A 109,435-nucleotide genomic window follows, 5' to 3' on the forward strand; every position below is an offset into this window, starting at 1 on the left:
CTCCCGATCGGCAGCGAGGCCGACAAGAAGGCGTGCCAGCGCGGAGTCATCGCCCTCTCGTACGAGATGAACCGCAGCATCCGCAGGAAGGCAGTTCACGCATGATCGAAACTCGCAAGGTCTACAAGCGAGATGACGTTCAGATCGAGGTCGTCTACGACACCGGAACCCTCTCGAAGATCTACCTCGGGGTTCACACCGCGCAGGAGTCCTTCGAGGTGAATCTCGACCGCCGAGACCTCCCTCACCTGAACCACATGGTGAAGGAAGCCTTCAACCAGACCAACACCACCCGATAAGGAATACCCTTGTTCAAGACCGAGACCGCAGAAACCATCTTCAAGCGAACCTACTCGCGTAAGAAGTCCAACGGCGAGATGGAATCCTGGCCGGAAACCGTTCGCCGTGTCGTGGACGGGAACCTCGCCCTGGTGCCCGATCGCTACATCGAGAAGGGCGAGCGAGAAGCCCTCGTGGAGCTGATCGAGAGCTTCCGATTCCTCCCCGCCGGCCGCCATCTCAAGAGCAGCGGGGTCAATGACTTCGCGCTGAACAATTGCTGGGCGAGTGGCTGGGACAGCAGCGACCCCGCCGAGCACTTCCGCTTCACGCTCCTCCGCCTGGCCGAGGGCGGCGGCGTCGGCGCCAACTACAGCAGCCGGTACTTCAGCTGGTTCCCCGTGATCGAGAACCGGGTTCACGTCCACATCGTCTGCGACCCGGCGCACCCTGACTACCTGGATCTGGTCGAGGCCGGGATGATCAGCACCGAGTACGACTACGAGTGGGCCGGCGCCTACAGCGTGGAGGACTCGCGGGAGGGCTGGGCTGCCGCCCTGGGCGATCTGATCGACACGGCCCACTGCCCGGACACCAAGCACGAGAACCGCGTCTACGACGTGTCCCGCGTCCGAGGAAAGGGCGTCCCGCTCCGGTCCTTCGGCGGTACGGCCTCGGGGCCTGAACCGTTCGCACGGATGATGGTCGAGGTCGGCAAGATCCTCACTGACGCCGCTGGCTGGCCCCTCAACGGCATGGACGCCATGGCCATCGACCACCAGATAGCAATGGCCATCGTTGCAGGGGGAGTTCGACGCTCGGCGCGCATGAGCATCATGGCGTGGAACGATCAGCTCGTCTGGGAGTTCCTGAAGGCCAAGGGCGATCAGCTCGCCATGTGGACCACCAACATCAGCGTGGAGGTGGACGACGCCTTCCTGACGGCCGTCGAGGACGGCCAGGAGCACGCGGTCAAGGTCATGGAGACCCTTGCCGAGGGAGCCCTGAAGAACGGGGAGCCCGGCTTCTGGAACAGCTCCCTGACCGCAGTCGGTGAAGTCGATGGGGTCTACACGACCAATCCTTGCGGAGAGGCCACGATCACCCCCTGGGAGCCCTGCAACCTCGGGTCGGTCAACCTGGGCCAGTTCATCAAGGGAGGCCGGGCGGACGTCCAGGGCCTCTACGATGCCCACCGCTACGCGACCCGCTACCTGATCCGGGCCACGTTCGCGAAGGTCGCGGACGCCAAGTCGCAGGAGGCGATCAGCAAGTACAGGCGTATCGGTGTCGGCCATCTGGGCTTTGCCGACTACCTGTTCAAGCAGGGCGTCAAGTACAGCAATGCTCCCTACAATCCGCGGGTTCGCTCGGACCTGAAGTTCATGGCTCAGACCGTGGATCAGGCCGCAGCCGAGTACGCCAACACGTTGCGCATCCCCGTCCCGATCAAGAAGCGCGTCATCGCCCCGACCGGCACCACGAGCAAGCTGGCATCCGTCAGCGGCGAAGGCATCCACGCACCGTTCGCGGCGTACTTCCTGCGGCGCATCCGTTTCTCCGACATCGAACCCTCCGAGGCCGCGCAGGTCGAGGACTATCGGAAGCGGGGCTACAAGGTGGAGCCGTGCGTCTACGGCGCCAACACGTCCGTGGTCGAGATCCCGACCATTGACCCGCTCCTCGTGGAGCACCCCGAGCTGGGCGACGCCTTCGAGCACGCTGGGGAGCTGGACCTCGTACAGATGCTTGCGGTCCAGCAGCTGTACCAGGAGCTGTGGGCGGACCAGGCGGTTTCCTACACGGCCTCCGTCGATCCCGAGACGTACGACCAGACCGACGTCAGCCGGATCATGCTCGGCTTCATGCCAGTGCTGAAGGGGACGACCATCTTCCCGGAGATGAGCCGACCCCAAACCCCCTACGAGCGGATCTCAAAGGAACGATATCTCGATGAAGTCGCCATCGTCGGTGAAGCAGCATCGGATACCGGATACGACGAGGTTTGCGCTTCCGGCGCCTGCCCAATCTGAGATTCATTTCACAGCATATCAAGTTGAGATGTGACACTCTCTCTGAGAGGATTCATTCATGAGTGAAAATCCCTTCGGAAGCTCCCCCTGGGACGAGCTGAACGTCGAGAACGAGAACACCGTCGATAACCACAAGGAGTCGCCCATGACTAATCCCACCACCCACACTCAGGAAGGCGTAACGCTGAGCTTCAAGGGTGGTGAGGGTTACGACGCCTCACTCCTCGTTCTTCGCGCAGCCACCGTTTCCGACATGGACGCCATGCTCGACGAGGAGGCCGGCGCCCTCGCGTCTCTCATGAAGCGCATGGCCAAGATCCAGTCCTTCAACTCCGAGCTGAATTTCAAGGGCAAGGGGACCAAGGCCAAGCCCTCGGGCAAGAACAGCTTCTCCGGGGGCAAGGTCCAGAACTCCGGAGGTGGCGAGCATCGGGGCGTGACCGACTGCGAGCACGGTCGGACTCATGTCGCCAAGAACGGCTGGGAGGCGTACTTCTGCAACGCCGACGAGCGTAAGGGTGAGGATAAGTGCGCCCCCGCCTTCCTTGACAAGAAGTCCGGCAAGTTTGAACTGAAGAACTAGCCGTTCGCTTGCTCCCAAGGTTGTGATGTGACATTAGGGGTCGGGTAAACCGACCCGGCCCCTAGTCCCCTGAAAGGCAATCGTGAAGTTCAAGAGCAGCATGGACGTGGAGCTGGTACAGCAGCTCGCCACGGACGAGATGATCTGCATGGCAGCTCGCGTCAGCACCATCGGCAACCAGGTCCAGGACTACGACGACAAGAGGAACCGGGGCCTCATCGGCTTCCTGATGCGTGACCGGCACGGCAGCCCGTTCGAGCACGGCACCTTCACCTTCCGCATCAGCGCCCCCATCTTCGTCGTCCGCGAGTTCATGCGGCACCGAGCCGGGATGTCCTACAACGAGGAGTCAGGCCGCTACAAGGAACTGGAGCCCGTCTTCTACGTCCCCTCCGACAAGCGGCCCCTGGTCCAGTTCGGCAAGGCCGGCGCCTACGACTTCAAGCTGGGCACCTTCGGCCAGTGGTGGACCACCGACGAGGCCATGCGCACCGCCTACGCAGTCGCCTGGGAGCAGTACCAGCACATGCTCGCCGAGGGCATCGCCCGCGAAATCGCCCGCTCCGTACTGCCGGTCGGCACCTTCAGCACCTTCTACGTCACCTGCAACCCGCGGTCGCTGATGCACTTCCTCTCGCTCCGCGCCAAGAGCGACGACGCCAAGTACAAGAGCTTCCCCCAGGTCGAGATTCAGATGGTGGCCGACCAGATGGAGGCGGAGTTCAAACGCCTCATGCCCGTCACTCACGAGATGTTCGCCAAGCATGGGCGCGTCGCGCCGTAAAGGAGCTGCCAGTGTTCGATAGCTGGGACGAAATCCCCCTCTGGGTCTACGACCACAACAACATGACCGTCGAACGGCGCATTGGCCCTGACACTCCCGAGCCCGAGTTCCCCTCGATCCTGGAGGGGGCCTACTGATGCTCGGAAAGAAGACAAAGCAAATCCGGCTGCTCCGCCTGGAAGTTGAGATGGCCAACCGAACCAACGCCCACTTCCAGAAGGTCAACAACCGGCTCAACGAGTACATCGACGGCCTAGAAGCCGAGCTGGACATCGCTGTCCAGGAGTACACGGAGCTGGAAGCCACGTGCAACGCCCTCGTCGCAGAGCGTGAGGCTTCGCAGGCTGCGGAGCCTTCCTCTTAACCCCATCAAGTTGGGATGTGATTCTCGGAGGAACTGGATGAAGGTCATCAACTACGACATCAACGGCTCCGAAGTCCGGATCAACGTAGTCGAGGATGAAGCTGATCTTCCCGAGTTTCGCCGCTTTGTGGTGAACAACCGTCAAGCCCTTGGCTTCGACACTGAGACCGACGGCCTCTCCTGGTGGGAGGACGGGTTCCGTATTCGCCTTGCGCAGTTCGGCAACGCCTACGAGAGCTACGTCCTCCCCACCGAGAGGGGTGGCCTCTTCCAAGAAGACGCCATCAAAGCCGTTGGCTGGGTCGAGAAGCTGGCCATGCAGAACGGCACCTACGACATCCTTTGCATGGACCGAGTCTGGGGAGTGCCGGCCGAGTCCGTCTTCCCCCGCCTCGTGGACTCCCGTATCACCGCCCACCTCGTAGACAGCAGGGGGCGGAAGGACGGCGGTATAGGTCACTCGCTCGAAGAACTCACCCGCCACTACGTCTCCGCGACGGTGGCCGATGAGGTGAAGGCGAGCATGACCGTCATCGCCAAGGAGCTGGGAGTCAAGAAGGCCGACATATGGCCGGTGATCCCCTTGGAGCACGAGGGCTTCAACCTCTACGCCGGTATGGACCCGATCCTGTCCTACCGCTTGGTGAAGCTCCTCAAGCCCAAGATTCCGGCCACGGCCCGCAAGCTCGTCCGGTACGAACACGAACTGGCAGCCGCCTGCGCCTACATGGTGCGTCGCGGCATCAAGGCCGACGTGCCGTACATCGAGGAGCGAGCAGCCGAGCTGGCCTCCACGGAGCACCACTACAAGGACATCGCGGCGAAGCTCGGGCTGGAGAACATCAACAGCCCCAAGCAGGTCGGGGCAGCAGTCATCAGCCGGGGCGTCATCCCCACCGAGACGACCCCGACCGGACAGCCCAAGGTGGACGACCACTTGCTTAAGGCTCACATGGATGACCCGTTGTGCGAGGCCATCTACCGAGGCAAGAAGGCGGCCAAAGCCAAGAGCACATGGTTCGACAACGCGTTGACCAACCGGGACTCGGAAGACCGGCTCCATGCCTCGATCAACTCGACGGGAGCCAGGACAGCCAGGATGTCAATCTCCGGCGCGATACCGGCACAGACGTTTCCCTCCGGGGATTCGCTGGTTAGGCGGGGATTCGTCGCCGATCCAGGGATGGTCATCTGCGCTGTTGACTACAAGGCGCAGGAGCTTCGAGTTCTGGCAGCCCTGTCGGGAGACAAAGCGATGAAGAAGGCTTTCCGAGAGGAAGCCGACTTGCATCAGATCACCGCGGACGCCGCTGAGGTGGACCGTAAGACGGGGAAGATGACGAACTTCCTCACGGTCTACGGAGGCGGTCCAGCCGCACTGATGAGCCAGGCCGGCGTCACTCGGGAGGTCGCTGAGCGAGCCATCAAGGGCTTCTTCAAGGTCTTCCCTGGCGTCGAGAAGTATTCCGAGGAGCTTCAGCGTGAAGCGCGCCGCAAGGGCTACATCACCACGAACACCGGCCGACGCCTGTACGTGGACAAGCGGCGCCCTTACGCCGCCCTGAACTATTCCGTGCAAAGCGCGAGCCGGGACGTTACCGGTCGAGCAATCCTCCGGCTCGTTGAAGCGGGATATGGCCCCTTCATGCTTTTGCCGGTCCATGACGAAGTGATCTTCCAGTTCCCGGAGGAGCAGGCTCTCAGGGCTACGGAAAAGGCCGCTCAGATCATGAAGGAAGTCATGAGCGGCGTACTCATCGACACCGACGTGTCGGTTTACGGAAAGAGCTGGGGTTGCGGATACATGGCCGAAGGTCAGTTCTGCGATCTGTGCAACACGATTCACAGGGAGGCAGCATGAGCGAGATGGACGGCTTCGAGGATCTGATTGGCGAATTCGCCAAGGAGCTGGAGGGCAAGGCCCTGGAGCACGTTGCGTCCACCGCCTTCAAGGCCGCCCGCCTAAGCGGCCTAGTCATGAAGGAAGCAAGGGAGTGCGGCCTCCCGAAGGATCTGGCCGAAGGCATGGCTGCGAATGTCTGGCAGATCATCATGATTCCCTCCTCCGCTCAGATCGTGGAGGCCGGCGAGTGAGCTACGCGGACTACTACGTGGAGGGCGACGAATGCGGATACACCGCTCTCATTCATGATCCCTCCGGGGAAACCGTGGCCGAAGGCGGCTGTACTTGCTGCGCAGACAACGAGGTCACCCTTCAAATGCTGATCGATTCAGCCGACTACGACCAGAAGAATCGCGAGAATGGCCAGTGAGCGACCTCGATGTTCGCCCAGACTGGGATACATACTTCATCGGAATCGCTACGGCTGTCGCTGCACGAGGCGATTGCTGCCGGTGTCGTGTCGGAGCTGTGGTGGTCGGCCCTGACCGGCGAATCGTTTCTACGGGATACAACGGGTCGTATCCAGGCGGCCCGTCGTGCAGCGCTGGAGAATGCCCGCGGTGCCTCTCGAAAGTCCCTTCCGGCACCTCATACGAGTACTGTGTTGAAACACATGCCGAGGCGAATGCGCTGCTCTACGCTGACTGGGCCTCGTGCCAAGGCTCCACGATCTACATAACCAGGTCGGCTTGTAAGGACTGCCTGAAGCTCATCAAGTCGGCTGGGGTTCATCGGATCGTGTACCAGGATCACGGAGGGGTTGATGCCCTCCAGCTCCGCTCGGTAGGCTAAGCCGTAGTTGGGTTGTGACACTTCTGCTACGACCCACTCGACCAACAGGGAGTGATCGTGAGGGTTTCACAGCTCGTTGAACTCACCGTTGAAGGCGACGACTACGAGGGTAAGGTCGAAGACGCCGAGGTGGTTGCGAACCTTGACAAGCTGGATAGGGCATACCAGAAGGCGCGGGAAGCACTCCTTGAGGCTCTGAGTGAAGCCGGTGTCGTCCTGGCTGGCACGCCGGCGCCTGGCTACACGGCACGGCCGGCCTCAGCCAAGAAGCCGTCCACCTCCGCTGGCCCGGACGCCTCCGACGTACGCGCCTGGGCTGCAACGCTCAGCAAGCCGGCCCTGCCGGTCGCGGCGCAGGGACGCATCCCCGGTTGGGTCAACGAGGCGTTCGAGAAGAAGCTCAAGGGTGAAGCGCTCGACAAGCACACTCGGCAGCACGCCTCCGCCGACTTCCTGAAGAAGTACGACGAGGTCAACAAGAAGAAGTGATCTTCGCTGCTGGAAGGCCCCCTCTTCGGAGGGGGCCTTCGCTTTCAGAACCCATCCTTGAACCTCTGACGGTCTCCCTCTCGCGCCTCGTTCGACGAGCAGGGACACCGCCCGCTGCGGATCGCGGCTGCGGACGGTCCCGGAGCCGGGTTGTAGGCCCGGCGCGTTCGGGCTGCCTCAGGTCCGGGGCGAGGCCGGTTCAGGAGAATCACCCCTTCAGGTGAATCGGGTGGTGCCCCGTCCGGGAGGCCGCAAGACTAATCAGGCAGGCCCCCAGCCAAGGCTTCCGAGGATGAACATGCGTATCCGCCCTGCGGTCGCTGCTACCACCGCCACGCTGGAGTTCTGGCATCCGCACCTGCATCGATCCCCGCCCTGAGCAGCTGATCACACCTCCCGCACTCCAGGGAGTTCAGGGACACCGTCCAGTCGACGACAGGAGACCCTCATGCGTCTGCTCAAACGAGCTGCCGTGACCCTCATGATGACCGCCGCGCTGTCCGGCACTACTGTCCCGCTGGTGCACGCGGAGGGCGGGCCGGCGGTCTCAGCCGCCGCCGGAGCCCCGAGCCACGCTCCGGCGCAACAGTGCTGGGCCGTCAGCCTTCCGAGCGAGCCGTTCTGCCCTCCGGGGTGGCACGCCGAGGAAACCAACGGTTCTTGGACCTGCTGCAACGGCTAGGGTTCCGCCAGGTCAGCGACATCCTGCCGTGATCGTGGCAGCGAAGCGCCGCCTCCGGCCTGGTGCACGGCGCGGGCCGGAGGCGGCGCTTCCGCTATGAGCTTGTGAGATCGTCAGAGGTTCAAAGATGGGTTCTCACGGACCGGTATGTGTCGCCTGCTCCTCCAGGGCAACGGTTACCGCAGGGCCCACGACTCCCCACTAGGCGCCTCGTACCAGAGTCGGTGCTCGGTGTCAGTCACTGTCAGGCCGAAGCGCTCCCAACGGGGCATGTCGTGCTCCGTCCACCACTGCCAGGCCCATCGAAGCGTTTCCCAGACCTCCGGCTCGCCCTGCCCGTGGAACCTCGGCTCGTTCGCCTTGTCATCGTTGTAGACGACCTCGCACCACCGGCCATCCGGCATGACCAGACGACGCATCGACTGGCCTTCCTCCACACCGTACTGGAGGTCCACGCCCGGCAGATGGGCGGCCAGCCAGAACTTGAAGTGGTAGTCGTCGAAGATCGAGACGGGGATGTCGGTGTACCCCTGGGAGCCGGGCGCCACTTCTGCACTCTGCACGGCGGTCTCGTCCTCATGGCGTGCGGGCATGAACGCGCCCCCGTCCTCCAGGAAGGGACCGCTGAGGCTGCCGTCCTCGTGGGCTTCCAGGAGCACCATGGCGGCGCTGAGGGGACCGAAGACGTTAGCGATCAGACGTCCGCCCGGAGCCATAGCGGAGCGGATCGTGGGCGTGACCCGAGGCAGGCCGAAGGAGAAGATGGCCTTGTCGAACGTCCTGTTGAAGTTGTGCGTCGTCGCGTCGGCCGGAACTACACCGATGTTGAGTCCGAGCTGCTTCAGACGCTCGCTGGCCTCGGAAGTGCCGCTGAGGTCACAGGCGCTCATCTGGTTGCCGCGGCTGAGCTGTGTGGCGATTAGGGCGGCCTGGTATCCGGTGCCGAGGCCACCGTCCAGTACGTGATCGTCGCTCTGGATATCGAGGGCTTCGATCATGCGGCACGTGAGACTGGGTTGTGTGCTGGACGACGTGGGAGTGCCGTGCCAGCCCCCCGTGACTTGTTCGGCCTGGTCGAGTGCGGTGACCAGCGTCAGGTTCGAGTAGATCGGCCTGAGCCAGTCATCGCCGTCCGTTTCCGTGCGCTCCTGCCACAGGGTCGGAGCACCGCCCGCGTTCTGGAAGTACCGGGGAACGAAGAGGTGACGGGGAGTCGAGGAGACGGCCTCGATCAGGCGTTTTGTCGTGAGGTCTCCCGACTCTTGAAGTTCGGTGGCAAGGCTCGATGCCATGCTCTTCCAGTTCAACGTTTGCACCATTCCTCCAGAGTCTTGGCGAAGACGGAAGCGAGAGGCAAGTCCGTGGAATTGGCCCAGGCCCACTGGCCAGAGGGGTTCGCTTCAAGGAACACCCACTCGCCCGTGGGCCTGACGATGAAGTCGGCCGCAAAGTACGCGAGTTTGAACACGGCGGCGTACCCCCGCAAGGACTCTTGCACCGCTGCGGGGGTGGACACGGGGGTGACGGTGATGGCGTCGTAGTCGGACCGGTAGTCGATCCTGGCCTGGTCGCTGCCAGCGTCGATGCGTGCGCTGTAGCAGCTGTCCCCGATGAGCATGACGCGTACCTCGAAGTCCTTTTCGACTTCTTCTTGGTACAGGTGAGCAGTGACCGAAACACCAGCGAGGTCCGACAGGTCCGCACGGCGGGTATACATCTGATCCCACCCGCTCTCATGCGCAACGACAGGGATGCCCAGCGGTTTCGTGATGATCGGGCCATCAATGAACTGTGCGAACCGCCTCACGGCATCCGGATCACTGGTGATGAGGGTTCGCGGCGTCGTCAGGCCGACAGCGTCAGCAACGCGGAGCTGCTGTGGTTTGAACTCCGCGAAGGTCGCCCTGGACGGGTGGTTCATGAAGGGAGCGTCGATGCTTGCCAGCACCCCACCGAACCCGATCCTGGCCGCTCCGCGAGCGTAGTGCTCATCAGCCTCAGAGAGGGTGGGGAGCCGGAACATGCCAGGGCGATTCCAGTACACGGCCTTGATATCCGAGATCTCAACGCTGCGCTGCTCGGTGGCCAGCGCGCCCTGCCACTGGCCCTTGTCGAATGTTGATCGGAGCTCCAGCTCAAGCGGGAACTGAGCTGTGTCCATCCGGAAGACGGGGACGCCCGCCGAGACCAGCTCGCCGACGATGAGGTCGGTGCCAGCCTCGAACGGGCCGTCCACTACAAGCACGGTCACTCGATGTACCCGGGGTCGCTACCCTCGTCGCTCGGCGGGGGGTTCTTCACGTCACCATCCGGGTTGGTCTTCTTGCTCGTGGCCATGGCGACCAGCGGCGTGCCGTCGCCCATGGAGGCGGTCTGCGCCACGGGGTCGTAGACACGCGTCTCCACGATCGGGGCCGTCAGGTCAGAGACGCGGAATCGCGCACCCTGAAGCGCGTACGGCCGCAGTCCCACGGGAGCGGTGCCGATCGGTGCCGGCCGCCCGAGGGGAAGCGCCTCGATCAGGTTCATATGCATTCCTCTGTTCGAGTTGTGGTGCCTTGCGGCTCGACCTACCCGTCAGAGCAGGTCGAGCAGTCCCCTTGCCCGGAGTCGAACCGAGAGTCTCCCCGCGCCCTGCGATATGCCTAGGAGTTGGCGTTTGGCGCATATGAGGCGTTCTTCCTGACTGAACTACAAGGGGTCGTTATGCAGTTGTTTTGCGAGTCCCCTCGTCCGGACTCGAACCGGAGTCTTCGCCAGCGCCGGACCGTCCGTATCCGCATTAAAGGGCGGCGCGAAGCGTGCTCTTCCTGACTGAGCTACAAGGGGGTGACCTCTCCCCGCCCCGCCTGTTGTGTGCGGGAGGAGTGCACCGGGGCGGAGAGAGGGGCTGGAACCCGCTCTACCGGGGGTTGTCGATGTGGTGTGGGAGCCATCGAGGTGTCAGCCGGTAGAGCGGGCGTTCACGGGGTGGTGATGCCCATGACCCACTCGTGTGGGAAGGGGCCACCTTGTATGAGGAACGTGTCTAGTGCACGGAAGGCACTCCCGAGCCCTAGCGCGTACTCCTTCCAATCCTGGTTATCGAAGTCAGCGGTGTACTCGGCGTTGTGCAGCTCGCTCGATAGGTTCCGGGTGTTCCGGTACATGTCTTGGACGAGCTTCGATGAATCGGTGCTGTTCTTGGTCTCGGGGGCTTCGTCGTCCCGCATCAGTGCCCTCCCTGGAGGACGGCGGACATGATGAAGGTGACTGCGGACGCCCAAACGACGAACAGCAGTAGGCCACCCCAGAGGGCGCCGTCCTGTGTTGGTTTCCAGCGCCTGAAGCGTTTCAGCGTCTTGATCGTCACAGGTGGACCACCCTTGCTTCGGTGCCTGCCTCGATGCGCAGTGCCAACTCTTCGGCCTGCTCGATGCCCAGGCAGTTGAGCCACAGGAAGCAGCCCAGGGGATCAATCCCCGCATCAACGATGATGCCAGCGCCCAGAAGAGCCTTCTGGAGATGAGCCAAGGCGTCCGTAGCGTCACGGCTGGGCATTGACGGACTCCTTGGGGTACCTGCGGCGAAGGGTCGCGGCGTCCCGCGCGAGGCTGGTGAGGGCAAGCGCCACCCCGACGTTGCAAGCGCCGAGCTGCACCCGGAAGTCGCCCTGATCCACACGCAGTCCGGGGAGCCTGATGCTGACCTCTTCGAAGGCGCCGCCGAGTGCCATCGCTGCTTCCTCTGCTTCGAGCGTCGCCTCGGCTGTCTCCGGGTCGCGCGTGATGGGGGGATTCACGGGAACCTCTCAGGGGGATGTCGTTGCTGTTCGTAGTTAGATGATTGCCCTGCGGCGCTACGATCAACAGAGGTTTCGTCGTGACGGATGCGCTGGTCACGGTGACAACAGGGCTTGTCACAGGGAGGGTTGAGGGTGGCGGTCGAGGAACAGGACCTGGAAGGCAAGGATTCGCTGCTGGCGTTCTTCGGGTCCGAGGTGCGGCGGCTACGCGCCAAGAAGGGGGCATCTCAGGATGCGTTGGCCAAGGCCACCCACTGCACGAGGACCCTCGTCAACAAGATTGAGAACGCTGTGCGAGTGCCGTCAAAAGACTTCGCGAAGGAGGCTGACGAGTTTCTGGACGCGGACGACCATCTGACTCGGCTGTGGCCGCTCGTCATCCTCTATGCGTATCCGAGCTGGTTCCGGCCGTTTGTCGAACTGGAGAAACAAGCAGCCGTCATCCGTACGTTTGGGCCGTCGGTCGTCCCTGGACTTTTGCAGACCAGGGACTACGCCAAGGCAACCCTGACTGTCGGCCGAACCAACGACGTGGACACGTTGCTTGACGCCCGCATGGAACGACAGACCATCCTCGAACGGGACAACCCCCCAGAGCTGTGGGTTGTCATAGACGAAACCGTGTTGCGGCGGAAGGTGGGTGACGACAGGGTGATGCGTGAGCAGCTACAGCGTCTGCTGGACCTGTCCGAACGGCCGTCAATCGTGATTCAGGTCCTGCCCTTCAGCGTCGGCGCCCACTCCGGCATCGCTGGTGCCTTCCATACCCTCACCTTCAAGGAAGGCACCAAGGACGCTCCAACGCTGCCGGTGGTCCACGTGGACGGCTTTCTCCGGGGCCAACTTCTGGCGGATCCAGCAGATTTCAAAGCGGCTGCACGAGCCTATGATCTGCTCATGGGCGATGCCCTGTCCGTGCAAGCGTCGATCGACCTGATCGCCGACGTCATGAAGGAATCATCGTGATCCGCGCAAACAGCCTGCCCGATGCGGCATGGCGTAAGAGCACCTACAGCACCAACAACGGCGGAGACTGCGTCGAGGTCGTTGACGGACTGCCGGCCGTGCCCGTCCGGGACTCAAAGGACAAGGACGGAGCCGCCCTGGTCGTCAGTCGCTCGGCTTGGGCCGCGTTCGTCAGCGCTGTGGACCATGGGGAGATTGGCGCGTAGGTAACGCCCCTGACCCGCTAGCCCCCGGTTTACCCCGAGTCGGGGGTTAGTTCTCGCCCCTCAAGTTGGGATGTGAGAGCTGGGGAGTGGGCGCAAACGGATGGGGGGAACCAGGTCTCGGACGTACTCCCTGTGCCAGCAGGCATGTGTCGCTCGCAGCTCCTGCCAGGTCGTGAAGCGGTACCGGTAGAGGCGGGCGCGCACGAACGCCGGAGGGTGGTCGGAGAAGGGGTTGTGGCGAATCAGGCGCATCGTGTCACGATCGTTCAGCAGGAGCCGCAAGACGAAGCCGTCGAACCAGTCGAGGCCGTAGGTGGGGGAGAGGGCCACAAACCAGAGCAACCAATCAAGCCTCAAGTGATAGGGCGCGAACTGGCGTGGCCACCGCTGCGGCTCGCTCGGCTTGCCGTGGAAGCTGTACTCCTGCCACACCGCATCGGCGGGAACCTCCTGGTCGGCGCGCTCAAGTACCCGGTAGCCCTGGATGCTACGCTCCTTGTACCAATCCACCTGGTGCCAGTCCAGGCGCAGATGGTAGGGGGCGAACTGGCGCGGCCAGTGCCGGGTGTCACCCGGCTTGCCCCGGAACTCGTACTCCCGCCAGTCGGAGTCCTCGCGCGGCAGGGCGTCAAGGGTGCCCTCGACCACCACCTCGTAGCGGACCCGGCTGACGCTGCCGAACGCGCCGTACGTGTTCACCAGGTGCAGCGGGTCGAAGGAGCGGTTCATGACCTGGCGGCGGGAGATCATGTTCAGCACGGGGTGGTAGCTCAGGAAGACCAGCAGGGCCGCGACCGCGAGCACCAGCACCTCGTACCACAGCGGCGCCTCCGGCACGGACGGCGCGGATGCGGGAAACCGGAGCGCGGACAGGGCCGGCACGATGGTGATCCAGTTCAGCCAGGAGAAGTTGCCGGACAGCACCAGCCACAGCTGGGTGACGATCATCAGGGCGGCGGCGGCCGAGGCGATCGGCTGCGGGGTGAACAACAGCACCGGCACGACGAGTTGGGTGAAGTGGTTCGCGGCGACCTCGACCCGGTGCAGCGGCTTCGGCAGATGGTGGAAGAACCAGCTCAGCGGGCCCGGCATGGGCTGTGTCTCATGGTGGTAGTAGAGGCAGGTCAGCTTCCGCCAGCACGCGTCGCCCCGCATCTTGATCAGCCCGGCGCCGAACTCGATCCGGAACAGGATCCAGCGCAACAGGAACAGGACGACGACCGGCGGCGCCACCTCGTCGTTGCCGAGGAACGCGGCCAGGAAACCCGTCTCCAGCAGCAGCGACTCCCAGCCGAACGCGTACCAGGTCTGGCCGACGTTGACGATCGACAGATACAGCGCCCACGGCACCAGCCACAGCGCAATCGCGGCCCACAGCGGCAACAGGGAGTCCGCGCCGGCGAGCAGCGCCGCCGACACCGCGCCACCGCCCCAGGCGCAGCCCGCGAAGAAGCGGTCGGAGTAGTGCAGATGGAACAGGCTCGGGGCCCGCCCGAAGGGGATCCGCGCCACGAAACGGGGGATCGGCAGCATGCCGCGCTCGCCCAGCAGAGCCCGGAACTGCAGGGCCGCCGTCAGGAACGCGACCAGGTACACGGCCGCCAGAGCCCGCTGGCAGACCAGTCGGCTCAGCCAGTAGTCGGGAGCGGTGAACCAGTCCACGGCTGTGCGCGCCCTTCGTCACGGCCAAACAGCCGGTGTCCTCTTCATCATGGGCTCTCCCCGAGTTGCCAGCCAAACAGGCGTAATGCACACAATGGGGGGAAGTCACCCACAGTGATGCGGAGTGTACGGTGCGGATACCCACCGGATCCATCGCCCTCGTTTGCGCCCTCTCGGTGGCGCTCTTCGTCGCCGGCTGCGTCCGCCCGGGGGTCAAGGCGGCACGGATGGGCGTGGACGTCTATCTTCTGCCCGCGGCGGCGCAGGGGCCCGACCCCTTCACCGGCTCCACGGTCAGCGCGACCGCCACGCCGGCGGCACCCGGCACGGGCAGCGCCGATCCCACCGCCCGTGCGGCGCTGGGCGTCAGCGCCACGGGATCGCCCGTCGCCGCGTCCTCCCGGCCGGCGGTGCCCGCCGCACTGCTCGTACCACCTCCGCGGGCGATGCGCGTCCTGTCCGGCGCGACCCCCGGCCTCTACGGCGGCACCGCCCGCGTCGCCGGCTGTGATGTCGCGCGGCAGATCGGGTATCTCACGGCGGACCGGGCCAAGGCCGGCGCCTTCGCCCGCACGGCCGGTGTCTCCGGCGGCGGCCTGACCGGGTATCTGCACGGCCTCACCCCGGTGGTGCTGCGCGCCGACACCCGGGTCAGCGACCACGGCTACCGCGACGGGGACGCTGTCGCCTACCAGGCCGTGCTCCAGGCCGGCACGGCCGTCCTGGTCGACAACCGGGGCGTGCCCCGCGTGCGCTGTGCCTGCGGCAATCCGCTGGGATCACCCGCGCCCGCCCACGGCGGCTTCGGCGCCCGGGGCAGCGCCTGGGCCGGGTACCGCCCGGACCAGGTGATCGCGGTGACGCCGGCGCCGCGAGCCGTCACCAGTTTCACCATCGTCAACGTCGAGACCCGCACCTGGATCGAACGCCGGATCGGTCACGACGTACGCGACGACCACGTCGTACCGGCGCCCACCTGGGCCACCGCCGCCCCCCACGCCCCCGTCCCGACGGACACGGCCGCGGCGGGCACCGCACCGCCGTCGAGCATCCCACCCGGCCCGCAGCAGACCCGGCCGGGAGTCTCGCCGGGCACGACCGGCGCGTCACCCGGCACCGCCACCCCGACGGCACCGCACCGGCCCGCAGGGCGGAACACCACGCTCCCCGGTACGACCGACCCGTGGACCCCGCCCTCCCCCGGCCTCCCGCCGGACCCGCCCGACGCCCCGGACCCGCCGTACGGGGTCGGCCCGCTCGACGGGGTCGGCCCGCCCGGCACCGACCTCCCCGACGGCGGACTGGTCCCGTACGGCATCCCGAGCGACCAGGCCATCGGGCCCGGCGCGACGGGCCACGGCACCCGGGACACCCCCACGGCCCTGCCCGGCGGCTGAGTCCGCCGGCACCGGCCGCGGACGCCCGCGATCCCACCGGACGATCAGGTCGAAGAATCCGGTGAATCCTGGCAAGGTGGGCCCATGGCAGATCGGGGAGCGAGTGCCATGTCACTCCCGGAGGACTGGCCCGCCCACCCGGACCCGATCCTGGCGCTCAATCGCATGGGCACCTTCGACTGGGACCTGGACACGGGCCTGTTCCACATGGACGCCCAGGCATACCAGGTGTTCGACCTGCTGCCCGAGGAATACGACGGACGCCCCGAGTCCCTGATCGTCCGGGTGCCGCAGCCCGAGGCGGCCCGGCTGGACGCGGTCGTGGCCCGGGCCATCAAGGACGGCAGCGAGAACTACGGCACCTACTTCCGTATCCGCCGCCGCGACGGCACCCCGCGCTGGACCCACACCCAGGGCTACATCCGCCGGGACGACTCCGGTCGCCCGCGCCGGGTCGTGGGCATCGTCCGCGACGCCACCGAGGAACTCGCCGACAGCGGGACACGCAGCCTGCGGGCCGCCCAGGACGAGGCCTTCCGCCAGCAGACCAACATCGTCCAGGTCGTCTCCGCGGCCCTGGCCCACGCCCGTACCGTCCGGGACGTCATCGACGTCCTCAAGGACACCCACGGCATCCGCCGCCTGGGCGCGACCAGCCTGGTGATGGGCCTGGTGGAGGCGGGCCGGATCCGCGTCGTCGCCGAGGCCCCCGTCGGCAGCTTCGTGCCCGCCGGCAGCCAGGTGAACCGCATCGACGAGCCGTACCCGATGAGCGAGGTCGTCCGCACGCTCGTGCCGCGCTTCATCGAGTCACCCGAGGAGTTCGCCGACGGCTACCCGATCCTGTGGCCGTACCTCACCGATCTGCACATCACCTCGGCCGCCTATCTGCCACTGATCGCCCAGGCCCGTCCGATAGGCGCGATGGGGCTGCTCTACAGCGACCGGCGCGGCTTCTCCACCGAGGAGCGCGCCGTCCTGGTCGCGCTGGGCAGCAGCATCGCGCAGAGCCTGCAGCGGGCCATGCTCTACGAGCAGGAGAAGGACCTCGCCCAGGGCCTGCAGCAGGCCATGCTGCCCCGCACCATCCCCAGCGTCCGCGGCGCCGACATCGCCGTCCGCTACCGCGCCGCCACGGCCGGGGGCACCCTCGGCCGGGACATCGGCGGCGACTGGTACGACCTGATCCCGCTGCCCGGCGGCCGAGTCGGCGCGGTCATCGGCGACGTCCAGGGCCACGACACCCACGCCGCCGCCGTCATGGGCCAGCTGCGGATCGTGCTGCGCGCCTACGCCGCCGAGGGCCACACCCCGGCCACCGTGATCGCCCGTGCCTCCGTCTTCCTGCACGAACTCGACACCGACCGCTTCGCCACCTGCCTGTACGCCGAGGCCGACCTGTCCACCGGAGTCGTGCAGGCGGTCCGCGCCGGCCACATCGATCCGCTGATCCGGCACAGCGACGGCACGTGCTGCCGGGTCCCGGTCGAGGGCGGGCTGCCACTCGGTCTGTCCGCCGAGTTCAGCCGGCTGGAGTACCCGGTCTCCACCCTCGAACTCGACCCCGGCCACACCCTGCTGCTGTGCACCGACGGGCTGGTCGAACAGCCCGGCACCGATCTCGACGACGGCATGGAGCGCCTCACGGCACTCGTCACCGACGGCCCCGAGGACGTGCGTGAGCTTGCCGACCGGCTGATCCAGCTGGCCGAGGAGCGGGGCGGCGACGACGACGTGGCGCTGCTCCTGCTGCGCCGCCGCACCCCGGAGGCCGCGCGGACCGGCGGCCGGCTGCAGCAGCACGTGGTCCCCGGTGACCCCGAGGCCCTCACCCACGCCCGGCACATGATCCGCGCCGCGGTCCGCTCCTGGGGCGCCGACGACCGCGCCGACGAGATCGAGCTGGTCGCCGACGAGCTGATCACCAACGCGCTGATGCACACCGAGGGCTCCGCGATCGTGACCCTGCGGGCGCTGGACGACGGTGAGCGCAGACTGCGGATCGAGGTCGAGGACTCCTCCAGCGCTCTGCCCCGGCGCCGTGAGGCGGGCGAGGAGGGCGTCTCCGGGCGGGGTCTGCTCCTGGTGGACCTGCTCGCCGACGTGTGGGGCGTGGAGGCGCGCGGCGGCGGCAAAGCGGTGTGGTGCGAGTTCCGTCTCGACGGCTGACCGGGCTCATCGTGGGGGAGTTGTCAGTACCGGGTGGCACTCTGGACCTATGCCGGAACTGCCCGAGGTAGAAGCGCTGAAGGACTTCCTCACCGAGCACCTGGTCGGCCGCCGGGTGGCCCGGGTGCTGCCGGTCGCCGTCAGCGTCCTGAAGACGTACGACCCTCCGGTCACCGCCTTCGAGGGCGGCGAGGTGACGGCCGTGCGGCGGCACGGCAAGTTCCTGGACCTGGCGGCGGACAGCGGGCTGCACCTGGTGACCCACCTGGCCCGCGCCGGCTGGCTGCAGTGGAAGGACCGGCTGCCGGACGGCCCGCCCAAGCCGGGCAAGGGCCCGCTCGCGCTGCGCGTGGCGCTGGAGACCGGCGAGGGCTTCGACCTCACCGAGGCCGGCACCCAGAAGCGCCTCGCGGTGTACGTCGTCCGCGACCCGCAGCGGATCGAGGGCATCGCCCGGCTCGGCCCGGACCCGCTGGCCGCCGAATTCGACGAGGACCGCTTCGCGGCCCTGCTCAAGGACGAGAGACGTCAGCTGAAGGGCGCGCTGCGCGACCAGTCCCTGATCGCGGGCGTCGGCAACGCCTACAGCGACGAGATCCTGCACGCCGCGAAGATGTCCCCGTTCAAGCTCGCCGCCTCCCTGACCCCGGACGAGACCCACCGGCTCTACGCGGCGCTGCGCACCACGCTCACCGAGGCGGTCGACCGCTCCCGGGGTGTGGCCGCCGGACGGCTGAAGGCCGAGAAGAAGAGCGGTCTGCGTGTCCACGGCCGCACCGGAGAGCCCTGCCCGGTGTGCGGCGACACCGTCCGCGAGGTCTCCTTCAGCGACTCCTCGCTGCAGTACTGCCCGACCTGCCAGACGGGCGGCAAGCCCCTGGCGGACCGCAGACTGTCCCGGCTGCTGAAGTGAGACCGGCGGCCGGCGTGAGACCTACGACGCCTCGACGGACACCAGGTGCTGCCCCTCCTCGGTGCGCACCTCGTAGCGGTCGATCTGGGCGGGACGCATCGTGGAGGACCCGAGCGCGGTGAAGGTGGCGGTGTCGTGGCCGCGTTCGGTCCAGGTGCCGACGACCTGTTCGGAGCCGTCACGGCCCACGACCACGAGCCGGCACCGGTGCGGGCCGGTGCCGTCCTTCACCCGCAGCAGCAGCCGGCTGCCGGTGTCCCCGTCGTCGGCCGTGACCTCGGCCCACACCCCGGTCTGCGGGTCCGTCGCCGCGGTGACGTGCGCGGCCGCCTGCTCCCGATGGCCGGCGAAGGCCACGATCCCCGGACCGGCGACGGCCAGCACCACCGAGGCGGCCAGCCCGTAGAGGAGGCGACGGCGGCGCACCCGCTGGCGGCGCGCGACCTCGCCGAGCAGCCGGTCCAGCAGCCGGGGACCAGCCTGTGCCAGGGGATGCACAAAGCGCGGCGTGGCCCGGCGGTACAGCATCAACTGCCGTGTAGCCGACCCGAATTCGGTCACCTGTGCCGCGCATTGCGGGCACTCCATGAGGTGGTCCTCGAAGCGGAAGGCCTCCGCCTCGTCCAGCACGCCGAGCGCGTACGCGCCGACGTCGCGATGCCTTTCCAGGGACCTCATGCCGAATCCTCGTGCCGATGGGTGCGGGTGGGGTTACTCCGTGCACCCATCCGTACGCAGCCGACAGCTGAATCACTCAAGCCGCCCACAGAATCCCGGAGAGGAGATTCGGAGCGGCCCGGCCCGCGGATTGGTCGGATTTCGAGAAACCTCGAAAAAGATCTCAGAAGAGGTGGATCGCGAGGTGCCCGAGGGGCAGTCCGAGGCGCCAGGCCGGTGTCCACACCTTCGGCCCGTCGTCCTCTCCGGCCAGCGCACCGCCGCCCGGCACCGCGTCCAGGTCCGGCGCGAGCAGCTCGGTCTCCTCCAGCCAGCGCCAGGCGTCCGCCGCCAGGGCCAGATCGGGGGAGCGGGTGCCGGACCGCTCGGCCGCGTCGGCCAGCTCGGCGACGCGTTCGCGCACCCAGTCCCGCCACGGCTGGTCGTAGGCGGTCAGTGACAGCCAGTTCTCCAGCTGGGAGATCACCCGGATCCCGGACAGCTCCCCGTCGGTGTCGGACAGGAAGACGGTGAGCGCCAGGGCGTCCCGGCCGGCCCGGAACTCGAAGGACGTCGGCGGCATCAGATCGCCGGTGCGCAGCAGCTCGTCGGCGATGTACTCGGCGTACAACCAGGCCATGGGGACGGCCAGTTCACCGCCGTCGGTGCCGTCCGTGCTCTCGTGCCCTCTGTGCAGCATCCCTTCCTGCCCTTCCTCCGGTACGTACCCGTCGCCCTGACCCCGTCGGGGCGCAGCCCCGGCCCTCGCCCGGAACGCTGATGAGGACAGCCCATTGCCCGAACGGGGGCCACAGCAAGGCGCTTTGCGAGAGCTTTGCCCTGTGGCCGGTTTCAGTGCAGGTCGGCCGCATAACCGGGAAGGACCCGGCGCAGCGCGCGCAGCGCGTAGAACGCGCGGGACTTCACGGTACCGGGTGGAACGCCCAGGGTCTGCGCCGCTTCCGCCACACTGGCCCCGAGGAAATACACGAGTACCAGGACGTCACGGTGTTCCGGCGTGAGTGTCTTCACAGCCTCCCGGACATCGAGCATCGCGGCGGCCCGTTCGGCGTGATCGGCGGTCACCCGCGCGGTCTCGGGGATCTCGTCGCCGGTCTCCGGCGGCCGTGCCTGCCGGGCCCGCCGGGCGTCGATCGCGAGCCGCCGGGCGACCGTCAGCAGCCAGGGCCGTACGGAGTCGAAGTCGTGCGCGTGCAGCGCCTCGGGATGCTGCCAGGCCCGCACCAGGGTCTCCTGGACGAGGTCCTCGGCGCGCTGCCGGTCTCCGTCGCAGAGTCTGAGCAGCAGGGTGAAGAGGGGTCCGCCGTGCTCGCGCTGGAGCGCGGCGAGTTCGTGTTCGGCGGTCGTCGTCCGGTGGGTCGGTGTCACGGTCCCGTGGATGAGTGAGGTTCCGGCCGTCATGGCCGTATGGCAGCACAGGGCGCGGCCGGGGAACAGAGTGCGTGCACGGGTCCGCACAGGATGCTCGATCGTGTCGGTGAACGGTCGGGCAGGCGTCCGGGCGAACACTCCGGCACGGCACCGGATGGGCTAAGGACAACGGCCAAGCCGTTTATCCGATGGGCCAGGTTCGTACTCATATGCCCGTGACGGCTTTGTCAGCTAATACGACATTCCTGGGGTGAGTTGATGATCGGACGCAGACAACAGGTGGCCCTGGCCTTCACCGCCGTCCTCGTCGCCGGGGCCGCCTGCCAGAACCATGCGCGGGGGGAGTCCGGGCACGCGACCCCGTCCGGGTTCGCCGCCCGGGGCTTCACCCTCGTCGCCTCCGGTGACGTCCTGCCGCACACGTCCGTCATCGACCGGGCGGCCTACGACTCCGGCGAGGGCGGCTTCGACTTCCGGCCCATGCTCTCCGGCGTCCAACCGGTCATCGCCCGCGCCGATCTGGCGCTGTGTCACATGGAGACCGTCTACGGCGCCGACGGCGAGTACTCCGGCTACCCCGCCTTCAAGTCGCCGCCGCAGATCGCCCAGGGCCTCGTCGCGACCGGCTACGACGGCTGTTCCACCGCCTCCAACCACTCCCTGGACGACGGCGCCGACGGAATCCGCCGCACCCTGGACGCCATGGACCAGGCCGGCCTCCGGCACGCCGGCACCGCCCGCAGCGAGGCCGAGGCCCACTCGGTCACCATCCTGCAGGCCGGCCCCGCCAAGGTCGCGCACCTGGCGTACACCTTCGGCACCAACAGCACCGCGGTGCCCTCAGGCCGGCCCTGGGCCGTGAACCTGATCGACGAACGGCGGATGATCGCCGACGCCCGCGCCGCCCGGAAGGCCGGCGCCGATGTCGTCGTGGTCTCGGTGCAGTGGGGCACCGAATGGCAGGACTCGCCGGACCAGCTGCAGATCGGCCTCGCGCAACGGCTCACCGCCGCCGCCACCGACGGCCGCCCGGACATCGACCTGATCCTCGGCACCCACGCCCATGTCCCGCAGGCGTACGAGAAGGTCAACGGCACCTGGGTGGTCTACGGCATGGGCGACCAGATCGCGGGCGCGATGTACAACGCCCAGGGGGTCCGGGACGGGCGCGGCAACGAGTCCACGATCGGCCGCTTCACCTTCGCCCCGCCCACGCGGCAGGGTGCCCGCTGGCGGGTCACCAAGGCCGAGTTCATCCCGCAGCTGTACGACCTCGACGCCGGCCGGGTGGTGAACGTCAACCGGGCCATCGCCGACGGCGCCGCCGCCCTGGACGGGGTGCGCGACCGCATCAGGGACGTGGTGCTCAGCCGTGGCGCCGCCAAGGACGGCCTGGTCATGGGGGAGTGACCCGCCGGATGTCAGCGGTGGTCATTCGGTGGGCCGCTGTTCCGCCAGCACGGAACGCCGGTAGGAGTAGCCGAAGTAGATCACGCACCCGATCACGAACCACACCGCGAACCGCACCCAGGTCTCCCACTGCAGAAACGTGATCAGCCAGACCGAGAACACCACGCCGAGCGCGGGCACCACGGGCATCCCCGGCGTGATGAAGGTGCGCGGCAGTTCCGGCTGCCGGTAGCGCAGCACGATCACCGCCGTGCACACCACCACGAACGCCAGCAGGATGCCGATGTTGGTCAGCTCGGCCGCCGAGCCGATCGGCACGAACCCCGCGATGGCCGCCGAGCCCGCCCCGACGATCCAGGTCACCCGGGTCGGCACATGGCGTGTCGGGTGCGTCCTGGCGAACCACTTCGGCAGCAGTCCGTCGCGGGACATCGAGAACCACACCCGGGTCACGCCCAGCATGAACGTGAACATCACCGTGAGGATGCCGATGATGGCGCCCACCGCGATCACGTCCGCCAGCGCGTTCAGACCCACCGACTTGAACGCCGTGGAGAAACCGCTCTCTTTGTTGATGTGCTTGTAGTTCTGCATGCCCGTCAGCACCAGGCAGGCCGCCACGTACAGCACCATGGAGATCGCCAGCGAGTAGATGATCGCCTTCGGCATGTGCCGCTGGGCGTCCTTGGACTCCTCGGCCGCCGTCGACATGGCGTCGTAGCCGAACACCGCGAAGAACACGGTGGCCGCGCCGGTGAAGGCGCCGCCGACGCCGTAAGGGAAGAACGGGTGGTAGTTCGCCGTGTCGATGTGGAACACGCCGACCCCGATCACCAGCAGCACCACCAGGACCTTCAGCGCCACGACGAGCGTCTCGAAGCGGGCCGCGCTGCGCATGCCCAGGTTCAGCAGCCAGGCGATCAGCAGACACAGGATCGCCGCGAAGAGGTCGACCCGGTGCCCGTCGCCGGTGCCGGGCGCGCCCAGCATCCAGTGCGGCAGATTCGCGCCCATCTCCTCGACCAGGAAACTGAAGTAGCCCGAGATGCCGATCGCCACCACCGCCACGATCGCCGTGTACTCCAGCAGCAGGTCCCAGCCGATGAACCAGCCCGCGAACTCGCCGAGCACCGCGTAGCCGTAGGTGTACGCCGACCCCGCCTTCGGGATCAGCCCGGCGAACTCGGCGTACGACAGCGCCGCACAGGCGCTCGCCACACCGGCGATCAGGAACGACACCAGCACCGCGGGTCCGGCCGTGCCGTTGGCCACCGTGCCGGCCAGCGTGAAGATGCCGGCGCCGATGATGCCGCCCACCCCGATCGCGGTGAGCTGCCACAGGCCCAGCGACCGGTCCAGCCGGACGCCCTCGTGGACCTCCGTGTCCTCGATGTGCTCGATGGGTTTGCGGCGGAGAATGCCTTCACCCGCGCGGAGCCTTTCCATGAGCCTCACCTCTTCGCCGACGGCAAACGGCTGACGGCGGATCATGATGGCTCAGCCGGGGACCGGACGCTAGACGCCACGCACGGCCCAGGCCGGTGTCCAGGTCCGGGTGGCGGGCCGCGCCGGGCGCCGGGCGGCGAGATGGGTGCGCAGCGCGGCCAGCCCCGGGTGGGTGTTGGCGGCGGCCCAGACCAGGGAGTGCGGATACACCGGCGTCGGCTCGGTGAGCGGGACGCGCCGCAGGTCGTGTCCGGCGGGCCAGACCAGCCGGGTGTCCTCGCCGACGAAGGTGACCAGCTCGGTGGAGTCCGCGACCGCGTCGAGCAGCGGCTCGATGCCGAAATTGGGGCCGACCGAGTCGATGGTCAGCCCGAACTCGGCGGCCAGAGAGCCGTAGTAGTCGGCCCACTCGGTGCCGTCCACGAGGCCCGGCATCCAGATCCGGTGCCCGGCCAGCTGCGCCGGCGTCACCGACCGGGCCCCGGCGAGCGGGTGCCCCGGACCCGTCAGCACCTGGATCGGCTCGTCCAGAACCCGGGCGGCCCGCAGGCCCTCGGGCGGTTTCGTGGTGACCGCGCGGACGGTCGCGTCGATCGTGCCGGAGCGTACGGCCGCCACGGCCGTGGCGGCGTCGAAGAGCGTCACGATGTCCAGGTCCGTGCCGGGCTCGGCCTCGTGGAACGCGCGCAGCAGCCCGGCGGGGGCCAGCCGCGCCCCGAGCACATCGACCCGCAGTGCCCGCCGGCCCGGCCGTACCGAGGCCGCGGCCCGCTCCTCGGCCAGCAGCAGCTCCCGGGCGTGCGGCAGGAACGCCTGCCCGTCGATGGTCGGCGCCGTGCCGCGCGGGGTCCGGGTGAACAGCCGCACCCCCAGTTCCTTCTCCAGGGCCGCGATCCGCTTGGAGACGGCCTGCTGGGTGATGCCGAGAACGTCCGCGGCGTCCTGGAACTGCCCGGCGTCCACCACGGTGACGAAGGTGCGCACAGCCTTGAGGTCCACGCCGTCAGCCTACTGGCACAACCAACGGTTGTGGCGGGCTTCCCTCCGGTTGTTTGAAGCGAGCACCGCCTGCCGGATTTCATGTCCCGGGTCAACGGGAGGTTGTGGATGAAGCTGGGCCGGCAGTTCGGATGGCTGTGGGGAGCGTATGCGGTCAGCACCTTCGGGACCTGGCTCGCCTTCGACGCCTTCGCGATGATCGCGGTCCTCGTGCTGCACGCGGGCTCCGCCGAGGTGTCCCTGCTCGCCTCCGCCGGCGTGGCGGTCGGCGCGGTGGCCGCCGTACCGCTCGGGCCGTGGGTGGAGTTCCGGCGCAAGCGGCCGGTGATGATCACCGCCGACCTCGTGCGCTGTGCCGCGCTGCTCACCCTGCCCGTCGCCTACGCGCTCGGGGTGCTCGGGTTCGGGCAGCTGCTGGCGGTCTCCGTGATCGTCGGGGCGGCCGACATCACCTTCACCGCCGCCTCCGGTGCCCATCTCAAGACCCTCGTGCCGCCCGCGGACCTGCTCACCGCCACCAGCCGGTTCGAGTCCACCAGCTGGATCGCCACCGTGCTCGGCCCGCCGCTCGGCGGCGCCGCGATCGGCCTGGTCGGACCCGTGACGACCGTGATCGCGGACGCCGTCAGCTATGTGCTCTCCGCCCTGGGCATCCGCGCCATCGGAACCGGCGAGCCCCGCCCGGAGCGCACCGCCGCGCCCCGCGCCGGCGACCTCCTCGACGGCTGGCGGCACCTGCTCACCAGCCCCGCCCTGCGCCCCTTGTTCTTCAATTCGCTCGCCAACAACGCCCTGATCATGGCCGTCTTGCCGGTGCTCTCGGTACTCATGCTCGGGCACCTCGGCTTCGCGCCCTGGCAGTACGGCCTCGCCTTCGCCGTGCCCAGCCTCGGCGGACTCCTCGGCTCCCGGCTGGCCCGCCCGCTCGCCACCCGCTACGGCCGCCGCCGGGTCCTGCTCACCACCGGCGTGCTGCGTGCCCTGTGGTCCGTCGGGCTCGCCTTCGTCGGCCCCGGAGTGCCCGGACTGCTGGTGGTCATGGTGACCGAGGCGGGACTGATCACCTGCAACGGCGTGTTCAGCCCCGTACTCGCCGCCGAGCGCCTCGATCTCACGCCCTCCGACCGCGTGGCCCGTACCCTCGCCGCCTGGTCGGTCACCGGCAAGGCCACGACCGCCGCCGTGACCGCCCTGTGGGGCCTGCTGGCCGCCCTCACGAGCCCGCGCACGGCGATCGCCACGGCCGGGATCCTGCTGCTCGCGACCCCGCTGCTGCTGCGGCGCCCTACGGAACGACCGTCACCGGCCAGCGTCCCGCCTTCACCAGCCGCACCGCCACAGAGCCGATGATCCGGTGCCCGGCCTGCTCCGATGCGCCCACGACCACCGCGTCCGCCTTCAGCTCGTCGGCCGCCTTGACCAGGCCGTTGTAGGGGTCGCCGCGGAAGGTGTGGAACTCCCAGCGCACCTCGAATATCCCCTTGACCCGCTCGGCCGCCTCCCGGATGTAGGTGACCAGGTCCTCGGCGATCTCGTCGGTCGTCTCCGCCACCGGCGCCCCGAGCGCCGCCCCGGCCGCCAGCACCGGCTGCACGTACACCACCGCCAGCAGCGCATGCTGCCGCCGGGCGAGCCCGCCCGCGTACGCCGCGGCACGCAGCGAGGAGTCGGAGCCGTCCACCCCGACGACGATGACCTTCGGCCCGTCCGTACCCCGCTCGAACTGCGCATGCGAGGGGGTGTGCTGCTCGTGCTGTTCCGTCACGGCCCGAGGCTATCGGAACCGACGGTTCCTTAGGAGGTGCGGGGCCGTTCCGCACCGGGAGACAAGGCCTCCGGGGCGGCCGGGCAAAGGCTAAGGGCGCCGTCTCGACGGGCGAGCCGGGCGCCCCCTTCCTACAGTCGACATCATGACCGCCAGCGCGGAGCCCGTCGCCCGGAGGGACCCCACGGCCCCGGCCGGTCCGCCCAAGAGCGGGCGGCTCGGCTGGGTGCCCGAGGCCTTCGCGGCACTCTTCGGCGCACTCGGCCTGCTGTGCGCCCTGCTCGCGCTCATCGAACCCCTGCGCCGGGTGTTCCACCCGGTCGCCCACGCCCTCGACCAGCTGCTGGTGCCCATCAGCGCCAACCTGGCCTACGCCGTCTTCCTGTTCCTGCTGGCCGGCGCCCTCGCCGCCCGCAAGAAGGTCGCCTGGTGGCTGGTCGTCGTCTATCTCGGCCTGCTCGTCCTCACCGACGCGCTCGGCCTGCCCCTCGGCCTGTACGCCCAGTCGGTGCCGTCCTTCGTGCTGTGCGGCCTGCTGCTGCTCCTGCTCGTCGTGGCCCGCAAGGAGTTCTACGCCGCCTCCCGCCGCGGTGCCCTGTGGCGGGCCATCGGCGTCCTGCTGGCCGGGCTCGCCGTGGCCATCCTGCTCGGCTGGGGCCTGGTCATGCTGTTCCCGGGCACGCTGCCGGCGAACGAGCACCTGGTCTGGGCGGCCGACCGGGTCCTCGGCGGACTGTTCCCGCCCAGCTCCTTCAGCGGCCGCCCGCCCCGCAAGGTCACCTTCGTGCTCGGTCTGCTCGGCGCTCTCGCCCTGCTCAACGCGGCCGCCACGCTGTTCCGCTCCCAGCGCCTGGAAGCCGCCCTGCACGGCGACGAGGAGGCCCGCATCCGCGCCCTCCTCGCGGCCTACGGCGCACGGGACTCCCTCGGCTACTTCGCCACCCGCCGCGACAAGGCCGTCGTCTTCTCGCCCAGCGGCAAGGCCGCCGTCACCTACCGCGTCGAGGCCGGCGTCTGCCTCGCCAGCGGCGACCCCGTCGGCGACCCCGAGGCCTGGCCGCACGCCATCGCCGCCTGGCTGGACCACGCCCGCCGCTACGCCTGGGTGCCCGCCGTGATGGGCGCCTCCGAGGACGGCGCCCGTGCCTACGCCCGCGCCGGACTCGGCGCCCTCCAGCTCGGCGACGAGGCGATCGTGTACGTGGCCGCCTTCGACCTGGACGGTCGCGACATGCGGGTGATCCGGCAGGCCGTGCACCGCGTCCGGCGCACCGGCGCCACCTGCCGCATCCGCCGCCACGCCACCCTCACCGAGCACGAGATGGAGGAGATCGTCGACAAGGCGGACGCCTGGCGTGACACGGAGACCGAGCGCGGCTTCTCCATGGCTCTGGACCGGCTCGGCGACCCCGCCGACGCCGACTGCCTGCTAGTGGAGGCCCTCGGCGAGGACGGGAGCCTGCTCGCCCTGCTCTCCTTCGTGCCCTGGGGCCGCGACGGCGTCTCGCTGGACCTGATGCGCCGTGACCGCGCCGCGCCCAACGGAGTCATGGAGTTCATGGTCGCCGACCTGTGCGCCGCCGCCCCCAAGCTGGGTGTCCGCCGCATCTCGCTGAACTTCGCCGTCTTCCGCTCCGTCTTCGAGGAGGGCGCCCGCATCGGCGCCGGCCCCGTCCTCCGGCTCTGGCGCCGCATGCTGCTGTTCTTCTCACGCTGGTGGCAACTGGAGGCCCTGTACCGCTCCAACGCCAAATACCACCCGGAGTGGTACCCGCGGTTCATCTGCTACGGCGAGACCGCCTCCCTCGCCCGCATCGGCCTGGCCTCCGGCATCGCCGAAGGCTTCGTCTCCGTACCGTCGTTGCGCAAACTCTGGGGAAAGGGGCACCCGAAGACCGGGCAGCAGCCCGCCACCGCCCACGGGCTGCCTCCCCTGACGGCGCTCGGTCTCGACGGAGGGGACCGGGCCGGGCCCGTCGCCCCGGACGCGGGCCTGCCCGAACAGGTCCGCGTCCGGCACCACAAGCTCGACACACTCCGCGCCACCGGGACCGACCCCTACCCGGTCGGCGTCCCCGTCCCCACCCACGCCCTCGCCGACGTGCCCCCCGGTACGGACGTCACCGTGGCAGGACGGCTGCTGCTGGTCCGTGACTTCGGCGGCATCGTCTTCGCCGTGCTGCGCGACTGGTCCGGCGACCACCAGATCGCCCTCACCCGCAGCGGCGCCGGGGCCGCCCTCGACCGCTTCGCCGCCGGCACCGACATCGGCGACCACATCACCGCCACCGGCCACGCCGGCCGAAGCGACAAGGGCGAGCCCACCGTCTTCGTCACCGACTGGCAGCTCACCGGTAAATGCCTGCGCCCGCTGCCCGACAAACGCCGCGGCCTCACCGACCCCGAGGCGCGGGTCCGGCGCCGCTACCTCGACCTCGTCACCAGCCCGGCCGCGCGCACCGTGATCCGGGCCCGCTCCACCGCCGTACAGGCCCTGCGCCAGGGCCTGCTGGACCGCGGCTTCGTCGAGGTCGAGACCCCGATGCTGCAGCAGATCCACGGCGGCGCCAACGCCCGCCCCTTCACCACCCACATCAACGCCTACGACCTCGACCTGTATCTGCGCATCGCCCCCGAGCTGTATCTGAAGCGGCTGTGCGTCGGCGGCCTGGAGAAGGTCTTCGAACTGGGCCGCACCTTCCGCAACGAGGGCGTCTCCTACAAGCACAACCCCGAGTTCACGATGCTGGAGGCCTACCAGGCGTACGCCGACTACGACGTCATGCTCGACCTCACCCGCGAGCTGATCCAGGGCGCGGCGACCGCCGCCTTCGGCTCCCCGGTGGCCCGCAAGGACGGGCAGGAGTACGACATCTCCGGACCGTGGCCGGTCAAGACGGTCTACGGCGCGCTGTCCGAGGTACTGGGGGAGGAGATCGGCCCAGGCTCCGAACTGCTGCGCCTGCACCGGCTGTGCGACCGGGCGGGGGTGCCGTACACCGCCGACGACGGGCCCGGGGACATCGTCCTGGAGATGTACGAACGGCTTGTCGAGGAGCGCACCCAACTCCCCACCTTCTACAAGGACTTCCCGACCGGAGTCGCGCCCCTGACCCGGCAGCACCGCACCGACCCGCGGCTCGCCGAACGCTGGGACCTCGTCGCCTTCGGCACCGAACTCGGCACCGCCTACTCCGAGTTGACCGACCCCGTGGAACAACGGCGGCGGCTCACCGAGCAGTCGCTGCGGGCCGCCGGCGGCGACCCGGAGGCCATGGAACTGGACGAGGACTTCCTGGAAGCGCTGGAGTACGCGATGCCCCCGACCGGCGGCCTCGGTATCGGCGTCGACCGGCTCGTGATGTTCCTCACCGGCCTGACGATTCGGGAGACCCTCCCGTTCCCGCTGGTGCGCCGCCGCTGAGGTCTGTGTCAGGGGCCCCGGCACCCGTCCGGACGCGGCGCCCGGGCAGGGTCAGCAGGGCGATCACCGCGGCGGCCAGACAGAGCGCCGTACCGAGCCCGAAGCAGTCGCGGAACCCGCCCGAGAGGGCGGCCTCGTACTCCCTTCGACGCGGGAACGTGAGGGCCCCGGCCCGCTGCTCGGCCACCGAGACGATCCCGACGAACAACGACACGCCGAGACCGGCGCCGAACTGTCGCGACGAGTTCAGGCCCCGGGGCAGCGCACCGCTCCCGGACCGCGCGAACCCCGTCGGCAGCGCGAGCACACCGCAGCCGAACGCGATCATCAGCAGCGGCAGCAGCACGTCCGCGAAGTCGTAGCGCGCACCCGGCCGGCACAGCAGGACGAACCCGACCGCCGCCACCGCACAGGCCCCGGCCACCGAGGCGGCGAGCCCCACCCGGCCGGCGAGAACGGGCAGCACCAGACAGCCCAGCACCACCCCGGCGACGGCGGACAGCAGGCCCCAGCCCACCTCCATCGGGGCGAGGCCGCCGATCAACTGCAGGGCGAACGTGAGGACGAACACGACACCGGACAGGCCTGCCGCCAGCAACGCCACCACCGTGTACGCGCCGAACGCGGCCCGCTCCCGGTGCAGCCGGGCGAGCGACTCCGGCACGCCCGTGCCCCGGCCGAACCAGCCCAGCACGGACGGCACCAGCGCGCCGGCCACGGCGATGACGATGACCGTCGTCGCCGACACGCTCCGGCCCCCGAGCCAGTCGGCGAACCAGGCCAGGAAGCCCAGCGGAACCACCGCCAGCGCGGCACCCCCCACCCCGCGCCGGGCCGTCGGCTCGGGCGCGGACTCGGCCAGCGCCACCGGAACCAGCAGCATCAGCAGCACCCCGGCGACGGCCTGCACCCAGAAGATCGTCTTCTCCGACGCCGCGGCGTCCAGCAGCAGGGTGCTCGGCAGCAGTGCCGCCGGAGTGGCACAGGCGACGACCGCGAAGTGCACCTTCAGCGCCCGGTCCCGGTCCGGGCCCTCGGGATGCGTGGCGTCGATCAGGGCCAGCGCACCGGCCGTCATCGCCGCGGCCGCGATCCCCTGCACCGCCCGTGAGGCCATCAGCACCCAGGCGTCGCCGGAGAGGACCGCCGGCGCGGCGGCGGCGAGGCTCGACAGCGCGAGCCCGCCCATCAGCACCCGCCGCTGCCCGAACGCCCTCCCGAGGGCTCCCGCGAGCACCGGCAGCGCGGCGAAACACACGCTGTACGCGGACAGCAGCCAGGTTAGTCCGGCGGTGGCCAGCCCCCAGTCACGCGCGACCAACGGCAGCGCCACCGCGAAGCCGGTCGTGTCGAAGACGACCAGAAACTGGGCGACGGCCAGCAGCACCACCGCGAGCGCGCTGCGCGGTATGCCGCCGGTCCGCGTGTTCGTTCCCCCGTGCGCGACCAACTCGGCTCGACCCCCGTATCACTCATGGCACTTGCTGCGGTATGACTGCTTATCAGAACCCCTTCCGGCGCACCACCACCGCCCCCGCACTCGGCCGTCCGGGTGTATTCCCGCCACCGCACCAGTGTCGCTGCGGTGCGCCGGAGTCCCGTGGGGCGACTGATGAGTCATGCAGAAGGATCATTTCTTCACCCGGCGCCGGCTGCTCCTCGCCGGCGCCGCCGCTCTGGGCGCCGCGGGTACCGCCGGAGGCGTCCTGGCGGGTCGCTCCGAGGAGACCACGGGGACCTCCGCCGACCCGGGCCCAGCCCCCGTCCCCGGCCCCCAGGCGCGCCAGGCGCTCAAGGGTTCCGCCTTCCGGCTCCAGCCATTCGCCGGTGACGGACCGCCACGTGCCGCGCCGCACAAGCTGAAGGTCCGCAGGGAGCCCATCCTCCAGATCTCCGGGCGCGGCCGGCAGATGATGCTGACCTTCGACGACGGCCCCAACCCGGAATACACCCCGCACATCCTGGGCACCCTCGCCAAGTACGACGTGCGGGCGATGTTCTTCGTGTGCGGCGAGTGCGTGGCCGACTACAAGGAACTGGTGGCCCGGATGGCCGACGAGGGCCATGTCGTCGGCAACCACACCTGGACGCATCCGCTGCTGACGACCCTCAACCGCAAGCAGATTCGCTCCGAGATGGAGCGCACGAGCGACATCATCGAGGATGCCTACGGCGAGCGCCCGCAGTGGTTCCGCGCACCCTACGGCGCCTGGAACCGGGCCACGTTCCAACTGGGCGCCGAGATGGGCATGGAGCCGATGGCCTGGACGCTCGACACCACCGACTGGATGGAGCCCGGCACCGACACCATCATCGACCGGGTGGAGAGCGGCGCCGCCCCCGGGGTCGTGGTGCTCTCCCATGACGCGGGGGGCGATCGCTCGCAGACCGTTCACGCGATCCGTGAATGGCTGCCCCATCTCCTCGACTCCGGATATCACCTGACGGTCCCACAGCGACGCGTATGACCGCTTCCGGGTCTTTCCCGGGGCTTTCGCCCACCCGGCCGCGGTGGTTCAGTTCACCGCGACCAGGCGGGCGAAGACGACGACGTTCCCGTCGTAACCGTTCTTCTTGGAGAATCCGCCACCGCAGGTGATGACCCGCAGTTCCGGCGTTCCTTTCGAGCCGTACACGCGGTCACCCGGGAAACCGTTCTTCGGGAAGACCTCGATGCCATAGGTCTCGAACACCGCGGTCTTCCCGTCCTTGCGCAGGACCTCGATCCGGCTTCCCTGTTTCAGCGCCCCGAGTCCGTAGAACACGGCGGGGCCCCGCTGGTTGTCGACGTGCCCCACGACGACGGCGGTGCCCATTTCACCGGGGGAGACGGCGCCGGTGAACCAGCCGGCCAGGTTGGCGTTGTCCGCCGGCGGCGCGCCGACCCAGCCGTCCGCGTTCAGGCCGACGGGCATGACCGGCGCGTCCACCTGGATCGCGGGGATCCGGATCCGGTCGGCGGCGGAGAAGGCGAGCGGCGCCACGGACGTGCCGAAGGTGCCCATGCCGGTACGGGTGTCCGGGGCCGCCGCCGAAGCGGGCTGCGGCGGACCGACGTCGAACTCCCCCGAACCATTGCGCATGAGCGCCAGGCCGGTCAGCAGAAGAAGCGCCATCACACCCCACGGGGCGCGCTTCCTGCGCCGCTCCTCTTCTTCGGCGAACTCGGCAAGCTCGAAGAGCTTGGACGGGTCGGACGCAAACATCTGCCAGCCCCTCTCGACGCGGCCGTTACCACCTCCATCGCGCATGAGAAAACGCTAAGTCCCGCGCGCGCGGCGGGCGACGGGTCGAGCGGCGAACGGGTGGCCCGCGCCCGTCGCGGTGCGCCATCCGAGTTGCCGCTTCCAGGAACTTTCTGACGGTCCGTGACCTGCGGCAATATCCGATTGTGTGCTTTTCGTCCGGCGTGTTGCCTCACCAGGACGGACGATTCTCGACATGCGGGCGTGTTCCGCGCGCCCCACGGTCTTCCCAGGAGGTGTTTTCTCGCCGAGCGACCGGGGACGGGTCCCGGTCCGCCTCCCGCGGAGGATCACATGCGAAACCAATGTGCCCTGGCGGCCACGTGCACAGCGGTCGCCGCGCTCGGGCTCGCCGCCCCTGTGGCCGCCGCGGACGACATGGGCCACGGCAACGGGGGCGGAGACCCGGGCTACGGCCAATTCAGCGGCCACCTCAGCGGCGACACCAGCATCCACGGCCACTTCAGCGACAACGGCAACCGCGGCTTCGGCGACGGCGGGGACAGTGGCCGTGACCCGGGCCGCGGGGACGTCCTCAGCCGGGGCGACGACAGCGGGAACGGCGGCCGGGGCGGTGAATTCGGTGGTCGTGGCGACGAGTTGGCCAGCAGTGACGGCGACGGCCGACGCTACATCGAGGCCACCCCCAGCGCGATCGCGACCGGTGCCCCGCTCTCCGTGACCGTCGACGACTGCCGCGGCGGCACGGTCTCCTCCCGCGCCTTCCCGACCGCCCAGCTCCACCCGTTGCGCGACGACACCTCGCGCGCCGGCGCGAGGATCGACAACGACGCCCGTCCCGGCCGGTACGACATCACGGCCCACTGCGACGGCCGCAGCCTGACCCGCCCGTCCGCGTTCACCGTGCTCGGCGGCGTCGAGGGCGGTGCGGGCGGCATCAGCGCGGGTGCCACACGGGCCGACACGGCCATCGGCGCCGGACTCGTGGCCTGGGCCGTCATCGGGGGCGGCGTGTACTGGCTGCGCCGCAGGAACGAGAAGCGGTTCTGACGCCCCGTCGTTCGCCCCCGCGGTCTGCCGGCCAGTCCCCTGCGCACGGCGCACGCCGACAAGGCGATCGCCCCGGTCCCTCGCGGGAACCGAGGCGAAGCCTTTCAGCGAGAGCGACAGGCCGCCGTCCGCACGGGCGTGGCGGCGGGAGAGGGGACTATCCGGAGACGCCCGGGAACAGGTTCATGAACGGTTCCGCGGTCACCGCGATGCCCCGGCTGAAGGGGGCGTCGAAGTCCCAGATGAGGAACAGCATGAACGCGATGGTCGCGGAGAACAGCCCGGCCAGGACCAGTTCCCGTTTGGTACGCCGGATCTGCAGCGCGAACACCATGCCGATGGTGACCGCCGCCCCGGTGAGCAGGCCCCACCACACCACCGACGGCATGGTGGCCCCGGTGGAGTCGGCGCGCGCGTTGCGTGCCTGGTCCGCCGCGGTCATCTGGTCCAGCAGCGGCTGGTAGGCCTGCGCCTCGAAGTCGTTCTTCGGCTGGTAGTCGGTGACGTCCTGGCGGACCTTCTGCAGCAGTCGCGCGCCGCGGTCGGTGACGCGCTCGTTGTGGGACATCGTCTTCCACTCGTGGTCGACCACGTAGCCGACATAGGTGTTGACATCGTCCCGGATCCGGTTACGGACGTCCGGCGGATAGACCCGGACCCGCTCCGAGATCTCGTGCAGGGCCTGGGCCTCGTTCTGCACATGGTCCTGGGCGGAGCTGTGGGCCTCCCACACACCGGCGATGGCCAGCCCCAGGACGATGGCGTACACGACACCGATCCACATCGTCATGTACTCGATGACGTCCGGGGTCTCGCTGGGATCCTCGTCCACGGGGGCCCGTTTGTTCCGTACGAGGGTGACGACCACCACCACGGCACAGGCCGCCAGCATGGCGAGGACGAGAACAAGCCAATCCGGCAACGGATACCTCCAGAAGGTGAGCTGGCCGGCGCGTCAGCGCGGGCGCAGGGCCGCGACGGCGACGATCGCCGGAACGGTGATGAGCAGGACGTAGGTGACCGGCGTGGTGTGGTCGGGCGCGGTGTGCGCGAGAGGATGCGGGTGGTACGCCGGATAACTCACCTTCTTCGCCAGGGGATGCGCGGTGGGCGCGGGACTCGGCGTCGGCTCGGGCCTCGGCACCGGTGTCGGTGTCGGTGTGGGGGTGGGCGTCGGGGCCGGCCGCGGCGCCGGCGGTTCCGGGGCGGGCCGGGCCGGCGGCCTCGGCCTCGGGGCGGGCTTCGGCGCCGGGCGCGGAGTCGGCGTCGGCCGCGGCGGTGGCGGCTTCGGCGTGGGGGTCGGTGTGGGCGGGCACGGCGGCAGGGTGGGGCTCGGCCAGGACGGCGGGGTCGGCCAGCGGTGGTCGCCGGCGTAGGCCAGCGCCACCGTGCCGTCCGGGCCCGTCGAGGCGTACGCACAGGCGTCGGCGGAGGCGCTGCCGACCGGGCAGCCCACCAGGGTCCAGGTCAGCGCCACCAGGGCCAACACCCGTGCGGCGGGCGCGCATCGGGTCACTTCGGGTCCATGCACGACGAAGATCATGCGATGCGAATCCCGTTGGTACGCCGTAGTACGCCGGGATTGCTCCGAAAGGGGCACATACCGCGACCAATGGTTTGACGCGGTGAATCGATCAACTGGCGTGAAGCGCACGCCCGTACGGGCCGCGCGCGGCGGCCTGTGTCACAGGATCCGGAAAGAAATTCCCGAAGAACTTCCCCTCCCCGTTGAACACTCCGGCCCCCTCCATGCGTACCCATGGCCGTGCGGCGGCGCGGCAGAGCGCCGCAACATTCAGGCGAATATGGGGAGTTGGACATGAAGACCTCCTGGCGGACCGCCTCACTGGTGGCCACAGCCGCTTCGGTGCTGGCGCTGACGACGGCGTGCGGTCAGGACAACAGCACCACTCCGGCCGCGGCGGCCCAGAACGTGGGAGCCACCGCTCCCGCGGGCAGCCCGACCACCGGCGCCGGAGTAGGCACCGGCACCGCGGCGGGCAACGGCTACGGCGCCGACGGCAACCAGAGCTCCGGCTCCCCGGCCCAGGCCGCCCCCGCGGGCAAGCTGACCGTGGCCGCCAACCCCGACCTCGGCAACGTGCTGACCGACGGCTCCGGCCTCACCCTCTACCGGTTCGACAAGGACACCGCCAATCCGCCCAAGTCGAACTGCGCCGGCGACTGCGCCACCACCTGGCCGCCGGTGCCCGCCGGCGACGCCTCCGCGGGCGCCGGCGTCGACAAGGCGCTGCTCGGCGAGGTCACCCGCGCCGACGGCACCAAGCAGCTCACCATCGGCGGCTGGCCCGCCTACCGCTACGTCAAGGACGTCAACGGCGGTGACGTCAACGGCCAGGGCGTGGGCGGCAAGTGGTTCGCGCTCGCCCCCGACGGCAAGAAGGCCTCGCTGGCCTCCCTGCCCGGCCTGTCCGTCCGCAAGGACCCCAAGCTCGGCAACATCGTCGTGGACAAGAACGGCAGGACGGTCTACCGCTTCCTGAAGGACAAGGCCTGGCCGAAGTCCGTCTCGAACTGCACCGGGGCCTGCCTGGTGAAGTGGCCGGCCGTCGGCATCGTCAAGCCCGGGGACACCCAGGGCGTCAAGAAGAAGGGCCTGATGGGCTTCACTCGTCCCGACGGCGTCCAGCAGATGACCGTGAACTGCTGGCCGATCTACACCTTCTCCGGGGACAAGGCCCCCGGTGACACCAACGGTCAGGGCGTGGGCGGCACCTGGTACGCCGTCGCGCCCGACGGCAAGCCGGTCGGCGCGCCGGGCAACTAGATCACCTCCCCAGGGTCGATCGCCCCGCCCGACCCGGAGCGCCACCGAAGGTCCGCCCCCTCCGCACCGCACGGAGGGGGCGGACCGTTGTGCGTGGGGGCTGTGCAGGTGAGGAGTGCGCGGGGCGGCCGGGCGGGTCGGGAGGAGCGGTCCAACCCGGGAACAGCCGTGACACAGCGGGGTCATACGGGCACTTGCCGCAGGCAGTGGCGGGGAACGGACGGTCAATTTCCGGTTTGGGTCGCTCCTTTGGCGGGCGATCAGTAGCCTCAGCTCGAACACCGGATCGCCTGCCCTGTCGTCTACGCGTTGGAGAGATACATGGAGCGCCCCGCCTGGGCCCCACGGAGCATCGACATCTCGGTGCCGAGCGTCTCGCGGATCTACGACTATTACCTGGGCGGCTCGCACAACTTCGAGGTGGACCGGGACGCGGCCCGCAAGGCGATGGAGTTCATGCCGGGGCTGCCGAAGATCATGCAGGCCAACCGGGCGTTCATGCGCCGCGCCGTGCGCTTCGCGGCCCAGCAGGGCATCACCCAGTACCTGGACATCGGCTCCGGCATCCCGACGTTCGGCAACGTCCACGAGGTGGCCCAGGCGGCCGTACCGGGCGCCCACGTGGTCTACGTCGACCACGACCCGGTCGCCGTCGCACACAGCCAGGCGGTGCTGGCGGGGAACGATGACGCGGATGTGGTTGCTGCGGACCTGCGCAAGCCGGAGGAGATCCTCTCCAGCCCCCAGGTAGAGGGGCTGATCGACCTGAACCGGCCGGTTGCCCTCCTCCTGGTTGCCATACTGCACTTCGTGGAAGACGCGGACGACCCCTACGGTGCGGTGGCCGAGCTGCGCGAGGCGCTCGCGCCCGGCAGCCTGCTGATCCTCACCCATGCCTCGTACGAGGGAATCCCGGTGCCTGCCGAGCGGGCCGAGGGCGCGGTGGACGTATACAAGGACATTCGCAACCCGCTGATCATGCGCTCGCGCGACGAGATCGCGCGGTTCTTCGAGGGGTACGACATGGTGGAACCGGGACTGGTGCCGATGCCGCACTGGCGGCCGGAGTCGGCGCCGGAGGACGAGGATCCGTTCGCCTTCTCCGGGTTCGCCGGCGTGGGGCGTACGGCGTGAGGGCCGGGCCGGACGGGCCGGAGGGCAGACTGCGCCGGTTCACGACGATCTGGAGCCGGGCGGTGTACCCGGTGACCTCCACGTCGCTGACCCGCGCCGAGTTCGAGGAAGAACTCCTGCCGCTCGCACGCCGGTTGAGCGAGCTGCTGCGGGCTCGCGGCTTCGACGCCGACGGCGCGAAGAGGGTCGGCGCCGCCCTGGTCGGCGCGCACTGCACCGACCCCGAGGCGCTCGCCCGGACCCTGGACTGCGTCGACGCCTATCTGGTGCTGTACTGCGCCGAGGACGGCCCCCAGGACCAACCGCGCATGCGCTCCTCGCGGTTGCAGCACGCGATGGCCGCCGGGTACGCCGAGGCACTGCGCGAGCGCACCCTCACCGAGCAGGAGTCCATCGCCCAGGCCGCGTTGCAGGCCCAGGGCCTGGTCGCCCAGGCCCTGCACGCCAGCGAGGCCCGCTTCCGCGCGGTGTTCGAAGGCGCCGCCATAGGGATCGGCATCGCCGACCTCGAAGGGAACGTCCTCCAGGTCAACGAGGCGCTGCTGCGCATGTTCGGGCAGTCCGACCACGCCCTGCGCGGCCGCCGCGTCCAGGACTGGGTGCATCCCGAGGACGCGCCCCAGACCTGGAAGCTCTACGACGAACTCGTCCGCGGCGAGCGCGAGCACTACCACCTCGAAAAGGCCTTCAACCGCCCCGACGGCACCGTCCTGTGGACCAATCTGACCGTCTCCCTGCTGCGCGACGCAGACGGCGCACCGCAGTACCAGCTCGCCCTCATGGAGGACACCACCGAGCGCCGGCTGCTCAACCTCCGGCTGCGCTACGAGGCGACGCACGACGCCCTCACCGGCCTGCCCAACCGCACGCTGTTCTTCGAGCGCCTGGAGAAGGTGCTGGCCGCGGGCGAGGGACAGCGCTTCGGCCTCTGCTATCTCGACCTGGACGGCTTTAAGACCGTCAACGACAGCCTCGGGCACGCGGCCGGCGACCGGCTGCTGGTGGAGGTCGCCGACCGGCTGCAGTCCTGCGCGACCGCGCCCGGCGAGATGGTCGCCCGGCTCGGCGGCGACGAGTTCGTGGCCCTGACCACCGGGCCGGGCACCGAGCGCGCGGTGGACGAACTCGCCGAGCGCATCATGAGCGCCCTGATCACCCCGATCAGCATCGACGGCCGGGACCTGATGGTGCGCGGCTCCCTCGGCATCGTCGAGGGCCCGGCCGGCGAACGCACCGCGGCCGAGGTGCTGCGCAGCGCCGACATCACCATGTACCGGGCGAAGTCGGCGGGCGGCAACCGCTCCGAACTGGCCGACCCCGAGGCCGATGCCCGCGCCATCACCCGCCACGGCCTCACCACCGCCCTCCCCACGGCCCTGGAACGGGGCGAGTTCTTCATCGAGTACCAGCCGCTCGTCCACCTCGGCGACGGCAGTGTGCGCGGCGCCGAGGCCCTGGTCCGCTGGCTGCACCCGCAGCACGGGGTGCTCGGCCCCGACCGCTTCATCCCGCTCGCCGAGCACACCGGGCTGATCGTCCCGCTCGGCCGCTGGGTCCTGGAGGAGTCCATCCGTCAGGCCCGCGCCTGGCGAGAACGCCATGGCGAGGAGACGGCCCCCGATCCCCTGCGCATCAACGTCAACCTGTCGCCGTGCCAGCTCAGCCATCCCGGCCTGGTACAGGACACCGTCGACATCCTGGAGCGTGCGGGCGTCGCCCCGGAGGCCCTGTGCCTGGAGGTCACCGAGTCCGCGCTCATCGGCGCCGACGACGATCTGCTCAAACCCCTGCACCGGCTGGCCGAGATGGGCGTCGACATCGCCCTGGACGACTTCGGCACCGGGTACTCCAACCTCGCCAACCTGCGCCGCCTGCCGGTGAGCATCCTCAAACTGGACCGCTCCTTCACCCAGGGCATGCAGCAGTTCCCCGCCGACCCCGTCGACCTGAAGATCGTCGAGGGAATCGTCACCCTGGCCCACAGCCTCGACCTCGCGGTCACCGTCGAGGGCGTCGAAACCGGCGCCCAGGCCGAGCAGTTGCGCATGCTGGGCTGCGACACGGCCCAGGGCTGGTACTACGCCCGCCCGGGCCCACCGGAACGCCTGCACGACTTGGCGTTGGTGGACGCGACGGGCTGATCGGGGGGTGTGGGGGGCGCAGCCCCCCACAAGGGGCGCGGGGAACTGCGCGAGCGACCACGACGCACCCGCACCCCGAAACGGCGCTTCAGAGGCAGACGCACCCGGCGACAGACACCGTCACCGCTCAAGAAGCATCCGCTGCAACTCCCGCGCAGCCCGCGGCGGCGCCACGTCACTGCGATGAGCCAATGCAATGGCCCGCTGCAACCCTGGACGGGCCAGCGAAGTCACCCTGAGCCCCTGCCCGGACCGCGTGGCAACCATCCGCGGCACCACAGCGATCCCCAACCCCGCCCGGACAAAACCCAGCACCGCATCCATCTCGCCCCCTTCAACAGCGAAGTCCGGCTCGAACCCGGCGGAGCGACACGCCGCCACGGTCAGCTCCCGCAGGTCGTAGCCGTGCCGGAACATCACAAGCCGCTCGCCCTCCAGGTCGGCGATGTGCACCACCCGGCCACCCCGGCCGGGCGCGGGCGCCTCCGGTGAGGACACCACCACCAGCTCCTCCCGCAGCAGCTCCACCGTCGACAGCGCGGGCGCCGGCGTCGGCAGCGGCAGCACGATCAGCGCGAGGTCCAGCGCGCCCCGGGCCAGCTCCCGCACCAGGTCGTGCGAGCCGCCCTCCTCGATCATCAGCTGGATACCGGGATAGCGGTCGTGGAAGGCGCGCAGCGCATCCGGCAGCAGACCCGTGCACAGACTCGGCGTCGCCCCCAGCCGCACCCGGCCTCGCCGCAGCTGCACCAGCTCCTGCACCTCGTACCGGGCGGTGTCCGCGTCGGCCAGGATCCGCCGGGCCAGCGGCAGCAGGGCCTCGCCCGCGTCGGTGAGCGTGATGTTGCCCCGGGCGCGCAGGAACAGATCCGCGCCCAGCTCCCGCTCCAGCGCCTTGATCTGCTGCGAAAGCGACGGCTGGGCGACATGCACCAGCTCGGCGGCGCGGGTGAAGTGCCGGGTCTCGGCGACGGCGACGAAATACTGAAGCTGCTGGAACTGCATGGTTTCACCATAGCTTCTGCCTATTGAATCCAGCCGTACCATGTCTTGGACTGATCGGGCCCTCCGGCCCTAGCGTGCCTGGCATGGCTCTGGCAACGCGGACGGACCGACGGCCGTCCATGGCGCGCACGATGTGGGACTCCTCCGTCGGCAAGAAGACGGTGATGGCCGTCAGCGGCGTGATCATGCTGCTGTACCTGGTCGCGCACATGATCGGCAATCTGAAGATCTACTTCGGAGCGGGCGAGTTCAACCACTATGCCCACTGGCTGCGCACCATCGGCGAACCCTTCATGCACTACGAGTGGACGCTCTGGCTCATCCGGATCGTCCTCGTCGTCGCCGTGGCCGCCCACGCCACGTCCGCCTACCAGCTCAGCCGCCGGGACATCAGGGCGCGGCCCAGCAAGTACGTGCACTCAAGGCCGCGGGCGAGCTACGCCACCCGCACCATGCGCTGGGGCGGGATCATCCTCGGCCTGTTCATCGTCTGGCACGTCCTGGACCTGACCACCGGCACCGTGCACCCCGGACACTTCCAGAACGGGCACCCGTACCAGAACGTCGTCGGCGACTTCTCCCACTGGTACAGCAACGTCGTCTACATCGTCGCGATGCTCGCGCTCGGCCTGCACATCCGGCACGGCTTCTGGAGCGCCGCGCAGACCCTCGGCGTCGGCAGCCGCGCCCGCGACCGCGCCCTGAAGACCGTCGCCAACGTCCTCGCGCTGCTGCTCACGGCCGGCTTCGTCGCCGTACCCGTGGGCGTCATGACCGGAGTGGTGAGCTGACATGACCGAATACGTGAACTACGCGACGGGCGAGCCGGTCACCGACGCCAAGGCCCCGTCCGGCCCGATCAACGAGCGCTGGGACAAGCGCCGCTTCGAGGCCAGGCTGGTCAACCCCGCCAACCGGCGCAAGCACACCGTCATCGTCGTCGGTACCGGCCTCGCGGGCGGCTCCGCGGGCGCCACCCTCGCCGAACAGGGCTACCACGTCGTGCAGTTCTGCTACCAGGACTCCCCGCGCCGCGCCCACTCCATCGCCGCGCAGGGCGGCATCAACGCGGCGAAGAACTACCGCAACGACGGCGACTCCATCCACCGGCTTTTCTACGACACCGTCAAGGGCGGCGACTTCCGCGCCCGTGAGTCCAACGTCCACCGCCTTGCGCAGATCTCGGTGGAGATCATCGACCAGTGCGTGGCCCAGGGTGTGCCCTTCGCCCGCGAGTACGGCGGCCTGCTGGACACCCGCTCCTTCGGCGGCGTACAGGTCTCGCGTACGTTCTACGCCCGTGGCCAGACGGGGCAGCAGCTGCTCCTCGGCGCGTACCAGGCCCTCAGCAGGCAGATCGCCGCGGGCAACGTGGAGATGCATCCGCGCACCGAGATGCTCGACCTGATCGTCGTGGACGGGCGGGCCCGGGGAATCGTGGCCCGTGACCTGATCACAGGTCGTGTCGACACGTACTTCGCGGACGCCGTCGTCCTCGCCAGCGGCGGGTACGGAAACGTCTTCTACCTGTCGACCAACGCCATGAACTCCAACGCGACCGCCGTCTGGCGGGCGCACCGGCGTGGCGCCTACTTCGCCAACCCCTGCTTCACACAGATCCATCCGACCTGCATCCCGCGCACCGGCGACCACCAGTCCAAGCTGACGCTGATGAGCGAGTCGCTGCGCAACGACGGCCGTATCTGGGTGCCGAGGGCCAAGGGCGACACCCGGCCCGCGAACCAGATCCCCGAGGACGAGCGCGACTACTACCTGGAGCGCATCTATCCGTCCTTCGGCAACCTGGTCCCGCGCGACATCGCCTCCCGCGCCGCGAAGAACGTCTGCGACGAGGGAAGGGGCGTCGGCCCCGGCGGGCAGGGCGTATACCTCGACTTCGCCGACGCCATCGAGCGGATGGGGCGCGGGGCCGTCGAGGCCAAGTACGGCAACCTCTTCGACATGTACCAGCGGATCACCGACGAGGATCCGTACGAGGTGCCGATGCGGATCTACCCGGCCGTGCACTACACGATGGGCGGACTGTGGGTCGACTACGACCTGCAGACCACCGTCCCGGGCCTGTTCGCGATCGGCGAGGCCAACTTCTCCGACCACGGCGCCAACCGGCTCGGTGCCTCCGCGCTGATGCAGGGCCTCGCCGACGGCTACTTCGTGCTGCCGGCCACCATCAACGACTACCTGGCCCGCAACCCGCACCAGGAGGCGGTGACGGCCCAACACCCCGCCGTCCAGGAGGTGCTGGCCGAGACGGAGGACCGGCTGAACCTGTTGCTGTCCGTGGACGGTGACCGTACGCCCGACTCCTTCCACCGTGAACTCGGCGAGCTGATGTGGGAGTTCTGCGGCATGGCCCGTACCGACTCCGGGCTGCGCAAGGCCCTGGAGCGCATCCCGCAGATCCGCGAGGAGTTCTGGCGGCGCATCAAGGTGCCCGGGACCGGGGAGGAGTTCAACCAGTCGCTGGAGAAGGCCAACCGGATCGTCGACTACCTGGAGCTGGCCGAGCTGATCTGCCTCGACGCGCTGCACCGCTCCGAGTCCTGCGGCGGCCACTTCCGCGAGGAGTCCCAGACCCCGGACGGCGAGGCCGCCCGCAGGGACGAGGAGTTCTCCTACGCGGCCGCCTGGGAGTTCAGCGGTACCGGCCAGGCGCCCACCCTGCACAAGGAAGACCTGGTCTTCGAGTACGTCCATCCCACTCAGCGGAGCTACGCATGAAGCTCACCCTGCGCGTCTGGCGGCAGAAGAACGCCGACGCCGACGGCGCCATGTCCACGTACGAGGTGGACGGCATCTCGTCCGACATGTCCTTCCTGGAGATGCTGGACGTCCTCAACGAGCAGCTCATCCTCGCGGGCGAGGATCCCGTCGCCTTCGACCACGACTGCCGCGAGGGCATCTGCGGCGCTTGCTCGCTCGTCATCAACGGCGACGCGCACGGTCCCGAGCGCACCACCACCTGCCAGCTGCACATGCGGTCCTTCAAGGACGGCGACACGATCGACATCGAGCCGTGGCGGGCCGCCGCCTTCCCGGTGATCAAGGACCTGGTCGTCGACCGGTCCGCGTTCGACCGGATCATCCAGGCCGGCGGCTATGTCACCGCGCCGACCGGATCCGCGCCGGAGGCGCATGCCACGACGGTGCCGAAGGCCGACGCGGACTTCGCGTTCGAGCACGCGGAGTGCATCGGGTGCGGGGCGTGTGTGGCCGCGTGCCCGAACGGTGCGGCGATGCTGTTCACCTCCGCCAAGGTCAACCACCTGAACGTGCTGCCGCAGGGGGCACCCGAGCGCGAGACCCGGGTGCTCGACATGGTGGCGCAGATGGACGCGGAGGGCTTCGGCGGGTGCACGCTGACCGGCGAGTGTGCCACCGCATGCCCGAAGGGGATTCCCCTGGTGTCCATCACCGGCATGAACAGGGAGTGGCTGCGGGCCACCCGGAAGGTGGGGAAGCGGTAGCGCCCCACGGAGAGTGAGACGTTCGTCGCACAGGCGAACGGGCGGGGCCGGGAGCGGTGCTCTTCCCGGCCCCGTCTGGCTTTCCGGTGATCGCCGGGACCCCGGCGTTCAACATTCCCACATCCTCTCTCCGGGCACAGGTCACGCGCTCGCCAACCGGCGTCGGAAGAACAGGAGCAGCAGGCCGTACGCGCGGCCCGCCGCCGTCGCCGTCGCCGAACCGGCCCGTGACCAGGAGAGAGCCATGACCGGCGTTTCCACCCTAGACCGCCCCCCGCAGCCCGCGGCACCGACCCGCTACACGGTCACCCTCGCCCGTGACGAGGACGACGTGCGTGCCGCGCAGCGGCTGCGGCACGACGTCTTCGCCGGGGAGATGGGGGCCCTGCTGGCCACCCCGCAGCCGGGCCTCGACGTCGACGCCTTCGACGCCTACTGCGACCACCTGCTGGTGCGCGACACCGTGACCGGTCAGGTCGTCGGCACCTACCGGCTGCTGCCCCCGGAGCGGGCCTCGGTCGCCGGGCGGCTCTACTCCGAGGGCGAGTTCGAGCTGGCCGCCCTCGACGGGATCCGGCCCTCCCTGGTCGAGGTCGGCCGCTCCTGTGTGCACCCCGACCACCGCGACGGCGCCGTGATCAGCCTGATCTGGGCCGGCATCGCCCGCTACATGGTCGACCGCGGCCACGAGTGGCTGGCGGGCTGCTGCTCGGTGCCGCTCGCCGACGGAGGCGCCCTCGCGACGGCCACCTGGGAGCGGGTGCGTGCCAAGCACCTGGCACCCGAGGAGTTCCGGGTACGGCCGCTGGTGCCGTGGATCCCGAACACCGAGGCCCCCGCCGGGCACACCGATCTGCCGGCCCTGCTCCGCGGCTACCTCCGCCTCGGCGCCTGGGTGTGCGGCGAGCCCGCGCACGACCCGGACTTCGGCGTCGCCGACATGTACGTACTGCTGTCGATGCGCCGGGTGAACGCGCGCTATCTGCGGCACTTCCTCTCCCTCGTGCCGGCCTGATGAGCGTCTGGCTGCCCACCGCGCCCTGTACCCCGGGCGCCTGTGTGGAGCCGGCCCCGGCCGCCGCGGCCGTGCCCCGGGCCGTACTGCGGCTGACCGCGGTCGTGGCCCTGGTCCTGGCCGGGGTCACGCTGACTCCGCTCGGTGGGAGGATCCCCGCCGAGTGGGTCGGACGGTGGTGCCGGGCGATCGTGCGCGCCATCGGGGTCCAGGTCCGGATCACCGGCGCCGCCGCGCCGTCCGGCGGACTGCTGCTGGTCGCCAACCATGTCTCGTGGCTGGACATCCCGCTGCTGACCGCCGTACGCCCGGCCCGGATGCTCGCCAAGACCGAGATCCGGCAGTGGCCGGTCGCGGGCGCCCTGGCCGCGCGCGGCGGAGCCCTGTTCATCGAGCGGGACCGGCTGCGCGCCCTGCCCGAGACGGTCGCCCGGATCGCCGAGGCGCTGCGCCAGGGCGCGGCCGTGGCCGCCTTCCCGGAGGGCAGCACCTGGTGCGGGCGGGCCCACGGCCGCTTCCACCGGGCCGTCTTCCAGGCCGCACTGGACGCGGGCGTACCTGTGCAGCCGGTGCGGCTCCGCTACACCCAGGAGGGCGGTACGGCCAGTACGGCCGCCGCGTTCGTCGGCGAGGACACCCTGCTCGCCTCCCTGTGGCGGGTGGCCCGTACCCGGGGCCTGGTCGCCGAGGTGGAGATACGGCCGGTGATCCAGCCGGGCACCCATCCTGACCGGCGTACCCTCGCTGCCGCGGCCCGGTCGATCGCCCCGGAGCCCGACTGGACCCACGCGGTGCTGGTGGCCGACGCCCAGGCGAGTCCCGGAAGGGGCGCGGGCTGTATCTCCCATGCGGCTACCGCCGCGCCGACGCGACCGGCCACGACGGCGCTGCGGACGACGGACGGCACTGCGCGGCGCTGACCATTCAGGGCATGACCCGCGCCAAATAGGGCGCAGTCGCACTGCCCGCCGCCGAGGCGACCCGCTCCGGCGGACCGGAAGCGACGATCCGGCCGCCCCGGTCGCCGCCGCCGGGGCCCAGGTCGATGACCCAGTCGGCGCCCGCGACCACCGTCATGTCGTGCTCGACCACCACGACCGTGTGCCCGGCGTCGACCAGCCCGTGCAGCCGGTCCATCAGCACCTCCACATCCGCCGGGTGCAGCCCGGTCGTCGGCTCGTCCAGCAGATAGAGGGTGCGGCCGCGCCGGCCGCGCTGCAACTCGCTCGCCAGCTTGATCCGCTGGGCCTCGCCGCCGGACAGCTCGGTCGCCGGCTGCCCGAGCCGCAGATAGCCGAGGCCCACGTCGAGCAGGGTGCCCAGGCTCCGGGCGGCGGCCGGGACGTCGGCGAAGAACTCCGCCGCGCCCTCCACCGTCAGACCGAGCACCTCGGCGATGTTCCGGTCCCGGTACGACACCTGGAGCGTCTCCGGGTTGTAGCGGGCGCCGCCACAGTCCGGGCAGGGTGCGTAGGTGCTCGGCAGGAACAGCAGCTCGACGCTGACGAACCCCTCGCCCTGACAGGTCTCGCAGCGCCCTCCGGCCACGTTGAAGGAGAACCGGCCGACCCCGTACCCGCGCGTCCGTGCCTCCTCGGTGCCGGCGAACACCTTGCGGACGACATCGAACAGGCCGGTGTAGGTGGCCAGATTGGAGCGCGGGGTCCGTCCGATCGGCCGCTGGTCGACCCGGACCAGCCGGTCCACGCCCGCCGACTCCTCCGTCAACTCACCGATCAGCGTGGACTTTCCGGAGCCGGATACCCCGGTGACGGCGGTGAACGCGCCCAGCGGGAACTCGGCCGTCACCTCGCGCAGGTTGTGCCGGGTCACCGGACCCACCGTCAACCAGCCGCAAGGCTCCCTGACTTCACGCGCCGGGCCGGGTGACTCGTCGAACAGGAAGGCCGCCGTGGCCGACTCCTCCACCGACGCCAGCTCGGCCGGCGGCCCGCTGTACAGCACGCGCCCGCCGTGCTCGCCCGCGCCGGGGCCGACGTCCACCAGCCAGTCGGCGCCGCGCACCACCTCCAGGTGATGCTCCACCACGAACACCGAGTTGCCCGCGGCTTTCAGCCGCGCCAGCACGGTCAGCAGCGCCTCGGTGTCCGCCGGGTGCAGTCCGGCGGAGGGCTCGTCCAGCACGTACACCACGCCGAACAGTCCGGAACGCAGCTGTGTGGCGAGCCGCAGCCGTTGCAGCTCACCCGCGGACAGGGTGGGCGTGGACCGGTCCAGGCTCAGATAACCGAGGCCCAGTTCGACCACGGGCGCGATCCGGGACTTCAGGTCCTCGGTGAGGACCCGGGTGGTCTCGTCGCGCCCGTCGAGCAGCACGGCGAGATCGGTCAGCGGCAGCGCGGCCAGTTCGGCGATGGTCCGGCCGCCGAAGGTCACCGCGAGCGCCTCGGGCCGCAGCCGGCTGCCTCCGCACACCGGGCAGGGCGCGCTGCTCAGGAATCGCTCCGCCTTCGCCCGCAGCGAGGCCGACTTGGTGTCCGCGAACGTCTTCAGCACATACCGGCGGGCACTCATGTACGTGCCCTGGTACGGCCGTTGGATGCGGTCGGCGTCACGGACGGGGTGGACGGTGACCACTGGCTGCTCGTCCGTGAACAGGATCCACTCCCGTGCCCCGGCGGGCAGCTCGCGCCAGGGCCGGTCCACGTCATGGCCGAGCGTGTCGAGGATGTCCCGCAGGTTCTTGCCCTGCCAGGCGCCCGGCCAGGCGGCGATGGCACCCTCGCGGATGGACAGCCCGGGATCCGGGACCAGCAACTCCTCGGTGGTGTCGTGCACTTGGCCCAGCCCGTGGCACTGAGGGCAGGCCCCGGCCGCCGTGTTCGGCGAGAACGCGTCCGACTCGAGCCGCTCCGCGCCCGCCGGATACTCCCCGGCGCGTGAGAACAGCATGCGCAGGGAGTTGGAGAGATTGGTGACCGTGCCCACCGAGGAACGGGAGGTGGGGGCCGAGCGGCGTTGCTGCAGCGACACCGCCGGCGGCAGCCCGGTGATCTCGCCGACCTTCGGCGCCCCGACCTGATGGATCAGCCTGCGCGCATACGGCGCGACCGACTCGAAGTACCGCCGCTGCGCCTCGGCGTAGATCGTCCCGAACGCGAGGGACGACTTCCCCGAGCCGGAGACGCCGGTGAACACGGCCAGGACGTCGCGGGGGATGTCGACGTCGGCGCCTTTGAGATTGTGTTCGCGGGCGCCGCGGACGCGGACGTACTGGTCATGAGGGCTGTGCATAGGCGCACAACTCTATCCGCGCCCGTGCGCTGCTACTGCGGAGGGTTGTCCTGGCGGTTCTCGTCGATGAACTCGTCCGCTTTCTGCTGCGCGGTGTCCACCTGGGAGCGGTACTTGCCCTGGGTCCGCTCGTCGATCGTGCCGCCCGCCTTGTCGACGCCCGTCTTGGCCTGGTCCTCATGACCCTTGAGCATCTGCTTGAGCTTGTCCATCACGGACATGGCAGCCCTCCTCATCACTTGAGGCTTTCCCTCCCAGGGTCACCGTGACCGGCCGCGTTCGCATCTCGGGGCCCGCATCCGCGCCGCGAACGCTGCCCGGCGCAGGCCTCAGGGAATGGTGGTGCGTGTACGGCGGGCACGGTTCGCCTTCGTGTCGGCGGAGGACGCGGCGAGCAGGCGTTCCGCCACTGCGGCGGCCTCCGTGGCGTCGCGTTTGCCCATCAGTACGCAGAGTGTGTAGGCGGTGTCGTCGTACTGACGGCGGCGGAGTGGATTCGCCGGATTCCGCAGCAGGCGGGCCTGAGCGATCCGGTAGGCGCGCAGCGCCGTGGCGGCGGTTCTGAGGTCGGGCATCAGCATCTGCGTCTCCGTTCTCCCGCGCCGGCCCGGATCCGTCCGGATCCGTGATGTCTGTGGGCCGTGAGGGGCGGTTCGTGCGCCTCTCCATGGTGCGCGCCGGAGCCCGGCCGGGCGACTCGTCCGTTCAGGTGAGGTCGTCCAGACGCCGTTGTGCCGTGCGGAGGGAGCGGCGGCAGCGGCCCAGCCCCTTCCACGGGTCGCCGTACTTGTCGAGACGCTCACTCAGCGTGCGCAGTGTCCACCGGCGCGGGCCGAGGTCCGGGTCGTCGAGCTCGTCCCAGTGCAGCGGGGTGGCGACAGGAGCGTGCGGGCGGGCGCGTACGGCGTAGGGGGCGACCGAGGTCTGGGCGTAGGCGTTGCGCTGGGTGTCCAGGTAGAGGCGGCCCCGGCGCTTGTTCTTGCGCGGTTCGGTCGTCAGCCGGTCGCTGTGCCGTGCGGCGAGCAGGTCGGCGACGCGGCGCGCGAAGTGCCGCGCGGTGTCGAAGTCCGTGCGCCGGTCGAGCAGGACCAGCAGGTGCATGCCCCGCGATCCTGTCGTCATCAGAGCGGGGCGCAGCCCGAGTTCGGTGAGCAGATCACCCAGGGTGCGGGCGCTCCACCGTACGGTCTCGAAGCCGTTCTCCCCGCCCTCGGGAGGATCGAGGTCGAAGACCAACCGGTCGGGGCAGTCCAGGCAGTTCGCGGGGCTCAGCCACGGATGCGGCGTGATGCACGCCTGGTTGGCCAGATAGACGAGGGTGGCCGTGTCGTCACACACCGCCATGGTGAGGCGGCCATCCTCCTTGGGCACCTCGACGGTGCGGATCCAGTCGGGGAAATAGTCCGGAACATCCTTGTGGAAGAAGGACTTTCCCTGGTACCCGTCGGGGTACCGCTCCATCACCAGCGGCCGGCCCCTGAGATGCGTGAGCATCGGGCGGGCGACGGAGCGGTAGTAGTCGACCAGTTCGGCCTTGGTGATCCCGTCGTCCGGAAACAGCTCCTTGTCCGGGTTCGACAACGACACCCGTCGACCGCCGACCCGGATCTGGTCCTTCGTCCTGGCCTCGGGACTCATGACGGCGTTTTCACCACCGGTACCAGCGGCGCCTGGCCCCACCGACGGCCGCGCTGCGGAACAGGAAGCCCAGGAGCCACACGACGAACACCGCGAGAGCGATCCACCAGAGAATCTTCACCGCGAAGCCGACGCCGAAGAGCAGCAGCGCCAGCAGCAGGACCAGCAGGATGGCAAGCATGTTCTGCACCTCCTGGCCTCCGAGTTTCCCCGAACGCGCGGATCAGACGTCTTTCCGGTGGACCGGACCGCCCGTTCCGGGACCGGGCGTGTACAGGATGCCTCCCTGGGTACCGGGACGGCGGGGGCGCAGCCGCTGATCCAGGAGGAGCCGTGACGGGCACCGAACGGGGTGGGGGCACCGCGCGCACCGGGCGTGACGAGACCGCGGAGGAGCGCGCCGACCGCAGATGGGGAGAGCTGATCCAGGAGGTCCGCGTCGCCCAGACGGGCGTGCAGATCCTCTTCGGCTTCCTGCTCACCGTCGTGTTCACACCGAGGTTCGCGCAGCTGGGCCGAACGGACCGGACGATCTACATCGTGACCATCGTCCTCGGCGCCGCGGCGACCGGGGCTCTGATCGGCCCGGTGTCCGTGCACCGGCTCGTCGCCGGACGACGCGTGAAACCGCAGGCGGTCGTGTGGGCGGCCCGGCTGACCCTGGTCGGCCTGGTCCTGCTGCTCGCCACGACGACCTCCGCGCTCCTGCTCGTCCTCAGGGTCGCGACCCACGACAGCTCCGTGCTCTGGCTGGTCGCCGCGGTGCTGGCCTGGTACCTGCTGTGCTGGTTCGCCTGGCCCCTGTGGACGCGGCGCCGGCACACGACCAGGTGACCGCGGGAGGATGTCATGGAACTGGTCGAGGAGCGGCCCTACCGCTTCCGCATCGAACGACACGGGGACATGCGGGTGCCGGGCATGGTGTTCGCCTCCCGGCAGTTGCTGAAGGACGCCGAGAAGTCGCTGGAGCAGGTGGTTCACGTGGCCACGCTGCCCGGAATCGTCGGCGCCTCGTACGCCATGCCGGACATCCACTGGGGCTACGGCTTCCCCATCGGCGGTGTGGCGGCGACCGACGTGGACGAGGGGGGCGTGGTCTCGCCCGGCGGGGTCGGCTTCGACATCTCCTGCGGGGTACGGCTGCTGGCCGCAGACTGCGACCGTGCGGAGCTGCGGCCCGCCCTGCCCGCGGTCATGGACGGCCTGGACAGGGCGATCCCGCGCGGGGCCGGGCCCGGTGGGGTGTGGCGGCTGGACGGGCCCCGGCAGCTGGAGCGGATCCTTGAGGGCGGATCCCGCTACGCGGTGGAGCAGGGGCACGGTGAGGAGCGCGACCTGGTCCGCTGCGAGGACGGCGGGGCGGTCGCCGACGCGGACGTGACCCGGGTCGGCCGGCGGGCGCGCGAGCGCGGCCTCGGGCAGGTCGGCAGCCTCGGCTCCGCCAACCACTTCCTGGAGGTGCAGCAGGTCGCCCGCGTGTACGACGAGCGGGCCGCGGCCGCGTTCGGGCTGGCCGAGGGCCAGGTGTGCGTGATGATCCACTGCGGCTCGCGCGGCCTCGGACACCAGATCTGCACCGATCACGTGCGGGAGATGGGCCGCGCCATGGCCCGCTACGGCATCACGGTGCCGGACCGGCAGCTGGCCTGCACACCCGTGGACTCGCCCGAGGGGCGCGCGTACCTCGGTGCCATGGCGGCGGCCGCCAACTACGGGCGCGCCAACCGCCAGCTGCTCACCGACGCGGCACGCCGGGTCTTCGAACGGGCCGCGGGAGTCCGGCTGTCGCTGGTGTACGACGTCTCGCACAACCTCGCCAAGATCGAGACCCATCCCGTGGACGGGACACGCCGCCGGCTGTGCGTCCACCGCAAGGGCGCCACCCGCGCCTTCCCGCCCGGCCATCCCGATCTGCCCCGCGACCTGAGCGGAGTGGGGCAGCCGGTGCTGATCCCCGGCACCATGGGCACGGCCTCGTACGTCCTCGCCGGAGTGCCCGGCGGGGGCGCCTTCGCCTCCACCTGCCACGGCGCGGGCCGCACGATGAGCCGCCACGAGGCCGTGCGCACCATCACCGACACGCAACTGCGGGCCAGGCTGGAACGGGACGGCATCGCGGCACGCCCGCTGTCCTGGCGCGGCCTGCCCGAGGAGGCGCCGGAGGCCTACAAGGACGTCGACGCGGTGGTCACCGTCGCCGAGGAGGCGGGGCTGTGCGGCAGGGTGGCCCGGCTGGTTCCGCTCGGCGTGGTCAAAGGGTGACACGGGGACGTGATCAGGGGGGACACGGGAGACCGTCAACCGGCCTCGGCGTCACCGCTCATACCGCCACCAGTCATACCGTCACCGCTCATACGTCGACGGTCACTCCGCAGGACCAGCCGTACGGGTCGGGCCCGATGTGCAGCCGATGCCATGACACGCCTTTGGGCGGGGCCCCGGTGACCTCCACCGTGGCGAGTCCTGCGACCGACAGCCGGATGCCGAGACCGTCGCCGACCGCCTCCGCCTCCACGTCGACGGGCACCTCACCGCGCACTTCCAGGCGGTAGACCACCTCGTCCAGGAGGGTCGCCAGCAGCTCCTCGTCGCTCGACTCGGCCAGTTCCAGGCGCTCCACGGCGGTGGGCCGTACCCCGGAGAGGTCGGCGAAACACTCCACCAGCCCCAGGACCGCCTCCGCGAGGCACCGCTCGCGGCTCGGCCCCCATGCCTCGATCCCCACATCCGCCGTGTGCGGCACCGCCCGATGGCCGGCGGTGCCCTGCCGCCGCGCCAGCAGTTCGTCGCCCGTGTCGCCGACCATGCCCACCATGTGCCCATTTCACGGACCCGCACACCACCTCGGCGGGATACGGGTGCGCCAGCGCCGGCCTACCGGTTCGGCCGCGCGGCGCTGATGTCGGCGAGTGCCGAGTGCGGATCCCGTTCGACGGCCAGGTCGCCCAGGCTGAGCGCCCCGACCAGCCGGTCGTCGTCGATGACCGGCAGCCGCCGCAGGGTGTGTTCCCGCATCAGGCGGATCGCCTCGTCGACCGGGTCCTGCGACGAACAGGTGACCATGTCCCTGCTGCACACCTGCCCCACCACCGTCAGCGTGGGGTCACGCTCGTCGGCGAGGGCCCGGATCACCAGATCGCGGTCCGTCACCAGACCGCAGACGTGCTCGCCCTCCGTGACGATGACATCGCCGATACCCTTCTGCCGCATGAGCCGCGCCACCTCGGTGAGGGGAGTCTTCTCGGACACCGTCACCGGATCCTGCGTCATGATCTCCCGCACGTACCGAGTCATGGCCGAGCCACCTCCGTCCGCCGTGCGCGACGAGCGCCGAAGAAACCTTGCGCATTCGCCGGGTACCCGTGGACGCGACCCCGACGCCCGTCGTCCCGGCAGAGCGGTTCGGCGGCGCGCGCGGGCCACGCGCGCCGGACGAAGCGACACGCGGGTGTCAGGCCCGGGTGCCGGGTCCCATCATCGGGCCGACCGTGGTACGACGGTGTGCCTTGCGCGGACGCGGGCTCCTGCGATGGTGTGCCGCTCCGCTCGCCATGGCCAGGCCCAGACAGAAGATGAGAGCCAGTGCGAGGCCGGAGCAGAAGAGTCCGAGCGGGCTGAGCGTGGCGATGTGGTGGCCGAGGACCGACACGCCGTACTGCGGACCGCCGGACAGGTTGCCCGCGATCGCCAGGCCCGTGAAGGCGCCCGTGGCCGCGAGGAGAAGCAGTCCGAGGAACAGCATCCGATTCATCTCCTCAAGAAGACGTCTGTCACTCCGAGTACCTACGACACGGCGGATTACACGGCGCCCGCCCCGTCCCGGCGCTCATGAGTCCGTTCCGGGCTTCCCGGGCTGCTCCCGTACGACCTTGTGCGCGGGCTTGTCGGTCCGCAGTCCGACGAATCGCGGATGGCGCAGTTTCCCGTCGTCCGTCCACTCCGTGAACCCGATCTCGGCGACGAGCCGCGGCTCGGTCCAATGGGCGCCGCGCTCCCGCGGGGCACTGCCCGCGAAGGGGGAGCGGCCACGCTCCAGGCGGTCCATCCGCGCGCGCAGCGCATCGAGCGTCTCACGGTCGTAACCGGTACCGACTTTGCCCGCATAGACGAGGCGTCGCCCCTCGTAGTAGCCGACCAGCAGCGCGCCGAAGCCGGTGCGGCTGCCCGCGGGCTCGGTGAATCCGCCGATCACCAGTTCCTGCCGCCGCCCGCACTTGAACTTCAGCCACTTCGTCGAGCGCCGGTGCTCGTAGCGGCTGTCCGCGCGCTTGGCGATGACGCCCTCCCAGCCCCGCTCGCACGCCTGGCGCAGATACGCTTCGCCGTCGGCATTGCGGTGCGGGGTGAGGCGCAGCGGCGGGGAGAAGTCCAGGGCGCGGCGCAGCAGGGCCTTCCGGGTGCGCAGGGGCAGGGCGGTCAGATCGTGGCCCGCCAGGTACAGCACGTCGAAAACGTAGTACGTCACCGCCACCCGGCTGGCACGCGCCCGGCGGGAGTCGTGGATCCCGATGCGCTGCTGCAGCCGCGCGAAGCTGGTCCGTGAGCCCTCGAAAGCCACGACCTCGCCGTCCACCACGAAGTCGTCGCAGTGCTGTTCACCGAGTGCGTCGGTGATCTCGGGATAGGTGTCCGTGAGCGACTGGCCGGTACGGGAGAACAGCCCGGCGCGAGCGCCGTCACGGACACCCAGGCACCGCTCCCCGTCGAGCTTGCGCTCGAATATCCACTCCGGATCCGAGAAGTACCGCTCCGTCAATGTCGCCAGCATCGGCCTGGGGCTCCCGGGCCGAGCCGCTCGCCGCAGCGCCGTGCGCTCCTCGTCCGGCACACCCTCGAACAGATCCGTCACAGACGGGGAGACGGGCATACCCAGCCACCTCGATCCACCGCGAGGACCGTCCCACGCGCCCCGGGTTCCCGCTCCACGCGGGCGCATGCCGGCGCGCTACACCGCCATGACGACGAGGAACACCGCCACACCGACCGCGAGCCAGGCGACGTAGTCGCCGAGGTGGCCGGAGTGCAACCGGCGCAGCGGCAGCACCACCCCACGCCCCACTGCCCGGCCCACAGATCCGACGCGAGCCGCGCCCCGCCACTTCGCACCCCACACGGCGGCTGCCGCGAGCAGCGTGGCCAAGGCGGTCGAGGCCAGCGAGAGGAGCACGCCCTCGGCGGACCAGCCGGTGTCCGGCACGGGGGAGGACGGGGCGACGGAGTGTCCGTAGACCGCGGCGGTGTAGGCGGTGCGGTCGGTGAACTGCCGGGCGGCGCGGCCGAGTGCGCCGCCCACCGCGGGTAGCAGTCCGACGCCGAGCGAGGCGCAGAGCAGGACGGCGGGCACGGCGAGCATGGGGACCGGGATGCGACGCTGCGGGTCGCGGATCTCGGGCTCCTCGCCGGTGCCGGTGGTCTCGGGTCCGGCGCACCGCTCCCGCGGCCGGGGCCCGGCGCCGGTGAAGATCCGCGCCGAGGCGCGCAGTACGGCCCCGCCGGTGGCCGCCGAGACGAGGACGAACACGGCGGGCAGCCAGGGGAACCGGTCCTCGCCGGCGTGTTCGGTGACGGCCTTGCCCAGGGCGGTGCCGAACGGCGGCAGACCGGCGAGCGCGAGCCCGCCGAGGGCGAACAGCGCACCGGCGAGCGGCAGATCACGCCCTCGCCCGTGCAGCCCGTGTTCGTCGACGGAGCCGTGCCGGTCGAGCAGGACGCCCGTGGTGGCGAACAGCGCCGCCTTCACCCCGGCGTGCGCGGCGACGTAGAGGGCCACCCCGGCGGTTCCGGCAGGGCTGAGCAGCGCCATGCCGACGAGGAAGAGTCCGACGTGGCCGACGGTCGAGAAGGCCAGCATGCGTTTGAGGTGCCGCTGCTGCCAGCACATCACCGCGCCCACCAGCGCGGTCAGCACACCCGCGGCGACGAACACGGCCCGCAGATGCGGCTGTGCGATGCCGCGTGGGCCGGAGAACACCGTCCAGTAGACGCGTACGGCGCCGTAGACGCCGAGCTCGACCATGACGCCCGACAGCAGCATGCACACCGGGGTCGGCGCGACGGAATGGGCGTCGGGCAGCCAGAAGTGGAAGGGCACCACCGCCGCCTTCACCAGCAGCCCGGTGACCACGAGCACGAAGGCGACCGCCAGCAGGGCGTCGCCGCGATGCCCGGCCGCCTTCAACCCGATCTGTGCGAAGCCGAGTTCACCGGTACGGGCGTAGAGCAGCGCGATGCCCAGCAACGAGCAGTACGCGCCCAGCGAGTTGACGATGCCGAAGATCAGGGCACCCTGCACCGGACGCGGGTCCTCGATGCGGTAGCCGGTGAGCGCGTAGGCGACGGCACCCATGAGTTCGAAGAAGACGAAGGCGTCGAACAGGTCGCCGGTCAGCGCGAAGCCGCACATGCCCGCCTCGAACAGCAGGATGAGGGCGGGGAAGACGCCGGCGTGCTGTACGGGCGGCTCGTCGAAGTAGCGCCAGGAGTAGACGACGACCGCGAGGACGAGCGCACCGGTCAGCAGCGCCAGTCCGATGCCGATCCGGTCGCCGGCCAGCACGATGCCGACGCTCTCCCCGCGGACCGGAGACCAGCCGCCGACCCAGGACACGGCGTGGCCGTCGCCGGTACGCGCCCACAGCAGGACGAGCCCCGCGACCTCCAGCAGAGCGAAGGCGGTGGCCAGCGAGTCGATGGCGACCCGTGGCAGCCGGCGCCCGCCGATGACGAGCACGACGGCCCCCAGCAGCGGGACGGCGACGGCGAGCGGCAGCAGATCCGCGGTACGCACCACCTCGCCCGCTAGCCCCTGAGCCCCGTCAGGGCGTCCGGGTCGACGGTGCCGTGCCGCTTGCGCACCTGCATGGCCAGCCCCAGCAGCAGCGCCGTGACGGTCGCGCCCACCACGACATCGGTGAGGGCGAGGGCCTGCACGACCGGATCGACGACGCGCGTGCCCAGCGGAGTGTCGGTGAAGTACGGCGCGGTCGCGGCACGCCGGTAGCCGACGGCGAGCAGCAGCACGTACGTCGACGACTGCGCCACGGCCAGACAGCCGATGGCGTGGATGGCGTTGCGGCTGGTGACCATCCCGTACACCCCGGCGAGGAAGATCCAGCCGGCGGCGAGAAAGGGCAGGACCGTCATGTGCCGCCTCCCGTATCCGGGTTCTGCGGCGATCTGACCTCGACCGCCTGGTCGAGGAAGGAGGCCAGCAGGACGATGACGCCCGAGCCGACCTCCACGCCGACCGCCGCATTGAGGAGCGGCACCAGGCCGCCGGAGGAGAGCTGCCCGAAGGTGCCGAGCGGCAGCACGTTCTGCAGATAGGCACCACCGGCGATCAGCCCGGCGAACCCCAGGGCCACGAAGGCGCCCGCGCCCAGGGCGTCGGCCGCGTCCAGCAGGGCGAGCGGCCGGACCCGCTTCAGGACGCGGTAGTCCGCGGCGACGTATGCCAGATGCAGACCGGTGGCGAGAATGACACCGCCCTGGAAGCCGCCGCCCGGCGACAGCTGGCCGTGCGCGACGATGTAGACACCGGTGAGCAGGGTGACCGGCAGCAGCACCACGCCCAGCAGCCGGGTGGTCGGCAGCACGCGTCCCGCCCGGGGACGGCCGACGCGCTCGTCACGGGCATGGCGCAGCAGCACGATGGCTCCCAGCACGGAGGCGAACAGGATCGACTCCTCTCCGAGGGTGTCCAGGGCCCGCTGGTCGAAGTTGACGGACGAGACCACGTTGGCGGTGCGCTGACGCAGGGACGTCGCCACCGCGCGCGTGGCGTAGGGGTGCACCTCGGTCCCGAAGCGCGGCAGCCCCGTACAGGCGGCCGTGAACGCCACCGCGAAGACGACGGCCGCCGCCCAGAAGACCCGGATGCGCGCGGTACGGCTCATCGGGGCCGCCCCTTCGAGGAGCGGCGCACCTTCCGTACCGTCAGCAGGATCAGCAACGGTGTGACCACCGTGCCCACCGCCAGCTGGGACAGCGCCACGTCGGGCGCCTGGAGGAACGTGAACAGCACGGTGAGACACAGACCGAGCAGAGCCAGCACCACGGCCTGGCGCACCGGATCACGGGTGAGCGCGGCCACCGTCGCGGTCACCGTGACCAGCACCAACGCCACGGCGATCAGATAGTTGTCGAGGCCGGCGGCGTTCACTGCGGGGAGCCCCTTCGCACCAGGCGGTCATGCCGGGCCGTCGCCCTGCCGATGGCCATGGTGGTGACCGCACCGCCGGCGGCCATGAGGGCGCCGATGAGCAGTAGCTTGACCGCGGCACGCCCGGGGCCGGTCTCGACGGCCAGGGCGAGCGCCACGAGCGGCCCTCCGACGGAGGTGGCGGGGGAGAGGGCGTGCAGCCGCTGGTACGGCCGCGGCAGCGCCACCAGCCAGACGGCGCACAGCAGCAGCACACCGGTCCCTACGACGAGCAGCGCGACCGCACATCCATGACGAACCGTCACCTCATCCCTCCCTGCCCCGTCCCGTGTCGCCGGCTTCGATCGACCGTCCGCCGAGAAAGCGGGCGAAGACCAGGGTTCCGGCGGGCCCGAGCACGGCGAGGACGAGGGCGAGATCGGCGTAGGAGCTGCGGCCGACGCCCTGCGCCGTCAGCAGGAAGAGCACGGTGGCGAAGGCGGTCGCCAGACTGAGCCCCGCGAGCCGCTCATGTGCCGGGCCCCGGGCCACCGCCCACAGACACGGCGGCATCCCCAGGGTCGACAGGACCGCGGCGGCCACCAGCCACGCGTTCACCGCCGCCCTCCACTGGTGAGCAGGAGTTCCAGCCGGGTGCGGTCATCGGTCAGAAAGTGGGCGACGACCGCTCGCTCCCCGGGAACGTCGACGACGTAGGCACCGGGCGTGGACGACAGCACTCCGCAGGCCCAGGCGGCCCCCGTACCGGACTTCAGCGTCAGCGTCAGCAGGCTTCCCCCGGCCGGGCGGCCGCGCAGGACAAGCGCGGTGACCCGGCAGAGCCCCGCCATGTCGGCGCATACCGCGCCGGGCCACGCGAGCAGTGCCGCGCCCCAGCGGGCGGTGCCGCCCAACCCGGCTTCCGACGCCGTGTGCACGGCCCGTGCGGCGACCGCGGCGATCACCGCCCCTGCGGCGGCCACGGCGAGTTCGAGTACCGAGACCGAACTGATGAACATCAGCTCCAGGACGACCAGCACCGCCCACCACACCAGCACCTCACCCGAGGCCGCGCGCCACGACTGCCGCATCGCCCCTCCTCACCGGCGCGAACCGTCACGGACCAGCAACGTGTACCGTGCCCGGCGCCTCCCACACCCCGCGCACGCCGGGGGAGACGGCGCGGCCGTTCGAGCATCACCGCGATGGAGCAGGACCCGAACGCCCAGAGCGGCTCTCCAGGTGTTCGGCGGCCGCCGTGGTCTCCGGTGCGGCAGAGCCCGGTATCAACCGGACCCGGACGGGTACGCGGATGAGGCACTGGCGCGCGTACCGATGTACTCGCTGATTCCGGCGAGACCTACGAGTCGGCGAACCGATGAAACCGATGAATCGGTGACCGCACGATGACCACGAAGACCGACAGGAAAGCCGGCGGGAGGACGGCCGGCGCGACGGACAAGGCCGTCGTCCGCGCCCTGCTCGACCGACAGCAGCGCACCTATCCGGCGCAGGCCGGCATCCGGCTGCGCAACACGCCCGCGCCGCTCTACCAGACGCTCGTCCTCGCGACACTGCTCAGCGCCCGTATCAGGGCCGACATCGCGGTGGCGGCGGCCAGGGCCCTGTTCGACGCCGGAATGCGCGACCCGCGTGCGATGGCCGAGGCTTCCTGGCAGCAACGTGTCGACGCACTCGGCAAGGGCGGCTACCGCCGCTACGACGAGCGCACCTCCACCCTGCTAGGCAAGGGAGCCGAGCTGCTGCTCGAAAGATACGACGGCGATCTGCGCCGCCTGCGCGAGGAACCCGATCCGAAGAAGGCCCTGCTGGACATACCCGGGATCGGGCCCACGGGGGCCGACATCTTCCTGCGCGACGTCCAAGGGGTGTGGCCGGAGTTCGCGCCGTACATCGACCGCAAGGCCCTGGACGGCGCCCGGCGCCTCGGACTTCCCGCCTCGCCCGGGAAACTCGGCGGCCTCGTCCCCGGCCGTGAGATGACCCGCCTGGCCGACGGTCTGGTCCACGCGGCCCTCGACAAGCCGATGGCCGACGAGGTGCTCGCCGCCGCAGGGGCGACGTGACGGACCCGCCGGCCGGGAAGCCCACCATCTACGGAACTGCTGTGATGTGTCTCCGCCTTCTCATTCTCGACCACCCACGTGCGTCGGGAGGCGGCTCGGATGGTCCCGCCCCGCGGGATCCGCCGCCCACCGAGGACATGCCGGGAGAAGTGGAAGAACCCTCCCCCGACGCGGAAGAAGCGGGAGAGGAGGAAGGCGCTGGGGGTGGGACGGAAGGAGAAGTAGGAACCGCCGGATCAGCGGAGGAGGGTGTCGTCTGCGTGTTCCGCTTCGTCCTCCAGGATCGCTCACGCGTCACGGTGTCCATGACGTCCCCCGCCACTCCTCCGGCCCACCCCCGTGCCACTCGATCACCGGCGACTCGGCGACATCCAGCTCGTCCACATCCTCCAGCCCGGCACGCTGCAAGAACGCGGCCAGATCGTGCAGGCCGAACGCCGTGCCGAGGGTCTCGCCGTCGACCTGGACACGCCGGCCACCATGTTCGGACGGCGGGAACACGATCACGCGACGCTGGGCCATGACCCACCCCTCACCTTGACGAGCATGGGTACGGGCATGACACCAGCCTCACCCGGGTTGCGGACAGGCGCACGTCCGGCTACTCCACGGCAGGATCCTCCTGCGTGTGCCGCACCACGGCCTTGACCGCCTCCGCGACCTCGTCCGGGCCGGCCCCGGTCGCTGCGGCGTGCGCAATGATCGCCGCCTGGACGGCCTCCATGGCTGCACGCCAGCGGCGCCACTGGTCGTCGTACTCGTCGCCGGCCAGACCCGCGAGCTTTGCCCGCTCCAGTTCGGCGGAACACTCCAGCTTGATCAATTCATCGGGTATGTCTTCCACGACCGGATCATAAGAGGACATCTCGGTTGGCGCACGAGATGAGTACACCGACTCGGACGCACCTGCGGGACACCGTCTAAGGTGACCCCGTGACCGACAGCGACAAGCGGCCGCTCGCCGTGTTCGACCTCGACAACACCCTGGCCGACACCGGCCATCGGCAGCACTTCCTGGAGGCCCGGCCGAGGAACTGGGCCGGGTTCTTCGCCGCCGCGCCCGCGGACCCACCGCTCGCCGAGGGGGTCGAGCTGGCCGTGGCGAGCGCCCGGGAGTGCGAGGTCGTCTATCTCACGGGCCGCCCCGAGCGGTGCCGGCGCGACACCCTGGACTGGCTCGCGGCCCACGGGCTCCCCGAGGGCCGGGTGCACATGCGGGGCAACGCCGACCGCAGGCCCGCGCGGTTCACCAAGCTGGAGATCCTGCGCCGGCTCACCCAGGACGGCGAGATACGTTTCCTCGTGGACGACGACGAGCTGGTCTGTGACGACGCCGAGCGCGCCGGGTTCACCGTCGTACGGGCCCGCTGGGCCGTACGGTCGGAGGCGCTTCAGGAGGCCCAGGAGCGGGAGGGCCGCACCTGAGGCGACAGGGGGCCGGCCCTCAGGTCTGGTCCTCGATGCGGAAGCCCACCTTCAGTCCCACCTGGTAGTGCTCGATCCGCCCGTTCTCGATCTGTCCCCGGACCTGAGTGATCTCGAACCAGTCGAGGTTGCGCAGGGTCTGGTCGGCGCGCGCGATGCCGTTGCGGATGGCCTGGTCGATGCCCTCGTGCGAGGTGCCGACGATCTCGGTGACCCGGTAGGTGTGATTCGACATGAGGTGCTCCTCTCGTGTCACGCCACCCTCCACCGTGCCCCATCCCGGTCCGGCTCGCCCCTTGACCCTCCGTATTGGTCCATACCAAAATCCAGCACACCCGTACGAGCGTCCCGCTCGTCCCCCCACGTCGGGCCCCCACCCCTGTCCGCACCCTTCGCCAGACAGAACAGGACCCTTCGTGAGACGTCGTCTGCTCGCCCTCGTGTGTGTCACCGGTTCCCTCGTGAGCGCCTGCGGGATGCTCCCGGGCGAGCACGAGCGCAAGACCGTCACCGTATGGCTGATGAAGGACAGCGCTTCCAAGGACTTTCTCCAGCGCTTCACCGAGGACTTCGAACGCACCCACAAGGACCTGCGCCTCGACATCCGTATCCAGGACTGGACCGGCATCGTCGACAAGGTCCGCAGGGCCCTCACCGACGACTCCGGCGACGGACCCGACGTCATCGAGGTCGGCAACACCCAGGTACCGCTGTACGCCGACGGCGGCCGGCTCGCCGACCTCACGCTGGAGTCGATGCGCGACTGGGGTCAGGACCAGTGGCTGCCGGGTCTCGCCGAGCCCGGAAAGGACGGCAACGCGCAGTACGGGATCCCCTGGTACGCGGCCAACCGCGTCGTGATCTACCGGAAGGACCTGTTCGGGGCAGCCGGCATCACCCGCCCGCCGAAGACCCGCGAGGAGTGGCTCGCGGACACGGAACGGCTCAACTCCGGTGGGAATCAGGGTATTTACCTCGCCGGACAGGACTGGTACACCCTCTCCGGGTTCATCTGGGACGAGGGCGGTGACCTCGCCCGGCTGAAGGACTACAAGTGGGAGGGCGCTCTCGACACCCCGGCCGCGCTGCGCGGCATGGACTTCTACCGGCGGCTGCAGGCGCAGGGCCGGGGCCCGGCGGGCGCCGACGAGGAACACCCGCCCCAGGCCGGGGTGTTCGCCGGCGGCAAGGTGGCACAGATCGTCGGCGTACCGGGACTCGCCCAGGCGATCGTGCGGCAGAACCCGGACCTGAAAGGCAAGCTGGGCTTCTTCCCGGTGCCCGGGAAGACCGCCGTACGGCCCGGCACCGTGTTCACCGGCGGTTCCGACCTCGTCGTCCCGGGCCGCACCCGGGACCAGTTCGCCGCGACCGCCGTCGTCGGGGCGCTCACCGGCGCCAAGTGGGACACCGAACTCGCCCGCACGATGAACTACGTGCCCAACAAGACCACGCTGGCGCGCGCGGTCGCGGGTGAGGAGGGGGTTGCCGCCATGGCCGCGGGCGCGGCGCACGGCCGGGCAACCCCCAGCACCCCTCAGTGGGCCGACGTCGAGGCCGACAACCCGATCAAGGAGTACATGACCCGGGTGCTGAACGGAGCGGACCCGGCCACGGAGGCCCGCCGGGCCTCCGCCGAGATCACCGAGAAGCTCACGCCGGACGTCTGACTCAGCGCACCACGCTCAGCGACAGCGCGAAGCGGCTCTGTGCGTCCGTCAACCAGTGGGTCAACTCCAGCCCGGCGGCCGCCAGTTCGGCGGTCACGCCGTCCCTGCGGAACTTGGCCGACACCTCGGTGCGCAGTTCCTCGCCCGCCGCGAAGTCCACGGCGAGGTCCAGGGCGGGCACCTTCACGGTCTGCGCGACACGCGAGCGCAGCCGCATCTCGATCCACTCCCGCTCGGTGTCCCACAGCGCCACGTGGTCGAAGGCGTCCGGGTCGAAGTCGGCGCCGAGTTCGCGGTCGACGACGGCCAGCACGTTCTTGTTGAACGCGGCCGTCACCCCGGCCGCGTCGTCGTACGCCCGGACCAGCACCTGCTCGTCCTTGACCAGGTCCGTGCCGAGCAGCAGCCCGTCGCCCGGCGCGAGCAGCGAGCGCACGGAGAACAGGAACTTCGCGCGCTCGTCGGGCAGCAGGTTGCCGATCGTGCCACCGAGGAACGCCAGCAACCGGGGTCCGGGGGTGGCGGGCAGGGTGAGCGGGGCGGTGAAATCCGCGATCAGCGCATGGACTTCGAGGTCCGGGTGGTCCTCGACGAGGGCCTGCCCGGCCTGGGTGAGGGCGCTCTCGCTGACGTCCACCGGGACGTACGCCGAGGGCGCGAGCGCCTCCAGGAGATAGCGGGTCTTCTCGGAGGAGCCCGAGCCGAGTTCGATCAGCGTCCGGGCGCCGCTCGCCGTGGCGATCTCGCCGGACCGGGTGGCCAGGATCTCCCGCTCGGCGCGGGTGGGGTAGTACTCGGGCAGCTCGGTGATCTGCTCGAACAACTCGCTGCCGCGCGCGTCGTAGAACCACTTGGGCGGCAGCCACTTGGGATGGACGGTGAGGCCGTTCCGGACGTCGGCGCGCAGCGCGGCGTCCGTCGCGTCCTCGGGGAGGGTGCGGGTGACAAGAAGGGGGCTCACGTACAGGGCTCCTTGGATGGTGCGGACGCCGGTTCCTCCAGTGGGGCGAGCAGCACGCCGGCGCGGCTCGCGGTGACCAGGGTGCGGTCGGGGACCTCCTGCCAGAGCGGATCGTCGTCGTACGGCTCGGAGGCCACGACCGTGCTCCGGCCGGGCTCCGTGCGGTACCAGAGGCTGTCGCCCCAGGCGGTGGCGGCGATCTTCGCGCCGTCGGTCAGCAGCAGGTTGAGGCGGGAGGCCGGGGCCGCCCCGGCCAGCTGGCGAACCGTTTCGCCGAGGGCTTGGTCCAGTTCGTCACCGGAGCGCAGCCGGTGCAGGACCAGCGCCCAGACGAACGCCGAGTCGGTACGGGCCTCCAGCGACAGCAGCTCGACCGGGGGCAGCCGGGACACCAGCGGGGCCGCCGAGTCGGGCCAGCCCGCGATGGCGCCGTTGTGGCTGAACAGCCACCGCCCCGACGCGAAGGGCGCCGCGGCCGCCTCGCCGTCCGCCGTCGCGGCCGTCGCGTCCCGTACGGCGGCGAGCACCGCAGCGGAGCGCACCACCCGCGTCAGGTCGGCGAAGGACAGGTCGGCCCAGATCGGCCCGGCCCGCCGGTAGCGCGCCGGGACGGGGTCGTCGGGGGCGTACCAACCGACCCCGAAACCATCGGCGTTGACCGTCCCGGAGCGCTGCCGCTGCGGCTCCCACGACTGGCGCACCAGACTGTGCGGGGGCTCGACGAGAAGCCGGCCGAGCGGCTCCTCGGGTCCCAGGTAGGCGAGATGACGGCACATCAGACGGCCTCCGAGCGTGCGGTGCGGAACCCGGAGAAGATCTGCCGCCGGATCGGATAGTCCCAGTTGCGGAACGTGCCACGGCAGGCCACCGCATCCACGGCGAACGAACCGCCCCGCAGCACCTTGTGGCCGGAGCCGAAGAACACCTCCGAGTACTCCTTGTACGGGAAGGCCCGGAACCCCGGATACGGCAGGAAGTCGCTCGCCGTCCACTCCCATACGTCTCCGATCAACTGCCGCACGCCCAGCGGGGATTCACCGGCGGGATAGCTGCCGGCGGGGGCGGGCCTGAGGTGCCGCTGGCCCAGGTTGGCGTGTTCCGGCGCCGGGTCCGCGTCGCCCCACGGGTAGCGCATCGAGCGGCCGGTGGCCGGGTCGTGCCGGGCGGCCTTCTCCCACTCCGTCTCGGTGGGCAGCCGGCGCCCGGCCCAGCGGGCGTAGGCGTCGGCCTCGTACCAGCACACGTGCAGCACCGGCTCGTCGGGCGGCACCGCCTCGGTGACCCCGAAGCGGCGCCGCAGCCAGCGGTCGCCGTCGCGGCGCCAGAACTGCGGCGCCGTGATCGAGTGCCGTTTGATGTGCGTCCAGCCCTCCGGCGTCCACCAGCGCTCGGTGTCGTAGCCGCCGTCCTCGATGAACGCCTGGTACGCCGCGTTCGTCACCGGAGTCGTGTCGATCCAGAACGGCGCCACCTCCCGGACGTGCGCGGGGCGTTCGTTGTCCAGCGCCCAGGGCTCGGCCGAGGTGCCCATCGTGAACGGGCCGCCGGGGACCAGGACTTCGGCCGGGCCGGTGAACAGCGGGGCCGGCTCCGGGTCCGGGGCGGTCAGGGCCTGCGGGCCCTTTCTCAGCTGATGGGTGATCAGCATGGTCTCGTCGTGCTGCTGTTCGTGCTGGGCGATCATCCCGAAGGCGAACCCGGCCTCGGTCAGCCGGGTGCCGTGGAAGTCCGCGCCCGCAAGCAGGTCCATGACCCGGCCGCGCACCTCGGCCGCGTAGTGGCGGGCCTCGGCGGGCGGCAGCAGTGGCAGCGAGGGCCGCTCGGCCCGCGGATGCTCGAAGGCGTCGTACAGGCCGTCGATCTCGGGCCGCATGGCGTCCCGGCCGCCGACCGCCCGGAGCAGCCACAGCTCCTCCTGGTTGCCGATGTGCGCGAGGTCCCATACGAGCGGGGACATCAGCGGCGAGTGCTGGGCGGTGAGGTCCGGGTCCTCGACGCAGCTGGTGAGCAGCGTGGTGCGGGCCCGGGCAGTGGTCAGCGAGGCGAGCGCGCGCTCGCGCAGCGCCTCGACGGCCGTCTGCGTCGGCCCTGTTGTCCCGGTCGTCGCGGTGTCGGTCTCGGGGGCGGTCATGTACGGATGTCCTTCCTCCCGCGGGCGGTGGGGGTGCCTCCGGTACGGCCGGGCCGGGACTGCGGCGGTTCGCCGCCGTCCAGCCGGTCCAGCAGGTCGTCGGCCGGGCAGCGGCCCCGGGCGACATAGCGTTCCCGGTACGCGGCCACCGCCTCGCTCACCTCGTCGGTGGCGCCGAGCCGGGGCAGGGCCTCCAGCGCCGCCGCGAAACACACGTCGGCGACCTCGCGCAGCTCCGGGTCGGCGAGCCCGGATCGGGCCGCGTCGGTCCACAGGGGGTTGTGCGGGGCGGGCAGGTTCAGGGCCCGCTCCGCGAGCGGTTTCACGCTCCGGTAGGCCGTCTCGGCGGCCTGCGGATCGTCGAACAGCGCCGCCGTCACCGCGACCGGCACGATCCAGCCGTCGTCGCCGGGCTGCGCGTCGATCATGCGCAGCTCCAGATGACCGCGCGGCCGGACCGGCGGGAACAGGGTGGTGAGGTGATAGTCCAGGTCCGCCCGGGTGGGCGGCCGGGGCGACCGGGAACGGGTCCACTCCCGGAAGGTGAGCCCCTGCGGCACGTCCCACGGCCCGCTGTCCCGCCGTACACACATCACCGGCGAGTCCAGCACATGCCGGGCCCAGGCGGCCCTCGGCTCGCCGTCCAGCGGGGGAGCGCCCGCGCGGCCGGCGCCGATCTCCATCCACATCAGCTGCCGGGTGGACTGCCAGCCCGTGGGCTCGTGGCCGAGCAACGGGGAGTTGGCGAACGCGGCCACCAGGACCGCCCCGAGCTGATGCGCCAGCCACCAGCGGCGAGCGTGCCCGAGCGGACCGGGTTCCTCGTGGCCCGCGTCCACGCACACCTGCACGGAGGCGGAGGCGCACATCATGTGGCGGCCCGCCGGACCGGCGCGGTCCAGGCACGTCTCCATCGCGTCGTAGCGCGGCTCGTGCAGGAACCTGCGGGGTCTGTGCCAGGGGTCGTGGCCGATGCCGACCAGACCGAGGCCCTCCGCGGCGAGGACGGCGCGGACGGTGTCCAGATCGGCGGAGACCGTGCCTACGCACTCCATCAGGGAGGCGGCGGGGGGCGAGCTCAACTCCAGCTGGCCGCCGGGTTCTACGGTGAGCGGCGACCGCAGGGGCACGGCCCGCAGTGCCGCGTAGGCGGTCTTGAGTCGTTCGGGTGTCACGGGGAGCTGCGGCGTCCGCAGCTCATGGATGAGCCACTCCAGTTCCACACCGAGCACGCGGGGCGGCCCGGTCTTGAAGCAGATGCCCCGGACCAGGGCCTCCACCTCGGCTTCGGTGACGGCGGTGCGGTGGTCCGTACAGTCGCCACCGTCACTTTGCGAATCGGACATGTCGGGATCCTCCTGAGATTCCACCATGCCACCGACCCGGTGTGATCGTCGGGCCGGGCACACACGGGTTCCACCCAAGACCCTCGAGCCGATTCGCACAAGGGTGCCCCGTGGGACGTTCTGGTTCGGTCACCTCCGTTTCCCTACGTGTTTGCGGACCGTTCCGGGGGTGCGAAACTCCGTTGCACCGCATCACCAGCATCACCCAGGATGCGTGCATGAGCACGACGGGGGAGACCGCGCCGGCCGCGGACACGGTGCCGACGGGGGTGGCGCCGTGAGCGCGCGCCTGCGCGGGATCGCCGCGGAGACGGAACAGATCGTGGCGGCGGGTCGCTATCGCTCGCCGGACGGCCGGGAGGTGTCCCTCGCGGCCCGGACCGAGGCCGCCCGGGCCGGTACGCGGATGTTCGGCCCCGAGCCGGTGCCGGTGCCCACCGACGGGGATGTGGAGCCGTTCTTCGAGGTCACCGGCGAAAGCAGCCTGGAGGCCGCCCGCCGGCTGGCCGCCGCTCCGGTCGCGGTCCTGAACTTCGCCTCGGCCCGGAATCCGGGCGGCGGCTATCTCAACGGCGCGCAGGCCCAGGAGGAGGCCCTGTGCCGTGCCTCCGCGCTGCACACCTGCCTGCTGACGGCCCGCTCCTTCTACGACCACCACCGCGCCCACCGCGACCCGTTCTACACGGACCGGGTGATCCACTCACCGGCCGTCCCGGTCTTCCGCGACGACCGGGGCCGGCTGCTGCCCGAGCCGTACCTCGCGGGCTTCCTGACCGCGGCCGCCCCCAACGCGGGCGTCGTACGGCGAACGGAACCGGACCGCGCCGCCGAACTGCCCGGCGCCCTCGCGGCACGGGCCGAGCGGGTGCTGGAGACGGCCGCCGCTCACGGATACCTCCGGCTGGTGCTCGGCGCCTGGGGCTGCGGAGTGTTCCAGAACGACCCGGCGCAGGTCGCGGGCGCGTTCCGGGCGCTGCTCGGCCCCGGCGGCCGGTTCGCCCGCACCTTCGAGCACGTGGTGTTCGGGGTGCTGGACCGGACACCGGGCACGGTCGTGCGGGAGGCGTTCACCCGGGCCTTTCCCTGAGGCCCGGGCCGGTGCACCGTAAGACCGGGGCCGCCGGCGCCGTAAGTCCCGGGCCGGCGCGCCGTACGCCGGTCAGGTCCAGCCGTAGCGCTCGTGCAGTCGCTGCCGGACCAGATTGAACCGCATCCGGTCCAGCGCGCACGCCTCACGGCGCATGCCCTCCTCGTGCAGCCGCAGCACCCGGTCCACGTCCACCCACGAGTCCCGGTCCGACCGGTCCCACGGCCCGCTGCCGATCGCCACATAGTCCCGGTCGCCGTCATGCCGCTTACTGGTCAGCTGTACGGCGAGGAGGGTGCCGGCCGCCTCCCGTGCGACGACCAGCACCGGGCGGTCCTTGCCCCGGCCGTCGTTCTCCTCGAACGGCACCCAGGTCCACACGATCTCGCCGGGGTCGGGGTCGCCGTCATGGGCCGGGGAGTACTCGGTGCGCACCCGGCCGACCTCGCGCGGGTCGGCCTCGGTGGTCGCGTGGCGGCCGTACCGGCCGGGGACGTTCTCATCGGTAAACGTGGTCACGCAGGCACCCTAGTGGGCGGGTTCCGCGGGGCAAGGAGCGCCTGCCCTCCGAAGGCTGGAGGGGCCCGCAAGGGCAGTTCGGCAGTACAGGGAGGGGAGACGGAAGGCATGCGCACGCCGTCAGGCGGCCCGTGTTGTCGCTGTGGGCTCCGGCGGCCGCCGTTCGTGCCAGCGCAGCTCCGCCTCCAACTGGGCGGCGACGGACACCAGCAGTGGTTCGCTGTCGGCGGGGCCGAGCAGCTGCGCACCCACCGGCAGGCCGTCATGCACGAACCCGGCGGGCACGTTGACCCCCGGCCAGCCCAGCACGTTCCACGGCCAGGCGTACGGACACGCGGCGATCATCGCGCGGTCCGTGGCCAGCCCGCGCAGCCGGTACAGGGCCCCTATCCGGGGCGGGGGAGCGGCCGTCGTGGGCGCGAGGATCACGTCGTAACGCCCGAAGAACCCGCCGATGCGCCGGTGCAGCACCGCCTCGGCGCGCCGGGCCGCCCGCAGCGGGGCCCCGCCGAGCAGTCGGCCGAGCCGGGCCGCGTCCCGGGTGCGCGGATCGAGCAGCGCCGGATCGGGGGCCTCGCGGACCCGCTCGGCGATCCCGGCGGTGGCACGCGGCACGAAGGTCAGTCCGATCTGCCCGTACGGCGGATCGGCCTCCTCCACCTCGTGCCCCAACGCGGCAAGTCTGTCGGCGAGTTGGACGACCCGAGTGCGGATCTCCGGGTCCAGCCGGGCCGGTACGGCGGTGAACGGCGGCTTCAGGGAGAGGGCGATGCGCAGCCGGCCCGGGTCGCGGCCGACCGCGTCCGCCACCGTCAGCGCGGTCGGCCGGTGCGGGTCCCGGAGGTGGTTGCCGCTCGCCGCGTCCAGCAGCAGGGCCGCGTCGGCGACCGTCCAGGCGAGGGTGCCGTTGACCGTGATGCCCTGAAAGGACTCTCCGTGCGGCCAGGTCGAGATACGGCCGCGCTGCGGCTTGATGCCGATCAGACCGGTCCACGAGGCCGGTATGCGCACCGAGCCGGCGCCGTCGGAGCCGAGCGCGGCGGGGACCAGCCCGGCGGCGACGGCGGCGGCCGAACCCCCGGACGAACCCCCGGGTGTGTGCCCGGTGTGCCACGGATTGCGGGTGTCCCCGAACGCCGGGCCCTCGGTGAACGGCCACTGCCCCAGCTCGCATGTGTTGGTCTTGCCGACGATCACGGCCCCGGCCGCGCGCAGCCGTCGTACCGCCTCCCCGTCCTCGGTGACCGGCGGGAACGTGCCCGGGCAGCCGAACGCGGTCGGCTCCCCGGCCACGTCCGTGTCGTCCTTCACCGCCACCGGCACCCCGAGCAGCGGACGCCGCTCACCGGATGCCAACTCCCGGTCGGCGGCGTCCGCTTCGGCGAGCGCGGCCTCGGCCCGCACGATCCGGAAGGCGTTCAACGTCCCCTGGGTGGCCTCGATCCGGGCCAGCGCCCGTTCCACCAGTGCACGGGAGGTCGCCTCCCCGGCGGCGAGCGCACGCCGGGTCTCCACGAGACCGGCGGAAGGGTCGGTGGGCATGGGCGAGCACCTCCGGGGGCTCCGGGAACGATGTCTACTGAACGGTAACGTCAGCGGGGGTACGGCCGTAGGGGTTTCGCCCGGATGTCTTCAGCGGCGGTGCCTCATCGCTTGACCGCGACGATGACATGGAGGCCGCGCGGCCCCTCGGCGCTGTGCCGGACGTCCAGCCCCAGGCCGCCGCAGCACTCGACGAGCCACGCGGGGCTGATGCGGAGCTTCGGATAGGCGCTGACGCGGAGTTCCCAGGTCGCGCCGGTGCGGGTGTGGATCAGGTCGTGGACCATGACCGTCTCGTCGTCCTCGTACTCCAGGACGCAGGTCATGATCCGGTCGTCGGTGGCGCGTACCGGAAGGAAACGGTCGGTGCCCGTGCGTGGGCGGGTCAGATCCCGGTGGCTGAGGACCAGTTGGCCGCCGGGGGCGAGGCACCGGGCTGCGTCGGCCAGCATCGCCGTCACGTCCGTCGTGCTCGGCAGGTGGATCAGCGTGTCGCCCATGCACACCACCGCGGCCAGGCTTGACGGCTGGGCGTGTTCTCCCAGTGCCGTACGGATGTCGCCGTGGAGGGGCCGGACGGCCGAGGAGTGGCCGGTGTGTGCCGCGAGTTCGGTGAGTTCGGCGAGCAGCGGTTCGCTGGTGTCGACGGCGAGGACGGGAGAGAAGCCGAGCGAGGCCAGGGCCAGGCTCTGCGGTCCCGGCCCGCAGCCGAGGTCGGCGGCGAGCGTCCCGGCGGTTCCGGGACGGACGCCCAGCTCGCTCAGGAGGCGCGCCTGGCCTTCGGCGACAGCGGCGATGTCGCCGCCGAGCATCCAGGTGTAGTGCTCGGCGAGGAGCTGCGCGTAGTGGTCGATGGCGGTGGTCATGGTCTGCACGGGCTCCTAGGGCTGAGGGGTGGACGGGCGGTCCGCGGCGTGCAGGCGTCGCCGGGCCGTCTCGGCGGCGGCCCGCGCGGGCGTCACACCTTCGCGTGCCGCGGTGTCGAGCAGTTCCCCGACAGTCTGTTCGATGGCGAGGACCCGTGTGCGGGCTTCGCCGGGTCCGGCGTGGTGGAGTTCGGTGCTGATGGCGTTCACGACTCCGCCCGCCCCGGCGACGTAGTCGGGTACCCAGACGATGCCGTGACGCCGCATCAGGTCGGCGACGTCCGGCGTGGCGAGCTGGTTGTTCGCCGGTCCCGCGACGGCCTTGCAGCGCAGGCGCGGGACGACTTCCCGGGTCAGCAGCGCCCCGAGCGCCGCCGGTACGACGACGTCGACGTCCTCGGTGAGGATCTCCTCAGGTTCGCGCCAGACCGCGCCGAGCGCCTCGGCCGTGGCCCGCCTGCCGGGTGCGATGTCGGTGACCGTCAGCTCGGCCCCCTCGGCGGTCAGCAGCCGCGCGAGGTGCTCGCCGACCCGGCCCAGGCCGATCACGGCGAGGCGGCGGCCGTCCAGGGCGGGCGTGCCATGGAGGTGCCGGCTCACGGCGCGCAGCGCGGCGAGCGTACCCAGCGCGGTGTGCGGGGACGAGTCGCCGCTCCCGCCCGACTCCTCGGGCCGGCAGAACACATGCGGGATGGCCTCGCCGATGACCGCCATGTCGGCCGGCCCGGTTCCGACGTCCGGCCCGGTCGCGTACCTCCCGTCCAGCGAGGCGATGACGTCGGCGACGTCCTGGAGCACGGCCCGCCGCCGGTCCGGGCCGAGACTCGTCCCTTCCGGCAGTGCGACGACCGTCTTCCCGCCGCCGCTGGACAGTCCGGCGACGGCCATCTTCAGGGTCATGCCCGCCGACAGGCGCAGCGCGTCGGTGAGTCCGTCCCGCCAGTGCGGGTAGTTCCAGATCCGGAGTCCGCCTGCCGCGGGCCCGAGCGCGGTGGAGTGAACGGCCACGATCACCGGCAGACCGGATCGGCGACCGACTCGGATGACAACCTCTTCGTGATCGAGCACCGGCTCGACCTCCTTCCATCCGTACGGGGCACGGTGGAAACCATCGCGCAAACGAACCGCCTGTGGATGCCGTGCCGAACGAATGGTTGGAAGACGGGTACCGTTCGCGTCCATGGACGAACTTGATTCGGAGATCGTGCGGCTTCTGCAATCGGATGCGCGGCAGTCGAACCGCGAACTCGCCCGCAAACTCGGTGTGGCGCCCTCGACCTGTCTGGAACGGGTCCGGGCCCTCACCCGGCGGGGAGTGATCCGCGGCTATCACGCCGACATCGATCCCGCGGCCCTCAACCGTGGCGTCCAGGCGCTGGTCTCGGTCCAGGTGCGCCCGCTCAACCGCACCGTGATCGACACGTTCAAGGGCTTTGCCAGCTCGCTGCCGGAGGTCCTCCATGTCTTCGTGCTCTCCGGCGGCGACGACTTCCTCCTCCATGTCGCCGTACAGGATCTCGACCGGCTGCACGCCTTCCTCGTCGACCGGCTCAGCAAGCGTGCCGAGATCACTGGCTTCCGCACCTCGATGATCTTCCAGCAGGTCAGCAACACGACGCCCCCGTCTCTGTCTTCCTGATCCACTCGGAGGGAGGGCGCCCGGGGTGGCAGGTCAGAAGGGAGCCGTCCGGGACGCCGGTCGGCGGCCGGACCGTGCTCCCAGGTGCCGTACCAGGCCCAACCCGGTCAGCAGCGCGACCAGAGCGCACACGCTGGACCAGCCTCCCCACCCGAACGTGCGGGCGGCGAGCCAGGAACCGAGGCTGCCGCCCAGATAGGCGCAGGTCATGTAGGCGGTGTTGAGGCGGCTGCGGACATCCGCGGCGAGGGCGTAGACACGCACCTGGTTGGCGACCATGCCGGACTGCATGCCGACGTCCAGCAGCAGTGTGCCCGTCGCCAGGGACAGCAGACCGGGGTTGCCGCCCAGGCCGCCGAGGACGAGGAACGCCGCGGACGAGAGGACTACGAGGAAGCAGACCAGGTTCACCGTGTCCGGCCCCCGTCGGTCCACCAGCCGCCCCGCGACCGGCGTCACGAACATGGTCACGGCGTTGACCAGCGCGAGCAGTCCGACCGCGTCCGCGCCGAGCCCGTACACCGGTCCCGTCAGCAGCAGCGCCACCCCGGTCCAGGCGGCGGAGAAGCCGGCGAACACGGTCGCCTGGTAGAAGGAGGAGCGGCGCAGGGCCGGTTCGGTGCACAGGAGGCGGACGGGCTCGGCCAGCAGACGGCCGTAAGGCCGCGGGGACGGCGGGGCGCCGGGCGGGAGCGCGCGAGCCAGGAGCAGTGCGACCAGGAAGGTCAGCAGCGCCGCCAGGACGTAGGGGGCCCGCCAGCCCATACGGTCGCCGAGGGCGCCGCCGGCCGTGCGGGAGAGCAGCATTCCGGCGAGGGCGCCGCTCAGCAGCGTGCCGCCGACCACACCCCGCCGCTCGGCCGGGACCAGCCCGGCGGCCAGCGGACCGGCCAGCGGGGCGACCACCGTGGCCACGCCGACCAGCACGCTCGCCGCGAACAGCGCCGGCAGTGCGGGTGCGGCGGCCGCGGCGCACAGGCCGGTGCCGGTCACGGTGAGCAGGGTGACCAGCAGCGGGCGGGGCGGCAGCCGGTCGCCGAGCGGGACGAGCAGGAAGATGCCCACCGCATAGCCGAACTGGGTCGCCGTCACCACCCCGGCCGCCGTGCCGGGGGAGACGCCGAGGCCCGCCGCCACGAGCGGGGCGACGGCCTGCGGGAAGTACACGTTGCCGACCGCGACCCCGCAGGCCAGCGCCAGCAGCGCGACGAGCCGGCAGTGTCCGGACGCGGGCGCGGTACGCTGCCCGGTGTGGTGATCCGTCATGCGCCGAAGTCCACGCCGTGCGCGGGCAGTTGGCGAAGGATGCAGGCGGGGGCTAAATGATCAGCTTCCGGCTCGGAGTCGACGACCTCGCCGACACCCGGTTCGCCATCTCCCCGCTCGGCGAGCTGATGGAGAGTCTCCGCGTCCTGCGCGCCCCGGCCCTGCACCCCCTGCACCGCGGCTGGCGCGGCACCGTGCTCGCCGCCCTCGCCCCCGCCGACCTGCCCCTGCTGTCGGCCCTGGTCGGCCCGGCCCTCGCCCTGCCCGACTTCCTGACCCCTCGGCCCATCGCCTACGCGCCCACGTTCGACGAGGAGCTGACCGTCGTACGGGGCACGCCCCTGGAGGTCGTACGACGCGACCTGCGCGCCGCGCACGCCCCGCGCCCGCTCCCCGGCGCACTACGACAGGCCGACGCACCCGGTGACGGCCCGGTCCGCGAACTCCTCGACGCCCTCTGCGCGTTGCTGCACCGCTACTGGCAGACGGCCCTGTTGCCGCACTGGCCGCGGATCCGGCTCGTCCTGGAGACCGACATCACGCACCGCGCGGGACAGCTGGCCACCGGCGGGGCGCGCTCGCTCTTCTCCGGTCTGCATCCGAACCTCGGCTGGCGGGACGGTGTGCTGACGGTCGAGAAGATGATCGGCCGGCACGCGGTGGACGGCGCCGGGCGGGGCCTGCGGCTGGTCCCCTCGGTGTTCGCGCACAAGCCGGCACCCCCGATCAGCGCCGAGGCACCGCCGATGCTCGCCTATCCGGGCCGGGGCACGGCGACCTTGTGGGAACCGGAACCCGCCCCTGACGCCTCCGCGCTCACCGCCCTGCTGGGCGCTCCCCGGACCACCCTGCTGCGCCTGCTCGCGGAACCGCTCCCCACGGTGGAACTGGCCCGCCGACTCGCCGTGACCCCGAGCGCCGTCTCCCAGCACCTGCGCGTCCTGGCCGCCACAGGCCTGGTGACCCGCACCCGGGACGGACGCCGGGTGCTGTACCGACGCAGCGCCCTGGCCGAGCGACTGGTGTGCGCCCCTGGTGTCCGGGCGGTGCAGGGGCCCGAGTCGGCTCGTCCTGGAGCGCGCCCGGGCGTCTAGTGCCGCGACAGGCAACGTTTGCGCGTGGGGGAGCGGCGTCCGGTGCGTGGTGTCGGTGTGCCGGCCGGAGGCCGTGCCCGATGGGCTGGGCGTGCGTGGGCTTTCGGCCGGTGTGGCGAGAGGGCGGGCCGGGCGTCGCGACGGGGCGAACGTTGCCCACACCTCCACCGTCCGCCTCGACGTGCTGTCCGGCGGCCGGGTCACGCTGTGCATCGGCGCCGCCTGGTACGTCCGCGAACACCACGGCCTCGGTGTGAGATGTGGGACACCGGGAAGGACGGCCCGTTCGGGGGCCGGAGTACGGGCTCGCGGAGACCCTGTGCGTGCCCGCACCCGTGAGCACCCCGCATCCGGGAATCATGATCGGCGGCGGGGGAGAGGATGACCTTGCGCCTGGTGGCCCGGTACGCCGACGCCTGCAACGCGAGCCCGTGCTCACCCGAGGAAGACCTTCGCCTACACAGGCGAGCCCGTCACCGGCTGAGCGCGACCTCCGCGTGGCTGGAGCGGCCGGTGGGCCTCGACCGAGCCGCCCGGCAGAGGGGACGCGGCTGCGTCCTGCGTACGCGACAAAGGGGCCGGACGGATCCGGCCCCCTGCGCGGTGCGCACGGCTCAGGCGGCCGTGACCTCGCCGATGGTGCCGTGCAGCCGGGCGACGACCTCGGTCAGCTGGGCGGCGACCTCGGCGTCGTCGACCGGGTGGGTCTCGGCGAAGCGGGTCACCGAACCCGGGATGGACAGCTTGATGTCCTCGATCACCTTGCCACCGGCGATGCCCACGGCCTTGCGGGTCTCGTCCTGCGCCCACACGCCGCCGTACTGGCCGAAGGCGGTGCCGATCACGGCGACGGGCTTGCCACCGAAGGCGCCGGCGCCGTACGGACGGGACAGCCAGTCGATGGCGTTCTTCAGAACGGCCGGGATGGTGCCGTTGTACTCCGGGGAGAAGAGCAGGAAGGCGTCGGCGGCCTGCGCGGCCTCACGCAGCTTCGCGGCGGCGGCCGGCACGTTGCGCTCGACGTCGATGTCCTCGTTGTAGAAGGGGACGTCGGCCAGGCCCTCGTACAGCACGACCTCGGCGCCCTCGGGGGCGAGCTTGACGGCCGCCTCGGCGAGCTGGCGGTTGTGAGAACCGGCGCGGAGGCTGCCGACGAGCGCGAGGATGCGAACAGACATGGGAACTCCAAAGAGGCTGAAACATCGCTGTTACGATCCGGACCGGGGTCCGCTTAACTTTCTAGCACCATAAGCGGACCCCGGTCCAGTTCTGTTCCCGATGCTTTACGCTGTCTTCATGTCCCCCGCCCTGCCGCCCTTCCCGCCGCCGCAAGAGCCCTACGACGAGCCCCAGTTGCTCAAGGTGGGCACGGCGCGTGAGGAGCCGTGCCTGCGTGCCGACGCGGCGCGCAACCGGGCCCGGCTGCTGGAGGCCGCCGCCCGGCTGATCGCTGAGCACGGGGTCGCCGGGGTAACCATGGAGGCGGTCGCGGCGGCGGCCAAGGTGGGCAAGGGGACCGTCTTCCGCCGCTTCGGCGACCGTACCGGACTGCTGATGGCCCTGCTCGACCACTCGGACCGCAAGCTGCAGGCCGACTTCCTGGGCGGCCCCCCGCCGCTGGGGCCCGGAGCGCCGCCCCTGGACCGTCTGCGGGCGTTCGGCGTTGCGGTGCTGTACCGCTATGCCGAGCAACTCGACCTCCTGCTGGCCGCCCAGACGGAACCCACCCGCAGACTTTCCCACCCGGCGGTCAACGCGCTGCGGACGCATGTGTCGATGCTGCTGCGGCAGATCGTGCCCGACGCCGACTGCGAACTGCTCTCGCAGACCCTCCTCGCCTCCCTCGACCCGGCGGTGATCCACCACCAGACCAAGCGGTGCGGGATGCCCATGGAGCGGCTGGAGGCGGGCTGGATCGACCTGGTCGCGCGGGTGACCGGAACCGAGCCGCCCCGACCGCCTGAGCCGTCCCGCTGATCGCCGGTCGGCCGCCACGGTCCCGCTGATCGCTGGTCTGCGGCCGGGCCGCGCCGCTGAGCGCCGGTCAGTCACCGGCCTCGGCCCCCTGGCCTGCGAACATGTCGAGCAGTCCCTGCGGCGCGTCCGCGCGGAACAGCAGCGCCGTGTTGCGCGCCGACTCCGTGGCGGACAGCTCGGCGCGCCGGAACATCCGGTCCTCGTAGGCGGCCAGCGCGGCGTCGGTGTTCTCGGGGTGCGCGGCCAGCGCGAGGCCCAGTTCGGCGCCGTCGAGCAGTGCAAGATTGGCGCCCTCGCCCGCGAACGGCGACATCAGATGGGCCGCGTCCCCGAGCAGCGTGACCCCGGGCACCCGGTCCCAGCGGTGACCGACCGGCAGGGCGTGGATCCGCCGGGGCACGAGCGTGCCGTCCGCGTCGGCGACCAGAGCCCGCAGGCTCTCGTCCCAGCCGTCGAACTCCTTCAGTACGGCCGCCTTCGCCGCCTCCGTGTCGCCGAAGTCGATGCCGTCCAGCCAGTCCTCCAGTGCCTCCACGGCCACGTACACGTGCAGACTGCCGTCCGTCTCGCGGTGCGCGAGGAGGCCGCGGCCCGCGCTCAGCGCGAAGAGCATCCCGCCGCCGACGACCGCCGCGCTCACCGGATGGCGCAGATCGGCCTCCAGCAGGTCGGCCTCGACGAAGGACACGCCCGTGTACGCGGGCTGGGCGGGGGAGAGCAGCGGGCGGATCCGGGACCAGGCGCCGTCCGCGCCGACCAGCAGGTCCGTGGTGAACACGGTGCCGTCCGCGAGTGTCACCTCATGCCGGCCGCCGCCCAGCGGGCGGGCACCGGTGACCTTGGCGCCCCAGCGGACCGTGCCCTCGGGCAGCGAGCCGAGCAGCAGCGCGCGCAGGTCACCGCGGTCGATCTCGGGCCGGCCGCCGGAGCCGTCGTCGCCCTCGGCGAGCCGCACGGTGGCGTGCCGGTCCAGGACGCGCATGGCCTGGCCGCCGGGGTGGACGCGCCGCAGGAACTCCTCGTACAGGCCGGCGGCGCGCAGCGCCTCCTGACCGGAGTCGTCGTGGATGTCGAGCATGCCGCCCTGGATCCGCGCCGCCGGCGAGGGATCCAGATCGAAGAGGGCGGCCGTCATGCCGTGCACATGCAGAACGCGGGCGAACGCGAGCCCGCCGAGACCGGCGCCGACGACGGTGACCGGGTGGTGGGCGGGGCTGGTGGTCATGGGGCCTCCTGGCGGGTCAGACGGGTACGGCGGTGCGCTCGATGCCGTTGATCAGGGTCTGGAAGGCCCAGGACAGGCGGGCCTCGGGGGTGCCGGAGAGCAGCGCGTCGGCGCTCGCGGCGATGTGCGGATGGGTGCCGGGCGGTGCCTTGCGCAGGGCGTGGGACAGCGCCCGCAAGTCGCCCGGGGACTCCTCCCCGGCGTGCTCGGCGGCCGTCGCGGCGGCGTGCTGCAGCAGCAGGTCGACGCCCCACGCCGCCTGCGCGCGCGGCACGCCGCCCGACTGGAGCAGGCCCAGCAGGGTCTCGATCAGGCGCAGATAGTGCGGGCCGCTGGGCCACGCGGTCAGCGCCGAGCGGGCGAGGCTCGGATGCTCCAGGAGCATCGCGGTGTAGCCGGTGAGCACCGCCTCCAGCCGCTCCCGCCAGTCGCCCTCGGCCGGCGCGGGGGGCACCGTGCCGAGCAGCTCGTCCAGGACGGCCGCGTGCAGCTCGTCGGTGTTGCGCACGTAGACGTACAGCGAGGCCGGACCGGTGTCCAGTTCCTGCGCCAGCCGCCGCATGGTCACCTTGCGCAGCCCTTCCGCGCGCAGGATCGCGACGGCGGCGGTGACGATGCCCTCCCGGGTCAGGGCGGGCTTGGCGGGACGTTCACGACGGGAGCGGGGAGTGGCGGGCATGGGAAGACCTTAACGAACATGTTCGTCACGAACAAGTACGTGACGAACATGTTCGCCAGCAGATCCATGCGCCGGACGCCAAAGATGCCGGTGCCCCGGATTTCGTGGAAAGGTGAACCACGTCGCCCCGCCGCCGCCCGGTCCCCGCCCCTCTGCCAAGATGCGGTCTGTCATGGTGCAGATACCGAACACGCCCACGAGTGCCGATGTGGCCCGCCTGGCCGGCGTCTCGCGCGCGACCGTGTCCTACGTCCTCAACAACACCAGCGCCGTACGGATCAGTGAACCGACACGGCGGCGCGTGCACGAGGCCGCGCGGGAACTGGGGTACGTGCCGCACGCCGCCGCCCGCAGCCTGCGCGCCGGACACAGCCGCATGGTCCTCATGCCCGCTCCGGCGATCCCTGTGGGCTCCCTCTACAGCGGATTCCTCAATGAGCTCCAGTGGGCGCTCGGCCGGCTCGACTACACCGTCGTGCAGTACGGCACCGTGGGCCTGCAGGGCGACGAAGCCGCCCGCGCCTGGGCGGAGTTGCGGCCGGTCGCCGTCCTGGTGCCCGGCGCGGAGCTCGGGCCGCTGGGCGTCGGCGTCCTCAAGCGCTCCGGAGCCCGGGCCGTGGTCACCCTCGGCCCCGAACGTGTCGAGGGCGCACACGCCCTGCTGATGGACCACGACGCCGTCGGCCAGTGCGCGGGCGCCCATCTGTACGCCCGCGGCCGGCGCCGGATCGGTGTCGTGGTGCCCGAGGAGTCCGGCCTGGAAGCCTACTCGCGGCCCCGGCTCGCCGGTGTGCGCCAGGCGCTGCACGGCACGGAGGCCACCGTCACGGAGCTGCCGCTCGCGTACACCGAGGAGTCCGCCGCCCAACTAGCCGCCCATTGGCGGGAGTCGGGGCTGGACGCGGTGTTCGCCTACAACGACGAGTACGCCATGCTGCTGATGCGCGCCCTGCAGGACGAAGGAGTGCGCGTCCCCGAGGACGTGGCCCTGATCGGCGCCGACGACCTGATGCTGGGCCGACTGCTGCGGCCGCGCCTCAGCACGGTGCACATCGAGCTGCCCTCGGGTCGCGACCTGGCCGAACTGGTCGACCGAGCGGTCCGTGACCCGGGCGGCGAGCCGGAGGTGCACAAGGTGCTGGGCGCGTCGGTGGTGGAACGCGAGTCCAGCTGACGTCCGTACGCATGTGACGACGCGCCGCCGGACCCGCCGAAGGGCTTACTCGGCGTTGCCCTTCTGGGCCTCCTGGGCCGCGATGCTCCTGCGGACCTCGTCCATGTCCAGCTTGCGGGCCTGCCCGATGAGGTCGGTCAGCGCGGGTTCGGGCAGGGCGCCCGGCTGGGCGAAGACGGCGACCTTGTCACGGACGATCATCAGCGTCGGGATCGACTGGATGCCGAAGGCCGCGGCCAGCTCCGGCTGCGCCTCGGTGTCCACCTTGCCGAAGACCAGGTCCGGGTTGTCCGTCGCGGCCTTCTCGTACACGGGAGCGAACTGGCGGCACGGCCCGCACCAGGCAGCCCAGAAGTCGATGAGAACGAAGTCGTTCTCGCTGACCGTCTGGTCGAAGTTGTCCTTGGTCAGCTCCACGGTGCTGCTCATGGCGTGAATCCCTCTTCCTGGTGTGGGGTGTGCCGACGGCGGAAACACGGCCGTCGGGCCGCCTATTCCACACGTGCACGTCTGTCGTTCGGCGCGCGTACCCATGTGGCCGTCGCGCACACCACCCACCAGACTGACCTCATGACGGAAACGGAATCCATCGCGTACGACGTCGTGGTGCTCGGGGCCGGACCCGTGGGGGAGAACGTCGCGGACCGCACCCGTGCGGCCGGCCTCACCACCGCGATCGTGGAGAGCGAACTGGTCGGCGGCGAGTGCTCCTACTGGGCGTGCATGCCCAGCAAGGCCCTGCTCCGGCCGGTGATCGCCCAGGCGGACGCCCGCCGGCTGCCCGGCCTCACCCAGGCGGTCCAGGACCCGCTCGACACCCCCGCCGTCCTCGCCCGCCGGGACGAGTACACCTCCCACTGGAAGGACGACGGCCAGGTCGCCTGGGTGCACGGCATCGGCGCCGACCTGTACCGCGGCCACGGGCGGCTCGCCGGCCCCCGCACGGTCACCGTGACCGCCCCCGACGGCACGTTCGCGACCCTCACCGCCCGGCACGCCGTCGCCGTCGCCACCGGCACCCGCGCCCAGCTGCCCGACCTGCCCGGCCTCGCCGAGGTGAAGCCCTGGACCAGCCGTGAGGCCACCAGCGGCAAGGCGGCCCCGGGCCGGCTGATCGTCGTAGGCGGCGGTGTCGTCGCCACCGAGATGGCCACCGCCTGGCAGGCCCTCGGCTCCCGGGTCACCCTGCTGGTCCGCGGCAAGGGCCTGCTCAACCGGATGGAACCGTTCGCCGGGGAACTGGTCGCCGAGGCGCTCGCCGAGGCGGGCACCGACGTCCGCACCGGCACCTCCGTGGAGTCCGTCACCCGCGAGAACGGCACCGTCGTGGTGATCACCTCGGCGGGCGACCGTCTGGAGGCCGACGAGATCCTCTTCGCCACCGGCCGTGTGCCGCACACCGACGACATCGGCCTCGACACCGTCGGCCTGGCACCCGGCTCCTGGCTGGACGCCGACGACACCCTCCGCGTCACCGGCACCGACTGGCTGTACGCGGTCGGCGACGTCAACCACCGCGCCCTCCTCACCCACCAGGGCAAGTACCAGGCCCGCATCGCCGGCGCCGCCATCGCCGCCCGCGCGGCCGGCGACTCCGTGCGGGACGAGGCCTGGGGCGCGCACCGGGCCACCGCCGACCACCATGCCGTACCCCAGGTCGTGTTCACCGACCCCGAGGCCGCCGCGGTCGGCCTCTCCCTCGCCGAGGCCGAACAGGCCGGCCACCGCGTCCGTGCCGTCGACGTCGAGTTCTCCTCCGTCGCGGGCGCCGGTCTGTACGCAGACGGCTACAAGGGCCGGGCCCGCATGGTGGTCGACCTGGAGGACGAGGTCCTGCGCGGCGTCACCTTCGTCGGGCCGGGCGTCGGCGAACTCATCCACTCCGCCACCGTCGCCGTCGCCGGCCGCGTCCCGGTCAGCCGACTGTGGCACGCGGTCCCGTCGTACCCGACGCTGAGCGAGGTGTGGCTGCGGCTGCTGGAGGCATACCGCGACAACTGACCCGCCGATCAGGGAAGTTCGAAGCCGAGGGCGTCGGCCGCCGCCTCCGGGGTCGGCCGGTTCCACAGTGCGGCGATCGCCTCGTTCGTGGACAGGGAGCGCAGTTCGGCTCGGTCCAGGTAGAGCGTGCCGTCCAGGTGGTCCGTCTCGTGCTGGACGATCCGGGCGGGCCACCCGGTGAACAACTCGTCCAGCGCCCGGCCGTGCTCGTCCGCGCCGCGCAGCCGCACCTCGGCGTGCCGGGCCACCACGGCCTGCCAGCCCGGCACGCTCAGGCAGCCCTCGAAGAACGCGACACGAGCGGTGCCCACCGGCTCGTACACCGGGTTGACCAGGACACGGAACGGCTGCGGGACCCGGCCCCGGGCCACCGCGACCTCCTCGGGCACCGGCGCCGGATCCTCGATGACCGCGATCCGCAGCGGCACGCCGACCTGCGGTGCGGCGAGGCCCACGCCGGGGGCGGCGTGCATGGTCTCGCGCAGGGCGTCGATGAAGCGGGCGAGCAGAGCGGGGCCGAGCTGACCGTCGTACGGCTCGGTGCCGCGCCGCAGCACCGGCTGCCCGGCGGCGACGATGGGCAGGGGGCCGCCGGCGGCGAGGAGTTCCTCGACCCGCTCGGCGAGCGATGCGTGATCACGGGGAGGTGCCATCGCGTCAGGATGCCATGCCACCCCGTCCGCCCCTGTGGCGCAGCTCACCAACACCCCGGGGAACTCAGCCCTTTCGCGGCCCGGCCACTGGACCGCCCGCGCCTGTGCACCGAGCCCCCGGAGCCTCCCCATGACCACCGCCTCCTCGACCGCCGCGGCCGCTGGGCACCCCTGCGCCTGCACTTCTACGTCGGCGTGCTCGTCGCCCCTCTCTGTTGGTCGCCGTCGTCACCGGACTGCGTACGCGGGCTCGTGCCAGGCCGGGAAACTCGGCGTCAAGGGCATCGATCCCGAGCACACCCTCGCCGTGTTCGTCGACCCCTGCACCGGCCGGGTGAACAGTACGGATCGACCGGTGGGCTGCGCGTTTGCACCTGGATCGACGAACTCCACCGCGATCTGCACCTTGGCGAGACCGGCCGCCAGCCGGCTCTGGGTGATCACGGCGGGCGGGCTGGTGCTCTGGTTCTCCCGCCGCCGCGCCCTGCGCAAGGTCCGCGGCACCGGCGGGCGGCGCCGCACCCTCGGCCTGCACGGCACCATCGGCGACCTGTGCACCGCCCTCGGCCAGGCCACCCCGTCCGTGCCGACGTCCACGCCCGGCGGCGAACACACGGGTCACGGCACGGCGTCCGGGTCCTTCCCGCACCACGGCACGTTCGCCCTGTCCGAGAGCCGGGGCTTCACCCGCACCCGGCGGCTGGGCAGGAACCACCGGGCGGTCGCCGGGACGGTACGGCCGACGGGTGAGGCACGGACCCCCCGCCAAACCGCCGGTGCGAGACACGGACTGCCGTACCGCCGGTGTGAGACATGCCGAGGGCCCGGCCCCCTGCCGGGAACCGGGCCCTCGCCCTGCGGCTCACTCCTGCGGGAAGTCACCCGCGAGCGCCGAGGCGATCCGCAGATGCCGCTCCGCCTCCTCGTGCCGGGCCTGCCGCTGGAGCGTCCGGCCCAGCATCAGCCGGGCGTAGTGCTCCACCGGGTCACGCTCCACGATGTCCCGCAACTCGGCTTCCGCGCGGTGCAGTTGGGCCGAGTGGTAGTAGGCACGGGCCAGCAGCAGCCGGGGTCCGGTCTGCTCCGGCACCTCCTCGACGAGCCCGGTCAGCACCCGCGCCGCGCCCGCGTAGTCCTTGGCGTCGAAGAACTGCCGCGCACGCTCCCAGCGCTCGGCCGGTGTGCCGTGGTCGTAGTACGTCGTCTCCTGCTGGGTCTCCACTTGCGTCTCCACTCGTGACCTCCTTCGGCAGCCACAACGGAACGCACTGGTTCAACATTCCACTAACCCTGTCGTGCGGCTTCCAGGGCGGCCAGTTCCGTGTTGGCGCGGTCGGTGACCAGGGTCAGCACCCGCCCGGCCACCGCGCGGTCCTCGTCGGAGATGTCGGCGTAGATCCGGCCTGCCGACGCCCCCTGCCTCGGCGGCGGCCTTGGTTGTCAGCTCGCACCGGCGGTCGCCTCCGGCTGTCCGGGGTGGTCTTCCAGACCGGTGATGATCTTCTCCAGGTTGCCGAGGGCGTGGCGGTTCATCTCGACCATGCGTGCTTGGCCGCGGGCTTCGGCAGCCGAGACGATCTGCAGCGACTGCTGCCGCTGTTCCCGGTGCTCGGGCAGGAACTCGGGGTTCGTGACGAACATCGGACAGGCCAAGCAGGCATCGGCAGGCCGCAGCAGCCGTTGCTGCGTGTGTTGATCTGCCGCTGAGGCGCTGCTCGATCTCGGGGCCACCTCCGTCCTCTTGGTGGGCTTGCCCGCTCGCTGCCAAAAGCCGTGGTGGCGCACGCACAAGCTGTCAGCGGTAGTAGTGGCCCGGCAGAGCAAGAGAGGCTGCACGAACCGAGCTGGATGTCCGAACCCGGGCAGGTGCGTGATGCGGGTGTGAGGCACGCAGCACGGTGAGCGCGCGCTGATGGGGGGCGTCCTCGAAGGGCACGCCGGTGATCTCGGCGCCGACGAACGTGCTGGGCGAGTCGTTCTCCGCGCTACAGGAGGCCCTTTGCCGGCATGCCACGCCGTGCACCGCCGGAGTCGGCGTCGGGACCGTTCGTGGGGTCGGGGCGTGCCATGGAGCCGCGTTCGTGCAGCGCGGGGAGGCGCAGTCGCGCGCGGGTGTCGTCGTCGAAGCCGTCGAGGAAGCCGTGAAGGAAGTCCGCCAGGCGGGGCAGCGGGTCGATGGCGTACAGGACCGGTTGGTAGCCGGCGATCTGGACGGGCCGGCGCAGCAGTTCGGCGATGTCGAGGGGCAGGATGCGGGCGCGCTGGAAGTGGCCGAGTTCGCCGTACGACGACAGCAGTGCGGCCCCGTACGCCTTGGGACGGCCGTCCTCCCAGGCCACACCGAACTCGAGCGTGAACCAGTACAGGCGGCTGATCAGATCCAGGGCGTCGCGCGATTCCACGCGGGCGGCGGCGCGGCCGACGGCGCGGTACAGGTCGGCGAACCAGGGGTCGCACAGGTGGGTGCCGTGGCTGAACACATCATGCAGGACGTCCGGTTCGGGTGCGTACAAGGGCATCGCCGGGTGGCGGACGTACTGCACCGCGTGAAAGTAGCCGTCGGCCATGGCCCCCAGGAACCGCTTGTTCGGTACGATCCCGCCGGCCAGCGTGAACCGGAAGCCGGTCAGCTCCTGGAGGCGGTCGGAGACCTCCTCGTGCTGCGGAATCCGGTCCCCCGGGATCGCGGCCCGCTCCCAGGCCCGCAGGACGGCCCGGCAGGCGTGCTCCCGGTGCGCCTCGACCAGCGCCGCGTGGACGGTGCGCCAGGTGGCGTGCTCGGTCTCGGTGTACTCCACGGTCGGCGACGGGACGCCGACGCGGTGCCCCTCGGCGGCGGCCACCAGGTCGTCCCGGCGGCGCAGATAGGCCGCGTCGGAGGAGGCGGGGTGCCGCCCGGCCGGGCCCGGATGCCTGCCGTGCGGGTCCAGCGGCGTGCGGCTCAGCCAGTCCATCACCAAGGTCTCCTCCGTGCGCTCGACCATCCGGATCATCGCCGCGCTCCACACCCGCGGCTTGCCGAGAAGCTGAAAAGTTAACTCAAAAGTGGATCAACGCATGCGTACGGTGATGAGCTGCCTACTATCTGTCGCATGCTGCAGGAATCGGTGGCCGGACGCGCTGGGAGGCGAATGCCGGTCCTCGCCCTCCTCGTGGGCCTGACGCTGATGCTCGTCGCCCACGTCGTTTCCTGCGCGCTCCACCACCTCGACGGCCACCCGCATACCGCGCCGCGGACCGTGTCGATGACCGGCGAGGCCCACGGCGCCGTCGCCCTGGCGGTCGTATCCGATTCCGCGGGCCGTCCGGCGGGGCACGGCGCGGACGGCCATCACGATCACGACACCTCGTGCTGCGACCCGGCCGACCGGCCCGCAGACCATCGCGCGTCCACGGCAGCTCTGGTTCTGGCCCTGCTGCTGCTCGTCCTCGCACGTCGTGACCTGCTGAGCCCGTCGGCGCGCGACACACTGGGGCGGGCCGGACCGGAGCGTCCGCCGGCCTGCGCCGGAGTCCATATCCTGCGTTTGGTCTGCGTCAGCCGTACCTGACGGGCCACGCCCGGTTCGCGCACCTCCGGATGCCCTTCGAGGAGGGCCGGCGCGCCGGGCCGGGACACGTTCCGTACGGCACACGCACGGCGGCCCACGACTGCCACCGGGCCGCAGAAAGACGACTTCATGAGCACAGCTCTGCGCAGCATCTCCTCGCGCGACATCAGCTCCTTCCTCGCAGCACACGAACTCCCGGAACCGGCCGGAGCCCCGCACCGGTCAGCGGCCGGCCTGGTCGGCAACACGCCCGTCCTGTGGGTGGGGGAGCCCGTCCATCCGCCCGGGCGCGGTTTCTGGGCCAAGCTGGAGGGCGCCAACCCGGGCGGCCTCAAGGACCGCCCGGGTCTGCACATGGTCGCCGCCGCCCGCAAGCGCGGCGAACTCGGACCGGGAGCACCCGTCATCGAGTCCACCAGTGGCACCCTCGGCCTCGGTCTCGCCCTGGCCGGCATCACGTACGGCCATCCGGTCACCCTCGTCACCGACCCCGGCATGGAGCCGCTGATGGTGCACCAGCTGTGCGCACTCGGCGCCCGCGTGGACGTGGTCACCGAGCCGGCCCCGGTGGGCGGCTGGCAGGAGGCGCGCCGGCAGCGGGTGCGCGAACTGCTCGCCCGTACTCCGTCGGCCTGGTGCCCCGACCAGTACAACAACCCCGACAACGTCGCCGCCTACGCCCCGCTCGCCCTGGAACTCACCGTTCAGCTCGGCAGGATCGACGTCCTGGTCGCCGCCGTCGGTACCGGCGGGCACTCGGCGGGCATCGCGCGCACCCTGCGTGCCTTCAACCCCGAGCTGCGACTCGTCGGCGTCGACTCGGTGCACTCCACCGTCTTCGGCCAGCCGGCGGGCCCCCGCCTCATGCGCGGCCTGGGCAGCAGCATCCACCCGAGGAACGTCGACCACGCGGCCTTCGACGAGGTCCACTGGGTGGCTCCCGGCGAGGCCGTGCGGACCTGCCGGGAGCTGGCCCGGGGCCACTACGCCAGCGGTGGATGGAGTGTGGGCGCCGTCGCCCTCGTGGCCGGCTGGCTCGCCCGTACGCAACCGGAGCGGACCCGTACCGTGGCGATCTTCCCGGACGGCGTGCACCGCTACTGGAACACCGTCTACAGCGACGCCTACTGCCGCACTCACGACCTGCTGGGCGGCGCGCCGGCCGCCGACCCGGACGAGATCGCACGGCCCGATGAGCGAGTGGTCGAGCGATGGACCCGCTGCACCGACGTCACCGTGCCTGAGGTGACGGTGCGATGAACTCCCTTGCCGCACAGTTCCGTTCGTTCAACGGATGCATCCGGCTGCTGATGGTCCAGCAGTTCACCATCAACACCGCCTTCTACATGCTCATGCCCTATCTCGCCGCGCACCTGGCGGACGACCTGGGCATGGCCGCATGGGCGGTCGGCCTGGTGCTGGGCGTGCGCAACTTCGCCCAGCAGGGCATGTTCCTGGTCGGCGGAACGCTCGCCGACCGGGTCGGCTACAAATCCGTGATCGTGGCGGGCTGTGTGCTGCGCACCGTCGGCTTCGGCCTTCTCGGATGCGTCGCCAGCCTGCCCGCTCTCGTGGCGGCGTCCGCGGCGACCGGGTTCGCGGGGGCGATGTTCAACCCGGCCGTTCGTGCGTATCTCGCCCACGAGGCGGGCGAGCGGCGGGTGGCGGCCTTCGCCGCCTTCAACGTCTTCTACCAGGCGGGCATGTTCGTCGGCCCGCTCGTCGGACTCGCGCTGCTGACCGCCGACTTCCGTCTGGTCTGCTCCGTGGCGGCCGTGCTGTTCCTCGCCCTGACACTCCTCCAGCTGCGGCTCCTGCCCGCCCGTGGCGGCACTCCCTCGGCCGAGCCGAGCGGTGTCCTGGCCGACTGGCGGACCGTCGTCCGCAACCGCCCCTTCGTCCTGTTCTCCCTCGCGATGATCGGCTCGTACGTGCTGTCCTTCCAGGTCTATCTGGCGCTGCCGCTCGAAGCCCACCGCGTGGCGCCGGGCAGCGGCGACGCGGTGACCACGGCTCTGTTCGCGGTCTCCGCTGCGGTGGCCGTGGTCGGGCAGCTGAGAATCACCGCCTGGGCACGCGCCCGCTGGTCCCCGCGGCGCGCGATCGTCTACGGCATCTCCCTGATGGGCGCGGCCTTCCTGCCCCTGGTGACCGCCGGCCCGACGGTCGACGGGAGGTCCGGCCTCCTCGACCGGGCCGTGACGCTCGGCCCCCTGCTCGTCTCGGTGGCCCTGCTCGGGCTGGGCACGGCCGCGGTGTACCCCTTCGAGATGGACACCGTCGTCCGCCTTGCCGGAGGCAGGCTCGTCGCCACGCACTACGGCCTCTACAACTCCGTCTCCGGCCTCGGCGTCACCCTGGGCAACCTCGCCACGGGCGCCGTCTGGGACGCCACCGACCGCCTGGGGCACCCGGAACTGACCTGGTGGATGCTCGCCGTGACGGGCGCGCTCTGCGCCGGATGCGTCGCGCTGCTCGCGCGATCCGGCCGCCTGCCTGCCCGGCCGGAACCTGATCCGATGACGGTGGCCTCATGAGCCCGACTTGACGGCGAGTCCGACCGGGTGGCTCCCGTCCCGCGCCGCCGCCAGGCCGAACGGTGCAGCCGGACCTGCGCTTCTGTGAAGGGCGGAAGGTGCGGCCGGAGCGGGGCCGGCCTCTTCGGCAGGTCGCCGATGAGGAGTCGGTGGAGCCGTTCGCGCGCATCTCCGCGATGATCGGCGACCGGATCGGCGACCGGACGGTGGGGGAGACGTGCACGAACGGACGTCGTGGCGCAACGGGCGGTGCCCATGCTCCACGACCCGCGCCGACGCCACTCCATGACGGGCCGTCCGGCCTGGGGTGGCTGCGCCGAGCAGGCCTTCGCCTGCGTCCCTGGCCGCCGACATCGGTCAGGGACACAGGAGTCTCGGGGGCGCCGGGCGCCCGGGTCCGCCGACGGCTCAGCGCGCGGTCAGCTTCCACAGATGGTCGGCGGTGCCGTTGTCGGACCACTGGAGGACCTGGGCGCCGGAGGAGGTGCTCATCCGGTCCACGCCCAGCAGCAGACCGCTGTTGTAGTTGGCGATCTTGTAATAGCCGTCACGGGCCCGGACGATCTGCCAGAGGTGGTCGGCGGTGCCGTTGTCACCCCAGATCAGGGCGGTGCCGCCGTCGCTCGTGCTCATGTTCTGGATGCCGAGCGGCAGGCCGGACTTCTGGTTGACGATCTTGTAAAGGCCGGAGCCCGCCGCGACCAGGCTCCAGTTCTGGTCGGTGCCGGTGGTGGACGCGGTCTGGACGACGGAGGTGCCCTGAGCCGTACCCGCGTTCAGGGTGTCCAGGGCGAGACCGCTGTTCCGGTTGGTGATCTGGTAGCGCCCGGCCAGCGATGTCGAGGTGCCGGCGGGGGTGATCACCAGGTGGTAGCCGTCGGAGGCGTTCATCGTCACCGGCACGGTGATCGAGCCGCCCGAGACGGTGTAGTCGGCGTCGGAGATGGTGATCGGGCCCGGGGAGGCGGTCGTACGCCCGGTGTCGGGCGTGTACTCCAGCTTGACGTGGACCGTGCCGCTGAAAGCCGGCAGCGAGGACAGGCCGTTGACGGTCACCGCGCAGGAGCCGGTACAGCCGCCCGCGATGACACTGATCCGGTTGCCGGAGCCGTTCAGGGAGGCGATGCCGTCGATTCCCGTCTGCGCCGGGGGAGTGGTCACCAGCATGGTGCCCGACATGTCGCCGTACCACCTGTACATCCAGTACGAGCCGTTGGGCGAGCCGCCGGTGTCGGTGAGGGTGTCACCGAGGGTGCCGTAGTGGTTCCAGAAGGCCAGCTCGGCGTCGTGCACGCCTGCCCGCTCGAACTTGGCGGCATAGCCGATGAGGGCACCCGGGACGCCCACTTCGGACGGCTCGGCGTACTCCTCGACGGCGATCGGCCGCGGGCTGATGCCGAGGCTGGATTCCAGTGCGCGGTACGCGGAGACGTGCGCGGCGATGTCCTTGCTGCCTTGCAGTTCGTGCCAGGAGACGATGTCCGGCACGGTGCCGCTCGCCTTGGCGTCGGTGAGGAAGGTGCTCATCCAGGACTGGTTCCAGGCCGAGTAACTGGGGCCCTGGACCGGTGTCCTGGTGTCCTTGGCACGGACCTCGTGGTAGGTGCGGGCCCAACCGGCGTCGAAGGCACCGGCATTGCCGGTGTCCCAGGTCCAGTCGGGCTCGTTCCACAGCTCGTAGGCGGCGATGTCGCCCGCGCCCGAGGACTGCACGGAAGCGACCTGCTTGTCCACAGCGGACAGCCAGTCGCCCCAGCTCACCCATTTGTACGGGAAGCCGGGGTACCAGTCCGGCATCCGTACGACCACCTTGGCGCCGGCGCGGGCCGCCTTGGGCGCGACGACCAGCGCGTCACCGGCCGGCTTGGGCTCGCCGTTGGGGAGCTGGGAGCCGCCCGGGGCCATCTGCACGAAGGTGTTGGGCTTGAGCGGGGTGACCAGGCTGTCGGCCGGAGTGCCGCTGTCGGCGAGGCCGTAGAGGCTGCCGGTGGCGACATGGCTCACCGGGCGGAGCGTCCGGCCGGCGTCGACCACCAGGGTGGTGGAGGAGGTGGGGGTGGCCTCGGCCGGGGCCCCGGTGACGAGGGCGGCGGAGGCGGCCAGGGCGCAGACGCCCAGGAGAGAAGTGAGCGTTCTCGTGCGGCTCATGGAGGGGTTTCTCCTCGACGGAGGGAAGGGGGAGGGAGGTCAGTCCTTGACCGCGCCCGCGGTCACGCCCGCGGCCACGTAACGCTGCGCGAGGACCAGCAGGACTGTCGCGGGGACGGAGGCGACGACGGCGGTGGCCATGATCGCGTTCCACTCCTGGTTGTTGTTGCCGATGTACTTGTAGATGCCGAGGGTGATCGGCCTCAGCTCGCCGCCACCGTCGAGGGTGTTGGCGAAGACGAAGTCGGACCAGGCCCACAGGAAGCTGAAGAGCGAGACGGTGACGAGCGCGTTGCGGCTCACCGGCAGCACGATCGACCAGAAGATGCGGAAGGTACCCGCACCGTCGATGCGGGAGGCGGCGATCAGGTCGCCGGGAATGCCCGACATGAACGCGGTGAAGATCACGCCGAAGGGCACGGCGATCGTGGAGTCGGCGATGATCAGGCCCCACCAGGAGTTCAGCAGGCCGAGGTCGAGGAAGACGCCGTAGAAGCCCATCGCCATGACGATGCCGGGGATCATCTGCGCGATCAGCAGGACCAGACCGAGCGCTCCGCCGCCCCGCGGGCGCAGTTTCGCCAGGGAGTAGCCGGCCGGGGCGGCGAGGAGGAGGGTGAGGGCGACCGTGCCGAGGCCGATGAGCAGGCTGGTGCCGAGGTAGGGCAACTGGTCGTCCAGGACCGCCCGGTGGCCCTCGAAGGTCGGGTGCAGCGGGAACAGGTCGGGTGGGCTCTTGCGCATGTCCTGCTGCGGGGTGAGGGACACGTTGAGCATCCAGTACACCGGGAACAGCATCAGCGCGGTGAGCAGCAGACCGATGACGGTATGGCGCCGGCGCGTCATGTCTCCTGCCTCCTCTGGACCCGGACATAGAGCAGCCCGAAGACAAGGGCGATGAGGATGAGCAGGTTGCCGACGGCGGCACCCGGGCCGAACTTCGGCAGCAGCGTGCCGAATCCGAGCTGGTACGACCAGGTCGCCAGGGTCGAGGAAGAATCGCCCGGCCCGCCCTTGGTCATGATCCAGATCAGGTCGAACACCTTGAGCGTGTAGACGAGCCCGAGGAGCAGGGTGATCGCCGACACCGGCCGCAGCAGCGGGAAGGTGATCCGGCGGAACACCTGCCAGGCGCTCGCTCCGTCCAGTGCCGCCGCCTCGTACAGCTCGGCGGGGATGTTCTGCAGTCCGCTGTAGAGGATGACCAGGTTGAACGGGATGCCGATCCAGATGTTGGCGACGATCACCGAGGTCAGCGCCCAGTCCGGCGAGGTGAGCCAACCGACGGGACCGGCTCCGGCGAAGTGCAGGAAGTAGTTCACCACTCCGGACTCGCTGTTGAACATCCACGACCACGTGGAGGCCGACACGATCAGCGGCAGCAGCCACGGGATGAGGAACAGGGCCCGCAGCAACCCCGAGAGCCGGAAGCGCCGGTTGAAGAAGACCGCGAGGGCGAGACCGATGACGTACTGGAAGGTGATGGACACGAAGGTGAAGACCATCGTGTGGCGCAGTGCCGGGCCGAACGTCGGGTCGTTCAGGACCCTTTGGACGTTGTTCCAGCCGGAGAAGGGCGCGTCGCCGGCGACGAAGGAGCGGACGGTGTAGTCGCGCAGGCTCAGGTCGAGATTGCGGTAGAGGGGATAGAGGTAGAAGGCGGCGAGGTAGGCGATCAGCGGGGCGACGAAGGCGAGTGCGGTCAGCCGGCTCCGGCGCCGCTGCCTGCGCTGCGGCGGCAGCGGGCGGGACCCGCTCATCTTCGCCGGCGTCCTCAACCGCCGGGGGCGGTCGACGTGGGTGATGGTCACGGGGCGGCCTCAGTTCTTCCGCACGCTCGCCTGGGCCGTGTCCAGGGCCGACTGGGGGCTCTTGCCGCCGGAGAGGGCCGACTGCACGGCGGTCCACATCGGCTGGGAGATGGTCGGGTACTTGGTGCCCAGACCGCCGCTGGTGCGCCCCCGGGCGGCGGCCACCGCGGCCACCCACGGCTTCAGCTCCGGGTTCTGCTTCGCCTGCGCGGCCTGGACCGCCGCCGTCGGCGCCACGTACATCAGTGTGGTGTCCGTCGCCAGCAGGCTGCTGTCTCTGGTGAGACACTCGACGATCTTCTTGCTGACGCCGTAGCGCGCGGTGTCCTTCTGCACGGGGACGGTGACGAACTCGCCACCGGTCGGCACGGGTGCCGAACCCCCGTTCTGCGCCGGGATGTTGATGATCCCGTAGCCGAAACCGGCCTTGCCGGCGTTGCCGAGCTGCCAGGTGCCGTTCTCGCCGAACGCGTAGGTGCCGGTGGCGAACTCCTGCCAGCTGGTGGTCTGGGTGTTCTGCAGGACGTCCTTGGGTGCGTATCCCGCGTCCACCCACTGCTTCCACAGCGAGAGGGCAGCGACGCCCTTGGCCGAGTTCAGCCTGGTGAGGTCGCCGCCCGCGCCCCAGAACCAGGGCAGGAACTGGAAGCTGCCCTCCTCGGTGTCGATCGCGGAGAACGTGATGCCCTTCTTACCGGCCGCCTTGACCTTCTTCAGCGCGGCGGTGAGGGAGTTCCAGTCCTTGATCGAGGCCGGGTCGACGTGGGCGGCGGAGAGGACCTTCTTGTTGTAGTAGAGGGCGAGCGTGTTGGCGCCGATGGGCACACCGTAGGCCGAGCCGTCGATGGTGCCCGCGCCGATGATGTTCTTCTGGACGGATGTGGTGTCGAGGCCGAGGTCGCTGGTTTTGGTGAGGATCCCCGCCTCCACCAGCGTCGAGACGACCGGGTTGTCGACGAGCATCACGTCCGGCGCGTTGCCCTGCTGGGCGGCCAGCAGGGCCTTGTTTCCCAGGTCGGTGGTGTCGTACGCGGTGCGTTTGACCTTCACCCCGGCTTTCGACCCGCACGAGGTGACCAGCGTGCCCCACGGGGAGGAGGCGTCGAGCTGCGGGTACGGGTCCCAGAAGGTGTACGTCCCGGTGGACGCGCCGGTGGAGCCCGAGGAGCCGGAGCCGCCTCCACAGGCGGTGAGGGAAGCGAGGGCACCGACGGCGGTGAGCGCGGCGAGGAGTGTGCGGCGGGTGGGTATCACGGGCTGACCTCGATGTTCGTCGGACGAGGGAGTCAGGAGGTGGGCAGCCAGACGCGCATGCTGCCGTCTTCGCGGTTGGCCCAGGCGTAGTAGGGGATGGCGGTCAACTCGACGGGCTCGCCGGGTTCGCCCTGGAGTGAGCCGGGTGCGGGGTCCGCGGGGTTGTGCGACGGCTCCGGCCGGTACGGCGCGTACGGCCACCAGCCCGCGTCGGGTATCCGGCGCCGGCGGCCCGCGGCCACGACCGTGGTGACGCCGCCGAGCAGGTCGGGGCGGTGCTTCACGGCGAGGGGGCGCGTGGTGTCGACGACGATGTCGTCCAGGCCGCCACCGGGATGGTCGACCTGCTCCAGGCAGTACACGAGCGGGCCCCGTTCGATCGCCACGCAGCCGCGTACGGCGTCCACCCGGGGGTCGGCCGAGGTGAGGCGGGGCTCCAGCGCGAACTCCAGGACCACCCGGTCACCTTCGGCCCAGTTCCGCTCCAGCCGCAGCCAGCCATCGGTCACCGGACCGTCGTAGGACTCCCCGCCGCACCGCATCCGCACATCACGGCACCACGGGGGGATGCGCAGGGAGAGCGTCCACGGGCGGTCGCCCGGGCTCTCCTCGACGGTGAGGGCGATCGTGCCGTTCCAGGGGTAGTCGGTCGCGCAGCTCACGGCGATGCTGTCACCGGTGTAACGGCCGCTGACGTACTGGTGGATCTGCAGGCCGCCGTCGTCCGTGCTCGCCAGGTAGTGCTCCAGGGAGGCCAGCAGCCGCATCACGTTGGGCGGGCAGCAGGCGCAGCGGAACCAGCGGGTGCGGCGGGCGGACTGGTCGCCACCGGGGTCGGTGTGGCCGTCGCGGACCTGGAGCGGGTTGACGTACAGCCAGCGCTCGCCGTCCAGGGACACCCCGGCCAGGAAACCGTTGTACAGGGTGCGTTCGATCAGGTCGGAGTAGCGGGCCTCACCGGTGAGCAGAGCCATGCGCCAGCTCCACTGGACGGAGGCGATGGCGGCGCAGGTCTCGCAGTAGGCGCGCTCGTTGGGCAGCTCGTACGGGTCGCCGAAGTCCTCCTTGTCGTGGTGGGCGCCGAGTCCGCCGGTGAGGTGGGTCTTCGTGGTGGTCATCGCGTGCCACAACCGCTCGGCGGCGGCGCGGAGTTCGCCGTCCCCGGTCTCGGTGGCGAGATCGGCGGCCGCGGCCAGCAGATACAACTGCCGTACGGCGTGCCCCTCGACGTCGGTCGCCTCCCGTACCGGGACGCGATCCTGGCAGTAGGCCTCGCCGCCGAGCAGGCCGTGGCCGTGGCGGTCGACGAAGTAGGCGGCGAGGTCGAGATAGCGGCGCTCGCCGGTCTCCCGGTACAGCTCGACCAGGGCGGTCTCGACCTCCGGGTGGCCGTCGATGCCGTCGATGGGCTTGCCGCTGCCGGGCGGGCCGAAGACGGAGTCGATCTGGTCGGCGAACTTCCTTGCCACGTCGAGGAGTTCGCGTCGTCCGGTGGTCCGATGGTGGGCGACGGCGGCCTGGATGAGGTGTCCCGCGCAGTACAGCTCGTGCCCCCAGCGCAGGTCCTGGTATCGCTCGCCGCCCTTGACCAGCTGGAACCAGGTGTTGAGATAGCCGTCGGGTTGCTGGGCGGCGGCGACGAGTCCGGCGATGCGGTCGACATGGGCCGCCAGCTCGCCGTCGGTCTCCTGGGCGAGCTGCCAGGAGGCGGCCTCCAGCCACTTGTAGACGTCGGTGTCGACGAAGGGGTACGCCCCCTGGAACTCTCCCTCGATGGCTGCGTTCGGCAGCGCCTGTGGCGCGGGCGCCGCGAGCCGCAGGTTGTGCAGATTGCCCGCGGACTCCAGCAGTTCGGGGCCCTGCGGGATGGAGGTGCGGGCGTTGGCCTTGCGCCGGGTGTGCCAGAAGCCCGCGTCGATGCCGGCGACGGCAGGACGCAGCGCGGCACGGGCGGCCGGACCGAGCCGGACCGGACCCACGGCACCGGCGGGAGAGGGCGGAACGGAGCGTGTGCGGGGCATGGCTCTCCGAGGGGATGCTGGGTGAGCAAGCGGGAAAGTATGTGAGCAACCGTTTTCCTGAGCGAGAAGTACAGGACAGGCGCACCCTTCGGTCAAGGGGTGCGGCAAGACATTTTCCGGCTTGCTCAGCCACTGGCACGGAACTGCCGTGACTGTCACGATGGAAGGCGTCGTCGTAGTCGAGGAAAAGGTTTGCTCGTGACCGCTCCCGCTGGTGCTCCAGGCTCTCCTCCCACCGGCCGGGCCAGGCTCGCCGACGTCGCCGCGCTCGCCGGCGTCAGCGTGGGCACGGCCTCCAAGGCGCTCAGCGGCGCCGGCCGGATGCGCCCGGAGACCCGGCAGCGCGTGCTGGACGCGGTGGAGGCCCTCGGCTTCCGCCCCAACCAGCACGCCCAGAGCCTGCACACCGGCCGCAGCTGGACCGTCGGCCTGATGACCACCGACGGCATCGGCCGCTTCAGCACACCGGTCCTTCTCGGCGCCGAGGACGCCCTCGGCGCGGGCAAGATCTCGGTTCTGCTGTGCGACACACGCGGCGACGCCATCCGGGAACAGCACCACCTGCGCAACCTCATGGACCGCCGGGTCGACGGCATCATCGTCACCGGCCGCCGCACGGACCCGCGCCCGCCGCTGACCGGCATCACGGGCCTTGAGTCGATCCCGGTGGTCTACGCGCTCTCACCGTCCACGGACCCCGGTGACATGTCCGTCGTCACGGACGACAAGGGCGGCGCCGAGCTGGCCATGGAGCACCTGCTGTCCACCGGCCGCACCCGCATCGCCCACGTCACCGGACCGGAGCATCACGCGGCCGCCCGCGACCGGGCCCGCCACGCGGTACGGTACCTGGAGGCCGCCGGCCTCGAACTGTCCACCCACCGCGTCCACTTCGGCGAGTGGAGCGAGGCATGGGGCCGCCGCGCCGCCGATGCCGTCCTGCGCACGGCCCCCGACACGGACGCCGTCTTCTGCGGCAATGACCAGATCGCCCGCGGGGTCACCGACGCGCTGCGCGAACGGGGCGTCGGCGTCCCCGCGGACATCGCGGTCGTCGGCTACGACAACTGGGACACCATGGCGCTGGCCAGCCGCCCTCCGCTCACCACGATCGACATGGATCTCGCGGAGATCGGGCGGATCGCCGCCCTGCGGCTGCTGGAGGCGATCGACGAGGGAGAGGCGACACCCGGGGTGCGGACGGTCCCTTGCCGACTGGTGGTACGCGAGTCGACGTGACGGACCTGCCTCCCCTTCGCCGCACAGGCAGGGGCCCCGCTCCCACCGGCCGGCGGAAACGGGGACACAGAGGGGACGGACTACAGTGCTGCGGCGGCGCTGTGGAGGTTCTTGGCGGCCAGGGCGAGTCCTTCGGTCTGCGAGTAGGCGGTGTCCTCGTGCTCGATGTTCACGGCCATGTCCGGGTCGATCTCGGCGAGGGCGCGGAGGAACTCGGTCCAGAAGGGGATGTCGTTGCCGAGGCCGACGGCGACGAACTTCCAGGCCGGGTTCTCGGGCCAGGCGTTGCACCAGAATCCGTACCCGGTGGGCACCTTGTCCGGCGCGTCGGCGGGCACGCGGGTGAACGAGGTGTCCAAAACGGGCGTCCTGGCGGCCCTCGCCCGAGCAGGTGTCTCCGTACCGGGGCAGGTGTCCGTGGCCGGTTACGACGATGACACGCTCGCTCGGCTGAGCTGCTTCGATCCGACCACCGTCAGCCAGAACGCCCGGGAACAGGCCCGGCATGCGGTGACCGCCGCCGTCGAACGCCTCGATCAGGGCCGGACCGAGCCCCGGGAGGTCGCCCTCACCCCGCACCTCGTCGTCCGCGGCACCACGGCGGAGCCGGCCTGACACGCGGTGGCGCTGCGTGGGTGCGAGTCACTTGGAAGCAGGTACTGGGCCTTCTGCGACTTGCCCAGGTCGATGGCCCACACGTGCACTGACGGCGGATCCGCACGAGGGCGGCGGCAACGCCCCTGCCCTCGCCGGCGCCTCCTCGCGGCGGGCGCGCTCATCCGGCTGCGCCGCTTCCTCACCCCCACAGCCTCGGCTTCATCGCGCCACATGGCCGGCTGCCCTGGCGGCCGCGATCGCTGCCCCGCTCCTGTCGTTGCCGGTGGTGTGCGGGCCCTGAACTCGCCTTGACCCTGCGCTGCGCGCGGTGCGCATGGCCGAACGCTTCGTCGATTCGTCGGCCGAGTGCGGGTCAGTGACTCGGGTCAGCCCGCAGGGCGCAACCCCGCCAGGGTGACTGCGACGAGCCGTCGGACGGCCGCTTCGGAGGGTAGGCCGCCTGCGGCGGTGAGGGCGTGCAGGCAGTAGCTCGCCAGTTCTTCGGAAGCGATGTCGTCGCGGAGCTCGCCGGCCTTGGCGGCCTCTGTGAGCAGGTCCTGGAACAATTCGACGAGTTGGCGTTGTGCGGGCGCGATGTGCTCGGGGCGGTGCACGAGGGCCGCGAGTTCCTGGTTGCCGTGGCGCCCGCGGTGGTGGCAGATGAGCGCGTACCGCTCCAACACCGCTGCCAGTCGCTCGCCCGCGCCGCCCGGCCGGTCGCGCAGGTCGGCGAGCTGGCGCAGGTGTTCGGTGACGTGCCGGTCGTGGTGGGCGACCAGGATCGCCTCGACGTCCGGGAAGTACTTGTAGAGCGTAGCCCGTCCGATGCCGGTCTTCTCCGCGATCTGCGACATCGTCACCGACAGCAGCCCTCGCTCGGCCACCAGCTCCCAGGTGGTGTCCAGGATCGCCTCGCGCACCGTACGACGGTGCTCTTCGATCGTCTCGTTCCACAGCTTCGGCACCCTGCCAGGATACGTGACGCCAAGGGCGTGACACTATGCATTGACAGAGACAGTCTGTATCGATAAAGCTCGGTGGCGGAGACCGAGCCCCAGAGCCGGGCGATCAACCTGCCAGGAGTGCCCCTCATGTCCGACACGCCCCCTTACCGCCACCCCGGCGCCGGGAATCCGTGGTACCGGCCCGATGACCTGTACGCCGGCAGGCCGCCATGGGACATCGGCCGTCCACAGCCGGCCTTCCTCGCTCTCGCCGAAGCCGGCGCCGTCCAGGGCCGGGTACTCGACGTCGGCTGTGGCACGGGCGAGCACGCTCTGCTGGCCGCAGGCCTCGGCCTCGACGCCACCGGTGTCGACCTCGCGTCCAGGGCGATCGACGCCGCCGAGAAGAAGGCCGGCGAGCGCGGCCTCACCGCGCGCTTCCTGCTCCACGACGCCCGCCGCCTCGCCGGTCTCGGGGAGTCCTTCGACACGGTGCTGGACTGCGGGCTGTTCCACGTCTTCGACGACACCGACCGAAGCGCCTTCGTCGGCAGCCTCCATTCCGTGCTGAGGCAGGGTGGCCGCTACTTCATGCTGTGCTTCAGCGATCTGCAGCCGGGTGACCAGGGGCCGCGGCGGGTGACCCGCCGCGAGATCGATGCCGCCTTCGCCGAGGTGTGGCGGACCGACTCCGTCGAACCCGCCACGATCGACATCACCACCGATCCGGACGGCATCCGGGCCTGGCTCGTAGCCGCCACCAGGATCTGAACTCCCGCCGGGCCGGCCCGTTGCACCGGCCGAAAGCCCGTCGGCGCCCGTACCGAAGGCGCCGTGCCCCATGGTCCAGAAAGGAATGCCATGCCGACCGCCGAAGCTCTCGTCCCGACCGACCGGGCGAGTCGCTACCTCGTCCAACTCTGCCGTCACCTCAGCCAAATGCGCGGAATGCGCCACCGGCCGCCTGTCGCCCACGGTGGCGGTCAGATGCCCCCCGAGGTGCGGCACGTCGACTACTCCGACACCCACGGGACCATCCGCTTCGCCCAGGGCCTGTGCACACTGCAGGCCACCTCGGACACGCTCACGCTGCGCGTCGAAGCCGACGACGAGGACGCCATGGAGCGACTCCGCAACGGCATCGCCGGACGCGTCGAGAAGATCGGTCGCCGCGACCGCCTGACGGTGACCTGGAGGCCACTTGAAGCGTCGGATGCCCCATCCGGTGAGACTGCCTATATCACCGACGTGCCGGCCGCTGGAGTCGCGAAGGGCCGAGGGATCGGCAAAGTGATGGGACTCGCCGCGGTCGGCGTCGTGGTCGTCGCCCTGCACCTGGGGTTGGGCGGAGCCGTACTGGCCGCCTCGTCGTGGACCGGCTGGGGCGTCAACGCCATCGTGGCGATCGTCCTCCTGAAGCTTCTCTTCATGGGCGGCCATGTGGTCCTGGGCCGTGCCGGCCGGCAGGCACTCAGGCGGTCCGGAAAGCGGCTGCGTCCCGCGAGCACCGGGGACGACCCGGGGAAGGCGTCCGGATCGGCGGGCCCGTACCCGGCTGCCGGGGAGTGCTAGGGCCTGTCGGACGATTCCCGTCGTCCGCCCGTAGGGCGGGCCCAGCGGTGGCGGTGGGGGTGCCCAGCGGTGGGGTCCCCCGTGCGAGCGAAGCCGAGTGGGGAGCATTCGAGCGCGGTGAGCGTGCGATCGCAAGGCGCTCCGGCAGCGCGGCCTGGGGTGCTCCCTTCGGAGGTGCGTGCCAGGCCTCGCTGGGCAGACGGGAATCGTCGGACAGGCCCTGGGGACGACCGAACCGGCCGGGCAGTTTCAAGGGCGCGCAGGCCGGCGAAGGGCAGGCTGCTACCTGCGGTGCAAGGGAACGGCCGCTCCCTCGATTCTGCCGCCTCCACCACGAGGTGAAGCAGTCCGGCTATCCGTCTGGTGATGCGCCGACGGCTGCCGCCTCCCCGCGGGGACGATCGCTGTCCGATGGCCATCGCGTGCGACGGAGACGTTCTCCACGGCCGAGCCGCCCGCAGGATCGTCGAAGAGCTCCGAGGCGGCCGCCTCCCCGTAGCGCAGAGTGCCGTCCGTCTCAACGGAAGACGGCCGCCGATCATGGATCCGTCGCTACGACGGTGGCTTCCCCTCCGACTGGGCCGCTCTCAGGTCGGCGAGCAGTTCTGCCTGCCCTGCCAGTACGCCGGAGAGGATCGAGCGGGCCACCCGCAGCAGTTCCGCGACCTCGGGGCTGGCCAATGAGTAGTACACGTTCGACCCCTCCTTGCGGGTGCGCACCAGGTTCGCCCGCCGCAGCACGGCCAGTTGCTGAGAGAGGTGAGCGGGCTCGATGCCCACCTGGGGCAGCATCTCCGCGACCGCGTGCTCGCGCTCGCTCAGCAGCTCCAGGACGCGGATGCGGGCCGGGTGGCCGAGCGTTTTGAAGAACTCGGCCTTCAGCTGGTACAGCGGGGTACTCACCGTGCCGTCCTCCCCTCAGCACGGCACGGTCTGACCGGCCGGACCACTCGGCATCGCATCCACCCACTCGTCACGAACATGCGACCCATCCTCGCGCGTGGCACCGGCAGAACCGAACCCGCATCGAGAAGCCGGGCCGTCTGCATCCAGTGGTGGGCCTCATCAATTGCTGACAGTGGCATTCCGTAGCACCGGCGAAGGAGGCTCGCATGCGGGTCACCCCGTTGCGCGGCAGCAGAGTCGCCTGAGTCGCCTGGCTGAAGTGCCGCATGTGCCGTTTCGAGTGCCCTCCCGCCGCCGTCGGCCCGGACGGAAACTGCCCGCGCTGTGGCGACGTCCGCATGCTCAGGCTGTCCTTCGACAGGCACCCCCATCAGCCGGCTCAGGGCACCGACCGGCGGACACGGGACGCCGACCGCAGCTGACCGTTGGTGCCACCGGCCCGGCAGGAGAGCCGGGTCAGGCCTTCTTGACCACGCTGGACTTCAGCTGCATGGCACCGAAGCCGTCGATCTTGCAGTCGATGTCGTGACCGTCCACGCCGTCGATGAGCCGGATGTTGCGCACCTTGGTGCCCGCCTTGATGCCGGTCGGGCTGCCCTTGACCTTGAGCGTCTTGACCACCGTCACGGTGTCGCCGTCGGCGAGCACATTGCCGACCGCATCCCTGATCGCCTTGTCCCCGCCGGCGTCAGTCGCCGCGGCGGACGGTGACCACTCGTGGCCGCACTCCGGGCAGACGAGCAGCGCGCCCATCTCGTACGTGTACACGCTGGAACATTCGGGGCAAGGGGGAAGAACTTCACTCATGGGACCAGTGTCTTTCACTCGGTGAGCTGATACGTACTCAAAGGGGGAGCGTGCGTCAGGCGGGCCAGCCGTCGGTGCGCCACTCCTGCTGATCCTCTGCAGGAGCCGACGGCCCTCGGCCGTGGGCGGCGAGGGCGGTGGCCAGGTCGCAGTGGACGGCGATGTCCGGGCAGTCGCCGGCGGGGACGAGTGAACCGTCGGCGGGGATGGCGGCCAGCTCCAGGCTCCGGCCGGCGTCGGCGAGGCGGCGGGCGGCCTCGGTGATGGCCAGCTGGCCCTCGGTGGACCAGCCGCGCAGCTTGGTCAGGTCGAGGACGACTGGCCCGGTGCCGCGGGCGACGACCCAGCCGATCGCGCCGCTGAAGCGGTGTGCCGCGTCCGGGCCGAGATACCCGGCGACGGAGAGGATGCCGAGATCCTGCTCGATGGTGTAGCGCCAGTCGATGGTCATGAGGGTGGGTTCCTTGTACTGCTGCGGTGCGGGTGGGGTTACAGGGGCAGGGTGATCCAGATGCTCTTGCCCTTGCCGTCGGCGTCCGCGCGGACGACCGCGGTGCCGCGCAGGCCGAGGACGAGCTCCATCACGGTGCTCAGGCCGCCACTGCCCCTTCCCGTGATCGCGCCGTAGAGGGGCGGCTGGTAGGGGTGGCGGTCGTGGACGGCGAAGACGAAGCAGTCCTGGCCGGCCGCGTAGAAGACCGTGATCTTGGGGGAGCGGGCGGCGGCGTGCCGGACGCTGTTGGTGACCAGCTCGCTCAGGACCAGCAGGGCCGGGTCCACGGTGGGGTGCCGCAGCCCGATGCCCCACTCCTGCAGGGTCTGTTCGGCGGTCTGACGGGCCACGCGGACCGCGGCCGGCACGGACGGCAGGGTGAGCACGTGGCGGTGCGGCAGCGTCTCCAACTGTGCGGTCATCGCCTCTCCGTTCCCCGGGCGAGGCGGAAGCCGGTGACTGTCTGCGGGTGGAGGCGTACGACGGTGTCGTGCGGGCCGTGGGTCCAGCCGGGCAGCGTGCGCCGGTAGTGAGCGGCCTCGTCCGGGTCGGTGATCACTTCGGCCGGTCCGGTCGCGGTCACCGACCAGCCGGTGCCCGTGGCCTTCTGGATGTCGTCGGCGTGGTAGCTCGCGGTCAGCGGAACGAGAGCGGGCTGGACCGGGGTGCGCACGACCAGCCGGCCGTACTCCCACACATGCCGGGCGGGCCGTACGACGGTCACCTCGCGCTGCACGAACACCAGCCGCCCCAGGTCCGCACCTTCCAGCAGCCACAGTGCCTCCGCGCCGGAGACCTCGACCATGCGCGGGGTGCTGGAGGAGGCGCTCATAGGACTGGTTCCTCGCTGGTGTCTGTGCTTTTCGGGCTCGTCCTACGGGCGGGGACCGCGGCAAGGACTCCGGCCATCTCCAGGTGATCGCGGGCGGCACGGATAGCCTCGGGCGTGGAGGCGTACTCCCGGCCCTCGTGCCGCAGCAGCTCCAGCGCGCCGACGGAGTCGAGGACCTGCCGCTGGCCGGGCCGTATCCCGGAGGCCAGGACGACGATGCCGCGCCGGTCGAGCTTCTCCACCGCGTCCTTCAGGACGAGGGCACCAGTGGCGTCCATCGTCGAGACGCGCGACATACGCAGGATCACGACCCGTACGTCCGCGACCTCGGTCAGCTCCAGCAGGAAGCGGTGCGCGGCGGCGAAGAACAGCGGCCCGTCGATGCGGTAGGCGACGATGTGCTCGGCGAGCAGGGCGTGCTCCTCGGCCGTGTGGTCGGCACGGTCGAGCGGTACCTGGTCCAGGCGGGCCTGCTGGGCCACCGCACGCAGCGCGAGGGCGCCGGCCACGACCAGACCGATGATCACGGCGTAGACGAGATCGAGGGCGAGGGTCGCGACCGCGGTCAGGGCGAGTATCACGGCATCGGACCGCGTGGCCCTGGCCATCGCCTTCAGCGAGCCGACCTCGACCATGCGGATCGCGGTGGCCAGCAGGACACCGGCCAGTGCGGCGAGCGGGATCTTGGACACCAGGGGTGCCGCCGCGAAGACGATCACCGCGAGGACGGCGGCGTGGGTGAGTGCGGCCAGCCGGGAGCCCGCGCCGGTGCGGACGTTGACGGCGGTGCGGGCGATGGCTCCGGTGGCCGGGACACCGCCGAACAGCGGGGCGGCGATGTTGGCCAGGCCCTGGCCGAGCAGTTCCCGGTCCGGGTCGTGTCGCTGTCCCACCGTCATCGCGTCGGCGGCGGCCGCGGACATCAGCGACTCCAGCGCGGCCAGCGCGGCCACCGCCACCGCCGGGGCGAGCAACGAGCCGAGCGAGCCGGGATCGAGGAAGGAGAGGGAGGGCGCGGGCAGTCCCGCGGGCAGGTTGCCGATGGGCTTCACGTCCAGGTGGGCGACCTGGGCTACGACCGTGGCTGCGATCACGGCGACGATGGAGAACGGCACGGTCGGCCGCCACCGCCCGCCGGCCAGCATGAGTACGACCACGGCGCCCGCGAGAGCGACGGCGGTCCAGTGCGGGGCCTTGATGAACTCCTCGGCCGCGTGCCAGGTGACGACGAGCACCTTGTCGCCCTCGGGCTTGGGCACGCCGAGCGCGTTCGGCACCTGCTGGAGCCCGATCACCCCGGCGATACCGAGCGTGAAGCCCTCGATCACGGGCGCCGGTACGTACTGCATGTAGCGCCCGGCCCTGAGCGCCGCGAGGAGGACGAGCATCACACCGGCCATCAGACCCACCGTGAACACGGCGGTCGGACCGTACTGGGCGACGATCGGCACCAGGACGACCGTCATCGCGCCGGTCGGCCCCGACACCTGAAGATTCGACCCGCCGAAGACCGCGGCGAGGGCGCCGGCCACCACGGCTGTCGCCAGGCCCGCCGTAGCACCGAGACCGGAGGAGACGCCGAAACCCAGGGCGAGGGGCAGCGCGACGATCGCCACCGTGAGCCCTGCGAGCAGATCACGGCGCGGATCACGCCGCACCTGCGCCAGATCGGAGCGGGAGGGCAGCAACGAGGTGATCCGGGCCCTGACCGCCTGGGCGACCATCCTGCTCATCGGGCGGCGACCTCGGCTTCCCGCAGCTCGGCCAGCAGCTCGTTCCGCCCGGCGAGCATTTCCGTCAGAATCCGCCGCGCGGCCTTCATCAGATCCGCGACGTCACCGCCGGCCAGCTCGTACACGACGGTCGAGCCCTCACGGGTGGAGGTGACGATCCCCGAGCGGCGCAGCACCGCCAGCTGCTGGGACAGGCTGGAGGGCTCCACCTCGATGGCGGCCAGCAGCTCCCGCACCGGCATGGGCCCGTCCTGCAACAGCTCCAGCACCCGGATGCGCACCGGATGCCCCAGCATCCGGAAAAACTCCGCCTTCGCCTGGTACAGCGGAACCGACACGACCCCTCAGCTTCCTTCGCACAGCCCCGCTCGGGACGAGACACACAGAAGCTGTGCCCGCGGCTACCTGCGAGCACAGCGAACACAGCATCTAACCAATTGCTAAATTTGGCAATTCCTCGATCCGGATTGCTGCGGTTTGCCCCGACAGGGGATCTATGTGCTGTTCGGCCAGTCGTACGGTCCGCCGCCGCGCCACTCGATCAGCTCGGGGTCGTCGATCGCGGTGTCGGTGTTCGGCAGCACCGCCTGGTGCAGGAATTCGAGCACGTCGAAGAGGCTGTAAGCAGTGCCCATGGGCTCACCGCGGATTGTCACCCGCCGTCCGCCGTCCTGCGCGGGCGGGTGCACAATCACCGGAGGGTGCCCGTCCATGACACCAGCATGCCCCGGAAGCAGCCCGACAGGCAGCTCCAGGCCGACGGAATCACACAGCGTCACAACGCTCCGACATGAGGCCGCGCGCGCTTTCCGGTGCCGAGCCGAGAACCAGTGTTTTCGAGAGGTCTTGCGGCATGCGGTTAAATAGGTCGAGGCTGCCGCAGGAGGCCGAGCGAGTGCGAGCCGCGCGGGATGAGTCGGTCATCCAGCCGGGCGACTTGGCTCGCGCAGAAGGGCCATCGGCGACTTCACGAACGCAGAGGCGGCTGCCGCACGCCGGCGGCCTGGCGGCCGACGGAATCTCCACCTGCGCGCTGCCCCGCATCAGCCCTCCCCTGAGCACTCTGCTCGCCGCTCGGTACGGAGCGATGCGAACTTGACAACACCACCCAGGACAGAGTCACCACCCGCTGGCACGGCGCGACGAACCACGACATCGCTTCCCTCGCCGTGTCCCAACCCATGACTCGGGGCCTGCGCAAACTTGAGCGGCCTGGGCGGCGAACCGGGGGAGTCGCTGGGCCGACGCTGAGTCTCACGGAGGGATGGGCCAACACATCATGTGCGCAGGCCTGACGAGTACGTGGACCTCCAGGCATGTCCCTCTGCCGAGTTCGATGCGGTCCCGTGAGGCGACGGCCCGGTACGAGGCGAATGCGAAGCTCGCCCCGGATCCCGACGCAGACGATTCAACAGCACCTCGATGCCGGTCACGGTTGCGGTGCCCCCAGCGTTGCCGAGGCGGCACGAGGCCGTGCCGCAGCCCCTGCCCGCCTGTGAACTCCTCATGAGGCCGCGGCTATTCGCGTTGATCGCCCTGCTGGGCTGCCCCCGGCTGCCTCGCGGGTATACGGACTGCGAGGCAGCCAGGCGCGCGACCGGTGGATCAGCCCTGGACGACGAACGTCTTGGCCTTACCGGAGCGGCTGGAGCAGGACCGCTTCTCCTCGGCGGTCATCTTCCTGGACTTGACGACCACCGCGTTGCTCTGGCCATCCGTCCCGTTCGGGGCAGGCCCGGTGACGACATCGGGGACGAACCAGAAGTAGTGACCCCACTTCCGGCTGTCGTAATGCGTCTGCCATGTGCCGGAGACGGTCTGCATCACCTGCGCACGGGAGATCCAGCCGACTTCACCGGGTTTCACCGTCATGTTGACGGAGCTGGTCTCGGAGTGCGTGCTCGACCAGGTGTGGCTGTAGGTCGCCGTCACGCTGAGGTCGATGATTCCCGCAATCTTGCCGCCGGCGGTCACGGATACGCCCGCCGAGTCCGTGGAACCGACCGTGTCGGACCAGGTCATCGACTGGGTGGCGGGCGAGGTGCTGCAGTTGTAGAGCGAGTCGGAGACCCGGTGGAAGCCTCCGAGATACGCCTGTCCCAACTGCGGGTCGTTGAAGGTGCACTTCCCTTCACCCGAGTTGCAGTCGGCTATGAGCTGTGCCCGGGAAGGCTGGTCATCGGCCGAGGCCGGAGCGGCTATCGCCGCGACCATGCCCAGGGCAGCCGCTGAGAGCGCCAGCATCTGTCCGCCGTGGCGCATTCTGCGGTTGTTCGCCATACATGTGCCTTTCGCTGTGCATGAGGGGGGTCGGCGATCGCAGGACGAGCGACTGAAGTTGCCGCGATCACCGCCTGTTGCGATCTAGGAGTCGCAACAACTGACGTATCTACACCACCAGTTGATGAAATCCCAGCCGTGGGCGAACTTCTGCCTGTAAGTGATCGGCCGGACCCACTTCGCCACTGTGATGACTGCCGCTGTCCCCGGCCGACGACCGCGGTGCTTGTCGGTACCCCGCGTTCTCATGGCGCCGCACCGATGGGTCGGCGTCCTTGGCCGTCTTGCCGGGACCGTGAGCAGTTTCCGCGCCACCCTGTGCGCCTGTGAGACGATCACTCGGACAGCGGTTCCGGACGGCCGTGACGGTTCGCCGGATACTCCGGATCGGCGCCGCGGATCAGACCGC

The 109,435-nt window shown here is 70.6% G+C and carries 118 protein-coding genes, 1 tRNA gene and 3 pseudogenes (1 of these 122 only partly in view); 51 read left to right on the plus strand and 71 right to left on the minus strand.

What is annotated here, in order from left to right; translation table 11 throughout:
* From AV521_RS00805 to AV521_RS00855, 12 genes are all read left to right on the plus strand, one after another.
* A protein-coding gene (locus AV521_RS00805; RefSeq protein WP_079249056.1) for a hypothetical protein crosses the window boundary here: on the plus strand, positions 1 to 105 show its 3' portion. It extends 462 nt beyond the left edge of the window; the window shows 105 of its 567 coding nt (coding positions 463-567); its start codon lies off the left edge, out of view; it ends in the stop codon at positions 103 to 105.
* Entirely contained in the window at positions 102 to 299 is a 198-nt protein-coding gene (locus AV521_RS00810; RefSeq protein ID WP_076082223.1) for a hypothetical protein, read from the plus strand. Before AV521_RS00805 ends, AV521_RS00810 begins: the two co-directional genes overlap by 4 nt.
* 9 nt (positions 300 to 308) lie before the next feature.
* Positions 309 to 2,312 (plus strand): ribonucleoside-triphosphate reductase, adenosylcobalamin-dependent, encoded by a 2,004-nt coding sequence (gene nrdJ, locus AV521_RS00815; protein ID WP_256725374.1) that lies wholly within the window; start codon positions 309 to 311, stop codon positions 2,310 to 2,312.
* Positions 2,313 to 2,370: 58 nt separating this feature from the next.
* Complete coding sequence (locus tag AV521_RS00820) at positions 2,371 to 2,895, plus strand: hypothetical protein (RefSeq protein ID WP_076082225.1); 525 nt, start codon at positions 2,371 to 2,373, stop codon at positions 2,893 to 2,895.
* 100 nt (positions 2,896 to 2,995) lie between these two features.
* Entirely contained in the window at positions 2,996 to 3,679 is a 684-nt protein-coding gene (gene thyX, locus AV521_RS00825; RefSeq protein WP_079249105.1) for an FAD-dependent thymidylate synthase, read from the plus strand.
* 11 nt (positions 3,680 to 3,690) lie between these two features.
* Positions 3,691 to 3,816: a hypothetical protein gene (locus AV521_RS50290; RefSeq protein WP_256725375.1), complete on the plus strand. Its 126-nt coding sequence runs from the start codon at positions 3,691 to 3,693 to the stop codon at positions 3,814 to 3,816.
* Positions 3,816 to 4,043 (plus strand): hypothetical protein, encoded by a 228-nt coding sequence (locus AV521_RS00830; RefSeq protein ID WP_076082227.1) that lies wholly within the window; start codon positions 3,816 to 3,818, stop codon positions 4,041 to 4,043. Before AV521_RS50290 ends, AV521_RS00830 begins: the two co-directional genes overlap by 1 nt.
* A 37-nt stretch (positions 4,044 to 4,080) precedes the next feature.
* The gene (locus AV521_RS00835) at positions 4,081 to 5,904 is read left to right on the plus strand and encodes a DNA polymerase (protein WP_076082228.1); all 1,824 of its coding nucleotides are present in this window, start codon (positions 4,081 to 4,083) and stop codon (positions 5,902 to 5,904) included.
* Entirely contained in the window at positions 5,901 to 6,137 is a 237-nt protein-coding gene (locus tag AV521_RS00840; protein WP_076082229.1) for a hypothetical protein, read from the plus strand. Before AV521_RS00835 ends, AV521_RS00840 begins: the two co-directional genes overlap by 4 nt.
* Positions 6,134 to 6,316 carry a hypothetical protein gene (locus AV521_RS00845; protein ID WP_076082230.1) on the plus strand — a complete coding sequence of 61 codons (183 nt, stop codon included), beginning with the start codon at positions 6,134 to 6,136 and terminating at the stop codon, positions 6,314 to 6,316. The genes AV521_RS00840 and AV521_RS00845 overlap by 4 nt, the downstream gene beginning before the upstream one ends.
* Positions 6,313 to 6,738, plus strand: coding sequence for a deaminase (locus AV521_RS52500; protein ID WP_076082231.1), 426 nt, complete (start codon positions 6,313 to 6,315; stop codon positions 6,736 to 6,738). Before AV521_RS00845 ends, AV521_RS52500 begins: the two co-directional genes overlap by 4 nt.
* 57 nt (positions 6,739 to 6,795) lie before the next feature.
* Complete coding sequence (locus AV521_RS00855) at positions 6,796 to 7,227, plus strand: Lsr2 family protein (RefSeq protein ID WP_076082232.1); 432 nt, start codon at positions 6,796 to 6,798, stop codon at positions 7,225 to 7,227.
* Between the two features lie 858 nt (positions 7,228 to 8,085).
* Here the strand turns inward: AV521_RS00855 and AV521_RS00860 are convergent.
* From AV521_RS00860 to AV521_RS00885, 7 genes are all read right to left on the minus strand, one after another.
* Positions 8,086 to 9,216 (minus strand): hypothetical protein, encoded by a 1,131-nt coding sequence (locus AV521_RS00860; protein ID WP_076083364.1) that lies wholly within the window; start codon positions 9,214 to 9,216, stop codon positions 8,086 to 8,088.
* Positions 9,213 to 10,160, minus strand: coding sequence for an MvdC/MvdD family ATP grasp protein (locus AV521_RS00865; protein WP_076082233.1), 948 nt, complete (start codon positions 10,158 to 10,160; stop codon positions 9,213 to 9,215). The genes AV521_RS00860 and AV521_RS00865 overlap by 4 nt, the downstream gene beginning before the upstream one ends.
* Positions 10,157 to 10,438 carry a putative ATP-grasp-modified RiPP gene (gene tgmA / locus AV521_RS00870; RefSeq protein ID WP_076082234.1) on the minus strand — a complete coding sequence of 94 codons (282 nt, stop codon included), beginning with the start codon at positions 10,436 to 10,438 and terminating at the stop codon, positions 10,157 to 10,159. The genes AV521_RS00865 and tgmA overlap by 4 nt, the downstream gene beginning before the upstream one ends.
* 195 nt (positions 10,439 to 10,633) lie before the next feature.
* Positions 10,634 to 10,738 (minus strand) — tRNA-OTHER (locus tag AV521_RS49005).
* Positions 10,739 to 10,872: 134 nt separating this feature from the next.
* Positions 10,873 to 11,121 carry a hypothetical protein gene (locus AV521_RS00875; protein ID WP_076082236.1) on the minus strand — a complete coding sequence of 83 codons (249 nt, stop codon included), beginning with the start codon at positions 11,119 to 11,121 and terminating at the stop codon, positions 10,873 to 10,875.
* A 136-nt stretch (positions 11,122 to 11,257) separates the two neighbouring features.
* A complete protein-coding gene (locus AV521_RS00880; protein WP_076082238.1) occupies positions 11,258 to 11,449 on the minus strand; it encodes a hypothetical protein in 192 nt (63 codons plus the stop codon).
* A complete protein-coding gene (locus AV521_RS00885) occupies positions 11,436 to 11,690 on the minus strand; it encodes a hypothetical protein (RefSeq protein ID WP_143658560.1) in 255 nt (84 codons plus the stop codon). Before AV521_RS00885 ends, AV521_RS00880 begins: the two co-directional genes overlap by 14 nt.
* A 135-nt stretch (positions 11,691 to 11,825) precedes the next feature.
* Here AV521_RS00885 and AV521_RS00890 point away from each other — a divergent pair, with 135 nt between their 5' ends.
* Complete coding sequence (locus tag AV521_RS00890; RefSeq protein ID WP_076082241.1) at positions 11,826 to 12,659, plus strand: helix-turn-helix transcriptional regulator; 834 nt, start codon at positions 11,826 to 11,828, stop codon at positions 12,657 to 12,659.
* A complete protein-coding gene (locus tag AV521_RS00895) occupies positions 12,656 to 12,865 on the plus strand; it encodes a DUF397 domain-containing protein (protein ID WP_256725376.1) in 210 nt (69 codons plus the stop codon). Before AV521_RS00890 ends, AV521_RS00895 begins: the two co-directional genes overlap by 4 nt.
* Before the next feature lie 60 nt (positions 12,866 to 12,925).
* Here the strand turns inward: AV521_RS00895 and AV521_RS00905 are convergent, their stop codons facing one another.
* Complete coding sequence (locus AV521_RS00905) at positions 12,926 to 14,527, minus strand: lipase maturation factor family protein (protein WP_079249060.1); 1,602 nt, start codon at positions 14,525 to 14,527, stop codon at positions 12,926 to 12,928.
* Positions 14,528 to 14,658: 131 nt separating this feature from the next.
* On the opposite strand from AV521_RS00905, the gene AV521_RS00910 reads away from it, so the two are divergent.
* The 3 genes from AV521_RS00910 (at position 14,659) to AV521_RS00920 (ending at position 19,006) form a co-directional block, all read left to right on the plus strand.
* Entirely contained in the window at positions 14,659 to 15,924 is a 1,266-nt protein-coding gene (locus tag AV521_RS00910) for a DUF6777 domain-containing protein (RefSeq protein WP_076082243.1), read from the plus strand.
* Positions 15,925 to 16,008: 84 nt separating this feature from the next.
* A complete protein-coding gene (locus AV521_RS00915) occupies positions 16,009 to 18,093 on the plus strand; it encodes a SpoIIE family protein phosphatase (protein WP_076082245.1) in 2,085 nt (694 codons plus the stop codon).
* A 49-nt stretch (positions 18,094 to 18,142) separates the two neighbouring features.
* On the plus strand, positions 18,143 to 19,006 hold the full coding sequence (locus tag AV521_RS00920) for an Fpg/Nei family DNA glycosylase (RefSeq protein WP_076082247.1): 864 nt from the start codon (positions 18,143 to 18,145) through the stop codon (positions 19,004 to 19,006).
* Between the two features lie 21 nt (positions 19,007 to 19,027).
* Here the strand turns inward: AV521_RS00920 and AV521_RS00925 are convergent, their stop codons facing one another.
* The 3 genes from AV521_RS00925 to AV521_RS00935 form a co-directional block, all read right to left on the minus strand.
* The gene (locus AV521_RS00925) at positions 19,028 to 19,684 is read right to left on the minus strand and encodes a zf-HC2 domain-containing protein (protein ID WP_076082249.1); all 657 of its coding nucleotides are present in this window, start codon (positions 19,682 to 19,684) and stop codon (positions 19,028 to 19,030) included.
* Positions 19,685 to 19,847: 163 nt separating this feature from the next.
* Positions 19,848 to 20,363, minus strand: a complete 516-nt coding sequence (locus AV521_RS00930) for a hypothetical protein (RefSeq protein WP_076082251.1) — start codon at positions 20,361 to 20,363, stop codon at positions 19,848 to 19,850.
* A 152-nt stretch (positions 20,364 to 20,515) separates the two neighbouring features.
* Positions 20,516 to 21,085 (minus strand): sigma-70 family RNA polymerase sigma factor, encoded by a 570-nt coding sequence (locus tag AV521_RS00935; protein ID WP_076083368.1) that lies wholly within the window; start codon positions 21,083 to 21,085, stop codon positions 20,516 to 20,518.
* A gap of 228 nt (positions 21,086 to 21,313) precedes the next feature.
* Between AV521_RS00935 and AV521_RS00940 the strand changes: the two genes are divergently transcribed.
* Positions 21,314 to 22,465: a CapA family protein gene (locus AV521_RS00940; protein ID WP_076082253.1), complete on the plus strand. Its 1,152-nt coding sequence runs from the start codon at positions 21,314 to 21,316 to the stop codon at positions 22,463 to 22,465.
* A gap of 21 nt (positions 22,466 to 22,486) precedes the next feature.
* Here AV521_RS00940 and AV521_RS00945 read toward each other — a convergent pair whose 3' ends face one another.
* Both AV521_RS00945 and AV521_RS00950 read right to left on the minus strand, forming a co-directional pair.
* Positions 22,487 to 23,911, minus strand: a complete 1,425-nt coding sequence (locus AV521_RS00945) for an amino acid permease (RefSeq protein WP_076083371.1) — start codon at positions 23,909 to 23,911, stop codon at positions 22,487 to 22,489.
* 69 nt (positions 23,912 to 23,980) lie between these two features.
* Positions 23,981 to 24,910, minus strand: a complete 930-nt coding sequence (locus AV521_RS00950; protein WP_076082255.1) for a LysR family transcriptional regulator — start codon at positions 24,908 to 24,910, stop codon at positions 23,981 to 23,983.
* Positions 24,911 to 25,018: 108 nt separating this feature from the next.
* Here AV521_RS00950 and AV521_RS00955 point away from each other — a divergent pair, with 108 nt between their 5' ends.
* Positions 25,019 to 26,260, plus strand: a complete 1,242-nt coding sequence (locus tag AV521_RS00955) for an MFS transporter (RefSeq protein ID WP_179022753.1) — start codon at positions 25,019 to 25,021, stop codon at positions 26,258 to 26,260.
* On the opposite strand, the gene AV521_RS00960 is transcribed toward AV521_RS00955, so the two are convergent.
* Positions 26,196 to 26,675 carry a universal stress protein gene (locus AV521_RS00960; protein WP_076082258.1) on the minus strand — a complete coding sequence of 160 codons (480 nt, stop codon included), beginning with the start codon at positions 26,673 to 26,675 and terminating at the stop codon, positions 26,196 to 26,198. The genes AV521_RS00955 and AV521_RS00960 overlap by 65 nt on opposite strands.
* A 145-nt stretch (positions 26,676 to 26,820) precedes the next feature.
* Here AV521_RS00960 and lysX point away from each other — a divergent pair, with 145 nt between their 5' ends.
* Positions 26,821 to 30,099 (plus strand): bifunctional lysylphosphatidylglycerol synthetase/lysine--tRNA ligase LysX, encoded by a 3,279-nt coding sequence (gene lysX / locus AV521_RS00965; RefSeq protein WP_076082259.1) that lies wholly within the window; start codon positions 26,821 to 26,823, stop codon positions 30,097 to 30,099.
* Here lysX and AV521_RS00970 read toward each other — a convergent pair.
* A complete protein-coding gene (locus AV521_RS00970) occupies positions 30,044 to 31,549 on the minus strand; it encodes an MFS transporter (RefSeq protein ID WP_076082260.1) in 1,506 nt (501 codons plus the stop codon). The genes lysX and AV521_RS00970 overlap by 56 nt on opposite strands.
* A gap of 169 nt (positions 31,550 to 31,718) precedes the next feature.
* On the opposite strand from AV521_RS00970, the gene AV521_RS00975 reads away from it, so the two are divergent.
* A complete protein-coding gene (locus tag AV521_RS00975) occupies positions 31,719 to 32,567 on the plus strand; it encodes a polysaccharide deacetylase family protein (RefSeq protein WP_076082261.1) in 849 nt (282 codons plus the stop codon).
* 48 nt (positions 32,568 to 32,615) lie between these two features.
* On the opposite strand, the gene AV521_RS00980 is transcribed toward AV521_RS00975, so the two are convergent.
* Complete coding sequence (locus tag AV521_RS00980) at positions 32,616 to 33,305, minus strand: class F sortase (protein WP_076082262.1); 690 nt, start codon at positions 33,303 to 33,305, stop codon at positions 32,616 to 32,618.
* Positions 33,306 to 33,638: 333 nt separating this feature from the next.
* Here AV521_RS00980 and AV521_RS00985 point away from each other — a divergent pair, with 333 nt between their 5' ends.
* Positions 33,639 to 34,355, plus strand: a complete 717-nt coding sequence (locus AV521_RS00985) for a hypothetical protein (protein ID WP_079249062.1) — start codon at positions 33,639 to 33,641, stop codon at positions 34,353 to 34,355.
* 157 nt (positions 34,356 to 34,512) lie between these two features.
* Here AV521_RS00985 and AV521_RS00990 read toward each other — a convergent pair whose 3' ends face one another.
* Both AV521_RS00990 and AV521_RS50295 read right to left on the minus strand, forming a co-directional pair.
* The gene (locus tag AV521_RS00990) at positions 34,513 to 35,277 is read right to left on the minus strand and encodes a DUF4239 domain-containing protein (RefSeq protein ID WP_076082263.1); all 765 of its coding nucleotides are present in this window, start codon (positions 35,275 to 35,277) and stop codon (positions 34,513 to 34,515) included.
* A gap of 33 nt (positions 35,278 to 35,310) precedes the next feature.
* Positions 35,311 to 35,439, minus strand: coding sequence for a hypothetical protein (locus AV521_RS50295; RefSeq protein WP_256725377.1), 129 nt, complete (start codon positions 35,437 to 35,439; stop codon positions 35,311 to 35,313).
* Positions 35,440 to 35,461: 22 nt separating this feature from the next.
* Between AV521_RS50295 and AV521_RS49010 the strand changes: the two genes are divergently transcribed.
* The 4 genes from AV521_RS49010 (at position 35,462) to AV521_RS01010 (ending at position 40,418) form a co-directional block, all read left to right on the plus strand.
* Positions 35,462 to 35,731, plus strand: a complete 270-nt coding sequence (locus AV521_RS49010; RefSeq protein WP_179022755.1) for a hypothetical protein — start codon at positions 35,462 to 35,464, stop codon at positions 35,729 to 35,731.
* A 443-nt stretch (positions 35,732 to 36,174) separates the two neighbouring features.
* Positions 36,175 to 37,143, plus strand: coding sequence for an SCO0930 family lipoprotein (locus AV521_RS01000; protein WP_076082265.1), 969 nt, complete (start codon positions 36,175 to 36,177; stop codon positions 37,141 to 37,143).
* Between the two features lie 321 nt (positions 37,144 to 37,464).
* Positions 37,465 to 38,277, plus strand: a complete 813-nt coding sequence (locus AV521_RS01005) for an SAM-dependent methyltransferase (RefSeq protein ID WP_076082266.1) — start codon at positions 37,465 to 37,467, stop codon at positions 38,275 to 38,277.
* Positions 38,274 to 40,418, plus strand: coding sequence for a bifunctional diguanylate cyclase/phosphodiesterase (locus AV521_RS01010; protein ID WP_076082267.1), 2,145 nt, complete (start codon positions 38,274 to 38,276; stop codon positions 40,416 to 40,418). Before AV521_RS01005 ends, AV521_RS01010 begins: the two co-directional genes overlap by 4 nt.
* A gap of 120 nt (positions 40,419 to 40,538) precedes the next feature.
* On the opposite strand, the gene AV521_RS01015 is transcribed toward AV521_RS01010, so the two are convergent.
* Positions 40,539 to 41,423, minus strand: coding sequence for a LysR family transcriptional regulator (locus AV521_RS01015; protein ID WP_076082268.1), 885 nt, complete (start codon positions 41,421 to 41,423; stop codon positions 40,539 to 40,541).
* A 119-nt stretch (positions 41,424 to 41,542) separates the two neighbouring features.
* Here AV521_RS01015 and AV521_RS01020 point away from each other — a divergent pair, with 119 nt between their 5' ends.
* The 5 genes from AV521_RS01020 to AV521_RS01040 all read left to right on the plus strand — a co-directional run bounded on the left by AV521_RS01020 (position 41,543) and on the right by AV521_RS01040 (position 46,846).
* Entirely contained in the window at positions 41,543 to 42,214 is a 672-nt protein-coding gene (locus AV521_RS01020) for a succinate dehydrogenase (RefSeq protein WP_076082270.1), read from the plus strand.
* Position 42,215: 1 nt separating this feature from the next.
* Positions 42,216 to 44,165 (plus strand): fumarate reductase/succinate dehydrogenase flavoprotein subunit, encoded by a 1,950-nt coding sequence (locus tag AV521_RS01025; protein ID WP_076082272.1) that lies wholly within the window; start codon positions 42,216 to 42,218, stop codon positions 44,163 to 44,165.
* Positions 44,162 to 44,911, plus strand: coding sequence for a succinate dehydrogenase/fumarate reductase iron-sulfur subunit (locus tag AV521_RS01030; RefSeq protein ID WP_076082274.1), 750 nt, complete (start codon positions 44,162 to 44,164; stop codon positions 44,909 to 44,911). The genes AV521_RS01025 and AV521_RS01030 overlap by 4 nt, the downstream gene beginning before the upstream one ends.
* Positions 44,912 to 45,155: 244 nt before the next feature.
* Positions 45,156 to 45,926, plus strand: a complete 771-nt coding sequence (locus AV521_RS01035; RefSeq protein WP_076082276.1) for a GNAT family N-acetyltransferase — start codon at positions 45,156 to 45,158, stop codon at positions 45,924 to 45,926.
* The gene (locus AV521_RS01040; protein ID WP_076082277.1) at positions 45,926 to 46,846 is read left to right on the plus strand and encodes a 1-acyl-sn-glycerol-3-phosphate acyltransferase; all 921 of its coding nucleotides are present in this window, start codon (positions 45,926 to 45,928) and stop codon (positions 46,844 to 46,846) included. The genes AV521_RS01035 and AV521_RS01040 overlap by 1 nt, the downstream gene beginning before the upstream one ends.
* Before the next feature lie 4 nt (positions 46,847 to 46,850).
* On the opposite strand, the gene AV521_RS01045 is transcribed toward AV521_RS01040, so the two are convergent.
* From AV521_RS01045 to AV521_RS01065, 5 genes are all read right to left on the minus strand, one after another.
* Positions 46,851 to 49,181, minus strand: coding sequence for an excinuclease ABC subunit UvrA (locus AV521_RS01045; RefSeq protein WP_076082278.1), 2,331 nt, complete (start codon positions 49,179 to 49,181; stop codon positions 46,851 to 46,853).
* 32 nt (positions 49,182 to 49,213) lie between these two features.
* Positions 49,214 to 49,402: an antitoxin gene (locus tag AV521_RS01050; protein WP_076082279.1), complete on the minus strand. Its 189-nt coding sequence runs from the start codon at positions 49,400 to 49,402 to the stop codon at positions 49,214 to 49,216.
* A 108-nt stretch (positions 49,403 to 49,510) separates the two neighbouring features.
* Positions 49,511 to 49,756: a DUF5133 domain-containing protein gene (locus tag AV521_RS01055; RefSeq protein ID WP_256725378.1), complete on the minus strand. Its 246-nt coding sequence runs from the start codon at positions 49,754 to 49,756 to the stop codon at positions 49,511 to 49,513.
* 130 nt (positions 49,757 to 49,886) lie between these two features.
* Positions 49,887 to 50,819 carry a non-homologous end-joining DNA ligase gene (gene ligD / locus AV521_RS01060; RefSeq protein ID WP_076082281.1) on the minus strand — a complete coding sequence of 311 codons (933 nt, stop codon included), beginning with the start codon at positions 50,817 to 50,819 and terminating at the stop codon, positions 49,887 to 49,889.
* A 10-nt stretch (positions 50,820 to 50,829) separates the two neighbouring features.
* On the minus strand, positions 50,830 to 51,000 hold the full coding sequence (locus AV521_RS01065) for a hydrophobic protein (RefSeq protein WP_076082282.1): 171 nt from the start codon (positions 50,998 to 51,000) through the stop codon (positions 50,830 to 50,832).
* A 152-nt stretch (positions 51,001 to 51,152) separates the two neighbouring features.
* Between AV521_RS01065 and AV521_RS01070 the strand changes: the two genes are divergently transcribed.
* Both AV521_RS01070 and AV521_RS01075 read left to right on the plus strand, forming a co-directional pair.
* On the plus strand, positions 51,153 to 51,653 hold the full coding sequence (locus AV521_RS01070) for a DUF6328 family protein (protein WP_076082283.1): 501 nt from the start codon (positions 51,153 to 51,155) through the stop codon (positions 51,651 to 51,653).
* A gap of 15 nt (positions 51,654 to 51,668) precedes the next feature.
* Positions 51,669 to 53,081 carry an RtcB family protein gene (locus AV521_RS01075; protein ID WP_076082284.1) on the plus strand — a complete coding sequence of 471 codons (1,413 nt, stop codon included), beginning with the start codon at positions 51,669 to 51,671 and terminating at the stop codon, positions 53,079 to 53,081.
* 88 nt (positions 53,082 to 53,169) lie between these two features.
* Here AV521_RS01075 and AV521_RS01080 read toward each other — a convergent pair whose 3' ends face one another.
* The 11 genes from AV521_RS01080 to AV521_RS01130 form a co-directional block, all read right to left on the minus strand.
* Entirely contained in the window at positions 53,170 to 53,625 is a 456-nt protein-coding gene (locus AV521_RS01080; protein ID WP_076083373.1) for an archease, read from the minus strand.
* A 68-nt stretch (positions 53,626 to 53,693) separates the two neighbouring features.
* Positions 53,694 to 54,113: a CBS domain-containing protein gene (locus AV521_RS01085; RefSeq protein WP_076082285.1), complete on the minus strand. Its 420-nt coding sequence runs from the start codon at positions 54,111 to 54,113 to the stop codon at positions 53,694 to 53,696.
* Between the two features lie 157 nt (positions 54,114 to 54,270).
* Positions 54,271 to 54,561: a hypothetical protein gene (locus AV521_RS01090; RefSeq protein ID WP_076082286.1), complete on the minus strand. Its 291-nt coding sequence runs from the start codon at positions 54,559 to 54,561 to the stop codon at positions 54,271 to 54,273.
* A gap of 84 nt (positions 54,562 to 54,645) precedes the next feature.
* The gene (ligD, locus tag AV521_RS01095) at positions 54,646 to 55,686 is read right to left on the minus strand and encodes a non-homologous end-joining DNA ligase (RefSeq protein ID WP_107480776.1); all 1,041 of its coding nucleotides are present in this window, start codon (positions 55,684 to 55,686) and stop codon (positions 54,646 to 54,648) included.
* Between the two features lie 78 nt (positions 55,687 to 55,764).
* Positions 55,765 to 57,606 carry a complex I subunit 5 family protein gene (locus AV521_RS01100; RefSeq protein WP_076083379.1) on the minus strand — a complete coding sequence of 614 codons (1,842 nt, stop codon included), beginning with the start codon at positions 57,604 to 57,606 and terminating at the stop codon, positions 55,765 to 55,767.
* Between the two features lie 11 nt (positions 57,607 to 57,617).
* Entirely contained in the window at positions 57,618 to 57,962 is a 345-nt protein-coding gene (locus AV521_RS01105) for a sodium:proton antiporter (protein WP_076082287.1), read from the minus strand.
* A complete protein-coding gene (locus tag AV521_RS01110) occupies positions 57,959 to 58,714 on the minus strand; it encodes an MnhB domain-containing protein (RefSeq protein WP_076082289.1) in 756 nt (251 codons plus the stop codon). Before AV521_RS01110 ends, AV521_RS01105 begins: the two co-directional genes overlap by 4 nt.
* On the minus strand, positions 58,711 to 58,980 hold the full coding sequence (locus AV521_RS01115; RefSeq protein ID WP_076082291.1) for a DUF4040 domain-containing protein: 270 nt from the start codon (positions 58,978 to 58,980) through the stop codon (positions 58,711 to 58,713). Before AV521_RS01115 ends, AV521_RS01110 begins: the two co-directional genes overlap by 4 nt.
* Positions 58,977 to 59,285, minus strand: coding sequence for a monovalent cation/H(+) antiporter subunit G (locus AV521_RS01120; RefSeq protein WP_076082293.1), 309 nt, complete (start codon positions 59,283 to 59,285; stop codon positions 58,977 to 58,979). The genes AV521_RS01115 and AV521_RS01120 overlap by 4 nt, the downstream gene beginning before the upstream one ends.
* Before the next feature lies 1 nt (position 59,286).
* The gene (locus AV521_RS01125; RefSeq protein WP_076082295.1) at positions 59,287 to 59,577 is read right to left on the minus strand and encodes a monovalent cation/H+ antiporter complex subunit F; all 291 of its coding nucleotides are present in this window, start codon (positions 59,575 to 59,577) and stop codon (positions 59,287 to 59,289) included.
* Positions 59,574 to 60,050 carry a hypothetical protein gene (locus AV521_RS01130; protein ID WP_076082297.1) on the minus strand — a complete coding sequence of 159 codons (477 nt, stop codon included), beginning with the start codon at positions 60,048 to 60,050 and terminating at the stop codon, positions 59,574 to 59,576. The genes AV521_RS01125 and AV521_RS01130 overlap by 4 nt, the downstream gene beginning before the upstream one ends.
* A 315-nt stretch (positions 60,051 to 60,365) precedes the next feature.
* Between AV521_RS01130 and AV521_RS01135 the strand changes: the two genes are divergently transcribed.
* Entirely contained in the window at positions 60,366 to 61,046 is a 681-nt protein-coding gene (locus AV521_RS01135; protein WP_076082299.1) for an endonuclease, read from the plus strand.
* A 294-nt stretch (positions 61,047 to 61,340) separates the two neighbouring features.
* Here the strand turns inward: AV521_RS01135 and AV521_RS01140 are convergent, their stop codons facing one another.
* Positions 61,341 to 61,568 carry a hypothetical protein gene (locus tag AV521_RS01140; RefSeq protein ID WP_076082301.1) on the minus strand — a complete coding sequence of 76 codons (228 nt, stop codon included), beginning with the start codon at positions 61,566 to 61,568 and terminating at the stop codon, positions 61,341 to 61,343.
* Between the two features lie 79 nt (positions 61,569 to 61,647).
* Positions 61,648 to 61,890 carry a hypothetical protein gene (locus tag AV521_RS01145; protein ID WP_256725379.1) on the minus strand — a complete coding sequence of 81 codons (243 nt, stop codon included), beginning with the start codon at positions 61,888 to 61,890 and terminating at the stop codon, positions 61,648 to 61,650.
* Between the two features lie 89 nt (positions 61,891 to 61,979).
* On the opposite strand from AV521_RS01145, the gene AV521_RS01150 reads away from it, so the two are divergent.
* Positions 61,980 to 62,471, plus strand: a complete 492-nt coding sequence (locus tag AV521_RS01150; protein WP_076082305.1) for a hypothetical protein — start codon at positions 61,980 to 61,982, stop codon at positions 62,469 to 62,471.
* Between the two features lie 19 nt (positions 62,472 to 62,490).
* On the opposite strand, the gene AV521_RS01155 is transcribed toward AV521_RS01150, so the two are convergent.
* Positions 62,491 to 62,706 (minus strand): dodecin, encoded by a 216-nt coding sequence (locus tag AV521_RS01155; protein ID WP_076082307.1) that lies wholly within the window; start codon positions 62,704 to 62,706, stop codon positions 62,491 to 62,493.
* A gap of 181 nt (positions 62,707 to 62,887) precedes the next feature.
* On the opposite strand from AV521_RS01155, the gene AV521_RS01160 reads away from it, so the two are divergent.
* Positions 62,888 to 64,141: an extracellular solute-binding protein gene (locus AV521_RS01160; RefSeq protein WP_076082309.1), complete on the plus strand. Its 1,254-nt coding sequence runs from the start codon at positions 62,888 to 62,890 to the stop codon at positions 64,139 to 64,141.
* Position 64,142: 1 nt separating this feature from the next.
* Here AV521_RS01160 and egtD read toward each other — a convergent pair whose 3' ends face one another.
* The 4 genes from egtD to egtA are packed head-to-tail and all read right to left on the minus strand — an operon-like array spanning position 64,143 to position 68,579.
* Positions 64,143 to 65,102, minus strand: a complete 960-nt coding sequence (gene egtD / locus AV521_RS01165; protein ID WP_076082310.1) for an L-histidine N(alpha)-methyltransferase — start codon at positions 65,100 to 65,102, stop codon at positions 64,143 to 64,145.
* Positions 65,099 to 65,878, minus strand: coding sequence for an ergothioneine biosynthesis protein EgtC (gene egtC, locus AV521_RS01170; RefSeq protein WP_076082312.1), 780 nt, complete (start codon positions 65,876 to 65,878; stop codon positions 65,099 to 65,101). Before egtC ends, egtD begins: the two co-directional genes overlap by 4 nt.
* On the minus strand, positions 65,878 to 67,233 hold the full coding sequence (gene egtB, locus AV521_RS01175) for an ergothioneine biosynthesis protein EgtB (protein WP_076082314.1): 1,356 nt from the start codon (positions 67,231 to 67,233) through the stop codon (positions 65,878 to 65,880). Before egtB ends, egtC begins: the two co-directional genes overlap by 1 nt.
* Positions 67,230 to 68,579 (minus strand): ergothioneine biosynthesis glutamate--cysteine ligase EgtA, encoded by a 1,350-nt coding sequence (gene egtA / locus AV521_RS01180; protein ID WP_076082316.1) that lies wholly within the window; start codon positions 68,577 to 68,579, stop codon positions 67,230 to 67,232. Before egtA ends, egtB begins: the two co-directional genes overlap by 4 nt.
* A 277-nt stretch (positions 68,580 to 68,856) precedes the next feature.
* On the opposite strand from egtA, the gene AV521_RS01185 reads away from it, so the two are divergent.
* Complete coding sequence (locus tag AV521_RS01185; protein WP_076083382.1) at positions 68,857 to 69,666, plus strand: TIGR02452 family protein; 810 nt, start codon at positions 68,857 to 68,859, stop codon at positions 69,664 to 69,666.
* Positions 69,667 to 69,738: 72 nt separating this feature from the next.
* Here the strand turns inward: AV521_RS01185 and AV521_RS01190 are convergent, their stop codons facing one another.
* From AV521_RS01190 to AV521_RS01205, 4 genes are all read right to left on the minus strand, one after another.
* Entirely contained in the window at positions 69,739 to 70,185 is a 447-nt protein-coding gene (locus tag AV521_RS01190; protein WP_076082318.1) for a type II toxin-antitoxin system PemK/MazF family toxin, read from the minus strand.
* Between the two features lie 120 nt (positions 70,186 to 70,305).
* Positions 70,306 to 71,727 (minus strand): amidase, encoded by a 1,422-nt coding sequence (locus AV521_RS01195; protein ID WP_076082319.1) that lies wholly within the window; start codon positions 71,725 to 71,727, stop codon positions 70,306 to 70,308.
* Positions 71,728 to 71,831: 104 nt separating this feature from the next.
* Positions 71,832 to 72,593 carry a bifunctional 2-polyprenyl-6-hydroxyphenol methylase/3-demethylubiquinol 3-O-methyltransferase UbiG gene (locus tag AV521_RS01200; protein ID WP_076083385.1) on the minus strand — a complete coding sequence of 254 codons (762 nt, stop codon included), beginning with the start codon at positions 72,591 to 72,593 and terminating at the stop codon, positions 71,832 to 71,834.
* 15 nt (positions 72,594 to 72,608) lie between these two features.
* A complete protein-coding gene (locus AV521_RS01205; protein WP_076082321.1) occupies positions 72,609 to 73,661 on the minus strand; it encodes a Glu/Leu/Phe/Val dehydrogenase dimerization domain-containing protein in 1,053 nt (350 codons plus the stop codon).
* Positions 73,662 to 73,773: 112 nt separating this feature from the next.
* On the opposite strand from AV521_RS01205, the gene AV521_RS01210 reads away from it, so the two are divergent.
* A complete protein-coding gene (locus AV521_RS01210) occupies positions 73,774 to 74,232 on the plus strand; it encodes an Lrp/AsnC family transcriptional regulator (RefSeq protein WP_076082323.1) in 459 nt (152 codons plus the stop codon).
* A gap of 33 nt (positions 74,233 to 74,265) precedes the next feature.
* On the opposite strand, the gene AV521_RS01215 is transcribed toward AV521_RS01210, so the two are convergent.
* Positions 74,266 to 75,498, minus strand: coding sequence for an MFS transporter (locus tag AV521_RS01215; protein ID WP_076082325.1), 1,233 nt, complete (start codon positions 75,496 to 75,498; stop codon positions 74,266 to 74,268).
* Between the two features lie 56 nt (positions 75,499 to 75,554).
* Between AV521_RS01215 and AV521_RS01220 the strand changes: the two genes are divergently transcribed.
* Both AV521_RS01220 and AV521_RS50300 read left to right on the plus strand, forming a co-directional pair.
* The gene (locus AV521_RS01220; RefSeq protein WP_076082327.1) at positions 75,555 to 76,592 is read left to right on the plus strand and encodes a helix-turn-helix domain-containing protein; all 1,038 of its coding nucleotides are present in this window, start codon (positions 75,555 to 75,557) and stop codon (positions 76,590 to 76,592) included.
* 175 nt (positions 76,593 to 76,767) lie between these two features.
* Positions 76,768 to 77,039: pseudogene (locus tag AV521_RS50300) on the plus strand (LLM class F420-dependent oxidoreductase); the annotation flags it as partial.
* A 167-nt stretch (positions 77,040 to 77,206) separates the two neighbouring features.
* Here the strand turns inward: AV521_RS50300 and AV521_RS01225 are convergent.
* Positions 77,207 to 77,770 carry an NADPH-dependent FMN reductase gene (locus tag AV521_RS01225; protein ID WP_076082329.1) on the minus strand — a complete coding sequence of 188 codons (564 nt, stop codon included), beginning with the start codon at positions 77,768 to 77,770 and terminating at the stop codon, positions 77,207 to 77,209.
* Positions 77,771 to 77,870: 100 nt separating this feature from the next.
* On the opposite strand from AV521_RS01225, the gene AV521_RS01230 reads away from it, so the two are divergent.
* The gene (locus AV521_RS01230; protein WP_179022757.1) at positions 77,871 to 78,569 is read left to right on the plus strand and encodes a TetR/AcrR family transcriptional regulator; all 699 of its coding nucleotides are present in this window, start codon (positions 77,871 to 77,873) and stop codon (positions 78,567 to 78,569) included.
* Positions 78,570 to 78,636: 67 nt separating this feature from the next.
* Here the strand turns inward: AV521_RS01230 and AV521_RS01235 are convergent, their stop codons facing one another.
* Both AV521_RS01235 and AV521_RS01240 read right to left on the minus strand, forming a co-directional pair.
* The gene (locus AV521_RS01235) at positions 78,637 to 79,794 is read right to left on the minus strand and encodes an NAD(P)/FAD-dependent oxidoreductase (protein WP_076082331.1); all 1,158 of its coding nucleotides are present in this window, start codon (positions 79,792 to 79,794) and stop codon (positions 78,637 to 78,639) included.
* A gap of 16 nt (positions 79,795 to 79,810) precedes the next feature.
* Positions 79,811 to 80,473, minus strand: a complete 663-nt coding sequence (locus tag AV521_RS01240) for a TetR/AcrR family transcriptional regulator (RefSeq protein ID WP_076082333.1) — start codon at positions 80,471 to 80,473, stop codon at positions 79,811 to 79,813.
* 160 nt (positions 80,474 to 80,633) lie between these two features.
* Between AV521_RS01240 and AV521_RS01245 the strand changes: the two genes are divergently transcribed.
* Positions 80,634 to 81,647 (plus strand): LacI family DNA-binding transcriptional regulator, encoded by a 1,014-nt coding sequence (locus AV521_RS01245; RefSeq protein WP_179022760.1) that lies wholly within the window; start codon positions 80,634 to 80,636, stop codon positions 81,645 to 81,647.
* A gap of 45 nt (positions 81,648 to 81,692) precedes the next feature.
* On the opposite strand, the gene trxA is transcribed toward AV521_RS01245, so the two are convergent.
* The gene (gene trxA / locus AV521_RS01250; protein WP_076082336.1) at positions 81,693 to 82,076 is read right to left on the minus strand and encodes a thioredoxin; all 384 of its coding nucleotides are present in this window, start codon (positions 82,074 to 82,076) and stop codon (positions 81,693 to 81,695) included.
* 141 nt (positions 82,077 to 82,217) lie between these two features.
* On the opposite strand from trxA, the gene AV521_RS01255 reads away from it, so the two are divergent.
* Positions 82,218 to 83,648: an NAD(P)/FAD-dependent oxidoreductase gene (locus AV521_RS01255; protein ID WP_076083391.1), complete on the plus strand. Its 1,431-nt coding sequence runs from the start codon at positions 82,218 to 82,220 to the stop codon at positions 83,646 to 83,648.
* 8 nt (positions 83,649 to 83,656) lie between these two features.
* On the opposite strand, the gene AV521_RS01260 is transcribed toward AV521_RS01255, so the two are convergent.
* Entirely contained in the window at positions 83,657 to 84,301 is a 645-nt protein-coding gene (locus tag AV521_RS01260) for a peptide deformylase (RefSeq protein ID WP_076082338.1), read from the minus strand.
* Positions 84,302 to 84,403: 102 nt separating this feature from the next.
* On the opposite strand from AV521_RS01260, the pseudogene AV521_RS50305 reads away from it, so the two are divergent.
* Positions 84,404 to 84,950 (plus strand): annotated as a pseudogene (locus AV521_RS50305) (PepSY-associated TM helix domain-containing protein); the annotation flags it as partial.
* A gap of 213 nt (positions 84,951 to 85,163) precedes the next feature.
* On the opposite strand, the gene AV521_RS01270 reads toward AV521_RS50305, so the two are convergent.
* The 3 genes from AV521_RS01270 to AV521_RS01280 form a co-directional block, all read right to left on the minus strand.
* Complete coding sequence (locus AV521_RS01270; protein WP_179022762.1) at positions 85,164 to 85,535, minus strand: tetratricopeptide repeat protein; 372 nt, start codon at positions 85,533 to 85,535, stop codon at positions 85,164 to 85,166.
* Positions 85,536 to 85,741: 206 nt separating this feature from the next.
* Complete coding sequence (locus AV521_RS01275; RefSeq protein ID WP_179022764.1) at positions 85,742 to 85,942, minus strand: integrase; 201 nt, start codon at positions 85,940 to 85,942, stop codon at positions 85,742 to 85,744.
* 344 nt (positions 85,943 to 86,286) lie between these two features.
* Entirely contained in the window at positions 86,287 to 87,294 is a 1,008-nt protein-coding gene (locus tag AV521_RS01280; protein WP_076082340.1) for a phenylalanine 4-monooxygenase, read from the minus strand.
* A gap of 99 nt (positions 87,295 to 87,393) precedes the next feature.
* On the opposite strand from AV521_RS01280, the gene AV521_RS01285 reads away from it, so the two are divergent.
* The 3 genes from AV521_RS01285 (at position 87,394) to AV521_RS01295 (ending at position 90,389) form a co-directional block, all read left to right on the plus strand.
* Positions 87,394 to 87,852 carry a hypothetical protein gene (locus tag AV521_RS01285; protein ID WP_143658561.1) on the plus strand — a complete coding sequence of 153 codons (459 nt, stop codon included), beginning with the start codon at positions 87,394 to 87,396 and terminating at the stop codon, positions 87,850 to 87,852.
* A 129-nt stretch (positions 87,853 to 87,981) separates the two neighbouring features.
* Positions 87,982 to 89,112 carry a PLP-dependent cysteine synthase family protein gene (locus AV521_RS01290; RefSeq protein WP_076082343.1) on the plus strand — a complete coding sequence of 377 codons (1,131 nt, stop codon included), beginning with the start codon at positions 87,982 to 87,984 and terminating at the stop codon, positions 89,110 to 89,112.
* Positions 89,109 to 90,389, plus strand: coding sequence for an MFS transporter (locus tag AV521_RS01295; protein WP_076082345.1), 1,281 nt, complete (start codon positions 89,109 to 89,111; stop codon positions 90,387 to 90,389). The genes AV521_RS01290 and AV521_RS01295 overlap by 4 nt, the downstream gene beginning before the upstream one ends.
* Positions 90,390 to 90,797: 408 nt before the next feature.
* On the opposite strand, the gene AV521_RS01300 is transcribed toward AV521_RS01295, so the two are convergent.
* The 5 genes from AV521_RS01300 to AV521_RS01320 are packed head-to-tail and all read right to left on the minus strand — an operon-like array spanning position 90,798 to position 97,623.
* Positions 90,798 to 92,537: an RICIN domain-containing protein gene (locus tag AV521_RS01300; RefSeq protein ID WP_076082347.1), complete on the minus strand. Its 1,740-nt coding sequence runs from the start codon at positions 92,535 to 92,537 to the stop codon at positions 90,798 to 90,800.
* Positions 92,538 to 92,576: 39 nt separating this feature from the next.
* Positions 92,577 to 93,383, minus strand: a complete 807-nt coding sequence (locus AV521_RS01305; protein ID WP_076082349.1) for a carbohydrate ABC transporter permease — start codon at positions 93,381 to 93,383, stop codon at positions 92,577 to 92,579.
* On the minus strand, positions 93,380 to 94,348 hold the full coding sequence (locus AV521_RS01310; RefSeq protein WP_076082350.1) for a carbohydrate ABC transporter permease: 969 nt from the start codon (positions 94,346 to 94,348) through the stop codon (positions 93,380 to 93,382). Before AV521_RS01310 ends, AV521_RS01305 begins: the two co-directional genes overlap by 4 nt.
* A 9-nt stretch (positions 94,349 to 94,357) precedes the next feature.
* Positions 94,358 to 95,602, minus strand: a complete 1,245-nt coding sequence (locus AV521_RS01315; RefSeq protein WP_076082352.1) for an extracellular solute-binding protein — start codon at positions 95,600 to 95,602, stop codon at positions 94,358 to 94,360.
* Positions 95,603 to 95,634: 32 nt separating this feature from the next.
* The gene (locus AV521_RS01320) at positions 95,635 to 97,623 is read right to left on the minus strand and encodes a glycoside hydrolase family 127 protein (RefSeq protein ID WP_076082353.1); all 1,989 of its coding nucleotides are present in this window, start codon (positions 97,621 to 97,623) and stop codon (positions 95,635 to 95,637) included.
* Positions 97,624 to 97,821: 198 nt separating this feature from the next.
* Between AV521_RS01320 and AV521_RS01325 the strand changes: the two genes are divergently transcribed.
* Positions 97,822 to 98,862: a LacI family DNA-binding transcriptional regulator gene (locus AV521_RS01325; RefSeq protein ID WP_076083398.1), complete on the plus strand. Its 1,041-nt coding sequence runs from the start codon at positions 97,822 to 97,824 to the stop codon at positions 98,860 to 98,862.
* An 80-nt stretch (positions 98,863 to 98,942) separates the two neighbouring features.
* Here AV521_RS01325 and AV521_RS01330 read toward each other — a convergent pair whose 3' ends face one another.
* Positions 98,943 to 99,221, minus strand: coding sequence for a hypothetical protein (locus AV521_RS01330; protein WP_256725381.1), 279 nt, complete (start codon positions 99,219 to 99,221; stop codon positions 98,943 to 98,945).
* A gap of 1 nt (position 99,222) precedes the next feature.
* On the opposite strand from AV521_RS01330, the pseudogene AV521_RS01335 reads away from it, so the two are divergent.
* Positions 99,223 to 99,477: pseudogene (locus AV521_RS01335) on the plus strand (substrate-binding domain-containing protein); the annotation flags it as partial.
* Positions 99,478 to 99,845: 368 nt separating this feature from the next.
* On the opposite strand, the gene AV521_RS01340 reads toward AV521_RS01335, so the two are convergent.
* On the minus strand, positions 99,846 to 100,424 hold the full coding sequence (locus AV521_RS01340) for a TetR/AcrR family transcriptional regulator (protein WP_076082355.1): 579 nt from the start codon (positions 100,422 to 100,424) through the stop codon (positions 99,846 to 99,848).
* A gap of 126 nt (positions 100,425 to 100,550) precedes the next feature.
* Between AV521_RS01340 and AV521_RS01345 the strand changes: the two genes are divergently transcribed.
* Together AV521_RS01345 and AV521_RS01350 are read left to right on the plus strand one after the other, a co-directional pair.
* Positions 100,551 to 101,174: a class I SAM-dependent methyltransferase gene (locus AV521_RS01345; protein ID WP_076082356.1), complete on the plus strand. Its 624-nt coding sequence runs from the start codon at positions 100,551 to 100,553 to the stop codon at positions 101,172 to 101,174.
* Between the two features lie 90 nt (positions 101,175 to 101,264).
* Positions 101,265 to 101,975, plus strand: coding sequence for a DUF2218 domain-containing protein (locus tag AV521_RS01350; protein WP_076082358.1), 711 nt, complete (start codon positions 101,265 to 101,267; stop codon positions 101,973 to 101,975).
* Between the two features lie 552 nt (positions 101,976 to 102,527).
* Here the strand turns inward: AV521_RS01350 and AV521_RS01355 are convergent.
* The 9 genes from AV521_RS01355 to AV521_RS01395 form a co-directional block, all read right to left on the minus strand.
* Positions 102,528 to 102,878 (minus strand): metalloregulator ArsR/SmtB family transcription factor, encoded by a 351-nt coding sequence (locus AV521_RS01355; RefSeq protein ID WP_076082360.1) that lies wholly within the window; start codon positions 102,876 to 102,878, stop codon positions 102,528 to 102,530.
* Between the two features lie 459 nt (positions 102,879 to 103,337).
* Positions 103,338 to 103,688: a zinc ribbon domain-containing protein YjdM gene (locus AV521_RS01360; RefSeq protein WP_076082362.1), complete on the minus strand. Its 351-nt coding sequence runs from the start codon at positions 103,686 to 103,688 to the stop codon at positions 103,338 to 103,340.
* 55 nt (positions 103,689 to 103,743) lie between these two features.
* Complete coding sequence (locus AV521_RS01365) at positions 103,744 to 104,139, minus strand: STAS domain-containing protein (protein WP_076082364.1); 396 nt, start codon at positions 104,137 to 104,139, stop codon at positions 103,744 to 103,746.
* Between the two features lie 38 nt (positions 104,140 to 104,177).
* Positions 104,178 to 104,603, minus strand: a complete 426-nt coding sequence (locus AV521_RS01370; protein ID WP_076082366.1) for an anti-sigma regulatory factor — start codon at positions 104,601 to 104,603, stop codon at positions 104,178 to 104,180.
* Positions 104,600 to 105,013 carry a pyridoxamine 5'-phosphate oxidase family protein gene (locus AV521_RS01375; protein ID WP_076082367.1) on the minus strand — a complete coding sequence of 138 codons (414 nt, stop codon included), beginning with the start codon at positions 105,011 to 105,013 and terminating at the stop codon, positions 104,600 to 104,602. Before AV521_RS01375 ends, AV521_RS01370 begins: the two co-directional genes overlap by 4 nt.
* The gene (locus tag AV521_RS01380) at positions 105,010 to 106,746 is read right to left on the minus strand and encodes a SulP family inorganic anion transporter (RefSeq protein WP_076082369.1); all 1,737 of its coding nucleotides are present in this window, start codon (positions 106,744 to 106,746) and stop codon (positions 105,010 to 105,012) included. The genes AV521_RS01375 and AV521_RS01380 overlap by 4 nt, the downstream gene beginning before the upstream one ends.
* Positions 106,743 to 107,084: a metalloregulator ArsR/SmtB family transcription factor gene (locus tag AV521_RS01385; protein WP_076082370.1), complete on the minus strand. Its 342-nt coding sequence runs from the start codon at positions 107,082 to 107,084 to the stop codon at positions 106,743 to 106,745. Before AV521_RS01385 ends, AV521_RS01380 begins: the two co-directional genes overlap by 4 nt.
* 156 nt (positions 107,085 to 107,240) lie before the next feature.
* Entirely contained in the window at positions 107,241 to 107,459 is a 219-nt protein-coding gene (locus AV521_RS01390; protein ID WP_076083401.1) for a hypothetical protein, read from the minus strand.
* A gap of 892 nt (positions 107,460 to 108,351) precedes the next feature.
* Entirely contained in the window at positions 108,352 to 108,990 is a 639-nt protein-coding gene (locus AV521_RS01395) for a hypothetical protein (RefSeq protein ID WP_256725382.1), read from the minus strand.
* Positions 108,991 to 109,435 lie beyond the last annotated feature (445 nt).

Source organism: Streptomyces sp. IMTB 2501, assembly GCF_001953885.1.
In the GTDB taxonomy this organism is placed as follows: domain Bacteria; phylum Actinomycetota; class Actinomycetes; order Streptomycetales; family Streptomycetaceae; genus Streptomyces.

Bases quoted from the DNA above. Each gene is read 5' to 3' on its own strand.
- AV521_RS01135 (WP_076082299.1), top strand. From the start codon at position 60,366: ATGACCACGAAGACCGACAGGAAAGCCGGCGGGAGGACGGCCGGCGCG.
- AV521_RS01025 (WP_076082272.1), top strand. From the start codon at position 42,216: ATGACCGAATACGTGAACTACGCGACGGGCGAGCCGGTCACCGACGCC.
- AV521_RS00955 (WP_179022753.1), top strand. From the start codon at position 25,019: ATGAAGCTGGGCCGGCAGTTCGGATGGCTGTGGGGAGCGTATGCGGTC.
- AV521_RS01260 (WP_076082338.1), bottom strand. From the start codon at position 84,301: ATGGCACCTCCCCGTGATCACGCATCGCTCGCCGAGCGGGTCGAGGAA.
- AV521_RS01085 (WP_076082285.1), bottom strand. From the start codon at position 54,113: ATGACTCGGTACGTGCGGGAGATCATGACGCAGGATCCGGTGACGGTG.
- AV521_RS00945 (WP_076083371.1), bottom strand. From the start codon at position 23,911: ATGGAAAGGCTCCGCGCGGGTGAAGGCATTCTCCGCCGCAAACCCATC.
- AV521_RS01050 (WP_076082279.1), bottom strand. From the start codon at position 49,402: ATGTCCGTGATGGACAAGCTCAAGCAGATGCTCAAGGGTCATGAGGAC.
- AV521_RS01275 (WP_179022764.1), bottom strand. From the start codon at position 85,942: ATGTTCGTCACGAACCCCGAGTTCCTGCCCGAGCACCGGGAACAGCGG.
- AV521_RS00920 (WP_076082247.1), top strand. From the start codon at position 18,143: ATGCCGGAACTGCCCGAGGTAGAAGCGCTGAAGGACTTCCTCACCGAG.
- AV521_RS01075 (WP_076082284.1), top strand. From the start codon at position 51,669: ATGGAACTGGTCGAGGAGCGGCCCTACCGCTTCCGCATCGAACGACAC.
- egtA (WP_076082316.1), bottom strand. From the start codon at position 68,579: ATGTCCGATTCGCAAAGTGACGGTGGCGACTGTACGGACCACCGCACC.
- AV521_RS01155 (WP_076082307.1), bottom strand. From the start codon at position 62,706: ATGTCGAATCACACCTACCGGGTCACCGAGATCGTCGGCACCTCGCAC.
- AV521_RS00810 (WP_076082223.1), top strand. From the start codon at position 102: ATGATCGAAACTCGCAAGGTCTACAAGCGAGATGACGTTCAGATCGAG.
- AV521_RS01005 (WP_076082266.1), top strand. From the start codon at position 37,465: ATGGAGCGCCCCGCCTGGGCCCCACGGAGCATCGACATCTCGGTGCCG.
- AV521_RS00975 (WP_076082261.1), top strand. From the start codon at position 31,719: ATGCAGAAGGATCATTTCTTCACCCGGCGCCGGCTGCTCCTCGCCGGC.
- thyX (WP_079249105.1), top strand. From the start codon at position 2,996: ATGGACGTGGAGCTGGTACAGCAGCTCGCCACGGACGAGATGATCTGC.
- AV521_RS01370 (WP_076082366.1), bottom strand. From the start codon at position 104,603: ATGACCGCACAGTTGGAGACGCTGCCGCACCGCCACGTGCTCACCCTG.
- AV521_RS00935 (WP_076083368.1), bottom strand. From the start codon at position 21,085: ATGACGGCCGGAACCTCACTCATCCACGGGACCGTGACACCGACCCAC.
- AV521_RS01220 (WP_076082327.1), top strand. From the start codon at position 75,555: ATGATCAGCTTCCGGCTCGGAGTCGACGACCTCGCCGACACCCGGTTC.
- ligD (WP_107480776.1), bottom strand. From the start codon at position 55,686: ATGCCCGTCTCCCCGTCTGTGACGGATCTGTTCGAGGGTGTGCCGGAC.
- AV521_RS01395 (WP_256725382.1), bottom strand. From the start codon at position 108,990: ATGCTGGCGCTCTCAGCGGCTGCCCTGGGCATGGTCGCGGCGATAGCC.
- egtB (WP_076082314.1), bottom strand. From the start codon at position 67,233: ATGACCGCCCCCGAGACCGACACCGCGACGACCGGGACAACAGGGCCG.
- AV521_RS01000 (WP_076082265.1), top strand. From the start codon at position 36,175: ATGAAGACCTCCTGGCGGACCGCCTCACTGGTGGCCACAGCCGCTTCG.
- AV521_RS01035 (WP_076082276.1), top strand. From the start codon at position 45,156: ATGACCGGCGTTTCCACCCTAGACCGCCCCCCGCAGCCCGCGGCACCG.
- AV521_RS01015 (WP_076082268.1), bottom strand. From the start codon at position 41,423: ATGCAGTTCCAGCAGCTTCAGTATTTCGTCGCCGTCGCCGAGACCCGG.
- AV521_RS00930 (WP_076082251.1), bottom strand. From the start codon at position 20,363: ATGCTGCACAGAGGGCACGAGAGCACGGACGGCACCGACGGCGGTGAA.
- tgmA (WP_076082234.1), bottom strand. From the start codon at position 10,438: ATGAACCTGATCGAGGCGCTTCCCCTCGGGCGGCCGGCACCGATCGGC.
- AV521_RS00875 (WP_076082236.1), bottom strand. From the start codon at position 11,121: ATGCGGGACGACGAAGCCCCCGAGACCAAGAACAGCACCGATTCATCG.
- AV521_RS01105 (WP_076082287.1), bottom strand. From the start codon at position 57,962: ATGACGGTCCTGCCCTTTCTCGCCGCCGGCTGGATCTTCCTCGCCGGG.
- AV521_RS01225 (WP_076082329.1), bottom strand. From the start codon at position 77,770: ATGTCTGTTCGCATCCTCGCGCTCGTCGGCAGCCTCCGCGCCGGTTCT.
- AV521_RS01210 (WP_076082323.1), top strand. From the start codon at position 73,774: ATGGACGAACTTGATTCGGAGATCGTGCGGCTTCTGCAATCGGATGCG.
- AV521_RS01040 (WP_076082277.1), top strand. From the start codon at position 45,926: ATGAGCGTCTGGCTGCCCACCGCGCCCTGTACCCCGGGCGCCTGTGTG.
- AV521_RS01390 (WP_076083401.1), bottom strand. From the start codon at position 107,459: ATGGACGGGCACCCTCCGGTGATTGTGCACCCGCCCGCGCAGGACGGC.
- AV521_RS01345 (WP_076082356.1), top strand. From the start codon at position 100,551: ATGTCCGACACGCCCCCTTACCGCCACCCCGGCGCCGGGAATCCGTGG.
- AV521_RS01065 (WP_076082282.1), bottom strand. From the start codon at position 51,000: ATGCTTGCCATCCTGCTGGTCCTGCTGCTGGCGCTGCTGCTCTTCGGC.
- AV521_RS01090 (WP_076082286.1), bottom strand. From the start codon at position 54,561: ATGCTGTTCCTCGGACTGCTTCTCCTCGCGGCCACGGGCGCCTTCACG.
- egtC (WP_076082312.1), bottom strand. From the start codon at position 65,878: ATGTGCCGTCATCTCGCCTACCTGGGACCCGAGGAGCCGCTCGGCCGG.
- AV521_RS00925 (WP_076082249.1), bottom strand. From the start codon at position 19,684: ATGAGGTCCCTGGAAAGGCATCGCGACGTCGGCGCGTACGCGCTCGGC.
- AV521_RS00820 (WP_076082225.1), top strand. From the start codon at position 2,371: ATGAGTGAAAATCCCTTCGGAAGCTCCCCCTGGGACGAGCTGAACGTC.
- AV521_RS01255 (WP_076083391.1), top strand. From the start codon at position 82,218: ATGACGGAAACGGAATCCATCGCGTACGACGTCGTGGTGCTCGGGGCC.
- AV521_RS01245 (WP_179022760.1), top strand. From the start codon at position 80,634: ATGCGGTCTGTCATGGTGCAGATACCGAACACGCCCACGAGTGCCGAT.
- AV521_RS01235 (WP_076082331.1), bottom strand. From the start codon at position 79,794: ATGACCACCAGCCCCGCCCACCACCCGGTCACCGTCGTCGGCGCCGGT.
- AV521_RS01350 (WP_076082358.1), top strand. From the start codon at position 101,265: ATGCCGACCGCCGAAGCTCTCGTCCCGACCGACCGGGCGAGTCGCTAC.
- AV521_RS01110 (WP_076082289.1), bottom strand. From the start codon at position 58,714: ATGAGCCGTACCGCGCGCATCCGGGTCTTCTGGGCGGCGGCCGTCGTC.
- AV521_RS00830 (WP_076082227.1), top strand. From the start codon at position 3,816: ATGCTCGGAAAGAAGACAAAGCAAATCCGGCTGCTCCGCCTGGAAGTT.
- ligD (WP_076082281.1), bottom strand. From the start codon at position 50,819: ATGAGTCCCGAGGCCAGGACGAAGGACCAGATCCGGGTCGGCGGTCGA.
- AV521_RS01280 (WP_076082340.1), bottom strand. From the start codon at position 87,294: ATGATCCGGATGGTCGAGCGCACGGAGGAGACCTTGGTGATGGACTGG.
- AV521_RS01240 (WP_076082333.1), bottom strand. From the start codon at position 80,473: ATGCCCGCCACTCCCCGCTCCCGTCGTGAACGTCCCGCCAAGCCCGCC.
- AV521_RS01195 (WP_076082319.1), bottom strand. From the start codon at position 71,727: ATGCCCACCGACCCTTCCGCCGGTCTCGTGGAGACCCGGCGTGCGCTC.
- AV521_RS00985 (WP_079249062.1), top strand. From the start codon at position 33,639: ATGCGAAACCAATGTGCCCTGGCGGCCACGTGCACAGCGGTCGCCGCG.
- AV521_RS00880 (WP_076082238.1), bottom strand. From the start codon at position 11,449: ATGCCCAGCCGTGACGCTACGGACGCCTTGGCTCATCTCCAGAAGGCT.
- AV521_RS00835 (WP_076082228.1), top strand. From the start codon at position 4,081: ATGAAGGTCATCAACTACGACATCAACGGCTCCGAAGTCCGGATCAAC.
- AV521_RS00940 (WP_076082253.1), top strand. From the start codon at position 21,314: ATGATCGGACGCAGACAACAGGTGGCCCTGGCCTTCACCGCCGTCCTC.
- AV521_RS01045 (WP_076082278.1), bottom strand. From the start codon at position 49,181: ATGCACAGCCCTCATGACCAGTACGTCCGCGTCCGCGGCGCCCGCGAA.
- AV521_RS01290 (WP_076082343.1), top strand. From the start codon at position 87,982: ATGAGCACAGCTCTGCGCAGCATCTCCTCGCGCGACATCAGCTCCTTC.
- lysX (WP_076082259.1), top strand. From the start codon at position 26,821: ATGACCGCCAGCGCGGAGCCCGTCGCCCGGAGGGACCCCACGGCCCCG.
- AV521_RS01320 (WP_076082353.1), bottom strand. From the start codon at position 97,623: ATGCCCCGCACACGCTCCGTTCCGCCCTCTCCCGCCGGTGCCGTGGGT.
- AV521_RS00915 (WP_076082245.1), top strand. From the start codon at position 16,009: ATGGCAGATCGGGGAGCGAGTGCCATGTCACTCCCGGAGGACTGGCCC.
- AV521_RS01300 (WP_076082347.1), bottom strand. From the start codon at position 92,537: ATGAGCCGCACGAGAACGCTCACTTCTCTCCTGGGCGTCTGCGCCCTG.
- AV521_RS01080 (WP_076083373.1), bottom strand. From the start codon at position 53,625: ATGGTCGGCGACACGGGCGACGAACTGCTGGCGCGGCGGCAGGGCACC.
- AV521_RS01140 (WP_076082301.1), bottom strand. From the start codon at position 61,568: ATGGCCCAGCGTCGCGTGATCGTGTTCCCGCCGTCCGAACATGGTGGC.
- AV521_RS01365 (WP_076082364.1), bottom strand. From the start codon at position 104,139: ATGACCATCGACTGGCGCTACACCATCGAGCAGGATCTCGGCATCCTC.
- AV521_RS01230 (WP_179022757.1), top strand. From the start codon at position 77,871: ATGCTTTACGCTGTCTTCATGTCCCCCGCCCTGCCGCCCTTCCCGCCG.
- AV521_RS01360 (WP_076082362.1), bottom strand. From the start codon at position 103,688: ATGAGTGAAGTTCTTCCCCCTTGCCCCGAATGTTCCAGCGTGTACACG.
- AV521_RS00980 (WP_076082262.1), bottom strand. From the start codon at position 33,305: ATGTTTGCGTCCGACCCGTCCAAGCTCTTCGAGCTTGCCGAGTTCGCC.
- AV521_RS01305 (WP_076082349.1), bottom strand. From the start codon at position 93,383: ATGACGCGCCGGCGCCATACCGTCATCGGTCTGCTGCTCACCGCGCTG.
- AV521_RS00840 (WP_076082229.1), top strand. From the start codon at position 5,901: ATGAGCGAGATGGACGGCTTCGAGGATCTGATTGGCGAATTCGCCAAG.
- AV521_RS01200 (WP_076083385.1), bottom strand. From the start codon at position 72,593: ATGACCACCGCCATCGACCACTACGCGCAGCTCCTCGCCGAGCACTAC.
- trxA (WP_076082336.1), bottom strand. From the start codon at position 82,076: ATGAGCAGCACCGTGGAGCTGACCAAGGACAACTTCGACCAGACGGTC.
- AV521_RS01130 (WP_076082297.1), bottom strand. From the start codon at position 60,050: ATGCGGCAGTCGTGGCGCGCGGCCTCGGGTGAGGTGCTGGTGTGGTGG.
- AV521_RS01055 (WP_256725378.1), bottom strand. From the start codon at position 49,756: ATGCCCGACCTCAGAACCGCCGCCACGGCGCTGCGCGCCTACCGGATC.
- AV521_RS01020 (WP_076082270.1), top strand. From the start codon at position 41,543: ATGGCGCGCACGATGTGGGACTCCTCCGTCGGCAAGAAGACGGTGATG.
- AV521_RS01375 (WP_076082367.1), bottom strand. From the start codon at position 105,013: ATGAGCGCCTCCTCCAGCACCCCGCGCATGGTCGAGGTCTCCGGCGCG.
- AV521_RS01285 (WP_143658561.1), top strand. From the start codon at position 87,394: ATGCTGCAGGAATCGGTGGCCGGACGCGCTGGGAGGCGAATGCCGGTC.
- AV521_RS01030 (WP_076082274.1), top strand. From the start codon at position 44,162: ATGAAGCTCACCCTGCGCGTCTGGCGGCAGAAGAACGCCGACGCCGAC.
- AV521_RS01215 (WP_076082325.1), bottom strand. From the start codon at position 75,498: ATGACGGATCACCACACCGGGCAGCGTACCGCGCCCGCGTCCGGACAC.
- AV521_RS01380 (WP_076082369.1), bottom strand. From the start codon at position 106,746: ATGAGCAGGATGGTCGCCCAGGCGGTCAGGGCCCGGATCACCTCGTTG.
- AV521_RS01295 (WP_076082345.1), top strand. From the start codon at position 89,109: ATGAACTCCCTTGCCGCACAGTTCCGTTCGTTCAACGGATGCATCCGG.